Below are 115,343 nucleotides of genomic sequence, written 5' to 3'. Positions count from 1 at the left end.
GCTCATCATTGGTGTCGGCAATACCGCGATGGACTGCTGCCGCTCCTCGCGCCGGCTCGGCGGCAAGGATATCAAAGTGATGGCGCGCCGTCCGCGCAAGTATTTCAAGGCCTCACCGTGGGAGCTCGAAGATGCCGAGGAAGAAGGCATCGAGATCGTTGTCAATCACTCGCCCAAGCGGTTTGTGATCGAGAACGGCAAACTCGTCGGCATGGAGTTCGAGCGCGTCGAGTGGAACGAGGGCGCGACCGAATCGCGCATCATTGACTCGGTCATCATTCCCTGTGATGATGTAATCCTTGCAATCGGTCAGGACAACGCCTTCCCTTGGATCGAGCGGGATCTCGGTATCGAATTCGGCAAGTGGGACATGCCAAAGGTTGATGAGAAGACACACATGTCCACGCGACCTGGCGTGTTCTTTGGCGGCGATGCGGCCTGGGGACCAAAGAATATTATCTGGGCTGTCGAGCACGGCCATCAAGCTGCGATCTCGATACACAATCATTGCAACGAGGTCCCGGTGACCGAGCGTCCGGCGCGTGGCAAGAACCTCGTGAGCGTGAAGATGGGCCTCAGCGAGTGGTCGTATCACAACAACTACGATCCTGCGATGCGTCAGAAGATGACGCACGTCGATCTTGTCGAACGCTTCAAAAATCTCACAACGGAAGTAGAGCTTGGTTTTAATGCCGAGCAGACAGCACACGAAGTCCAGCGCTGCCTGAACTGCGACATGGAGACGGTCTTCTTCGCGCCGAAGTGTATCGAATGTGATGCCTGCATCGACATTTGTCCGGTGCAGTGCCTGACGATCACGCGCGATGCCCCGGATGAGAACGAGCTCCGAAAACATCTTTCCGCACCAGCAACGAATCTCGATCAGGCGCTTTTCGTCAGCGAGGCCCTGAAGCAAACCGGCCGTCTAATGGTCAAGGACGAAGACATTTGTGTTCATTGTGGTCTCTGTGCCGAACGCTGCCCAACTTTTGCGTGGGACATGCAGAAGTTTGATGCGATCATTCCGAAAGCGATTGACATGAAGGATCTGGTAATGGCGTAGGCAAAGCTGCAAATCATTAGTGTAACTGGAGGCCATTCGCGGATGCGAATGGCCTCTTTACGTTTCTGAGATCGGGGATGAGTCATTATCCATATTGATTGGAATCTCGAAGTCGCACCTAATTAGTCCTAAATAAAGAATCCTTACGAAATAGACCAAATGATAAGAAATCTTTACTAGTCTCTGAGCATCCGTCAACGTATTGTATGATGAAACTGCTACGGTATGATTTTTATGCAGTAGATTGGGGTGATAAATAAGTTATCCCCTGTTCGTCCTGCCTATCAACCATTTGAAATCCTTACGCGTGAGGATTATTCGGATGTCACGTATATGCTCGAGGTGCATCATCCCCAGATGGCCCGAGCTGCCCAACCCGGCCAGTTCGTGATAGTGATGTCCCATGCCACCGGTGAGCGTATCCCGCTCACCATAGCCGATTTCAATCGCGATAAAGGCACAATCACCCTCGTTATCCAAGCCGTCGGCAAGACGACCATGGAAATGCGACAGACCTGTCAGGCTGGAACCGCCCTTTATGGCATGGCCGGGCCGATGGGCATTCCAAGCCACGCCAGCACAGCCAAGAAGGTGATCTGCGTCGGTGGCGGGCTGGGTGTCGCTCCGGTGTATCCGCAGGCCCGCGCCCTCAAAGAGAGCGGCGCGTATGTCATCGGGGTGCTGGGTTATCGGAATAAGGACCTGATTTTTTGGGAAGACAAGTTTCGTGCGATCTGCGACGAACTGATTATCTGTACCGACGACGGCAGTGCAGGCATTAAGGGCTTTGTCACGGACGGCATCAAACAGGCCATTGCAGCACACTCCGACATCCAGGAAGTCGTGGCCATTGGTCCGCCCGTCATGATGAAGGCAAGCGCACAAGCGACCAAGGAAGCCGGCATCAAGACAATGGTGAGCCTGAATCCAATCATGGTGGATGGTACCGGAATGTGCGGTGGATGCCGCGTGAAGGTTGGCGAGAGCGTCAAGTTCGCTTGCGTCGATGGGCCAGACTTCGACGGCCATCAAGTGGATTTCGATGATTTGATGCTGCGGCTTCGACGCTACAAGGAAGAAGAGCGCGTCGCAACGCAGCGATGGTCCGATTCCTGCCGGATGAACGACGATAGTATTGCTGCCGCAGGATTAGCGGCTGCGGTCTCCTAAGGAAGAAGCCGAAACTCCCGCCCGAACAATTCAGCGTAATCAGTACTAATCAGCGCACGACAGGTCGATGGCAAAGAAACGCACAGTCCGAACGATCCACCAGGAACGGACACCGGTACGAGAACTTGATCCTTTTATCCGCGCCCACAACTTTGAAGAGGTTAATTGCGGCTATGGAGAAACCGAAGCCATCCGCGAGTCCGAGCGGTGCCTCTTTTGCCCAGACCCGAAGTGCATCGAGGGCTGTCCCGTATCCATCAACATTCCAAATTTTATCCAAAAGCTCGGCGAGCGGGATTTCCGCGGAGCCTACGATGTCATTACTGCAACCAACCTGCTGCCTGCGGTTTGCGGAAGAGTGTGCCCGCAAGAGAACCAGTGCGAAGGCGTCTGCACGGTTGGCGAGACGTTGGAATCGGTCGCGATTGGCCGGTTGGAGCGATTCATCGGCGACCTGGCAATTACGAACGGTTGGGTGAACAAGCCATACATTCAGCCCAGCAAGAACACCGATGGTGCTCCATTTAAGATTGGAATCGTCGGCTCCGGACCCTCCGGGATGGCCTGTGCCGCCGACATGGCGAAAGCTGGATGCGATGTAACGGTCTTCGAAGCATTCCACGAAGCGGGCGGAGTTCTTCGGTACGGTATTCCTGATTTCCGGCTTCCAAATTTAGTCGTTGACGCAGAGATCGAAAAGCTGAAATCGCTCGGCGTCAAGTTCGAGTGCAATACCCTCGTCGGTCGGCTCTTTACCATTGAGCAGATGATCGAGGAGTTGGGATTCCATGCCGTGTTCATCGGAACAGGTGCAGGGTACCCAACGATGCTCGGAGTTCCGGGAGACTCGCTGAACGGTGTGCTCTCCGCGAACGAGCTTTTGACGCGCTGCAACCTGATGCGTGCACGGGATTTCCCGCATGTCGATACGCCCCTGCCACTCGGCAAGCATGTCGTCGTTGTCGGCGCAGGCAATACCGCGATGGACGCACTGCGCGTGAGCAAGCGCCTGGGAGCCGAGACCGTCGCTTGCGTCTATCGCCGTTCGAAGGCGGAGTGCCCTGCACGCGCCGAGGAAGTTCATCATGCCGAACAGGAGGGCATCGAATTTCACTGGCTCTCGAATCCGATTGAAATTTTGGGCGATGCCGAAGGATCGGTGCGAGCTATTCGCTGCATTCGGATGGAGCTTGGCGAACCAGATGCTTCTGGACGCCGCCGGCCAGTCCCGATACCCGGAAGCGAATTCGAGATCGAGACCGATGAAGTGGTCTATGCGATCGGAACGAACGCCAATCCGATCATCGGTCAAACGTCGAAGCTGAAGCTGAACAAGCGCGGCTACATCGAGACAGACAGCAAGCTTATGACATCGCTCGCCGGCGTTTTTGCTGGCGGCGATATCGTTACCGGCGCGGCGACGGTCATCGAAGCGATGGGAGCAGGCCGCAAGGCAGCCCGTGGTATGAAAGCGTTCTTAGGCATTCGCGATATCGGTCCGCTTCAGAGACTGGCAACTGGCGACGGTTGCGCTCCATCTTTATTCGGGATCGATGTTCGCGAGCATAATTTTACGAGAGTGAGGGTCGGTGCATGATAGCAGCAGGTGAAGTAGGTACCGTGAAGAATGGCAAGGCCGCGCGTAAAAACGCAGGCGTGCAGGCTGCCGGTGGCGTTCTGGCACGCAAAGTCACACGGCTTAGCGAACATATTGTCGAGATCATCAGCGATTCCGGCGAAGGCGCTCAGAAGTGTGGCCAGTCCTTTGGCGCGATCGTGGCCCAAATGGGCTTAGGCGTCTGGACGACCGAGATTATTCCAGCCGAAATCCGGCCTCCTGCTCGTAGCGTCGCCGGCGCGAGTGGAAACAGGATCCGCATCGGATCCAAGCACATATCGAATGGTGGCAACGAGACGGATCTCGTAATCGCATTTAATGAGCAGGTCCTTCTGGGCCGCGTTCGCGCGAACGAGCTGAAGCCGGGCTGTACGATCTTGTTGGAATCGATGTGGCGCGATGATCGTCGCATCGCCACGACATACGCTGATGCCGTCGACCAGCTGCTGGCCGCAGGCTTCAAGGTCGTCGAGATCCCGATGGATAAGGAATGCCGCAAGATTGTCTCTGACCCGCGCAAGGGCAAGAACATGTTTGTCCTTGGCATCTTGTGCGGATTGTACAGTCTCGATCTTCAGACTGCGCGCGATCAGGTTGTGCTTACGTTCGGCAAGAAGTCGGCGAAAGTCATTGAGAGCAACATTGCACTGCTCGATGCCGGTTATGCCTGGGCTGACGCGAATCTGGATTTCAAATACGAGGTGCCTGCCACCAAATCGACGGAGCCACAAATTGTCGTCAACGGCAATACCGCACTCGCTCTCGGCGTGCTCGCATCCGGAATGGAAATTTGTGCGATGTATCCGATCACACCCGCGACCTCAACATCGCACTACTTGAGCGATGCATTTCAGGAAGTCGGAGGAGTCGTGCATCAGGCCGAAGATGAGATCGCGGCATGCGCGTTCGCAATCGGAGCGTCCTATGCCGGCAAGTGTACGGTCACCGTCACATCCGGCCCCGGATATTCCCTGAAACAAGAGGCGATCGGACTTGCCGTGATGGGTGAGATTCCACTCGTGGTGATTAACGTTCAACGTGGCGGACCCAGCACTGGACAACCAACGAAGACCGAACAGGGCGACCTGATGACGGCGATCTTCGGCAGCCACGGGGATGCACCGAAAGTGGTGATCGCCCCGGGAACAATCGAGGAATGCTTCTACTCGGTCATCACCGCCCGAAAGATTGCCGAGACGTTCAACATGGTGGTCGTCATCCTTTCGGATGCGAACCTTGCGAGTTCACAACAGCCGTTCAAACGGCCCATGTTCGATGAAGCGTGGTTGGCGCCGCCCATCGACCAGAGCGCGATCCCTGCTGGCGCAAAGCCATACGATTGGGATCCGAAGACGGGCCTTGCGCGCCGGTTTATTCCGGGTCAGCCCGGTGGCATGCATACCCTGACCGGACTCGCACATGACGAGAACAGCCACGTCGCTTACGATGCCGAGATCAACCAGCGAGCGATGCGAGCGCGAAGCTTGAAGCTCGCGACACTCCAAAAGACTCTGAAGCCACCGACCGTATTCGGTGACCGCACCGGCGATCTGCTCGTCATCGGATGGGGCAGCACCAAAGGCGCGATCGAGGAAGCTGTGGAAGGATTAAGACAGGAAGGTAAGAAAGTATCCTCGACGCATCTGACCTTTATCCAGCCCATGCCACCCGGCATTAAGGAGATCCTGGCTGGATTCAAGAAGGTCATTACGATCGAGAACAACTGGTCGGACTCACCCGTGGACGAAATGATCGATGAGTCCAACCGCCGGTATTCGGCGCTCGCAATGCTGCTGCGCTCGCGATACCTGGTCGATGTTGATTGCTGGAGCGAGTGCCGTGGCACGCCACTCAAGCCCAACACCGTGCGCCGCGTAATCCTGGAGGCAATTGCATGAATGAACTGAACGTATTGAATGGCGCCAACGGCGCAAGCATGGTTGCGCCAATGGCTGCGCCTATTAATGTAAATGACTGTCTGCTCCAACTCTACGAGGAGCACTATGAACTCGAGGACTACCAGAAGGGCGTGCCGCGCTGGTGTACCGGTTGCGGAGATAACGCGATTCTTACTGCCGTCCAGCGTCTGTGTCGCGACGAGAAGCTGGCACCCGAAAAGACGGTATTCGTGTCCGGGATCGGCTGCTCGAGCAGACTACCGCATTACATGAATACCTACGGGTTTCACAGCCTTCACGGCCGGGCATTGCCAATTGCTGAAGGCGTTCGGCTCGCACGGCCGGATCTCAAAGTGTTCGTGAACATGGGCGATGGTGACTGCTGCTCGATCGGCGCCGCGCATTGGATTCATGCGATCCGCTATAACATGAACATGACCGCCATGTTGCACGACAACAACATCTACGGTCTCACGAAAAAGCAGGCATCCCCGACTTCTCCGATCGGACTGAAGACAAACACGACGCCACGCGGAAGCTATCTTGAAGCGCTAAACCCGCTGACTGTGACACTTGGCGTATCCAATGTCTCGTTCGTCGCGCAGGTGGTGGATTGGATTCCGAAGCTGTTGTATCAGACGCTGTCGGCCGCCTATCATCACAAGGGTTTTTCGTTTGTGAGGATCATTCAGCGGTGCCCCGAATGGCTGCCGACGCACATGGACGAGTATCTGCATGATCCGCAGCGCGTGTTGCTTCTGCATCACGAGAACGGTCTTGAGATCGATTCCGAACTGGCCAAGCGGTACACCAAGATGGAAGAGCATGATCCATCCGACCTGAACCGTGCGAGAGAGATCGCTTCGGGCAGCGATCCGATCCCGGTAGGCATCCTATATCGGAACGAGAACGTGCCACTCTACGAGGAGGTCCGTGCCGACACACGGTTGCGAACGACCAGTCTGGTTAAGAATGGACTCGAGGCAGAGTTCGACAAGTTCACAATTTGGCCCGAAGGGCACGCTCGGGCAACTGCATAAGGCCGCATTGGAGTATGACATGGAAGTGAAAGCTCAAGATCAGATCGCGTTCTACCTCACAGGCCAGCATAATGGCTCAGGACTCAAGCCGCTGGAGCAAGGCTATCGACCGGCGTTGTTTGCGCGTTATGCGGACCTCAGCGCACTCCGCTACGATTTCCCGATCGTGCTCAACACGGATGGATCGCCAGATCGCGCCATTCTCTCGCTCAGTGGACTCGTGGACGATGCCGTCGAGGCACTAGATGATAAAGATCGCGACCGCGTCGCACAGCAGGGCTACCAAATCGAACGCGAAGTGCGCAAAGAATTGTCCCACCTCGGCGGGCGCACGAATGGCACAACGACCGATTTCAAGGCGCTTTGGAACGCGGCGGCAACCCGGCTGGCCCTCGAAGACCTAACCGTTGCGGACTCCGCCAAACGATTATGGGACCTGTTCAAAGCACGAGGTGAACTTGTGGATGTGGAGTTCGCATTGCCTTCCCGTGCGGCGCGCCATGTGTGGAGCGTAGTCCAGGCGAGCAAGACCAAAGCGTTTCGCGCAAAGGCCGATCGACTCCTGCTGAAGCTTCACGGCATTCTGGATGCCGAACTCGCAAGTTCCGACCGAGGCCGCTCGCCCGAGCGCCTCAAGGCTGGGATCGCAGCGCAAGACGGAACATCGTTCGCAACGACGTTTGATTTCGATCTGATGTCGCGCCTCCTGATCGAGGCGAAACCGGGTATCGCACTTTCCGAGTCTCGCCGCAAACGGATCCAGGGTGTCATTGACGTACTCGAAGGGCAGCGATTTTACGAGGCGCCACGCAGCCAGGTCGCCCAGGACGCCAAGGTCCATAGCTTCGTGTTCTACAACTGTGCTGATGCTTTGCAGGCCTACAAAGAGCGCCGTCGCGAAGCCGTCGATCTGCTGAAGGCTCTCGCAATCGCGGAGTTGGAAGTCAATGGCGAATACCGCGAATCAGGAAAGGCGATCGACACTGATTCTACCGGCGCTCCATCGCACGACTCGATCTTCGAGGATTTTGGAATCGGTGGGCTCGACGCCAGTCTTCTCGCAACGTTGCCGGACTATCTGGTATGCAAGAACAGCTCGGAGCTCAGCGCCGAAGAGTCGTTGCAGATTGTAGAAGCGTTATCAACGGGACTTCCGATTCGAGTCGTCGTTCAAACGGACGACTTACTTGAGCCATCGGCGATCGGACGAGCAACACTCGCCGTACCGGAGCGACATCTTGCCCTGGCATCGCGCTCCCGCCAAATGCTTGACACCGCGATCAGTTTGACCGATGTATTCGTGCTGCAATCGAGTGCATCGCAGTTGTTCCGTTTGCGGGACGCATTACTGCGCGGCATGTCGTACAGCGGCCCAGCATTCTTCAGTGTGTTCTCAGGCTCGACCGGTCATAATGGAGACGTGCCCGCGTACCTTGTTGCTGCAGCCGCAGTGGAGTCGCGAGCGTTTCCGACGATCGTCTTCGATCCCGCCGCTGGCGCGGACTGGGCGACCCGGCTTGTCATTGATGATAATCCCAGCCCCGAGGATGGCTGGCCAGTGCATGCGTTCGAATACGAGAGCGCAACGCATCAATCATGCACGGAGCAAGTCGCATTTACACTCGCTGACTTTATCGCGATGGATGACCGCTTCCGAGAGCATTTCGCGATCGTGCCTGAGGGCGATTGGAATGATGCGATGATCGCGATTCCCGAATCGCTTCGACTAAAACCCCAGAGTCTTCCAAACTCAGTACCGTTCATCACGCTCATTGACAGTGGATCCCGTATGATGCGGGCCATTGTCAATCGCCGTGCATTCGAAGAGACGCGTCGATCCCAGAACTTATGGCGCAGTCTGCAAGAGTTGGGTGGGATTAACAACTCACACGCTGCACTCGCGGAACGCCTCGCCGAGGCGCGCGCCGAGGAGCGACATGCCGAGCAGATCAGGGCACTCGGTGCCGCGCCTGCATTAACAGTACAGCCTGTGATAGAGCCAACTGCGGCTCCCGCGCAACCAGTGATGGTTGCCGAAGTTGCTGTCGCTATAGTTGAAGAAAGTCACGGCGACGACCCATACATCGAGACATCCCGATGCACCACGTGTAATGAGTGTACGCAGGTCAACAACAAGATGTTTGCCTATAACGCAGAGAAGCAGGCCCACATCGCCGACCCGAGCGCCGGTACGTTCCGCCAATTGGTCGAAGCGGCCGAAGGCTGCCAGGTCTCCATCATTCATCCGGGAAAACCTCGCAACCCGAAGGAGCCGGGATTGGAAGATCTGCTGATCCGCGCCGCGCAGTTCAATTAAGCAGATCTGTCTTCCGAGCCGACGACCACACTCTTTGCTATAGTTGATTGTTCTCAGCCGAGCATCATTCCTCAGCCAGCTTGGACAGGCGATGATAAATGTGGCGGCGAAGGGTTACTCGATGCAGACTTTGGAAGTGCATGACTTCGTTGCCGCTCAAGACAACTTAGTTGCTAATCACCATCGTGCCGGCTTGTTCATTGTCATTCGTGATTAAGCGATAGAAGTACACACCCGCAAGCAAATCGTGCCGATCGAACTCGATGTCATGCTCGCCCGCATCCATTATACCTTCGTTCACATGTCTCACCTCCCGGCCTGTGGCGTCGAAGACCTCCAGAGTCGCAAAGCTTGCTTGCCCTACTAAAAAGTGTAGCGTCGTTGAGCGAGTGAAGGGGTTCGGCGAAGTGCTACTAGTTCTTATGTTTGGGTCTTCCTTTTTCAGATCGACGGAAGAAAACATCTGTGTAGTGTCGTGCCGGTGACCCGTTCTAAATACTTCGGTATCGGTGGTTTCACCTGTTTTGGTATTAATTACGTGCCAGTAATACGTCGTCATCGTATCAAGTGTGATGTATTGGCCATTAATCGAATCAATTATGACGATTTGTGTGAGCTGGGGATCCTTCGCAATTTCTGCTCGCCCACCTTTTGGCTGATCCGCGATATCCCAACTAAGCCTGATCGGCGTTGGAATAGAATCAGAACCATTGCGAGGATATAGGTTAAAGGGAGCATCCGCAGCCGATGTCGTGAATCTCCAGACCGGTGTGAACGCACCATAATTGTATGACCTCGCCATCCAATAGTACGTTGTTGATGGCAATAAATGCCCGGATGCTTGATTACTTTTGTAGGCGTCGTACCCATACTCGCCGTACCAACAATTTGTGACGAGCTCAAAAGAATCTGTCGAAATGAAGATGGTTGCATAATCCGCGTAATAGCGGTAATCATGATAGGTTATGATGTCCCATTCGCGTTCGACTGGCTCACCGACATTGGTAGCGCCATTCGGAGGCAAGACTAAGCTTATTGGGTATCCAAGAGGAAAATACTCCAGTAAGCCTGACGGAGTCGAAGCAATACTACGACCGGAATCATCAAGCGCCACTACCCCCCAATAACGTGGGCCAGGAGAATACCCACGAAAATCGAATGCAGTATCAGGCCCACGGTAAATACCTGATCCATCATATTCTAGAAGATATTCTATTGCGCCAGGCACTCGGTTCCACTTAAAATGAATCGTATCGGAATAGATCGTATCAAAAACTTGCGGCGAAATAAGCTGCACTATGTTCCAATACTTTATGATGGTATTGGTAAACCAGCCGACAGAACTCCCATCGTGAGTAAAAAATTGAAATAGCATCTTCGCTGCTTTGACTTTTCCTGCTCCGGCCAGCGTGACACCATCAGTGTCGAAATCGGTTGGGCAGAACCACCTTAGCGTAGTGTCCATCCATGTCCGGGTACCATCTGCCCAAAAGTATGGCCCCCACGCAAGCCAGGGAACGTTCTCTGTTTGTGGCATCGGTCCTCCAGTGATGGAAAATAGCAAAGATGCATCGTGATTGATCTGCTCTTGAATTAGCCACTTGACTGCCCATCCAGTTTGATACGCGTACGGCTCCCGAATAACGCCCGTAGTCGCATACCCCGCATACGCGCTGCTAGTAAGGTAGCAGTTCTTCAGATTCGGAAATAATTGATGGAGCTTTTGAAAGACCTGAACGTAATAGTTTTTGAGGGTGTCAGCATAGCGATAAAAAAGCGTATCGGTTTGCCGCAACAAGATATCTTCGAACCACATTGCCTGCACCTGCTTCGGTGTTGCTCCAGCAGTGCTCAAGGATGCTAAAATATTATTCCAAGCCTGTCCAGAGGTCAAAAACTGTTCGACATCCATGCCCGGCTGCGAACAATCGATAAATTGCAAGGCAGTGTTCTTTTGTGCGAAGGTATCGATCATGTGCTTGAACTCTGATGCTTCAGCCATGCGTTCGCGCATACCGAAGGCGATCATAACGATCTTGCCGTGTAGGCTATCGACGAAGCCATTCGTGTTTAGTGGGACAATCGTCGCGGCCCGCTGGAACCCTTCCTCATCGTGGACTCCGCCATCCCCACTATTCGAACCGTACGGATAGAGCCCGGCTACTTCGTCGTGATTCTTGGCAAGATCGGTGATCGAATAATAGCCCGTTGAGGTGTGGGAGCAATTTTGGGCGCGAAGGCTGACTGAGCAGGCGATTGCGATCGCAAGACAAAGTGTGGTACGCATGGTTTCCGAACGTTTGTTACCCCAAATGCATCAACTCCTAAAAAAGAACACACAACCATCCCAAAAGTATCGGCATCTCATTGGATTGTTGACTCAGATTCTGAATTCTGTCGCATTCGGCTTTCCACTACCTGGGCGGAGTAGTTACGCGAAATCATCTGCACCTGCCCATTCCGCGGAGCAACACCCTTCTACCGGTGTTCTGCGCCCTCGGTGACTTACCATAATTCCTGACCTATAGTGCCGGTTTTGCGATCAAGCTCGCCAACGTCAATGTGACGGGTTCGACGCGCGATAAGAGCTTGAATCAGCTTCCTCCCGGAACCCCTCGCCGTTTCACCTGTTTTCGTGGCCCGGCGCGGAGTAAGCTGTCTCTCGGCTTTGTTATGACCGCCCGTGGATGATCCCCGCGTTCGCGAGGACTCATGCACCATGGATGATCGCCTATCCGCCGAATTATTGAAATAATGCCAGGTATTAACGATTTCGCTATCAAGCTTGCCAACGTCAATGGGACGGGTTCGGCCAGCGCCAATGGACTGCTGATGCAGACTATGTTTCGCATGGGCATTCCCGTCGCGGGCAAGAACCTCTTCCCATCCAATATTCAGGGGCTCCCAACGTGGTACGAGATCCGCGTGAGCGCCAAAGGTTACGGCGCCCGTGCGTTGGATTACGACTTGATGGTCGCGATGAACGGACAGACCTACGCGAAGGACGTCGCGGAAGTGCGCTCCGGCGGATATCTTCTCTATGACTCCTCCTGGCCGCTTCCGAATGAGCTCTACCGCGACGATGTGACGTTCCTTGGCGTGCCGCTTTCGGAGATGCTCACGAAGACAGTGCCCGAGCCGCGTGCGCGCATTCTCATGAAGAACATCATGTACTCCGGTTCGCTCGCCGCGCTGCTCGGTCTGGATATGGAGATCATTGGAGAGCTGATCAAAGAGTCGTTCGGCAAGAAACAAGCGCTGCTCGATGCGAACAAAAAGGCACTGCAGGCAGGCTACGAGTTTGCGCAAAAGCAATTCGCGTGTCCGCTTCCCTTCCATTGCGAGAAGATGGACGGAAATAAGAATAAGATTCTGATCGATGGCAACACCGCCTCCGCACTCGGTGCGATCTATGCCGGCGCGACGGTCGCTGCGTGGTATCCGATCACACCTTCGACATCGGTGATGGATGCATTCAAGAGCTTCGCGGACCGGTATCGCGTCGATCCGGAGACCAAGAAGAACAACTACGTATTCCTGCAAGCTGAGGACGAACTCGCTGCTATCGGCATGGTGATCGGTGCCTCGTGGGCTGGCGCGAGATCGTTTACGGCTACTTCGGGCCCGGGTATTTCGCTGATGAACGAGTTGATCGGATTTGCATACTACGCGGAGATTCCCGCTGTGATCATGGATGTACAGCGCACCGGTCCTTCGACCGGGATGCCGACGCGCACGCAGCAGTCGGACATCCTTCTGTGCGCGTATGCTTCGCACGGCGATACAAAACACATCCTGCTCTTCCCGGCAAATCCGACCGAGTGTTTCGAGTTTGCCGTCAAGTCGTTCGATTTGGCCGAGCAATTTCAGACGCCGGTCTTCATGCTTTCCGATCTGGATATCGGCATGAACGATTGGGTCACTGACCGCTTCACATGGGATGATAACTACAAGCCAAACCGCGGCAAGGTGCTGACGACCGAAGAGATCGATCAGCTCACGAGCTTCTATCGGTACTCACCTGTGGATGAAAACTTCGTTGCCGCGCGTACGCTTCCAGGTGTTAACTCGAAGGGGGCATTTTTCACACGCGGTTCGGGGCACAACCGTTTAGGCGGCTACACCGAAACGCCATCGGAATATCAGGAAGTGATGGACCGGCTGCTCAGCAAGCATCACGCGGCGGCGAAGTCTGTGCCGGAGGCGGTATTTGTGAAGAACAAGCTTCATTTCGTCGATGGAACGGGACATTGCGCGTCGATCGGAATTATCAGCGTCGGCGGTTGCGATGCGGCTTGCCGCGAAGCGATCGATATTCTCGAACAGGACGGTGTCGCGGCAGACTACATGCGCATTCGTGGGTTCCCATTTGGTCGCGAGGTCGAGCAATTCCTTCGGCGGCATGACGTCTGTTATGTGGTCGAACAAAACCGCGATGGGCAGCTTCGCTCGCTCCTGATCCTCGAAACAAAGACGCCGAAGGAGAAGCTGCTCTCGATCCGCGAGTATGGCGGATTCCCACTCTCGGCACGAACAGTCATCGAAGCGATTCAGCACAAGGAAGGCAAGCACGTCGTGCCAGAGCTGAGCGGCGGTATCTTAATGGAGGAATAATGTTCAACGCATTAGTACCTGAGCTTGACGTGTCAAATTATGATAGAAGCTTAGACTTTTATACAAATATCTTAGGGTTCGAGCTTGAGTATGACCGTTCAAATCCATCTTTTGCCCTTCTCTCCTATGGAAGTGCACAGTTGATGATCCAGGAGCAGAATACAGGATGGGCTTCGACGGGCCCCTTGGAGGCTCCGTATGGGCGTGGAATCAATTTCCAGATTACGACGAAGAATCTCAAGTTGCTCGCCGCAAAGCTCAGTGATCATAACTATCCGATCCACAGAGACATCGAAGAAACCTGGCGGAGGGCTGGCAATGAATTTGTTGGCGAGATCGAAATTCATGTTTTGGACCCGGACGGATATTTTCTCAGATTTTCTGAGATGATCGGACGAAAGACGTTTGGACACTAAATAACTGTTTATCAGAGGAAGATCACACCGTGCCATCGATAGTAAAACCAATCGTTACCCATCCGAGCCTCGAAAAGAACGCGCTCGGATTGAACGTGCGCGCCTACGAAGGCGCGATGAGCACGCTCTGTGCCGGCTGCGGACACGATAGCGTCACCGCCGCGATCACAAGGGCGGCGTGGAAGCTTGCGATCAAGCCGCACGAGATGACAAAATTCTCGGGAATCGGCTGCTCCTCAAAGACTCCGACCTATTTCGTGAGCGGAGCGCATGGCTTCAACTCCGCGCACGGCCGCATGCCAGCCATTGCGACGGGCGCTGGCGCGGCGAACCGCTCGCTCGTTTCCATCGGTATTTCCGGCGATGGCGATTCGCTTTCAATCGGTATCGGACAATTGGCGCACGCCATTCGTCGCAATCTCAATATTGTTTATATTATCGAGAACAATGGCGTTTACGGTCTGACCAAGGGCCAGTTCTCTGCCTCGGCTGACATTGGCTCGAAAAGCAAGAAGGGTGAAGCCAATCGAGTGTCGCCGATCGATCCTGTCATGCTCGCACTGAGTTTGGGTGTGACATTCGTTGCGCGCAGCTTCTCCGGTGAGAAAGAGCAGCTTGTGCCGATCATCGAAGCGGCCTTCAAGCACAAAGGCCTTGCGCTCATCGACGTGATTTCACCCTGCGTGACGTTTAACGATCACGAAGGATCGACGAAGAGCTATGCCTTCACGCGCAAGCACGAGTATCACGTGACCGATTCCGATGTGGTCTTTCCCGCCGACGAACTCATTGCGAGTATCGGCCGCAACGGACACACGGCCGTGACGATGCACGATGGCACCGTGGTCCACTTCACACACACTCCGGAAGGCTATGATCCGCGTGACCGAGCGAAGGTCTTTGCCTATTTGCACGAGCATCAGCAAGAAGGTAAGGTCCCGACCGGCATTCTGTTTATCGATGAAGCTCAACCCGATATGCATGAGATCATGGGCACGGCGGATGTGCCGCTGACACAAGTGCCATACACAACCCTTTGTCCCGGAAGTGCGAAGCTGGAGGAGTTGATGGCGGAATTTCGATAGACCGCTGAAACCGAAGGCTTGGAATAACAGTCTTACACTAATGGACGCTGCCGAACGCCCCGCCTCGTGACAACGGTGTAATTACCTTCGATTTCAAACTCATGCAGAACCTGCTGAAGTATCTCGAGGGATCGAACCGGAAGTGGAGCACGGCGGGAGGCGGCGTTAGCTTCTTGTGAAAGATCAGTTCGCCAAAATCGCGATCGAAGGTTAGCAATATGCGTTGCTGAGCAACGGCAGTTGATAGCACATCGGGATCCTCCGTAGCGGGCGCTATTTCTTGTATCCGAATGACATCGAATCCCGCCTCTCGCAGAAGCAAAACGCTACTTCGGGGAAAATTCTCATCGGCGAGAAAAATCACTCTGGTATAATCTCATCCAAATTGATAGACTTTGTCTTCGGTGAGACCTTCGGCCGCAAAGACAAAAAAGCTCCGGAGCGCTTCTGGCGAGATGCCCTCATAATTATCGAGGATCTGTGCTTCCGTCCATCCCTCGGCAAGAAGCCGGAGAATAAGTTCAACCGAAATCCGAGTGCCTTTAATGACAGGTTTTCCCGAGAGAATGCCGGGCACCGAGTGAATGTAATCTTGCCAGTCCATGACTTTGCGAACACTGTGTCCCGAGTGGAGGTTCTTGGGACTCACCGCGCGTTCCGATGTTCAGAGCACGCTTCAGGTGTAACAAAAACGATCTCGACGTGTTCTTCCGATGCACAACTAACGCGAGGTTACCCATGACTCCATCTCGGTCCACTCTCCTGTTCGCGATTGCCGTTTTCGTGATTGTTGCGGCAACCGGATGTAACCATACCACGTCTCCGGGCGGCGGCGGCATGATTGCCGGCCGAGTCGTGCTGTTCGATTCGACTCGAATGGAACTTTCCGATTTTTCGGGTACGAAAGTCAGCATCGATGGCACCACCCTCAGTACGCTAACGGATGCTGTCGGGGCCTGGCAAATCGGTGGCTTGCCCGAGGGACGCTATGATATCACTGCGTCAAAGCCCGGGTTTGGAACATTCCATTGGTACCAGCAAGTGATGGTAGGTGGGCGGCTTGATGTGCAGACTGCAGCCATTGCCAGGATGAAGGACTTCACCCCAGTCATTAGTCTTGGTTCCTTCGCGGGAGCTTTAAGTTTGTTTGACAGCGCTGGACACTCTATAATTGGCTATTGTGATATAGATTCTACGTCCAAGCCGTCAGACCCACACTTGGCAGTAACCATGTTCGATCCGGTCGATTGTTATATCTCCACCAATGACCTTAGGGCTGCTGGAGTGGCAAGCGGTCAAGTGTTATATGTTAGCGCATCAACGATTTTCGATGGATATGACGGGTACAGTATAGGATATGCGGTCTCTTTTTACGATCCGGTCCATCACGAGACGCGCTATGCCTCCACTGGTCCGAAGTCGAACGTGATTAAGGTTACAATGCCGTGACTCGCGAGCTGCATGAGGGTGCATTCTTGGAGTCACTTGCATTTGCCTCCTGGTTTTGTTAGGTTACTTCTCGGTTGATGGGCATCTATGCTTATTGAAAACCCTGCAGTCTCCATTTGAAACGTGATCTCTCCGATTCTATTGACTATTATCCAAGAATGATGGATTTGTCTGGTCATAAAAGAAGGCCCTTTGACACCCAAGCGCACGTTTCGGAGTTAGCAATCATCGATGCCCCAATCCTCAAATCCAGCCGGTACCAAGGTTCGCCTCGATTCCATCGACGCGTTGCGTGGCATAGCCGCGCTCATGGTCGCCGGCTACCACATTTGGGGTCATTACGGGATCTATCCGTTTCCATCACTCGGCGTCGTTCCATATACATCGGATGCGGGGTTCTTCGCGTACCTGGTTTCGCCGCTCAGATGGGGATACCTCGGCGTAAGTCTGTTCCTCGTGCTCAGCGGGTTTTGCATTCACTTGCCATTCGCGCGCAGAAAGCAATCGGGTGAGCAATATGACTTCAATGCGCGCGCATTTTATCTGAGGCGGTTGTGGCGGTTGTACCCAGCGTATGCTGTCTCGGTCATCGGTACGTTTCTATTGTTGACGCTTCTCTATCCAACGACGAGTACGGAAGTGCCATCGCACAATCTTGGCGATCTGCTTTCTCACCTTACCCTCACGCAAGGCTATTTCGACCGATACTTTTATAGCATTGTGAATGTCTATTGGTCTCTCGCTCTGGAGTTTCAGTTGTACCTACTCTATCCGATATTTCTTTATAGCTTCTACAAGCTTGGTGCGACGCGCGCTGTTGCCGTGCTTACTGTGGTCGCTCTTGCATGGCGGATTGTCTCGCTCGATGTGTTCCACTATCAACTTATCAGCATCTCATGGACTGGCCCATACGCAATGATGGGCAGTGTGCTCGCTCGAATGCCGGAGTGGCTATTCGGTGCATGGCTGGCTGAGTGGTATGTGCATGGCGGACATCAGAAGGCGAGAAGAATGTCGTTGGCATTCATCTCCGCACTAATATTGCTTTTGGCTATACTCTCATCGCTCGATCAACGTCTATGGTCGCTGACCGACATTCTTTTCGGTCTTGGGTTTGCGTATTTAATTGGAGCGTCGATCACCCCGCGAAAAGCGGTGATCGCATCAAAAGAACCGACTCGAACCTCATGGCTTGCAACCAATTTTTATCGGCGGCTTGTCTGGATCGGTACCATTAGCTATTCACTCTATCTCTTTCACGCACAACTTTCCTGGATTGCAAATCCCTGGATCAGGACTTTGCCAGGTACGATTCTCCCGTTCGCATTGCGGACCGTAGTCTTGATACTCTCGATTCCGGTTATCGCATTCATTTATCGTTTTGTGGAGGCGCCATTTCTAAAGGCACCGCGATTGGGAGAGCGTTTCCACAAGCTCTACGCACGGCTCGAGCATCAGGTAGAAGCGGGTTGATACCTTTCGATTGGCTTCGTTTCCATCAATCGCAGGTCCTATTGGCATAGAAACGGTAGTATATTGGGGTGAAGCTGGATTTGTAAGATGGTAAATCCAGAATCACGCAGCAATTTCTAAAATCGTCCGCTCAATTCCCCTTCAGCGGAATCCAGGTTTTAGGCTCTTTCTATGACAATCATTGCCCAGTTGAATACCTTGGTGGATGCGTATGCCGGAATGGAGGCATTGCGGAAGTGTGCGATTCCGCCGGAGCTTTCTCGCAACGGCGAGTATCTCTTGCTGAGCGTGGATGATGATTTCGCCGAGCATGCTCGGGCCGTTTTGGCGGCCGAAGGCAATCGTTGGGAACAGTGCCTTCGAAGCGATGCCGGCAGTAATTGGCCATCATTTGACGACTACAACGCCTGACGAAAACGGCCCCCCCTGCAGCCGTCCCGATCCCGCCTTTGAACCTTTAGTGTTTGCTGCTCGTATCCGTGTCCGATGTCTGATACCTCTTCGATCCAGCTATTTCGAGAAAACCTCCGAGAGCTCGGTACATTTGGGTGGATGATCTGGAACGGGTTTCTTGCCATCCTTCCGGTCGTTCTCGCAATCGTATTCTTTAAGCGCGAGGAGCAGCCGCGCCAAACATTGAGGACCATCACATTCGGCCTAGAACTCGGGGTCGTGATTGCCCTGCTGCCAAATGCTCCGTACGTCGCGACGGATTTGATTCATTTTCTCGAGACTGTCCGACAATCAGATATGTCTCTCTGGAAGCTACTCGCGACCGAATTTCCCATTTACGTAGGATTTGTACTGTTTGGGCTGTTATGCTATTCATTCACCACAGACCGGCTGCTGTTCGCCTTACGGATGCGAGTGGGAAAAATCGGCTATTGGGCAGGGCTTTTCATGATTCCGCTCATTTCATCAATCGGAATCTATCTCGGCCGGGTCGCCAGGTTTAATAGCTGGGATATCCTTACCGATCCGCGAGCGATCATCCACACGAGTCAGGCGGCGGCGCAGAATCTTCGCGTCGTGAAGGTCGTCCTGAGCATGTGGGTGTTGCTCGTTATTGTGCATCAGTCGTATCGGGTCGTGCATGATGGCATTCGCGCGAGGCTTGGGACTTCCAGTGCCCAAAGCAGAGTGCTTGCTCAGAAGCAGCCAAGTGAGATCGTCCAGAATTAGCCCGGCCACAACGCTATGGGTCCATTCGTTAGCGATTGTGTCACAGTTAGGAATCAATACGGCAGCCGACAGATTTTTCCACGTTTCCATCAATTTTCGTACCCTGGAATTAGGAGTTGCTCTTAGTGGTTTCTGAGCCCAGAATTCCGTACTATTCCTAACCTGACCGCCTTGGCAAAAGCGCTTAAGCTCCAACTCGTCACCCCGGACCGCACCATATTCGAGGGTGAGGTCGATGAACTGACTGCTCCCGGCGAAGTCGGACCATTCACGATATTAATCAATCACACGCCAATCGTTTCGGCGCTGGTACCGGGCACGTTCCGATATCGCTTCGGCAAGGGTGAGGAGAATTTCGTGTTGGGAGGCGGCTTCCTCGAGTTTCACGAAAACCAGGCAACGGTTCTGGCAAGCTCCGCCGAGAAGCCGGAGCAGATCGATCTGGATCGTGCCGAGCGGTCACGACAGCGCGCAGAACAACGGCTTCAGCATGCCGTAGACGGTACGATTGATTATGATCGCGCGCGTGCTTCTCGCGATCGGGCCAAGGCCCGCATCACGGCCGCACAACAAGCGACAACCGGTCGCCGATAATCTTGGCGCTCTGTGATTTCTCTCCGTGCTTCCAGCATCTACAATTGACCGGCAAATAACAGTGTCGTATATCGCATTTCGACACCACCGTCAATTGCATGCTTGGAGAAGAGGGCTTGCAGCCGATCCAGCATAGCCTCATAATTCGGTTCGCCGGCCGCGGGAACATACGATGATGAGAGCAGACGGCCTTCGAGTCCCGCATAATCCATCATGATATTGTTTTCGAATGCAAGTTCGAGAATGTCCCGGCCGTGAAAGAAGTCGTAAACGCGGGTCGAGTTCGATCCGTGAATGCCTGCATCGGGGGCAGAACGGGTATGCACATTCCGATGATTGATTTGGACATAGTCGGTCCCAAAATCGAGCAGGAGTTGCTCGTAGTCAATCAGGAACGGAGTCGTGTCAGTCTGACGGTCATTCCATAATATGACAAGCCATCCGTTTGGTTCTACGATTCGCTTGAATTCAGAATAAGACGGTTCTAAATTGAACCAATGGAATGCTTGTCCAGCAAGGATATAATCGATGCTTCGATCGAGCAATGTTGTATCCTCGGCTGTGCCGTCGATGCTGCGGAAATTCATGTAAAGAGCAAGATACTGCTCTCCAGCTTTGCGCATCGCCTCGTTCGGCTCGACACCATAAACGACATTGCCATTTTCCAGAAATAACTCCGATGAGATACCGGTGCCCGAGCCAATGTCCGCAACAACGTGCTTCTGCGTGAGGCCGGTTTGCTCGATCAATGAGTGGATGATCTCTGGCGGATAGTGCGGTCGATACTTAACATAATTCTCGACCCGAGAGGAGAACCGTTCGGTCGACAGCATGCTACTCGATTTTAGTCAAGCGTTTCGAGAGGAGCTTGCCATCCTGTCTCCATAGAATGAGGTACATCCCGGGTCGAAGCATATTCGTGGGCCATTCAGAATAACATGATGGAGGTGCATCGAACGAAGAAAGTGTCCGGCCAAGCAAATCGCAGAGTGTGACGTTCATCCGATGATCGAATGAGTTGGCGACGGTTATATGATCCTGGAAGGGTGAAGGAGAAAAAGAAAGGCCAGAGAAATCGGATGTTGGGTTTACATCCGCTGTGTTTAGGATCTGGACTTCCCACATATTTCCTTCGAGATTGCCCAGACACGGGTATGCTACGCCGCCCTTGCTCGTAACCAGGCCAAGATCGCTGAGCGTGATCAGTGTTCCGGACGGTGAACGAGTCAGCACGCGAAACCGGACCGTCCCCATGTTGAAATCACCGTTGGAATAGGACCACGAAGAATTCTGATCAACGATATCGACTGTTCCGGCGTGAGGCGTGACGCTAACGGTTGAGAGCCCCGTTGGGGGCGCATACGAGACGTAAACCAGCCGCGTGGTGTCAAACGCGATAGTGAAATTCAGCTTCTGAAGGCTGGACACTCGCAAGGAATCGTTGGCGGCAGGAGACAGGATTTCGAGCATTGGCATGTCAATGTCCTGTCCATATCCACCAGTTTGGACGCTGAGTCGCTGAAGAGCGAAGTTTCCACGGGCGACAGTTGGACCCACGCCAGCCAGAGTAAGGATGGTGTCAACCATCTTTCCACTGAATTGAAAGTGCAGGTGTAAAAACGCGGTATCATTCGGCCTGTTTACATTAGCAGGGACCGACGGCGGATCGTACGTTACGATTATCGAGTCCTCCGATACCGGACGTGGTAGCGAGCGGGAATCGGATATTTGAAATAACGGCGAGCCCGTCATCCATGCGCTATCGAGTGTGCCTGTCGTATCGCATCCTTGAATCGCGAATTGAATATTTCCTTCCAATGGCCGGCAATCGGCGCCCGGCGAGTCCGCCAGGAAGGTGTAAGCTTCGTAACTCGTCTTGGGCATGCCGGGAAATACAAGCTGGTGTAGCGTCCCATCACCACCATCGATCGTTTTCCAAACATTACCAAAGGGATCAAACGCATAGACGACGGTGCCGCCGCAGCCCGTGACCACAAAGCGCGAATCGCGACTGTGAGCTGGTCCGCCGACAAAATGCCAGGTTGCGCCGAGATCATCCGAGCGGTACATACCTCGAAGAATCGAATGATCATTTGTTATGGTCGTGTCTGTCTGGACATAGAGGACACTATCCTTGCCGGTAATTGTGCCGGTAAACAGCATGTGTGCAAAGGTGTAACGAGGAGCCCAAGTCATTCCACCATCGGTGGACCAGTTTACTGTTTGCTGAGGTAATCCCGGTTGCGATTCATTCGCTGTAAAGTAGATGCGCTTGCCAGGCAGAGCATAGACCGACCATGATTCATATTGATTGGCCGAAGTGACACGCCAGGTCCTTCCAGCATCCAAAGTATACCAATGGTTCGCTCCACCCCGATTCAGGTTCATTTCCGTAACGACGCCATTCAAGCTATCCGAAAATGCGATTCCATTAGCGCGGCGGAATGGGCCTTGCGTCCAGTTCAGGCCTCCATCGAAGGAGAAATCGCCGCCGGTTTGGTCGGGAGCAAAGTTGGACGGCGGCTCGGAATTATCCCAGATCGTAAGAACGATCAAGCCATTCTGGCCGTAAACGCAACTCGCTGCATGATCGACGTGATACGGATCGAACCACGAGCTTCCACCATCGGTCGTTTTCCAAAGCGATGATTTGCCAAAGGTGTTATTGTCAGTATAAAAGACCGATGGGAAAATGCTGGCATATCCAGTATCGGCATCCTGCATCCAAATGGAGCTAACGGCGCCATAAATGCTCGTGGGAACAGCACAGGTGCTCCATGTCTGGCCTCCATTACTGGTCCGATAGATCGAACAAGGACGTTGACCAGTGGAATCTCCAATCCATCGAACTCCCGATCCGATCAGCCCGTGGTCCTCATCAAAGAAGAAGCCACAACCGATCGCGTTTGGAAACGTGAATAATTTCTTCCAGGTATATTGGGCGTGTGAAGACGCCGTTAGCACCACCAGTAACGATGCAACAACTATTGACCGGAGAGTAAGACGAATCATTTTTCTGGATCACGAGTGGGCGCATCGCTCGTGTGCAACCATGCGCTAATCTTTTTTTGCCGGAGCAGCCTCTGGGTTACTGGCTTCCGGTGCGCTCTTCCAGCCGACTGTAAAATTCCGCTCGAGTTGCAGCGACTTATCGGTCTTCGGAGTTGCAATCAGCGAATCGATGGACTGAATAAATGTCCCTTCGATATGGACCCAGTATTTTTTGGCTGGCTTGAGCACGAGCAAGTACCGTCCAGATTCGGAATTGGCGCGGCCCGCCGTGATTTCCTGAATACCGCAGGTGATCACATCGCTCGATGTGTCATTTTCGTCTTCCGTGCCGCCGGTCTCGTGAATGCTCACGCGAACGACCGCCGGTTTACCGTCGGTGGTCATGACGGAGCCTTTCATCACCACGACTGGCTTGGAAAATTGCGCGCGCACGCCAGAGGGCGAGCACAACAGAACAATGCTAAGGAGAGCGGCTGAGAAGAGAATGCGAGTAAGACCGTGTTTCATAGTTAAATGCTCAATGCTATAGATGCCGACGGGCTAAGCACGAACGGGCCTAGTACCGAATGAGTATTGGAGAACATCCCGAGCGCCGGTCAGTTCACACATTATTTTTGGATCGCCAACCGTTCGCTGGCTACGCCCGCCGGTGCGGATATCCGGACCAAGTAGATGCCATTAGGAAATTCACTCGTGTTAATCGCGAGCTCATGCTGACCAGGCTCCATGCGTCCATAGGATACGACCGTCACCCGTTCGCCAAGCGAGTTGAAGACCTCGGCGCTTACGAAGCCAGATGACGTCAGATCGAGCGAAACCGTCGCACCCTCGTGTGCGGGATTGGGATAGATTTGAATATCTTGAGCGAGTTGCGAAGCACTCGCACTAACGCCGGCTCCCGCGCCTTTTAACTCCGCGATATGGTAGCTGGGGATATGAGTTGGTCCCACATTTGACATCCAGCCGCCGGCGAAAAGCGCACCCGTGTCAATCGCGAGGGCGGAGACGGTATTGTTCACCCCTCCCGCAACTGGTTCGAATGTCGATGTTGCCGCATTCCATTCGGTGATATTATTAACGGTCGAAGAGCCGGCTGTGCTAAACCTACCGCCGATATAGATGCCGCCTTTGCCGTCGCGAACGAGTGCCTCGGCCGCATCATCAAACCCGCTGCCGATTGGCTGCCAGGAGCTGCCATCCCAGGAAGCGAAGGCAGGTGAACTTTGATTGTCAGCCGCTGTAAACCATCCACCGACAAATAGCTTATTTCCGGAGACAGCCAATGCCTCTACGGGTCCGCCGCTGACACCATTATTGAGCGCACCCCAAGTGCCGGACTGAAGTTGCGCAATGTCATTGAGGGAAATCCCGGCTGATGTCAGTAGACTTCCTCCGGCGAAAAGCGTATCCGCCTTAAAGCACATCGCGTTAATATATCCGACGATGCCGTTACCGAACACGCTCCAGTTCGAGCCGTCCCATTTGCCAAGATAATTTGTCCACCAGATTCCATCGACTTCAAAATACGCTGGTGCATAGATATTCGTACCATCGGTCGCAAGCGCCGAGATTTCGCGCATCACGCCTGTACCCATCGGCGACCAGACCCTCGTCGTGATGTTGCATGATGCGATATGTCTTGCCTCGACAGTCCCGGCATGATTGAACATCCCACCGACAATGAGATTATTCCCTTGGACGGCCAACGCGGAAACCCATCCATCCACACCGGCGCCGAGTGTGATCCACTGTTTGGCTAATTTATCCCACGCTGCAACATGATTGCAGGTCATACCCGCGATTGTTGTGAAATTTCCTCCAATGAAAACGTAGCGGCTGCTCACCGCAATTGCTCTCACTTGATCGGATTCCCAACCGCCGTTCGCACCAAGCCCCCTTCCGAATTGAGCCCAGAGGCCTTGCGATCGAGTCGCGATGTGCTTCGCCAATATGCCGCCCGCTTGGGTATAGAGTCCGCCGACATACATCTTTCCATCGAAGACGAACGCTCCCATGCCATAACCGAACAATCCCTGTTCGGCCGGTGAGACATTTCCAGCAGCATCGATGCGCGCAATGCCATTGGCCGAGACACCCGCCATCGAACTGAAATTGCCAAGAGCAAAGAGGGTATCTCCGACGGCAAGAAGAGCGTTAACGTATCCTGTTGCATTAGTCCCAACGATGGTATCATGGCCATACGAGTTCCAGGTCGCTCCATCCCAGGAGGAAATGCAATAAAGCAGGTTGCTGCTTCGAAAGAATGTACCGCCAGCCCAAAGCTTGCCTTTGAATAGCGCGAGACTCCAGATGCTGCCATCCATGCCGCTTCCGAATGTAGTCCACACGTTTTGGCGTAACATTGCAACCCCATTCGCGACCTGGCCGGTATTCTGATTTTCCGATCCTACGTACTGGAAGTCCCCGCCGACGAACAAACTGTCGTGTGTTGCAAGCAGTGCGTAGACAGGATAAGAGGTCCCATTACCTGCTTCAGACCATTGAGTACCATCCCAAGAGGCGAGATTATATGCCGTATTACTTCCTGCGTGGGCAAAATTGCCCCCGGCATAGAGAGTATCGCCGATGAATGTCAGCGCATTCACATACCCGTCAATTCCGCCGCCGAGAGAACTCCATTTCGTCCCATCCCAAACTGCGATGTGATTGACAACTGAATTACTTGATCCGGCGTGTATAAAATGTCCTCCAGCATACAATTTTCCATTGTGGACTGCTAATGTTTGCACGATATCCCCGAGTCCGAGGTCCATCGCGTTAAGGATTTTCGTTGCGCGATTGTAGTGGACAACGTATGATGCACGCACGGTATCGAGATCGAGGAAGTCGCCGCCGATATATAGATCATCGCCATCGGAAGCAAAACAACGAACGGAGCCGCCATTCGGGCTATTCGGTCCGCTGCCAATGGTCCCATCCCACGTGAGTCCTTCGGGCAGCATAATGCCTTTGGCGTCGTGCCCGGCGGGAGCGTCGGTCCTATCGCTGAGCGCATGCTCGATGGCTCGCATGTGCGATTCATCGCCTCCCGAACCTGCGGACCCAAGTGGGAGCCCTTGTGCGCGAAGACAAAACGGTGAAAAGAGGATAACTATAAGGAACGACAGACAGAGTCTCATAGGCTGATCGATTGAAAAAGACGGACTGCAAATATAACGCAATTATGCTCTAAGTGGAGCGGATGCTATCTGCCGGAAAGCGGGGATTCCACCGTCTGGATGACCCGCACGCACTCGAAGAGTGCTACGCCGTATGCCACAGCGACATTCAGCGAGTGCTTTGCACCCAACATCGGAATCTCGAGCGCAAAATCCGCAAGCGCCAACGCCTCCTGGCTCACGCCGGTGATTTCATTGCCGATGATGATCGCGAGCGGGAAATCCATCGGCGTGAGATCGAACACGGAGCGACTATTGCTCGCGATTTCAAGTGCAGCAATCTTAGGACTCCTCCTCCTATGAAGCGAAGCGGAATAGGAGGGGGCTGGGGGATGGTCGACCCCGCGAACGGATGCGACTGCCTCCTGAATTGTCGCGAAATGCTGGTGCGGCACAGTCCGCGTGGCGCCGAGCGCCGTCTTATCGATCTCCTTGCGTGGCGGGTGCGGCGTATAGCCGACCGTGTATAGCGCTTCGATATGCGCGCCATCGGACGTGCGAAAGATCGAGCCGACGTTATAAAGACTGCGGATGTCTTCGAGAATTGCGATAATCGGAAGCCTTTGCGTCGAGGCTTGCGCAGCCGCTTCGGTCAGCCGGTGCTGCTGGATTTCGTCGTAGGTAGATTTGGTGATGTGGGGCATGCTTTAGCTTGCCCCGGAACAGTGAGACAAGCTAAAGCATGTCCCACAACTTAGTGCGCGATGCACACCTTCTGCACCTGCTCGATGCCCGGCGCACTCAGACGCAGGAAATACATCCCGCTCGGCACATCGGCGACGTTGAGGGTGATCTGGCGCGGGCCGGGATCACACCAACAAGATGTGAATAGACGATTCTTAGAATGCTGATCCATTGGGAAGGATTTGAATTCCGATCGGTATTTTCGCGTATCCACCAAATGTTTGAAATGGCGTTTGAAAAAATGGCCAAGCAAACTCATAATAGCCGATGAAAAGAATTCCAGCGAATGGAATAACGCTAACGCCCGCCTGAAAGGATTTATTGATATAAAAGACCGTGGGTCCAACATCGAGTCCTATTACTTGAGCAATGCCCTCAATCCCGAGGTGGAAACTGATGTTGTTTTTCCAGACTGTCAAATCGGTTGTTAATCCCCACAATGGGTGTGACGACAAATCGGAAATCGGATTCGGGAAGTATCTCGCTTCCAGTCCCAGGTAAAGCCACCGTTATCGCCCGAAGTATACCCCAACTTCGGTCCAACAGACCCAAATGGTTGCGCAACGGCTTGCCGCGTTAGGAATACGCAAGCGACACTTGCAGCGAAAAGACGAAATCGACCGGTTCGGCTCATAGCCTTATTTCGGAGAATGGCGGCACGGTGCCGCAAGGGTAAGAACCAGCGAACCGAGAAATAGTTACAGCGGTGTGGTGCCGGGAGTATACTCCGGGCGCTACACGTTACTCTCCGTCGTACTTTTGGCTTTTCTCCTTTATTGACAAAGTAATCGTGGCTCAGGTATCTTCTTCACAGGCGCTGCTCGAAAAGATCGTTTCTCTCGCGAAGCGGCGCGGGTTTATTTTTCAATCGTCCGAAATATATGGCGGCTTGAATGGCTGCTGGGATTTCGGCCCGCTCGGCGTCGAAATGCTGCGCAACGTGAAGAACGCGTGGTGGCAGTCGATGACGCAGCGCGGCGACATCGAAGGCATCGATGCGTCCATCCTTATGCACCCGCGTGTGTGGGAGGCTTCCGGGCACGTGCAGAATTTCTCTGACCCGATGGTCGATTGCCGTGAGTGCAAAATGCGCTACCGCGTCGATCATCTCTTCAGCGAGATGTCGGAGAAACGGCTGCGCGCCATCTCCAAAGCGACCCAGCTCGAAGGCATTCTCGCCAAGACGCTGAACATGCAGTCGCAGGACGTGACCAAGGACCAGCTCGCGGAAATCCTGCTGGGTATGATTGAGAAGAGTGATACACTATTCTCCGACCTGGTCGAGAAAGAGTTGGTGGCCTGTCCGAATTGCGGCAGAGTCAAGACGCTCACCCCGCCGCGCAATTTCAATCTCATGTTCGAGACACATATCGGCCCTGTCAAGGATGACACGAATGCTGTCTTTTTGCGCCCGGAGACGGCGCAGGGGATCTTCGTAAATTTCCTGAACGTGATGCAGTCCTCGCGGCAGAAGATTCCGTTTGGCATTTGCCAGATCGGAAAGTCCTTCCGCAACGAGATCAATACGAAGAACTTCCTCTTCCGCACGCGCGAGTTCGAGCAAATGGAGATGCAGTTCTTCTGCAAGAAGGGCACCGACGAGCAGTTCTTCGAAGACTGGCGCGAGACGCGCTGGAACTGGTGGCAATCGCTCGGAATGCCGGCGGAGAAGATGCGCTTTAAGCCACACGAGAAGCTCGCACACTATGCCAAGGCTGCGGGCGATATCGAGTTTCTATTCCCATTCGGGTTTGGCGAGATTGAAGGTATCCACAATCGTACCGATTTTGATTTAACACGGCACACCGAGTTCTCCGGCAAGAGCCTGCAGGTGCATGACGAAGTGACGAAAGAGAAGTATACGCCGTACGTTGTCGAGACTGCCGCCGGCGCCACGCGTGGTTTCATGGCGCTGCTTTGTAATGCCTACGAGGAGGAACAGGTCGAGGGCGAGCAGCGAGTGGTAATGCGCTTGCATCCATCCATCGCACCGATCAAAGTTGCCGTGCTGCCGCTCGTGAATAAGGAGGGTATGCCGGAGATTGCGCAAAAATTAGAAAAAGACCTTCGCAAGTCGATGAAGTCATTCTACGACGATTCCGGAGCCGTCGGCCGCCGCTACCGCCGCATGGATGAGATCGGCACGCCCTTCGCTGTCACGATCGATTCCGATACGCTGGTGGATCAGACTGTGACAATTCGCGAGCGGGATTCGATGCAGCAGATTAGAATTGCTTCAGACAAGGTGCGCGAGTACATTTCCCAGCGGGTTCGATAGCTCACACGGCGCGCCTCGCAAGGCACGACGAGAGCGTAACTGGTTGTTAGTCCCCTGTGACTACACGTCGTCGAAACATATACATCGCATCCGCAGCCGGAGTTGTGCTGCTCGTTCTTCTATGGTGGGATGTCCAGCGCGGCCTGCCGAGCCTTGCGCAACTCGAAAGTCCTCACCCGGAAATTGCCACGCGCATCATCTCGACGGACGGTGAGCCGATCGATCAATACTTTGTCAAGAACCGGACGAATATTCATCTGCGCAACGTTCCGCCGTTTCTCATCAAGGCGCTGATTTCTACGGAGGACCGCAATTTCTTCCATCATTGGGGCATTGACCTTTGGGGTAATGTTCGCGCAATCGGCACTGATATCTTTTCGCTGCATGCCAAGCAGGGCGCGAGTACGATCACGCAGCAGCTTGCACGGAATCTCTATCTGACTCAAGAAAAATCGATCCTTCGCAAGTTGCGTGAGGCAATCACTGCGGTGCAGATCGAGCGCAACCATACGAAGAATGAGATATTGGAAATGTATCTCAATGTCACCTACTTTGGCCGTGGTACCTACGGCATCGAGGCCGCGAGTCAAGCGTACTTTGGTCGGGATGTGAACCGGCTCACACCGGCTCAATGTGCTTATCTTGTCGGCATTCTGAAAGGGCCAGAGAATTACGACCCGGAAGATGACTATGACAATGCGATCGCACGCCGCAACACTGTACTCGAAAACATGGTGAACGCCGGCTATCTTCGCCGTGCCGATGCGGAGCGGCTCAAAAAGGAGTCGTTAAAAACGAAACCTTATGTTGGTTACCAAGGTATCGCCCCGCATTTTGCCGAGATGGTTCGCCAGCAGCTCCAGAAGATGCCGCAATTGGCTGGCTATGATATTTATCGCGACGGACTGATCGTCTATACCACGCTGAACGCTGCAATGCAGCGCGCCGCAAACCGTGCGGTGCTCGAGCATATCGCGGATTATCAAAAGAACGTCGTCGATCGTGGTTGGAATTGGGCCAAGCACAAGGCTGTGCTCGATTCCGTACTGGCGAAAGCCATTCGCAACAACGCAGATTATCATGCGGCTTCGTCGGATGCCGATCGCAACAAGATTGCAGCCGCGTTGAGGGCGAACAAGGATTTTGTCGATAGTGTCAAGGATGAAGAACTTGTGCTCCAGGCAGGCCTGGTCGCGATCGATCAATCCACAGGCGAGATCGTAGCCATGGTCGGCGCATCGAACTATAAGGAAGTCCGCTACGGACTGAACCATGCTACGCAGATACTTCGACAGCCGGGCAGCGCGTTCAAACCGATTCTGTACGCTTCAGCATTCGAGCACGGATCCACTCCCGAATCGAGTGTCTCCAATGAACCGATTACAATCCGCAGCGGTGGACAGAACTGGTCGCCGCACAATTTTGCGGGAGAATATGAAGGCGGTACAGTCAGTATCCGTCACGCCATCGAGCAGTCCCTGAATCTTTCCGCGGTCCATACGATCCTGGAGTTGACCTCCGCCAAGGACGTTGTGAGCATGGCGAAGCGGTTAGGGATTCGGTCGAATGTCCCACCATATCCTTCGATCGCGTTGGGGACCGCTGAGGTGAGTCCACTCGATCTCACTGCTGCATACGCGGTCTTTGCGAACGAAGGCGTGCGAGCCGAACCCTATGATATTATTCGAGTCGAAGATAAGAACGGCAAGGTGCTCTATGAACATAAACCGGAGTTTGAGAACGTACTCGACCCAAAAATCTGCCGCGAACTGACATCCGCTCTTCAGGGTGTGATCCTTCGCGGCACAGCTACCCGCGTGTTGAATTACTTCCGCTATCCCGCCGCTGGAAAGACGGGCACGACTCAGAACTATGCCGACGCTTGGTTCATGGGTTATACACCGCAGTACACGGCTGGCGTTTGGGTTGGGTTTGATGACAAGCGGATCACGTTCAACAGCTCGAACGGTCAGGGTGGCCGCGCCGCCGCACCGATCTGGGGCAAGTTTATGAAGTACGCCTACGACGCCGTGCGTCCGAAGATCGAATACTTCAATACAGGTTATCCCGGAGCGCCTCAAGCTGCGCCGGACACGACCAAGCGCGATTCACTGGGTCAGGTGCAGATTACGAAGATTGACTCGATGCGGAAACCGGTGGAGTATTAGACCGCGTCGCTTTGCGAGGCAAAGTTGAATCCGCTCACGTAAATCATCGGCACGTACATTGGCATCCCGTCCCAGCCATCGCGGGGAGCAGTGACGACCGGCACTGAAAAGTCGATAACATTCTGGAGCATAGTGATTGGCGACTCATTCCAACGGAAGTTGGAGACGCCATACTGGATCTTTCCATCCTCAACCCAATAGAGTCCATCGCGGGTAAGGCCGGTTTTGACGAGAGTCTGATTATCGAGATCGCGGATGTACCAAAAGCTGGTAATCAGCAAACCTTCTTTGACCGTGGTGAGATAATCCTCTGGTAGCATTGTGCCGCCATCCATAATAAGATTTGTTGGTCCGGGTAGTGGAGCTTTGCCGGATTTCTGCGCCCAATAACGGTTGCGGTGCAAGTTCATCAACTTGCCGCCCGCGACCCACTCTGTTGCCGGGACAGCAAGGCCACTCTCGCCGTATACCCCGCTCGGGACCAACGGATGTGAGGGGTCACTATAAATATGAACTTTCTCGCCAACGATCTGGGTGCCGAGCGCAGTTGCGCCATTCGGCCGGGAGAATGCGCTGCGGCCTTCCTCCGCATCGCGAGCATCGAGCGCCCATGCAAATTGCTGAAGGAGATCAGCGACTGCGCTTGGCTCGAGGATCGCTTTATAAACACCGGGATCCATACTCTTTGCACCGTCCCATGCTACGCACTTCTCGCTGGAACGCAGGATTGCGCTCTGCGCATCGAGTAACGAGATCGCATGGGAGGCACGCTTGTTCCACCCGCTCGACTTGCCTTCGGCAGAACGCATCGTGTTGGAGAAGGTCGTACGCGTGTGTTGATCGGCCGCAATGATCCCTTTGGTATTGCGGTAGACGCTATGGTGGATACCGGACTCGAGGAATCCGGCTGTCTGAAACTGATGCGCGGTCGCCTCTTTGATCGCACTGGCTGCAATCTTCGACCGTTGCTGCGCTGCCCACTCCAGGTCCGTCGAGCGAGCATCGTAAGCCGAAGACCGAGGATAGGCCTGCTTCGCCGTGAGCGGCGGTGCGAGTTCATCGTTCTCGGGCGCAAGCCCCGCGATTTCTTCCGCGCGTGCAACGGCGCGATGCAATCCGTCATCCGAGAGGTCGTTTGTCGATACTGTACCGGCCCGTTTCCCATTCACGGCCGTAATCGAGACCGAAGTGTTGGTATACGACCCACTGGTTGTAACGGTATTCGCGGCGTATCGTAAATTCGAAACATGGCTGCTTCCCAGTGAGACTTCAGCCCATTCGGATTTCGAGTGGGCGAGAATCTTTTTGCCGAGCGCCTGCAATTCATCGAGATCGAGCAGGTTAATCATAGTCCATCATTCCCTTCTTGGCGTTTGCAGATTGCTGCCGAGTATTGATCACTCGCTGATTGGAGAAGCGGGCAACCGGGCAACCATGCGAGACCGGGTTGGACTGCATCGGTTCACCTTTGCCATCGTACATCGCGCCGCCGAGCATGTACGTCGTTTGATCGCCAACGGCATCGAGATTGTCCCAGAACTTAGAGGTCTTGCCGTAATACGCGACATCCCTCAGCATGTGGCCAATCTTTCCGTCTTCGATCGCATACGCGACCTGTCCGGTAAATTGAAAGTTGTATCGCTGTTGATCGATCGAGTAACTCGAGTTGCCTTTGATGAAGATGCCTTTACCGGTATCCTTGATAATGTCATCGAGCGACATCGGCTTCTTGTTCGGCTGCAAACTCACATTCGGCATGCGTTGGAATGGTATATTCCACCAGCCTTCGGCGTAGCTCTCGCCGCGCGAAGTCTTTTCGCCGATCATCTTTGCTTGCTCGCGTGTCGTCTGAAGCGCCACCAACTCGCCTTTCTCAATGATTGGATAGGACTGAGCCGGGACCCCATCATCGTCATAGCCGATTGTGGCCAGCGCGCCATCCTGCGTTCGATCGGCCATGATATTCATATAGGATGAGCCATAAGAATAGCCATTCCACTTATCCGCCGGCAGGAAGCTCGTGCCCGCGAAGTTCGCCTCATATCCTAAGATGCGGTCGAGCTCTGTTGGGTGGCCGATGGACTCGTGGATCGTGAGCCATAAATGCGTCGGGTGGAGCACGAGATCGTACTTGCCGGGCTCTACCGGAGTGGCGGTCAATTTCTCGTTTGCCTCCTGGGCGGCTTCCTTGATCTCGTCCTTATAGGGATACTCCTCGACATATTCGAATCCGCGGCCTTGGGGCAGCACGAAGAGCGCGCGGGAAGCAAACTCTCCTTTAGCCGGATCCGCTACTGTTGCCCAGGTCGAAGGGTCAATTCTTGTTGCCTCCTGCCAAATCCGGGAGCCTTCACTCGATGCAAAATATTTCTCTTCGCGGACACACCGAAGGTCGGAAGTGAGCGTCAGCTTGTTATTGCCTAACGGCGCACTTGCTCCGAGAGCATGCATATCGAGCAGAAACTGCGCCCGATCTTTGAACGAGACTTCGAACGGGTTCTTCTTGATCGGAGTCTTCCACTCGGCAGTAACGGCCTGAACTGGCGCAAGATCGAGCGGTACAGCTTGGATCTTCGAGTTACTCTCGGCAATGACAATCGCTTCGGCAACTGTCATCTTGCCGCTGGCCTCATTCACTTCACGGGTTCCGGCGAACCCCCAGGTCCCATTCTTGATGACTCGGATGCCCATACCGTAAGACTCATTGTCGGAGAGTCCGGTGACGACATTGTTTCGTGCGGTCACCGATTGCGAGAGCATGCGCACCAGCCGGACATCGCAATAGGTCGCGCCAAGCGATTTCGCGTGGGCGATCAGCGTGTCGGCAAGGTCCTGCTCGGTCTTGCCGGGCTTGGTCAGCGGAGTATCCATCCGTTTCGGGGCCACTCTGGCCGCGTTCGCTTTCGCGAGTTGATCGAGATTCGCGAGTGATATTGCGCCGGTTGCCAGCGCGCCTTTCAGGAACAGTCGGCGATTCATGGTGCAAAGTTACGAAAGTCCTGGGCGCGAAGTGTTAAGTGCCGCGTCTTCAACGTCGAGCTCCAGCGCCGAGCTTCCGCTAAACACTCAGCACGTTCTCGGCAGTAAGCGTCTCCTCTCGTCCGGCACCTATCGAGATGATTTCGAGCGGACACTCGACTTCCCGCTCGAGCGCGTCGAGATACTTTTTCACTGCCCGTGGCAATTCCTCACGCGAGGTTGCGCCCTTCATGTCTTCAGCTCGCCAGCCTTCGAAGGACTCATACACCGGACGGCTATTGGCGAGTTGGCGAAGATCGGTCGTGAAATGCTCGATCTGACGGCCATCGGTCATTCGTTCGTAGCGCGTGCAGAGTTTCACTTCCGGCATGTCGCTCAGCACGTCGAGCTTGGTCAGCGCGAGCGATGACACGCCGTTGATCATATTTGTGTAGCGGACCGCCACGGCATCGAACCATCCGCATCTTCTCGGGCGTCCGGTCGTCGCGCCGTATTCGCGGCCGACTTTGCGGAGGGTCTCGCCAACTTCGTCCAGGCACTCCGTCGGGAAGGGTCCATTGCCAACGCGGGTGGCGTACGCCTTGGCGACTCCGATCACACGGTCGATTGCCATCGGTGGAATGCCGAGTCCGGTGCAGGCACCGCCCGCCGTGGGATTGCTGGATGTCACATAAGGATATGTCCCAAAATCAATATCGAGTAATGCGGCCTGCGCACCTTCGAGGAGCAAGGATTTCCCTTCGCGAATAGCACGATTCAACAGAAGCGGCGTGTCGGTGATGTAGGCGTCCATCTCCTGATCGAAGGCTTCATACTCGTGAATGATCGAATCGACATCGCAAAGTTCGCTGGCGCCGTAGAATTTCTCGAGCAACTCGTTCTTCTCCGCAATATTCCGGCGGAGCTTTTCGCGGAGTGATTCGCGATCGAGCAGATCGACGATGCGAATACCCTTGCGTGCGAATTTATCCTCGTATGCCGGACCGATGCCACGACCGGTTGTCCCGACAGCGCTGCCATCCTTCTGCTGCGACAGTCGAGCTTCGGCGGCCTTATCGATCATCTTATGGTACGGCATGATGAGGTGCGCGTTGTGCGAGATGAAGAGCCTGCCACGCACTTGCACCCCCTCGCGCTCGATCATGTGAATCTCTTCGAGCAGCGCGACGGGATCGATCACGACGCCGTTGCCGATCACACAGGTGACATCCGGATGAAAAATGCCGCTGGGGATGAGATGGAGCACGAACTCACGGCCATCAGGGAGCTTAATGGTATGGCCGGCATTGGCTCCGCCTTGATAGCGGGCTACGATATCGGCATCAGCGGCAAGGAGATCGACAATCTTCCCCTTCCCCTCATCGCCCCACTGGGCGCCAAGAATGATGGTATTCGGCATGGGTAAAAAAAAAAGCCGATTCGCACTCCATGGTCCGGCTATTTTCTCGACCCATGAATGGGCTGCCTCTAAACAGGCCGGCTGTAAAACAATGCCCAAATTGATAAGTTCGCTACAGAGCTATGGAATGGTTCTTGAAGAAGTTATCAGCGGAAGGAGGTGATGACGCAATGCCCAGAAAATATGGCAAGGCCGCATCGAAATCGGTCGAGAGTGCGATGCACAGAGAGAAAGCTGGAACGTTACGCAGTGGACGTTCCGGCAAGAAAGTAACGAGCCGGAAGCAGGCGATTGCAATCGGTTTATCCGAGGCACGGGAAAAAGGCGCGAAGGTGCCGAAGAAATCAACGCGAAACTCTTGAGCTAAAAACCTCTTCCGTCGCGGGGGAGGTTTTTATTTTCGGCGCGGATGATGTATAAGTCCGATGCGCGTTCGCAAATGCGACCGTAACCATAGCGTAAAGCCATCCAATTTCAGGTCTCCTGCCGCGACCTTGAGAACAATCTCTTCAATTTCGTCTTTCGAAGCCGCAATCTCAAATCTATTTCGGTAAAGCACCATTTGCATCGCGGCAAGTCCAATCCGTTTATTCCCGTCAATAAAGGAATGATTGGATATTAGGAAGAAGCCGAGCGCTGCCCGACTTCGCGGCGACATCTGGATAGAGATCGATTCCACCGAACTGTTGCAGAGGTTGTTGGATGGCTGATTCGAGAAGTCCAAAGTCACGAATCCCGTGGGAGCCTCCAGTTCTCGTTACCATCTCTTCGTGAAAGTCAATAACTTCCCGAAGTGTAATGTACTGTTTCACGCCAACCTGCGGTAGAGGTCTTCGTATTTCTCGAACAGGTACTCTTTAATCTGTTCGAAGTCACCGTCTTCGCTCTCGATGGCGGACGCGATTGTGAGGTGCGCGAATTGTTCGGATGTCATGCCACATTCACGGGCGCGTTCATCCAGGAGCTGCCGCTCGCGATCTGATACTTGAACCGTAATCTCACTCATACCAAACTAACTCCAAAGGGTAGCAATTTGGTCTATTACGCGCCCATCAACTCCGTGAGTTTCGTGACATTCAGCAGACTCTTGAGTTGGCTGCCGGGGGATTCGAGCGTGAACTCAGCGCCATGCTCGAGCGCGGACTGTCTGGCGGCGATGAGCATTCCGAGGCCCGAGCTGTTGACGAATCCCACCTGTGAGGCATCGACAACCACGTGCTTCGGTGTGTGACTTGCGAGCGACTCTCGCAAGTCAATGGAGAACTTCATAGCATCCGAACCACCGATGAGATCGCCCGAGAGCGATACGGTGAGCTTGCCCGGGGTCGAATTAAAGGATGAGATCATGCCACAAGAACGCTCTTGCGAATTAGATAAATTCAGACCGAAGTGGCCATCTGTCCCGCCGACCGGCGGCTGCGGACGTTCGCGGCTACTGGCGTCGTCTTCGATTTGCCACGCTCGAGCCAATCATACGCGATGGCACTTGCCACAAAGATCGATGAGTATGTCCCGGTGATAACACCGATGAGCATCGTGAACGCGAACCCGCGTAAGACCTCACCGCCCCAGATGAAAAGCACGAGCAGTGTCAGGAAGACGGTGCCGGACGTGATGATCGTTCGTGGCAGCGTCTCGTTGATGGCGCGGTTCATAATCTCTTTCAGGGATTGACCCTTGTACTTCTTCTGGTCCTCACGGATTCGGTCGAAGATAATAACCGTATCGTTGACCGAGAAGCCGACGATCGTCAGGAACGCCGCCAGCAATGTCGAGTTCATCTCAAGATTCAGCCATGGCCAGATGCCATTGCAGATGACCGCGAAAGCAAACGCGACCAGCACATCGTGGATGATAGCAATGACTGCTCCCAATCCATAGACAAACCGGAAGCGAAATGCGAGGTAGATCAGGATCACGACGCAAGTAAAGAAAACCGCCCAGACCGCTTTTGCTCGGAGTTCCGCTCCGATCTTCGGACCAATATGCTGCTCCTGCAAAAGAATGGACTTGTTGGTCGGGAATCCCTGTGCAACGGCGCCGAGCACTTTTTTCGTTGCTTCCGCGCCAGCCTGTGCACCCTGCGCGCCCTCACGAACACGGACGAGAACTCCGGACGCGTCCCGCCCGTAGTACTTTACTTCCGCACCACGGATGCCTGCTGCATCCAATGCGCCGCGCATTTGCTCGATGCTGACATCCTTTTGAAACTGCAGTTGGACCTCCGTACCGCCCGCGAAATCAATACCATACTCGACGCCGCGAAACAGCGCCCAGACAATACCGGTGACAGTGATGAGGATTGAAACGACATACCAGGTACGGCGCTTCCCAATAAAATCAATGCTGGTCTTACGAAAAAATCTCATAGTTCTCTTTGTGGAGACGTGATACTCACATCCCTACGATTATCCAAACTTGATGACTGACTGATTGCGCTCCATGAGGATGTCGAAGATCACTCGCGTGATCACGATTGCCGTAAAGAGCGATGCAGCCACACCGATCATGAGCGTCACTGCGAAGCCTTGCACCGTCCCGGTGCCGAACGCATACAAAATCACACCCGAGAAGAACGCCGTCAAATGGCCGTCGAAGATCGGTGCAAACGCACGGTGATATCCATCGTCCATGGCGAGCTTCAGCGATTTCCCAAGACTCAGCTCTTCTCGAATACGCTCGTAGATCAGCACGTTGGCATCGACTGCGATACCGACGGTGAGCACAAGCCCCGCCATACCGGGGAGCGTCAGTGTCGCGCCAAACGTGGCGAGCACGGCCATCGTGAAGAGTAAGTTGATGAGCACGGCCATATCCGCGACGAGTCCGCCGGTGATATAATAGAAGGCCATGAAAATGATCACGACGATAAAGCTCCAGACGATAGACCAGGTGCCCTTGGAGATTGAATCTGCTCCGAGAGATGGTCCGACGACGGACTCCTGAATGATCTTGACCGGGGCCGGTAACGCGCCGGCCTTCAGGACAATCTTGAGCAAATTCGCCTCGGTCATATCGCCGATCCCGGTGATCTGCGAGTTGCCGCTCGGAATTTCGCCGAGTACCTTCGGCGCGGAATAGACCACGCTATCGAGTACGATCGCGACTTGCTTATTGATGTTCGCTTTGGTGACGCGGCGCCACACGTGCGCACCGTCTTCATCCATTTGCATGGAGACTTCGGGGCGGCCATCCTGCTGGCTGATGTCCGCGCGAGCATCGGTGATGACTTTGCCCGTCAACTCCGGCTGCGCCGCGAGGAAATAGACCTCGTAATAGTTTACCGTATTGTTTGCCGAAGGCATTGGCCGGCCAAACATGACTGCCACTTCGTCCCCATAGATGGGCTTGACATCCGGCCGCTGCAGGATTTGCTTGATCGAACTGCGGTCCTGTTCGTTGACGATAAAGCTCTGGGCGCGCTGCGGCGTGCTGCGTGCGAGAAGATACTGGAACGGATGGAGCTTGATAAAGCGGGCCGCCTTTTGCTCTTGCGTCATGCCAATCTCCGCGAGTGAATCCGCGCGGTGCGCCGAATCTTCAGGAGTCATGCCAGCGATTGCGGCTTTGCTCGTGTCTTTAGCGGTCGTGTCCTTGGCTGCAATCGCCTTGGCCTTGGTAGAGTCCGATTTAGCAGCAGCTGCTTCGGCCTTTCGGGCCGAGTCGGTCATGACGAACTTCGCGAGACTGGTATCGCCAGCCAAGTGTTTATCGATGCGCTCGAGGACGCGTTCGACAATCTTCTGGTCCTTCAGGACGCGGAATTCAAGCTGTGCTGTCCCTTGGAGGAGCTGGTGGACCTGGTTGACGTCCTGGCCTCCCGGAAGCTCGATAATAATCCGGCGTGAGCCTTGCTTTTGGATCGTCGGTTCGGTCAGTCCGAACTGATCGATACGATTGCGAATAATCTCAATGGCGCGATCGACGGCCTCATCGACGCCCTTTTGGAGCGCGGCCTGGATGCTCTTGTCATCGCCATTGTTCGCGTCGGCAAAATAGAAGTAGTTGGCCAGCGATTTGCCCTTCGGCTTCGCAATGTCGTTGAAATGCTGGACAAATAGCGGGACAATGGGATTCTCCGTGGTTGCCTCTTCGCGCTCCGTGATTTTGAGGACGGAGTCGAGCAAATCGTCTTTTTGCAGGGCCTGCTCTTCAAGAAACTTGAGCACGTCCACTTCCATCGTGACGTAAATACCGCCGCGCAGATCGAGGCCGAGCTTGATCGCTTTGGTACTGGCGCTCTTCATGTCTTCGGCATTCTGCGCAAGCCACTGAGCGCGGCGAACCGAGTCGCGGCCGGTCGTGCCGAACTCGTCGAGCTCGCTTTTCAGCTTTTGCGACTGATACGTCGGATAGAGCGCATAAATAGCTCCCGCAATAAAAAGCAGGATAAGGATAATCTTGGCGCGGTTCTTTTTCACAATTGAACGATAAAAACCCGAAAATGGCCCGGCTCGCGTGTATCCGGAGCCGGGTAAAATGCCAGTGCGTAAAGCTTTTAGGGGGGCTTATGTTCCCATTCGTTGTAATGACGGGGTTTTCCTGCCTCTTCCGGAGGGTTCTGCCGAGGCAACGCGACGGATGAGCCACCATGTGAATCGCGGGACTTTTTCCCTGCGATTACAACTCCGAAAACACTTTCTCGCTGCGCATCGAGTGTGAATTCATGCCGGGCAGATGCTCCGCAAAATAGTCACGGAAGAAGCGCTGAAGCTCTTCTTCGAGCCCCGGAGCGATAGATGTGTTTTCATTCCGGCTGAGCGATCGAAGCCACGCCCGTGCCTCCGGCGAAAGCGAACGCTCCGCCTGCTCGCCAAGCCCAAAACCCATCGTGACCACGAATTCCATATAGAATCGGAATTGGACGATCCGAGGATTTTCATTCGTGGAAAGCTGCCGAAGACTTCCCGCAAGCAAATCGAACACCTCGGGATGCTCTTCCTCATCATGCATTGCGCGCAGGATCAACTCGACAATCGCTGTGGCCGATTCGATCGTATCCAAGCTTTTCAGGATCGCGCCGTTCGAATCCGCGAGATCGGCCTTTGAAAGGAGATAGAGTCCCCCTTCGGGCTTATCCTTCTTATAAAAGACGACATTCGAGCGCGCGAACATTTCGAGCGCGCCGCCGAACTTGCTTTTGATTTCACGCGCACCTTTGGCGATGACGTTCAACTTCCCGAACGAGCGCGTGTAGAGCGTCACAATTTTGGACGTCTCGCCCTGTTTTCGGGCGCGGAGTACGATGGCTTCGGATTCTACTATCATCGGATGGTCGTGCGCAGATCAACCGTGAACAAGGGTGCGGCGTTTGGGGTTTGGATTGCCGGTACGATTTCTATATCCTATGCGTATAACCCTGTACTCTCTCGCGGCAGCCATTGGCCTGGCCATTGCTCTGATCGTTTCTCTGAACTCATGCGCGCCCTCGGTCAACGATCTGGGAACGCCGAATGCCTTGGTGGCGACACCGGACACCGTGCGCCTTGCGGGCCTCAGCGCAAGTCAGGAAGTTTCACTTCGGCTGAACTGCGGCTGTACCTTCATTTTCGATTCCGTTGTAAGCTCGGGCGATGTGGCATCCATTCTTGTAACCCAAACCGATTCGTACAAAGACTCCCTCTCGACCCATCGCGTTACGTTCTCCGCTAAACCCGGTGCAGCCAGTGGTTTGCATCAGGCCGCGTATCGCTTCTATACCTACGACGCCGACACCCACGCGGATTTCCAGGAGCCGGTCGTGGTCTTCCTGACAGTGCCGTAAGGGGTAAGGGTCGGCGAATACGCCAGTAAACGAACGTAGGGACGTGCCGCGCACGTCCTGCAGCAGAACAGGACAAGCATTACGGTATCCTGGAAGAGGATGCGTGCTTCACGGGAAGATTGCGCTCCTACGGAGCTACGCTGCACCGAGTGCACGCGCTACCCGGATTTATCGCTCGGCCGCTCTTGGCGTTCAAACGCGCGCAAGCGCAAGTCCGCCATGGCGGGCATTTTAACGTGCGCTTCTTTGATGCGCGGCTCGTGGGCGAACGGCAGTAGAGGGGATTGTCTTGGCCCGCTTACGGGCGGGCGTAGGCTTTCGCCACGAGAAGTCCATATAGGCGGCTGAGCGTGGTGCACGGACGCCATTCAAGAATCCTTCGACTGAAAGGTCTTCATCGAGTTCCGGCCAGGTGATTCCAAGTCCGCGTCCGATCCACTCGTAATTGCGGAGCTTCGCGGCCGGAGCGTGCGCCAAACGCGGATACCACTCGAGCGGGACTTCGATCGCACGTCCATCCTCTAAGTAGGCAATCAGCGAGTCCTTCGTAAATTTCAAATCGACCGCGCGGACGTTATCGTCAGCCAAAGTAGCGGTCCCATTGTTTGATGAAGTTCTCATAGTTCTGTTCGATGATCGCTCGAATCTCGCTGAGTTGCGAGGGCCGGAAGCCCGCGCTCTTAACTAATTCGACAGGCCCAACCAGAATTGTGCAACACCGTCGCCCTTCTCTTACGTGCACATGCCTCGGCTCTGGTCGATCCGAAGAGAAAAAGAAGAACACGAAGCCATTGTATCGGTAGATGACGGACATAGCGAGGACAATAAACAAATGCTTCTATTCATGGTGCCGGGTCATGACCCATCATGGACGCTGCTTCCCGGCGGCTTCGTGTAAGCTAAAGCGTGCGCTACAACGCGCGACCGAGGAATGTGCTCAGGGCCGAAGTATTTAGCCGCGGAGCGGCGGCGTACTCGCAGTCCAGGGTGGAGCGAGCCTGCGAGCGGAGCCCTGGGTTACGCGTCGTTGGAATTTCTATAGCCCTGAGTTGGAATTTCTATAGCCCTGAAAGGGCGGAGTACATCGCCCTTTCAGGGCTGATAATTCTTTACGCGTCTGTAACCCAGGGTTCCGTTTCACTCCACCCTGGGCTGCGGGTACTCCGTGCCTTCGGCACTATGTTGGGAACGGCGGCTTCGCGCAAGCTGAAGCGTGCGCTACACATTTCCAGGTTACTTCGCTATGGCTATTTTGTGGGAGCCCTTTGTGGTGTGGGACATGCTTTAGCTTGTCCCTGGTTACCGCTTCTTTTTGGGGCAAGCTGAAGCACGCCACGCACTGTGCAAATAATTTGCAGAATTCATCGAAAATATGCGATGGCGGAGGTATCGAACAACGTTATATTAGGTGGAGGGGGGTCTCTTCTTCAATTACGAATGACGAATTACGAATTACGAATCTGGCTCAATAATCGCTTGTTGGCAATGTGAAAGCATACGAGTTGCCAGGAGACACCGTGACAGGTTCATGAATATTTTCCGAAAACGGAATATAAAATTATATAGCGTGTCTGAGAGACACTCTAAAGCTTGGGGACTGGTGGGACGCGAAGCTTACAGGACTATCAGATCCTTCGGCGAGCATGTCAGGACTTCGCAGCCATCTTTGCGAATGACGACATCATCCTCGATGCGGACGCCGCCGATGCCTTCGAGGTAAATTCCAGGTTCGATCGTGACGACCTGATTCGCTTCGAGTTTGTAGCGCTCGCCGCGCTGATTGAGCGATGGCATTTCGTGTACTTCGATGCCCAGTCCATGTCCGGTCGAGTGGCCGAATTTCGAGCCATAACCATGCAGCGTAATATAGTCGCGAGCGAGTGTATCTACTTCGCGGGCATTCATGCCGGCGTGCAGCTTATCGATCGTGCGCTGCTGAGAGACTCTGACGATCTCGTAAATCTTTTGCAGCTCCGTCGAAACCCGGCCCATGGCAACAGTGCGGGTCATGTCCGAGTTGAATCCGCGATAGACGCATCCGAAATCGAGCGTAACGAGTTCGTTCTTGCGAATCTTCTTATCGCTCGCGGCACCGTGTGGCAATGCCGAACGCTCGCCGCTGGCAACGATAATATTGAAGGCATCGCGTTCGCCGCCTTCCAGGCGGGTGTGATACGCAATTTCGGCAGCGATCTCGCGCTCGGTCATACCGGGTTTCATCATCTCGGTGACCGTTGTATAGACCTTGTCCGTGATCTCGGCAGCCTTCTTCATCACAAGGATCTCGTCCTCGCTCTTGATGACTGTGAGCTTCTCGACCATTTCTGTCTCGGGGACGAGCTTTACATGACGGAATTTTGTGCGTAGGAAATCGAAGAGTGCATAGGAGATATGTTGCTTTTCGAAGCCCAGCGAATCGTAATCGCTGAAGAGTTGCCGTTCGACCAGCGCATCTTGTATGTTTCTGTCGCGCTCGACAATCGAGATTTTGGCTCCAATGACCTCTTGTTTGACTTGGGCCTTATACCGGAAATCGGTAAAGAAGTGAGGTTTTCCCTGTGCCGGGACAATCAGCAAGCCGTTCGAACCAGTGAAGGCAATCAAATATTGTATATGCGGCAGGTGCGAGACGAGCAGGGCGTCCAAGCCCTTATCCTTTACAATTCGCTGTAATTTCGCTAAACGAGCCATTGGGAAGTGCTAAGTGCTAAGTGCTAAAGTGCGTATATGCCTGTGTGGCGGGGTGCGTAACACCGAATGGGCCAAAAAACTTCACCGATCCTTGGCGCCATCTGCCAGCCATTTCAGCACAAAACCACTACTGCCGAGACTTAACCATGGAAGACTGTGCAACCCGCGCGGCCTGGCGATCCTTGATCCAGTTCAGTGCACTACCGAAGTACATCGCGAATGGACGTGGCACTTCATGGATCACGTCAGGGATAATTTCGAGTTTGAATGGCAACGAAGCATGCATGCACTGCCGGCCCGCTGCTTCGAGCGATGCACGAAAATTAGGACTATCGAATTCGCCGCTCATCGCATAGATACACAGTCCGGCATCAGCAGAAGTGCGAAGCAGTTCGTCGGGCAGAGGTCCATCGAGCAAGCCGGCAACAGAAAATACGCCGCGATACCGATCGGGATGCATGATACCAATTTTGATTGCCGCGGTCGCACCTTGCGAGAAGCCAGCAACGTATGTCTCGGGCTGAGCGCCGGACTCCTGTTCGAACCGGTCGAGCACGGCGGAGACATCTTCGTCGATCGATTCGATGCTGCCCTCCCAACTATTCATGTCTTCGCCATGACGCACAGTACCGGGTGGGACGAGGATGCTGAGACCGAGCGAATCGGCAACGCGAAACCAATGGTGCGAAAATTCGCGGTACGACGCACAGCCACCATGAAGCGTAATGACCAGTGGCCGATGCTTGATCGCGATCATTTCGGATGCCGGGACTCGGTTCAAATCATCGAGTGGGATCGTTTGTGCGATTCGAAGTTCCGCGCGCTGCGTGGAATCCATAGTGAGGACCGACTCGGTGGTGATCGGCCGATGCGGAAATGATGCGGGAAGTCGAGCGGCAACGATTGGGTCCGTGACAGGTAGGATGAGAAGCGGCGGCTGTGGGGTCCATGTTTGCGTTGAGATCTGCCGAAGGACTTTATAAACGGAGACGAGCGAATCGAACCACTGGCGCCCAGCGACATTAGAGAGGATCGAGTCGCGTTCGAGCACCTCGAAATTCCAGAACTCGCACTTGAGAGCTTTCAGCAGAGCCAGACGGGTCTCGGCGGAATCACTGGGCGATTGAGTGCTCGCTGCAATCCGCGATGATGTCCGCGCAATCCCAAACTCGGCCATTGCGGCGTACCACGTAGCCGACGAGGTTTGACGAAACGAGCAGACCTTCAGGAGAAGCCGATAGGTGTCTCGCGCCGCCGTAGGATCATTTCGGGTGGAGGCCAACCCCGCTTCATGCCACAGACGGCTTAACTCGCCTCGGTTTCGGACCGGCGAGGCAACGACAGCGCCGTGCCGAACCGATGTTCGATTAGGCGAGCCACTTTGAATAGTCGCACAGATTTCCTGGTTACCACTAAATGCGACAATACCTATCAAAAGAAGTCTGAGTGCCAGAACTGAATACCGCTGCATACGGGGAAAAGCTGAGAGCGAAATGGCAAATCCTTGCTGTCGCGTGGTTGACCACAAGCCAGCAGGTGTATGTGTTTTGACCACTCCTCCCTCGATTTGAGGTTAATCCGAGGTTGTATAGACCGCGAAGCATCGCATATGGTTTAACCCCTTTCAGCCGCCCGCATAACAAATAACTCATTCTTCCCTGTAACAAAACCTTCCGGGAAGACTTATTCTATTTTCTGATATACATGAAAGTGGAGAATCCTATAATTGAGGTGTGCGAGCTCCGGAAGATTTTCCGGGCGAAACAGAAGCAAGCTGGCCTTCGGGGCAGCTTGCGGTCGCTCGTGCACCCGGAATTCCGTGAAATAGAAGCGGTAGGATCTGCCATGATGGGCGGGATGAACTTCGAGTGCCAGACCGGGGAGCGAATCGCCTTCATAGGTCCGAACGGTGCCGGAAAATCGACCACGATCAAAATGCTCACTGGCATCCTGCTGCCGACGAGTGGAAGTATCCGTTGCGCTGGGCTCGACCCCTCTCGCGAGCGCAAGCAACTGGCCCACTCGATCGGCACAGTGTTCGGCCAAAAGTCGCAGCTTTGGTATCATCTTCCGGCGATCGATACGTACGAATTGTTCTCGCGCATTTACGAGTTGCCGCGCGCGGCGTATCGCGAGCGGCTGGATTATCTCGTGGCCGCCTTCGATATTGGCGCGATGCTCGAGACTCCGGTGCGCAAGCTTTCGCTCGGCGAGCGGATGCGTTGCGAAATCGTAGCCTCGTTGCTGCACCGTCCATCGATTCTATTCCTGGATGAACCGACCATTGGACTCGATGTCGTGGCCAAACTCGGCATCCGCGAGGTCATTCGCGATCTCAACGAACAAGAGGGTGTGACGATTTTCCTGACATCGCACGATGCAGGAGATGTCGAATCGCTCGCAGAGCGGACGATGGTGGTCAATCACGGGCGGCTTATGTTCGACGGTCCGACCGCAAGCTTTCGCGCACAATTTATTTCGACGAAGACCATCGAGCTGCACCTTGATGAGGACGCCTCTGCGTTCGATTTCCGCGAAGGCGCCGTCACCCAACGCAGCAAACACTCGATCACGATCGAACTTCCTGCTGGCGCCGGAGTAAGCTCCGAACCTATCGAACGGCTTCTGGCATATACCGTCGAGAATTTTACGCTTAAGGACGTCAATATCTTCGAGCCGCCGATGGAAGAAATCATTCGCCGGATGTATCAGGATCATCCATCACCCACGCACGGGTGGATGGAGAATCACGTCGCGACGCCACCTCTAATTTCGTAACCGTATGCGTACTGCAAAATACCTCTCGGTCGCGAAAATAAATGTCACCGAGAGGTTTCACCATTTGTCCAATTTGGCGGGCCGTGCGCTTGTCGTGATTGTTCGGATCTGGATCTTCACAACGCTGTACACGGTGACGTACCGCACAGCACATGCAACAACGATCAATGGAATCGATGTCGCGGGTGTGGTCTGGATGCTCGTCTTCACGCAAGCATTTCGGCAATCGGGCTGGCCCGTTGTGGCTGCGCTGGTCGAGGCGGATGTGAAGTCGGGGACGTTAGCGTATTCGATTAATCGGCCCTATTCATATCAGGCGTTTCACTTCTGGTCGTATGTCGGCCGCGTTCTGCCAAATCTCCTGGTGAACCTCGGGGCCGCGATGATCGCAAGCCTGATATTCGTGGGTCCGCTGCACCTCACGATAGAATCGGCGCTGGCAGGGAGCTTGCTTTTGGCGATGAGTTACATTCTCGATTTCTTCTTTTCCTTCGCGATCGGGATACTCGCGATGTGGACAGAGGATACATCTGCCTTCCAATGGATCTACTTCAAGGGACAACTCATCTTCGGCGGGCTGATCCTGCCTCTGGCGCTTTTTCCTGGTCCGCTCCGCAGCGTTGCGGAGTGGATGCCGTTTCCCGCAATGTACTACAGTGCGTCGCGCTTGCTCGTCCAATTTGATTTGGGATTGTTCGAGCACTACCTTCTTGCACAATTGCTATGGATGCTGATTGCGAGCGGGATTGCGATGACGCTATTTCGTAGAGGAATTCGAAAGGTTGAAATGAACGGAGGCTGACCGTGATACAACATATACTGAGGCGACTCCAGCTTTCAATCTACTTCACTCGCACAAGTATTCTCTCTGCGATGGAGTTTCGCACGTCATTCCTGATGCAGGTCATCGGCATGTTCGTCAACGACGCCGCATTCACGGTGCTCTGGTATATCTTCTTCCAAAGCTTCCCGACCGTCAACGGCTGGGCGTGGCTGGATACCGCGATGCTCATTGCGACGACGACATTAAGCTTCTCCCTTGTCTTCATCTTTGCCAAGGGTGCCATGGACCTCGCTGTCACCGTGCGGCTGGGCGAACTGGACTATTATCTCGCCTTCCCGGCGGATGTGCTCTGGCATCTGTCCGTAAGTCGCACGCGGATCGATGCCATCGGCGATATGATCTTTGGCATAACGATATTTCTGGTGTTCGGGCATGTGACACTGGTTTCGTTCGTCGCTTTGATTGTGGCATCAGCGGGGGCAGCATGCGTCATGTATGGCTTCATCGTCATCACACAATCACTTGCGTTTTACACACCGAACATCGAGGACGCGGCGCGCGATATCTTCGAGTTGTTGCTCGGCTTTTCGTTTTATCCGCAGAATATTTTCACCGGCGGTATTCGCGCAGTGACGATCTTCGTCATACCGGCATTCTTCACCGCGACGATTCCGGAGCGGCTCATCGCGCGATTCGAGTGGCCGGCCCTCGGCGCATTATTGCTTGCAGGGGCGCTCAGCCTAAGCGTTGCGGCTATCTTCTTCCGGTATTCGATGAAGCGTTATGAATCGGGCAATTTGATGGTGGTACGGACATAAGGAATCCAAGTGTTGAATCTCTTGGGCGGCCGTTGAAACTATTCGCCGATGTGCCGTGTCGATTTTGGTGCAAGGATCGTCTGCCTGTCGTAGATGACCTTGTGGTAATAGCACATACCGAAGCCTCCTTAGGTCCGTGATGGTTTGCCGGATGCGCATGAGCCTGTACGGGTAAATCTTGTATTTTACCTGGGCCATACGTTTTCGGCAGCCCGTTGCGGACCTGTTCTTTTTAGAATTTTTCGAAATTTTCCCATAAATGTGGAAACTGTTCCTCAGGAAATTTCGTCGGTAGGGAGGAATCCGGTGGCTTCGGCTATCGGATTCTATTAGGGCAAACAAAACAAGAGCTCCGCAGCGCTGTCTTCTTTTCTCGGCACGCTGCGGTTTCTATTTTAAATAAAACCGCGGGCCCTAATTCGGCGCGCCGCAGTAGCTACGCTGTGAGCCTCTCGAGGTCAAAATTATCTGCGTTTCTGGAGACGGGAAAGGGCATCTACCCAAAATCGTGGCGAACCTACTGCTTTCAGTCGTATGTTTGCCGCCGTTCGCTCATAAGGCACGTCCGATCGACCACGATCAGAAAGAAATATCATTGGCTAAGTCGCTCGTCATAGTAGAATCGCCCGCGAAAGCGAAGACGATCAATAAGTACCTCGGCAGCAACTACGTTGTTGAGGCATCGGTCGGTCACGTCAAGGATTTGCCAAAATCGAAGATCGGCGTAGATCTCGATGGCAGTTTCTTGCCCCATTACACAACCGTCAAGGGCAAAAAGGAAATCATCGACCGGCTGAAGGCGCTCGCCGCCAAGTCGAAAGAAGTCTTCATCGCAACGGACCCGGACCGTGAGGGCGAGGCCATCGCCTATCATCTGGCAGTCGAAGTCGCTTCGAAGAACAGCAACATCAAGCGCGTGCTCTTCACGGAGATCACCAAGACCGGAATCGCCGAGGCGATGAAGCATCCGCGCGAAGTTGACCACGCGCTCTTCGAGGCCCAACAGGCCCGTCGAGTTATGGACCGGATCATTGGCTATCAGGTATCGCCAATTCTCTGGAAGGCATTCGTTGGACGTGGCGCCGAAGCGCTCTCCGCAGGACGAGTGCAATCGGTTGCGCTCCGTTTGATCTGCGAGCGCGAGGACGCGATCGAGCGTTTCGAACCCATCGCGTATTGGAATCTCTGGGCCGACTTCTCGACCGAATCGACAGAATTTCCAATTCACGCAAAACTTGTTTCGGTCGATGGTATCGATTTTCGCAACCCCGAAGGCAGCGCACAGGACCTTGCCGAGGGAGAGGCCAAGAGCTTCATTAGCGACGGCACGATTGCGCGCGGCTATGCTGCCGATGCGCGGTCCAAAACGTACCGTATCGCATCGCTTACGAAACGGGAGGTTCGGAAGAACTCCCCACCCCCATTTATTACAAGTTCGCTGCAAGCAGCAGCAAGCTCGAAACTGCGATTCAATCCGCGCAAGACCATGGGGCTTGCGCAGAAGCTGTATGAAGGTGTCGAGCTCGGCGAAGAAGGTTTGACCGGTCTTATCACCTATATGCGAACTGACTCGACGCGGATCGCGGACGAGGCACGCACGGAAGCACTCTCCTATATCGAGAAGAATTACGGAGCGCAATATCAGGGACCAGAGCGCAATGTAAAGAAGGCGAAGGGCGCTCAGGAAGCGCATGAAGCGATCCGTCCGACTTCAACCTTCTACGATCCGAAGCGTGTCCGCCCGTTTCTCGAGGCGCAGGATAAGAACCTCTATGCACTCTATGAATTGATCTGGAGGCGTTTTGTCGCAAGCCAGATGGCTCCGGCCTTGATGGACCAGACGCAGGTCGAGATCGAATCGATCGAGAAAGCAGGAAGCCAGTATCGTTTCCGTGCGACTGGGTCGGTCATTACCTTCAACGGCTACATGCAGGTGTTGGAGGATGTAGATGACGCCCCTGCGAAGTCTGGAGATGCCGAGGATTCCAAACGGCTGCCCAATGGTATTCAGCAAGGACAGACCGCCAACATCGAAGAAATTGACCTGGCTGAGAGCCAGACAAAAGCACCACCGCGTTTTAGTGAGAGCACACTTGTCAAAGAATTAGAATCCCTCGGAATTGGACGCCCATCGACCTACGCCTCCATTGTTGGGACGATCCAGGAACGAAATTATGTCGAGCAGGAAGAACGGCGATTATTTCCCACAAAGCTTGGCCGCGATGTGAATCGCATTTTGGTCAAGTCTTTCCCAGAGATCTTCAACGTCGAATTTACTTCGCGGATGGAGCTTGAACTCGATACGATCGCCGACCGCGAACGTACCTACGAGTCGGTCATGACGGACTTCTACGTTCCGTTCAAGCATGTGCTCGATCAGGTAGATGAGCGGTTGTCGGAGGAGATGCCGGTTCGACCATGCCCGGCATGCGGCTCGAAGGAGACCGAGGTAAAGTCGGGCTGGTTCGGGATGTATCTCGATTGCAAAAATTGCGGGAAAAAGACATCACTCAAGAACGAAGGCAAACCGGCGCCAGAAAAAACTGGCGAAGCATGCCCGGAGTGCATCCAGCGTAACGATGGCGAAGGGATTGGCGAACTGCTGATTCGCTCGAGCCGATTCGGAAAATTCATTGGTTGCAGCCGATATCCCAAGTGCAAGTTTACGCGGCAAATGCCCACCGGCATCAAGTGCCCGAAGTGCCTCGTCGGCGATATCGCCGAGCGGCGTGGCGGCAAGGCCAAGCGCAAGTTCTGGGGATGCACTCGATATCCCGAGTGCGACTTCATCTCGAATGATAAGCCGGTCAACAAGCCATGCCCAGTCTGCAACAATAATTGGCTTGCGACGAAATGGACGCGAGATCGCGGGGAATTCCTTAAGTGCCCAAACTGCAAGCGGGAATTCGACGAATCCCAAAACGAGATTGCCAGCGAAACGAAGGAAGGATGATCGGCTTCGGATATGACGTTCACCGGTTAGCCGAAGGCGAGACACTCGTCTTAGGCGGCGTCACTTTCGAATCTCGGTTGGGCACGATTGCGCACTCTGACGGCGATGTGCTCGTTCATGCGATCATGGATGCGCTACTCGGCTCGCTCGCGCTCGGCGATATCGGTTTACATTTCCCCGATACTAAAGAAGAATGGCGTGGTGCTGATTCCATTGCAATGCTCTCGCGCGTCTTTCATATTCTTCGACATCAGGAAGCGCACATTGTCAATGTCGATGCGACCGTTGTGCTTGAAGCGCCCCGGCTTCGTCCTCATATCGAAGCCATGCGCGAGCGGATCGCACAGGCACTCTCGCTCGACGTCAAACGCGTTTCCGTCAAAGCGACAACCAGCGAACGGCTCGGCTTTGTCGGCCGGGAGGAAGGCGTTGCCGCGTATGCCGTCGCACAAGTCGAGTATGATTAGCTGGCTTTGAGTACATCCGTATTGATTGAGTAGCCAAAGTTGGGCACTATGGCGATAGTGGTTGTGTATTAATGAAGCCTATCGCCCCACAGGTTTATATATTGATTAACTACAGTCAGTTTGCCATGAAACGGAAACTCTTGATAATTGCTTCGATTATTACACTTACCTCTTTTGCCTCACAGCGCGCGAACGCTCAATGGACGGAGCTGAGTGTCCCGTCCGATGCAGGGGTTACCGATGCCCTTTCCGTGAACGGGACAAACCTGTTTTCCGGAACCGCTTATGGCGGATTTTTTCACTCAAGCGACAACGGCACAAGCTGGGCCGAGTGGAATGGGGTCAATAAAGGTCTGCCAAGCACATCTGTCCTTGCTATTGCTACAATTGGTACGCATCTCTTTGCAGGGATTGGTGGCCGTGCCGATAGTGGAGGAGGTGTTTTTCGTTCTTCCGACAGCGGCGCAAGCTGGACACCGACGGGCTTGACTAACACTTATGTTTATGCCCTCGCTGTGATCGGCACAAATCTCTTTGCTGCTACCCCAACCATTTATCTCTCAACGAACTACGGGACAAGCTGGTCAGCGGTTAACAACGATAATGATGTAGAATCATTTGCTGTGAGCGGCACGAATGTCTTCGCGGGGTCCAGCAGAGGAGTTCTTCTTTCGACTGACAGCGGCGCAAGCTGGACCAAAGTGAATAATGGCTTAACAGACTCTACTGTCATCGCCCTCGCGGCAAGCGGCACAACCATCTATGCAAGTACCGGTCGGGATGTGTTTGTTTCGACTAACGAAGGCACAAGATGGACTTCGGTCAGCAGTGGCCTAAGTGACGCTTATTTTGTCTATGCGCTTGCTGCAAGCGGCACAAATGTTTTTGCTGGAACTGAAAACGGCGTATTTCTCAGTACAAGCAATGGCGCAAGTTGGGTGGCGGTTGGTACTGGCCTACCTGCCGCTGGTGCCCCAAGCTCACACATTGACGTCTATTCACTTGCTGCGAATAACACATTCCTTTTTGCAGGAATTTACGAAGCTCAAGTTTGTCGAAGGCCGCTATCGGAGATGATCACAACGAGCGCAGTTACCGAGGCACAGACAGTTTCCAGTCAATTCCAAATCTATCCAAATCCCACAACCGGCCAATTGCACATCGAATCCACCTCGAATGACATTGTCATCACGGACTTGCTTGGGCGGACTTGTATGCGTGCTATGTCCGGCGATGGCACTATAGATGTGAGCAAACTTCCGCAAGGAGTTTATTCCATCAGCGATGGTCATTGCCGCTCGCAGTTTGTTAAGGAGTAGCCTTCGCCAGATCACGGCTATCGTAATGCACCCGCATCGAGAAAAATACCGCAACAGCCGCCATCAGCGCACCGATGTAACCAATGTAATTCGGATGCAGCCCGCCGATGATCCAGCCACCCAGGATCGGTGTGATCGCTCTCGAAAAACTTTCGAGCGATGAAGAAACTCCGAGCGCCCCGCCCTTGCGTGTTGGTGGCGCATATTGTGTGATGAGGCTTGAGATCGTGGGCCGCGTAATGCCCGTTCCAAAGGATAATAAAACCGCGACACTGGCTAAGACGGGTATCGTCTGCGCAACGGCAAGCCCCAGCAAGCCAACGACCATTGCTGCAAGTCCAATCCGAAGACAGGTCAGTTCGCCCAGCTTCCGGACCAATGGTCGGATTACACCGCCCTGCCACAGTACGCCAAGCACGCCGACGAATCCCATGAAGAGACCAATATCCTCCGGAGTAAACTGCAGCTTCAGCATCGCGAACAATGAGAACATCGACATAAACAGCGAAAACGGCAGGACGAAGAAAAGAAACGTGAGGAGCAACGTTCGAAGATTCGGAATGCGAAGGTACTCGAAGATCCTCGTGTAGTAGTGCCAGCCGAAAATCACGCTATCGTCACGAACATGATGGTGCTCCTTCAGATAAAACGTGCTGAGAAGCGTGCTTGATAGTGCGAATCCCGCTGCCACAAACGCCGGGACTGCATAGCCATAATGCTGCGCCAGCATTCCGCCAAGCGGCATCCCGACGACGAAGCCCATCCCAAACCCGATGCCGATGATCGCCATGGCGCCGGAGCGCTCCTTTGGTTCTGTGACGTCTGCGATATAAGCCGAGGCAATCGTTACGTTGCCACCACTAATCCCATCGATGATTCTCGATAGAAACAGAATCGGCAGCGAGTTCGCAAAAGCCAGCAGGATAAAGCCTGCCATCGAGCCAAGCTGCGAGTAGATCAGCAACGGTCGCCGCCCAAAGCGGTCGCTCAATCCACCCAGCACCGGCCCTGCAAAAAACTGGCAGACCGAATAGCTCGCAACGAGATAGCCAATCGTTTCCGGCGATGCCCCAAACGAGGTCGCGTAAAACGGCAGCAGAGGAAGGATGATCGTGAAGCCGAGCAGGTCGATAAAAATGACGACCGCGATCGGCAGGAGAGCCTTGTTCTTAAACAATTACGAATGACGAATGACGAGTGACGAATTGCGGTAATCCATTGCTCTCATCAAACACACTTCATTTGTCATTCGTCATCTGTAATTTGTCATTCAATTCATCCCGTGCATGCCTGTTGGCATCGGACTGAACTTGATGTCTTTCGGAGTCTCGAAGACGCTGTCGTCGAGCTTCTTCGGCTCCAGCTTCACGAGCTCCATCGCGGCTGCGATTTCGCCACCGTTCTTGACGACCATCTTCACTGGTACCAGACCCTTCGCTGCAAGTTGCTCCATCGCGTGGCTCGCTGCCGGATCCTGGTGTTGCGCGCCCATTGCGCGATGGAATGCATCGCGAACATTCTGCGGAAAATCAGCACTCATCCACATCGAGATTTCGCCGGACTTCGCGTGGATCTGATACTCTTCGGCGATGTGGCCAGCAACCGTCTCCTTCTGGCCCGTCGACTTCACTTCGATATCTTCCGTCTTCGATTTGATGACCGAGTCGTTCGGCATATCCATCACCATGCCGGATTTCATCGCCGACATGACAATGTACACTTTCTTGTTCGCGCGGTCGAGATACGTTTTGATCCCACCTTGCGCGCCAAGATCGAGATCTGTCTCGACCTTGTCCGCCTTCATGTTGATCGTCATCTCATGCTTCTCATCGTCCATTTGGGGGATGGAGAGAGACCATGTGGCAGTCCCTTCGAACGGCGCCTGGGCGCGGACCAATGGGGACATAACCAGGAGTGTTAGGAGCGAGGCAAGTGCTGTTTTTTTCATGTTCCGATGGCTAAATATTGCAGATTGGCTGAAGCGGCTCAACCGGCCTCTGCTCTGAAGAGTGCCAAGCTTCGAACTGCCGCGCAGATGCTTTTGACTGAATTATTGATCTCCTTATTCGAATGAACTACTTTCCAGATTCCAAATGAAAACAGGTGCCCAAAGTTAAAGTAACGCTTTAACTCTCTCTTTTGAATTGTCATTTAATGAACGCCCGGTCCCAGCCAAGCGCGCGCGAACGGATTTTTCAATGAGCAATAGGTGCACATCACCCTGCGTGTAATATACCATATGCAAGTGTGATTGGTACTCGACTTTCAAATTATTTTTGGACAATTCTCGAAATTTGTTCGTATATTTGTAGCGGTTCATTCGGATGACGCTCGTCCCGATGCCCGCTCTGGCTCCAGCCCATGCTCCTGCCCACGCTGACACCGGCTCCCTACGCCCATTCCGATTCGTTCACACCTTAACATATTTGGTCAATGATAAAAGCTAATAGTTTTCGGGGGAGGCACCAGACGCTCAGGTCTGGGATCGTCTTCCCATCCCGGCTCCATCGACATCAGGCTCATATTACATCCATATTTCCGTCGGAGGGTATTCGACGGTTCTATCATATTCTGTGAGCTAAATCAACTTACCGGGAATGGCCATTGGTCATTCCCGGGTGAATTTGGAGGATGTATGCAAAAGCTATTAATCGCAATTGTCCTAGTTATGATCTCCGATCCTGCAATTGGCCAATGGAGAAAGATTGCATATTTTGGAGAGTATATTACGTGCGTGTATTTTCTCGACTTGCCTGGGCCGCCAAGGATCGGCTTTGTCGGAACACTACAACCAATGGTGGAAAGACGTGGCGTAGCGTCTGGGGGAGCGGCCGATTCTCAAATTACTATGTAACTGACATCTGTTTCAAAGACACTTTGACAGGATGGTTCTCCATCTTTGGCTCTTCAGACGCTTGCTACAGAACATCGGACGGCGGAAGCACCTGGACTCTTCTTCCGGTGCCGGGATCAAGCTATGGGGCTTCGGCAGTCTATTATCGTCCCGGCACAAATCGGTTATTTCTTAGCATGGCCAATGATTCGGGAATGAAAGTCTCGACGGACTTGGGAGATACCTGGCTACCAGCATCAAACGTCGAGGCCGGCGGCATATCGTTCTCATCGGACTCCATAGGAATTGCTGCGGCTTACCCTCATGGAGACACCTCACATGGGATTATGCGCACAACGGACGCTGGTGCAACATGGAGTTTGGCCGAAACATCTGCACCCTGTGAACAACCACTTTCGATTCCGGAGTCCCCTATTTGTTTCGAGGTGGATGGTGGAAGAGTTATTGTTCGTCGCAGCGATGACTACGGTCAAACTTGGAGGGTACTAAGTGATTTTGGTCCGTTCGTTGACTCGCAATTCAACTTCATTGCGCCATGTGGCATCGGCGTAATTCGTGGTGATCTTAGTAGGTTATATATTCAGACAGATTCAGGGATGTACTTGTCCACCGATGAGGGAATTACGTGGAGAAATGATGGCGGCCCAGGCCGTTATGGGGATGTGGCTGAGAACATTGAGAAATTCTATAGTGCAAAGGGTGTAACGTTCGCCGGCAGCGTGTTCGATGATGGAGGTACATTGAAAGACGGTGGCCTTTGGGAAGAGGATTGGGGCACGGCGAGCGTTGCGGAGCCGCGGTGCATTGATTCGAGCTTGTGCTCCGCCTCTGTTTCGCAGAACCCGCTGCATGATATGACGACGCTTCGGTTCGATCTCTCGGATGCGGAGTATGTCCGCGTGGAGGTCTTCGATGTGATGGGCAACAACACGCCGTGCCCATCGCTTCAAAAAACGGGGGATGGCTTGTTCGAATCGGGCCAGCACCAGATCCCGATCGACTTCTCGCGCTGCGCCTCCGGCACGTATTATCTCCGCATCACACTCGGCACCGGCGAAGTGCGGACGATTAAGCTTGTAAAGGAATAACCCTATCCCGGAAAAGGAGGGGGGCGCTCCGAAATGGAATGACCGGCCCGCGAACAGGCTCGCGGGCCGGTCATTCATGTCATGAAATCACCACAGAGGTCGCTTCCGGCATGATGAGACATGCTGCATGATCCATCATGCGCCAAGTATGGCTCGTGTGGCAAATGGCAGTCAGCCCGGAGGTTAGTCTTGGATCTGGCTGCATTCTAAAGAACTTGCGCTGGCGAGTTTTGTTACACCCGGCATCAGAAAATTCATGATGCGCATACCCCTTCGTCTTAGCCTTTTCGCGTCGATCGTTTTTGTCGCGGGTCTCTCATCCTGCAAGAAAGAAATACCGGCTCCGCCGCTTGTCACGGGACTGGTTGCCACGGCACTGCCGCCCAAACCGGTCCCAGCGTTCGATGCGGAGCGCGCGCTTCGGATCGTCGATACCCAGGTGAATTTCGGCCCCCGCGTGCCCAACTCCGCCGGACACGACCAGGAAGTGGAATGGCTCTATAGCTCGCTTCAGCAATGCACGCCGAATGTGCAGCGTCAGGCGTTTACCCAGTCCGGCTATGATGCTGGCGAAGAGCTTGCGCTGACAAATATCATCGCGTCGTTCAACCCGAGTGCGACCTGGCGCATCCTGATCGTCACCCATTTCGATTCCCGCCCGTTTGCCGATGAATCGCCTGCGGATTCGAGCAAGAAGCAAGCGGTCCCTGCCGCAAATGATGGCGGCTCGGGCACGGCCGTCATGCTGGAACTCGCTCGTGTCATGAAGGACAATCCGCCGCCCATCGGGGTCGATCTCCTCTTCGATGATGGCGAGGACTACGGCAACTATAAGATCGACGATCTAACGCACTACTTTCTGGGCGTGAAGTATTTCGTTAAAGCCAAAGCTTCCGATTACAATCCGCGCTATGCGATCTTGCTCGATATGGTCGGCGATAAGAAGGCGCTTTTCCAGCCAGAGGGACATTCGTTGCAGTCCGCGCCGCAACTCGTGACCGAAATTTGGAAGACAGCGGAGAGTCTGGGCCTCTCGCACTTCAAATCCACGCCGGGTCCGACGATCGAGGACGATCATCTTCCGCTGATCGATGCCGGGATTCCCTCCGTCGATCTCATTGATGGCGATTTGGTTGGACATGCTTCGCCGGATGCCGACCGCAAATACTGGCATACGCTCGATGATCTGCCGTACCATCTCTCCAGCCAGACGCTCGGCGAAGTTGGCCGTCTGTTGCTGACATTATTCTACGATCGATTGCCACGGGACATTCCGACGCTGTGATGTCACCCGTTGTTTCGCCGCATATAGCTCTTCGATTTCGTGTGCCGATCGCGCTCGAAGATAACCTTCAAGGCTTCATGCTCATGCAGATGCCGCTCGAAGGTATCGAGGAAGCGGATGGAGAGACTTGCTACTACGTCAAAGAGACCGAATGGACGCCCGCACGCGAGCAGGCGCTTGGGCTCTTCCTGACGTCCACGCCGGCGATTCGATTTCTCGGCGCCGAAAGTATCGAGGACCGTGACTGGAGCGCGGAGTGGCGCGAGTCCGTGCAGCCGGAGCGTGCGACGCCGCAACTTGTCATTACTCCAGCCTGGCACAAAGCTGCAGCCCTCGCGATGGGAGCGAAGTACCTGATCGAGATCGATCCCAAAATGAGTTTCGGAACCGGACATCACGAGACGACGCGCTTGTGCCTCCGCGCTCTGGAAACGATCGAATGTGCCGGGAAGACCGTGCTCGATCTCGGTACCGGCACCGGCGTGCTGGCGATTTACGCGCTCATGCGCGGCGCCACGTCTGCCATTGGCGTCGATACCGACCGGTGGTCCATCGAAAATGCCGAGGAGAACCGCGGACTCAATGATTTTTCGCCGGAGCAATTGGACATTCGCGCAGGCACACTCCAGGATGCTGTCGGCGATGCGGAGGTGTTTGATATTATCCTCGCGAACATCCATCGGCATGTTCTGCTCGAACTCGCGAAAGACATCCGAGCGCATGTTCGTCCCGGCGGATTCATAATCTTGTCCGGACTTCTTAGTTATGACGCGGTCGAAGTACGTGCGGCGTACGAGCGTGCCGGTTTCGATTTTCTGGCGCGTTCGGAAGAGAACGAATGGGACTGCTTGACCTTCCAATTTCCAATTTCGTAGCAGTGCGAGCCGCAATACTTGATATTGGCACGAACACCGTATTGCTCCTCATCGCGGAGCGCGAGAACGGCGGCATTCGCGTCGTGACCGATCGTCACGCTATCGCGCGGCTGGGAGAAGGCGTCGATCGCGCACGCAAGATTAGCGATGCGGCCTACGAGCGATTGATCGGAGTTCTTCGCGAGCATCAGCGCGTTATCGCTGAATATACCTGCGACAGAGTTGTGGCCGTCGCTACAAGTGCAATGCGGGACGCCGACAACAGTCAGGAGATCATTCAGCGAACTAAGGCTGATACCGGAATTGCAGTCGAACTCTTAAGCGGCGGCGAGGAAGCCCGCTGGACATATCGCGGAGCGATCGACGGAATGCCACTTGAAGGTCCCATTCGTGTCGTTGATATTGGTGGTGGAAGCACGGAAATCTCTACAGGAACAGACCAGATATTCGAGCGCGGTACGAGTTTCGATATCGGCGCCGTGCGGCTCACTGAACGCTGTTTCGCAACGAGTCCAATCACGATGGAAGCGCGAGAAGCGGCCCGGAAGCTTGTCCGGCATATGTTGGAACATGACGTCGAACGAGCATCGGCAGAGGACGCCCCTAAAAATCTTGTCGCCGTGGCGGGGACTCCAACGACGTTGGCAGCCATGCATCAGGAACTCACAGTATTCGATGCCGCAAAAGTCCACGGCTATGTGCTTCGGCGTCAAGCCGTCGATCAGATGCTCGAAATTGTTTTCAGCGTCAGTACCGCAACGCTGCTCGAACGATTTCCCGCCGTCAATAAGGCACGCGCCGATATACTGCCTGCCGGCACGCTTATCCTTGCGGAAGTTATGGAGTATCTGGGGGCTGAGCAAGTCACTGTCAGCACACAGGGACTACGGTATGGAATTGCCTTGCGTGAATTATTCGTGTAAGTTCATCACAGTGGCTTCGACATAATGATCGAGTGACATTCGATCCCGGGTTTCAGCGGTCGTGTTGGCACAAATGCTTTCGTGCCGGTTTCAATATATCCAAGCTTGCGATAGAACTCTGGAAGCCCTACTCGGAAACTCAGCACGGTGAGGTCCATGAATTTGCAGCCGTGGGAGCGGCAAAAGTCCTCCGCTGCTTTGACTGCGGCAACTCCAAAACCTTTCCCTTGATGCGGCGGATCAACGGCAAGCATTCCGAAATATCCGCGTTCACCGCGCAGTTCGATATACACGGATGCGAGGAGTTCGCCGGCGGGGTCTTCGAGGAGCAGGAATTGTCCCTTCTGCATCATTTCATCGGCGCGCTCATCGTCGGTCCGCGTCCCATCCAGAAATCCTTCGACTGCGAACGCAGCGTTGACCACCTGCACGATAGCAGACAGATCGTGCGAGGTGGCGAGGCGAAACGCATTGGCAAGTGAGGACATGTATTTAGTGCTTGAGAATTCTCTCGATGACTTCCACTAACCGATCGATATCCTCAAGCGTATTGAACCGCGAGAACGACACGCGTACCGATTTGCTCGCGACATCCGTATGCTTGCCTATCGCGAGCAGCACGTGCGATGGCTGCTGGCTTCCCGAACTACAGGCTGCTCCATTCGAGACGGCAATGCCTTCCAGATCGAACCGGATGATTAATGTATCTGCATCCAATCGCGCGAGGACTTCCGGTGCGAAGGTAAAGCTAACAATCGTATCAATCGAGTGTTCGTCAGAGGCGGAGTTCAAAATGACATCGGGAATTCTGGCCAGCCGCCCAAGAAGGTGCTGTCGCAACGAGCGGTAGCGTGCCTCATGTCCCTGCATCTGTCGCACGGCTTCCGCAAACCCGATGGCAAGCGCAACCGCCTCGGTGCCGCCGCGCCGGTTGCGCTCTTGCGAACCACCATGATGCAGCGGTTCGAGTTTCACGCCAGAGCGCACATAAAGAGCACCGATGCCTTTCGGTCCGTGAATCTTATGTGCGCTGAGCGTGAGCAGATCGACTCCCAAATCGCGAACATCGATCGGCAGCTTACCGAGTGCTTGCACGGCATCACAATGAAACATCGCTCGGGAATTCTCCCGAATCATCTGGCCAATCGATTTGATGGGGCTGATCGCTCCGGTCTCATTATTCACCATCATGAGAGACACGATGGCAAAGCCGCTTCCCAGCGCCTCTTTCACACTCTCCGGGGAGACTGCGCCGAACTCATCGGTCTTCGCGTAGATAGCGCTCGCGCCGATCTTCGACATCCAATGGACTGGAGCCAGCACCGAGTCATGCTCGACGGCACTCGTGAGAATGCCCATGTCATCCCAACGCTTACCCGCGAAATGCTCCGCATAATGCGCGAACAGCGCACCTTTGAGTGCTGTGTTATTGGATTCTGTCCCGCCCGAGGTAAAAACAATCTCGCGCGGCTCCGCATGGATGGCCCGCGCGATTGCTTCGCGCGCATCTTCCAACGCGGTGCGTGCTTCGACGCCAAGATGGTGCACACTCGAAGCATTGCCGTATTCGCTGGCATGAAAGGGCTCCATCACCGCGCGGACTTCCGGCAGTAATTCGGTCGAGGCGCTGTTGTCGAGATAGATCACGACCCGGAAACGACTTCCGGCATATCCCTCGTTCATCTTCGACCTCCAATATACCGCCCAGACTATGAAGATTTCGTTACCACAACATATTGCCTCGCTCCGGCCCTATAAGCCCGGAAAGCCGATCGCGGACGTTATCGCCGAGTACGGCCTTACGGATGTGATTAAACTCGCTTCGAATGAGAACCCGCTCGGTCCCTCGCCAAAGGCAATGGAGGCTGTCCGATTGGCCGTCGCCGGGATCCATCAATATCCCAATGGCGGGAAATCCCTTCGCGAGGCCATCGCGGCGAAAGTTGGGCTCTCGGTCGATCAGCTCATCGCTGGAAGCGGAAGCGAAGGCGTGATGACGACCTTCATGCGCACGTTTTTTTCGGCTGGCGATGAGGCGGTGACCAGTGAAGGCTCGTTCGGTGGGTTCTATGTTCTGGCGAGTGCGATCGGCATGAAGCTCGTGCGCACACCGATGCGGAATTATGGCTACGATCTCGATGCGCTTGCGGACGCGATCACGCCAAAGACGCGCCTGATCTATATCGCAAACCCGAATAATCCCACCGGTACGATTGTTGGGCGTGCGGAATTCGAATCCTTCTACGAGAAGGTCCCGCCCAATGTCATCATTCTGCACGATGAAGCATACTATGATTTTGCGGCGGGAGATACACCTGATTATTATTCGCTTCTCACCGATATTCGTGCGAACGTCGTAACCCTTCGGACGTTCTCCAAGTCACATGGACTCGCGGGAATTCGCATCGGCTTTGGCAGCGGTCCGCGCGAACTGATCGAACCGATGCTGAAGGTGAAGCTTCCATTCGAGCCAGGCACGCTCGCGCAGGCCGCGGGCATTGCGGCGCTCGATGACGACGAATTCCTCGCGCGGACTATCGCGACGAACCGCGCGGGCAAGGTCTATCTTGCGAAGGCATTCGAAGAAATGGGCATTGCCTACATCGAGACCGCCGCGAATTTCTTTTGTCTGCCGCTTGGTACAGAGGAAGATGCGAAGCGATTAACGGACGAGCTGGAGCGACGCGGCGTGATCACGAGATGGCTTGGCGGCTTCGGACTGCCGGACTGCGTCCGTATTTCCATCGGCACCCAGCAAGAGAACGAACGAGCAGTTGCTGCAATGAAGGAAGTTCTCCATGCTCAGGTAGGGGTTAATGGCATTAACCCACTGGCGAGTACGATGACAGAAACGGGTTAATGCCATTAACCCCACCTCGAATATCTTGAATCATGGCTGAAGACCTTACCGACTACCTTCGTCCCGAGATCGCGAGCGGTCTTGGTTCGATGGAGCTTGTTGCTCGATTTGTTGTCGAGGGCTTCATCACAGGGTTGCACAAATCACCGTATCACGGATTTTCCGTTGAGTTTGCCGAACACCGTCCGTATTTGCCCGGCGATGCAATTCGGAATATCGACTGGAAGCTCTTTGGCCGCACGGACCGGCATTACATCAAGCAGTTCGAAGAAGAGACTAATCTTAAAGCGCACATTATTGTCGATGCGTCGCGCTCGATGAACTACACGAGCGATCCCAGACGCATCACAAAATACAAATATGCGACAATGCTCGCCGCCGCGCTTGCGTATCTTCTCGTTCGACAACAGGATGCGGTCGGGCTGGGTTTGTTCGATGAGGAATTGCGCGTATTCATGCCTGCGCGGCTCAAGCAAAGTTATTTGCGCGAGATGCTGCGTAAACTACAGACCACTGAGCCCTCGCACGCAACCCGCACGCAGTCCGCTCTTCGCCGTGTCGCCGAGCGACTCACGCGTCGTGGACTGGTCATTGTCATTAGCGATTTCTTAGACGATCCGGATGAGATCAAGTTGCCGCTCAGCCTCATGCAACATGCGGGTCATGAAGTCATCGCCTTTCAGGTGCTCGATCCCGCAGAGTTGACGCTAGAACTCCACAGCGCCGACGCGACGATTGTGGATGTCGAGACCGGCCAGGAAATCCGCACGCAGCCCTACCAATTGCAGGCAAGCTACCAGAAATCGGTGAGCGAATATCTCACGAACCTGAAGGACTCCCTCCTCTCGGAAGGCATCGACTACCTCCTGCTCGAAACCACCACGCCCTTCGACCGCGCGCTGCTGGAATACCTGCACAAGCGGCAGCAGATGGGGTAGCTATAGCTTCATCAGACCAGTCGCAATAGCAAGAGCTTGATCGACTCGGTTCATCGTTTCTTGAGACAGCGAGCCGTAAACGCCGACGATCCGGCTCTTATCAATCGAACGAGTTTGAAGAAGAAGCACTTTGGAATCCGACTTTAGACCGCCCTCCGGCGCTTCGATAAGGACTTCAACGGATAGAATGCGATCCAGCCGTTTGCTGGTAATGGCAGCAACTAAGATCGTACTGGAGAACTCGTTAATCAGCAGAGGCGAGAGAACAACCGCAGGACGAATGCCCGACTGTTCATGCCCTTTTACGGGATCGAGGACGACTCGGATGATGTCTCCTCGGCCGAGCGTTTCGAATCGACTTTTCATACACTTCTTCTTCGAGAGGGTGCCAAGCTTTTGATTCCTCCAGATAAAGGTCGTTCATCTCCTTGAGTCCGGAGACGAGTTCCTTGCGGATTTTTTCTCGTTCTTGCTCGCTGATCTGCCAGACCGGTACGAACGGCGGGATGACACCGAGAGTCGCTGGATGTGATCCGTTCTCGATGGGACCTATTCGCTTAGGTTTCACGGCACGCGCTGCCCGCGCGCGATGTTTCTTCGGCGCTTGCACTGGTACAGGCTTCTGGCGATACACCTTCTTCATACGATGTACCGTAACGAGCGCGCGCAAGGATTGGGTTCTCGCCCTTCGACCGCGCCCGCCGGGGCGGGCTCGGTACTTCCATAAGAGGCAGCAGATGGGGTGAGCTACTCGCCTTATTTATTTCTCAAGAGCGCCATGCAGCCGCAGAATACTGATGATTTCATCGTCCAAATTCTGCCGGATTCCTTCGTCCGCACGTTTGGCCTCCAAGGCATGATAAAGAATCGGATCACGATTCCGATCCTTGAAGTTAACATTGGCATTTCTGGATAATTAGTAATCAACTGCTGCGGGCCAGTGACTTTCAACAGCCGCTAACAAGGGTGTAACATCATGATAACTGATGTTAACCTCAGCCCCAGCTTCAACAAGAATCTTAACAAGATTTAAGCACAGCAGGTGAATAGTATCGCCTTGATAACTCGCTTCATCATTTTCCCATCTCGCGCTAATATTCCGAATTAGATTTATGAGCATAGAAGCATTGTTCGCGTTTGGTTTTGCTCCATGAGTCAGAAGAACCGTCATAAAGCCGAGTCTTCGACCAGTAATCGAGTCGGATGTCGCAGCATCGAAGCTCCATGGAGAACCCCTTGAACCGCCAGACCAGCCCGGCCAATCGCTAGACACTTCAAAAAGTACAGTGTGTCCTGTTCCTTTAACGAGTTTTCCACGTAAGCTTCCAGCAGGGTTTGCTAAGTACTCAAGCTCTTCAGTTAGTGTGGATTTTAGTTCGCGCCCATATTCCTCATCAACTTTGGCCCCGTTCCTAATCAACAATTCTGCTATTGCAGAGTCCCGGCACTGACCAAGGGCATAGTTTGGTTCGGCGCCGTATTTGAGAAGTAGCTCTACGATTTGGTATTTGCGGGCGGAATCCATTGAATATGGCTCATTAGAGTTAGATGCCATTTCTTCGCAAGAAAGGACCTCCATGAGAGGAGAGCCCTCCTTTGCGAGTTGGGGAAACCGACGGAGCAAAGTCGCGATTCTTTCCACGCTATCGTGACAGACGTCAAGTGGATCCGGAATTGTCATCCCGGGTTTTGGTGGCGGGGGTACCTTGCCATGCTGTGAGAAGCATGGGTAAGCGATCAGGGACATAATCCCTATCGCGAAAGAAGCCAACATGTACGCAAAGGGCAGAGAATGCTCGAGTGAAGGCAATTCAAAGAAACGCTTGAGCATTATTTCGGATATTTACGAAATACTTCTTGAACGTGAGAGACTGTCTTACTAATTCTATCTTTCGAATCTCTCGCTGAGAAGTGCCCTATAACGTGAATGTTAGACTTTCCGATTCGGTGAGGCCGACGCTTCGCGGCATCCATAACCACTTCTCTCCTCGGGAAAACCTTAGCCACAATGGTCTTCAGTTCAGTGTGATTGAGCATACCAATCACCGAAGGGGACATGAAGAACTTCTTTTGCTTTGATTCTGAAATGAAATCTGCGAGCCAGGCTAGATATTTTCGGTTGGTGGGTCTTAGCAAACTGGAAACACAGAAGCCGCATGCCCCGAAAGTGGGCCATCGAAGAAGTTCGACCATCGAGCAACGCGAGGCGTTTTTCAACGGCCCGATCACAGCGAGCGCATGCTTCCAATATTTCAGAGCAGCTGTATCGCCCGGAATTGGATTATCAGGATCCCTTGTAAGAATTGGGTGGAGTATTCCGTTATTCATGCACCATTTCTTACCGTCTTTGAGGAATGCCCGCTCGGATTCGACTAAGCCGAACTTCGAGTAGGGAGGTCGGTTCGCATCGAGGCCGATAAAAATGAAGTCCGCCTCTTCGGGCTTCTGCAGTTGATAATAATAGTCATAGCCTTTAGAGCGGAATAGCCGCTTAATCTCATCGGGCTTCAAATCTTTCTGTCTACTCATGGTAAGACCGGTTTGTTCACTTGTCAAACCCTCGTCTTAGTTGAGGCAGTTTCACAAATCACTCAAATAAGGCCACCATCAGCTTCCGCACCTCCTCCTCTGTATTGTAAAAATGCGGCGAGGCGCGCAGCAGGCCCTGGCGAAGTGAGATGAGAATGTTCCGGGATTGCAGCCGCTCAAAGACCTTCTCCGCATCCGGGAAGTTAAACGACACGATGCCCGAGCGTTCGCTCTCCGGCTTTGGCGTGATGACTTCTACTCCTCGCATCTCTAATCGGTCGATGAGATAACCAGTGAGGTCCAACACAGCGCGTTCCATTTCCTGGAGTCCGAATTCAAAAAAGAAATTGAGCGAAGCAAGCAACGCAGTGATGCCGGCGAAATTTATCGTGCCGTTTTCGAACCGTGCAGCACCGGCGCGCAACTCATCGGGACGTAGGCTGAAGTCGAAGGCATTCTCGATGCTTGTCCAGCCGAGCGAAGCCTGGTGAATTCGCGCGAGCGCTCGATCCCCGACATAGACAAACGCTGCGCCCATATCCGACATCATCCACTTGTGCGAGCCACAAGCGAGGAAGTCTACACAATCGCGCTCGACATCGATCGGGGTATGCGGCAACGATTGAATCGCATCAACTGCGAACAGAATATCGCGCTCGCGACAGAGCTTCCCAATCGCGTTGAGATCGGCCTTCGCGCCGGTGGCAAACTGGACGTGACTAATGGAAACCAATTTGGTGCGGGGTGTAAGGTGATTCTGGATGTCTTCCACCGATATGGAATAACCACCCCCTGCCCCCGCCTTGGAAGGGCGGAGGTTCTTTTCAATGAAATCAACCTCAACGCCATGCCGCTTCAGATTCAGGAATGGATATACATTCGCCGGAAATTCGAGATCGTTGAGGAGCACGTGGTCGCCGGGCTGCCAGTCTAGTCCTTGTGCGATGATGTTGAGCCCATCACTGGTGTTCAGCACGAAGGCAATCTGATCTGCTCGAGCGCCCATCAATTGAGCAAGCATCTCGCGCGTTCCCTGAACGGTCTTTAGCATCCAGGGATATGGCTCAATTCCTTTAAGCGCGCGGCGGGTTTGGTAGCGATCAACAGCATCGCGAACGCGAAACGAGAGCGGAGCCACTGCGGCATGGTTCAGATACACCATGTCGCTCCAGGTGTGCGGGAATTCGCGGCGGGCTTGATCGATGGTCACCGAATCGTGGGGAAGACGTCGACGACGAACCTCAGTATGCTCAACTTCGCTTGACCGAATCTTCCAACTGGATCTCTTCCGCCTTGCGCAATGCGAATGCCATGGAACGTGTGTTGACATACGAGAACATTCCGAAAGCCGCTCGCACTTTAGCCTGTCGTTCGGCCTCTTGCGCCGCCGACAACTTCTTTGGTTTCTTAGCTCGCATGTGCATGATATGCATTATGCCAAAATCAAGCCGAAAAGTTCACTCCGTCTTGCCCCTGCAGCCTCTGTTCTACCTTTTCTATGTCCTCCGGACTATCCACTGCGACTGACTCGTACTCTACTTCCACGCATCGGATTGGAATGCCGGCTTCGAGCAAGCGAAGTTGTTCGAGCCGCTCTTTGCGCTCCAAATGGCTCTCGCCGAGCAAAACGAATTGTCGGAGTGCCTCCATGCGATAGGCATATACACCGACATGCTTGAGGTAGCTTGTTGTCGGAGTATCTCTGTGGTATGGGATGGCTGTTCTCGAAAAATACAGGGCATCCCCCTTCGTGTTTCTTACGACCGTCACGACATTGGGATTTGTAATCTCCTCCTCGCGAGTAAGCGGCGAGATCGGCGTGGCGACCTGAATCGTGTCGTCTTCCTGCATCGCGCGGGCAAGAGCGGTGATAACCTTGGGATCGATCAGCGGTTCGTCCCCTTGCACATTGATAACGATAGCCGAATCGGGTAGCTCCAGAATCTGTGCTGCTTCGAACACGCGGTCTGTCCCTGATGGACATTCTGGCGATGTCATGACCGCGCGGCCGCCGAAGCGCTCGACTTCCTGAACGATGGCCGGATGATCGGTTGCCACGAACACCGCATCGATTTCTTGCGCGTTCTCACATTGCCGATAAACGCGCTCGATCATCGTCATGCCGGAAATGATGGCAAGTGGCTTTCCGGGTAACCGGGTGGAAGCGTAGCGGGCGGGAATAATGACTACGGTCAATTACGAATTGCGAATAACGAATGAAGAGTTACGATCACATAACGCATAATTCGTAATTCTTAACTCTTAATTCCCCGAATTCGTACTTTTGTAGCATGAACATTCCTCGCAGAGTCCGCTTCATTCTTTACCCCTCATCCCTCATCCTTCTCTTTATGCTGGGATGCGGCCACACATCCAATCACCCTGCCTCGGTAAGTAACCGGGTGGTCGAGTGGGAGCTATCGGACTTCGCGACGGGACTGAACCCGTTGAACTCCACGGATGCCAATGCGACGTACACGGAGGAGCAGATTTACCAGCGACTGATCGGGATCGATGTCAAGACGATGAAATACACCGTCCCGATTCTCGCAGAATCGATGCCGACGGTCTCGGCTGACCACCTTCAATATGATTTCACGCTTCGCAAAGATGTCAAGTGGGCGGATGGCAAGCCGCTCACCGGCGTTGACGTGATCTTCAGCCTAAAGGCGCTGAAGAATCCATTCAACATACTCTCAGCGCAGAAACGCGTCTATGTCGATGCGGTGCATAGTGCCGAGCTCATCGATGGCGATCCCTATCGCGTGAGATTTACGTTCTGGAAACCGTATGTGCTCGCGATCCAATCGACATTCGGCGACAATCTTTATATCGTACCGAAGCATATACTCGATCCGAACGGGCTTACGGATAAATACTCCTGGGACGACATTGCTTCGATTGTAGAGTCATCCGGCAACACGGTGATTGATAGCGTGATGCTGACGAAGCATAAGAACCCTGCAATGAGCGAGTTCGCCGAGTGGTTCGCCGCCGCGGACCGCCAGCGCCTGCCACAGTATATCCAAGGAAGCGGCCCCTACAAGCTGGACGTATGGGTCACTCAGCAATATGTGCGGCTCGTCCGCAACCCGAATTATGTGAATCATTGGGGCGCCATTGGGGACGCAAATCCTGATACCCTCATATATAAGACGATTCTTGATTTCCCAGCCGCCGTAACCGCTCTCAAGGCGCGCAATGTCGATCTTCTCGGGACCATTCAGCCACAGTATTGGAAGTCAATCGATACCGATAAGACAGGCCTGGCACGCACCTCATTTCCGCTCGGCGCCTTTACCTACATAGGGTTCAACAATAAGAGCCCCATCTTCCGCGATCCCGGCGTTCGGTGGGCGATGGCGTATATGATCGACCGGAAGCTCATCATCGATAAGTTGCTCTTTGGGACTGCGACGATGACCGAATCGCCGATCACTTCGACGCATCCCGAATACAATCACGACCTTCCGCTTATCCCGTACGATCCGCAGCGGGCGGAGCATATTCTCGACTCGCTCGATTGGAAGGACCACGATGGCGATGGTATTCGCGATAAGGTGATCGGTGGAAAGCGAGTCAAATTTCATTTCACGTTCACGTCCAACGCCGGAAACGAGATTCGCAAAAAAGTTATGCTCATCTTCTCCGAGGCCCTGCGAAAGATCGGCGTCGAGGCTGAAGTCCAGACGCTCGATTGGAGCGTCTATATCGATCGGCTTCGCGATCATCAGCTCGATGCTCACGTTGGCGCGTGGATCAACGATCCGTTCGAGGCCGATAGCTATCAGTTGTACCATTCATCGCAGGCGCGCAATCGCGGCTCGAACTATGATAGCTATACAAATCCGAAGGCGGACCGCATCATGGAGCAGATTCGGGGCGAGTTCGACGAGGCGAAGCGGCTCGACCTTCAGAAGCAATTACAGAAGATCCTTTACGACGATCAGGCGAATCTATTCCTGTGGGAACCCCTCAATCTCGCAGCCTGGGCCGATCGGTTCGATAATGTCTCATGGAATTCGTACCGCCCCGGCTATAATACGGCGTGGTGGAAAGTGCGCGGAGCCGGTGGCGGAATCAAGGCGGAGTTCTAAAGCACTACATCAGGTGGCTTTGGTCTGCCGGTTCGTTTGCATCCATCGCACAATCAAACGCAAAAATAGGAACACCCAATATCCGAACCACACAAACCAGAATACTTTGATCACAGTGGTATTCTTCGTCGCCCCGGCTGCGATCATCGTGCCGATAAAGAGCAAGATCTTCCACCAGTGAAGGTGGTGAGTCTTCGTATGTTCAGTGGCGGCCGCGCCGGTCGTTGCCTCAATCGTCCGACCCGTAGTCGTGTGCTCTGGGAGCTTTTGCCGCCAGGATATTCCGGTCCCCGGCAAACCGGTATTCACGTATGTTCCTCGTTTGCCCAGCGTCACGCTCGCGCCGCGAACGCCCACACTCGTGCTAATACCGGACTTGCTGATGTTCAGATGAACGCCGGGAAGGAGCTTGATACGTCTGCGAAATCGGATGGCCATGGTTGTCTGATTAGGGAAGGAGAACAACTACTGTGGCTCCAAGCCGGGGCCAATCTCACTCATAATTGAACTCGCGCAATAGGGAGGGAGTTTCTGGCTGACCGAAATGTTCGACTCAATTCTTCGGACTATGTGTTCACTGTCCGATGCACCTAACCCGTTACGGTACAGACGTTCTGCTTGCGATTCTCGCGATCGTGATTGTGCTCGTCCTTTTGGCAATTTGGACCGATGAGCGGTGGCTTCGGTATCTGCTCGTGCTGGTCGCGCTCTTTCTGACAGGGTTTTCGCTGAATTTCTTCCGAGACCCGGACCGCAGCATCGCTGCAAATGGCCGTCCGCTCGAAAAACTCATCGTCTCTCCAGCGGATGGAAAGATCGTGCTGATTAAGCAAATGGATGAACCGGAATTCCTGAAGGGTCCGGCGACGCTCGTTTCCATTTTCATGTCGCCGCTCGACGTTCATGTGAATCGCGCACCGATTTCCGGCCACGTTGAGTACTTCCGGTATGTCAAAGGTGAGTTTCTGGTCGCGCACGATTCGGAAGCTGTCCACCGGAATGAACGGGCGATGATCGGTCTTGCCTCTGGAGATCACAAGCTGCTCTTTGCACAAGTGGCAGGGTATATAGCGCGACGGATTGTATGTCCGCTCAAAGTGGGTGATTCGCTCTCTGTGGGCGAGCGATTTGGGATGATCAAGTTCGGCTCCCGAGTCGATCTTTATCTGCCGCCCGGGACAAATGTGCTTTCGAAAATCGGTGAGACGGTCAAAGCAGGGGAAACGGTCCTTGCAGAATATCAGTAGTATCGCTCAATGAAGAGCCGCCGCGCCTTGCGCGTACCCCAAGTTCGCTCCGTGATCCCGAGTCTCTTCACGGTGATGAATCTATTCTGCGGCTTTATCGCAATCAAGGCCGCGTTTGTCGATTCGAATTTCGTCGTGGCCGGATGGTATATCGTGCTCGGCGGTGTATTCGATATGCTCGATGGCATGATGGCCCGGTTAGTTCATGCATCGAGCGAGTTCGGCGTCGAACTCGATTCGCTCTGTGACATCGTCACATTCGGTGTGGCGCCGAGCGCGATTTTATACAAATTATTCTTCTACCAGTATCCCGGTACGGGATTGTTGCTGGCCGCGCTTCCCGCAATCACCGGTGCCATCCGGCTCGCACGGTTTAATGTGCAGTTGGTAGGCTTCGACAAGGATTATTTCCGCGGTTTGCCGATTCCGTCCGCGGCGATCCTCATCGTGTCCTATGTTACCTTTCATCATCTTGCATTGCCGGTAGCCGAGCGGCTCAGCGATCCATGGATTTTCATTGTCACGATCGCAGCCTCGCTCCTGATGGTCAGCACCATCAAGTACGATACGATTCCGAAGCCCTCGCTACGGCAGATCAAGGCGCACCCGCTCAAGTTCGGAATCTACTTCGTTGGCATTGTTGCCGCAATTGCAACGAAGGGGAGCGCGATCTTCCCGTTGTTTGTTCTCTTTGTGCTCCACGGACTTACACGCTCTGTCTATGAGCGCGGCGTTCGCTTCTTGCGAGAGCGAAAAGCCGCGGCGCTTCTCGATGCGGAAGAACTGGAGCGTGAGGAGAAATCGACCTTCGGGATCTAAATGAAATATTTCGTCTACATCGCCATCGAGCGCAAGGAAGCTATTCTGGACCCTCAGGGCAAAGCGATTGAGCATGCGCTTGGATCGCTGGGCTTCGATCAAATCGAAAATACGCGAGTCGGTAAACTGATTCGATTGACCGTCGATGCGCCGACTTCGGACGAGGCGCGCTCCGTGGCTGAACAGGCGAGCGAAAAGCTCCTGGCGAACCCCATCATGGAGACATTTTCCGTCATTCACGTCAGCGATGAGCCAGTTCTAGCTCAGGTCGCCGTATGAAGACCCGCATTATTGTTTTCCCCGGCTCGAATTGCGATCACGATGCAATGCATGCGGTGCGCAATGTGCTCGGCGAGCCGGACACGGAGTTTGTCTGGCACAAAGAGGATTCGATTGGCGAGGACGTGGATCTGGTAATTCTTCCCGGCGGATTTTCCTACGGAGATTATTTGCGAACCGGCGCCATCGCACGCTTCTCGCCTGTGATGAAAGATGTGATTCGCTATGCGAACGAGGGCGGCACGGTACTCGGTATCTGCAACGGTTTCCAGGTACTGTGCGAATCCGGTCTCTTGCCTGGTGTGCTCATTCGGAATGAATCACTCAAATTCGTCTGTAAAGAAACGTATTTGAAGACGGAGCGCACCGACACTCGGTTTACGAGTGAACTCGTACCCGGTGAAGTGCTTCGAATTCCGATTGCGCATGGCGAAGGCAATTACATCGCGACTGATGAAGTCCTTGCCGATCTCGAGCAGAACAATCAAGTAGTGTTCCGTTACTCAAATGAGAATGGAAACGTGATTCGCTCCGCGAATCCCAACGGTTCACAAAACAACATCGCCGGCATTGTTAGTAAAGAGGGCAATGTACTCGGCATGATGCCTCACCCCGAGCGAGCTTGCGAAACGATCCTGGGCAGCGCGGACGGACTCAAAGTCTTCCAGAGCCTTCGCGATCACTTCGATTTCGCAGTTGCGGCCTCTCAACATTCAGTACTTAGCACTTAGAATTGACACATGGATTTCGGCTATATCCTCCAAATTGGGCTATTTGCGCTCCTGGCTGTTGCGGCGCTTGTCATTGTGGTTGCTGCTGCCCGCGTGATCCCGCGCTCGCATAAAATCAAAAGCTACCGGTACAGCAAGTCTGGCGATGATTGGATCCTGAAGTACCCGGGCAAAGCACCTGGGAAAGCATGAGAGCTTGCTCACGAACCTTCTCGTGATAGGGCCAGTTTGGCCGGTGTTGTAGTATTTTCCGAATTCAGCTCATTTACGTAGGAGAACGATCCGTATGTTTCGCAATTTAGGCCCATTCGAGCTTTTGATCATCGTGGTCATCATTATGGTGCTCTTCGGTGGAAAGAAGATCCCAGAACTGATGCACGGCCTCGGCAAGGGCATCAATGAGTTCAAGCGTGCCACCCAGGGTGACGATGCGCCAAAGACCCCGGAAGCGCCAAAAGCATAAATCGTAGCGAGTAACGAGGGATGAGTATCGAGCATCGGGCTCTTTACTTGTTACCCGTTACTCATCACTTTACAGAACTATGTTTGAAAACATTGGGAGCGGAGAAATTCTGCTCATTTTGTTGGTCATTCTAATCTTCTTCGGTCCGAAGAAGATACCAGAACTCGCTCAGAGTTTGGGAAAAGGACTTCGAAAGTTCAACGATGCCAAGTCCGGTCTGGAAGATCAGGTCAAGACCGCAATGAAGGAGCCGCTGGAAGCCCTGACTGGCGCCAAGCAAGGTTTCGAGGCCAAAATGCGTGAAATCGCCGAGCCGCTCCACGCCGAGTTGAAAATTCCGCCTCCTCAGGCGCCAGCCGCCGCGCCAAGCCAGCCGGCTCCCCCCGAGACCATGGCCCGCGGGACCGTTACTGATACCCCGGAGCAGACGAAGATCCCTGATCGGGAAGCGTAAGCCGGATTCTTTAGGATTACAATTTGTGAGACACGAAGGATCAAATCTTGAGGTCACAAATTGTGACCTCAAGATGCTGCGGGGGTATGCTTACGCTTTGTAAGCATAGCATCAACGAGCGATCGAAGGGCATGCATGACTTGCTCTGGCGTCCGGAACGTGCGAGTCAAGTCTTTATCGAGGAGCACGAGCATCTGTTCGCGACGGCGATGTGCAAATCGGTTCGGTTTCGCCTTCGAGTAATCGAAGTCGTAATGTGGCCGCAGATCGTCTTCCACCTCACTCTTCTGCTTCTTTGTACGCTTGGTAGTGGGCCTTTTCTTTTCCATTTGCTCTCCGTGCGCTGATGATTCGTGTCTCGATTCAACGCGTCTTTATTCGGATCCCATTCGAACGTCACACGGCAAGAACGCTAAGTATGCTGCGCCCGGTTCTATCCTTAGGCTACCTAATGATCCGACGAACTTCCCGCTGCCCGCCGCAGATTACTTCGGCGAAGTAGACGCCTGGAGGTAGAAGAGAGAGATCGATATCCAAATCCTGATTGGCATTCCTCGCTAATACTACTTCGCCGAGCACACTCACGAGCCGAAGCGAAATCGGCTCACGATCGGCGTGAGTAATTAGATGGTCGCTGGATTGATGAATTGAAATAGCAGACGCGGGTAAACTTTCAACGACTGAATGAGAGACTTGAGAATAGTCAAAAGATAGCGATGCACATGTGAATGTATCCTCAGCGGCTGGTTCTGCACTCATGGGGATTGAAGCCCCCAGGAGCCATGACTGCCATGATGTTACACCCAAAATGCAAAAGGCAGCCAATCTGGCTGCCTTTTGGTGTAGGTTGAGTTCTCCGCGAGGAGAAGTATCTCAAGCCAAGTGTGGAGTAAGTCTTGCGAGGATGTTTTGCTTGCCGGTGGCGCCGATGATTTGCTCGACGACCTTTCCGCCCTTGAAGATGAGCATCGTCGGCACCGAGCGGATGCCGAAGTTCATCGAGGTCTCCGGATTCTCATCGACATCGAGCTTGCCGAATACGGCGCGGCCTTCATACTCTTTCGAAAGGTCCTCGATGATCGGAGCGATCATGCGGCAAGGTCCGCACCATGTGGCGGTGAAATCGACGAGTACGGGCTTTTCGCTCAAAATGACATCGCGTTCAAAGCTCGCATCAGTCAGATGAAGGGGTCCTGTGGAGGTGGCAGTCATAGCGTTTCCTAAAATTACGTGGCGGTTATCTCGTAAATAGTATCCGGTTAGTCCCAAATACTTCCCCGAACTCGCGAATCAGGTCGTCGTTCGGATCGACTTGAAACTGCTCGGGTAACCGGTATTTACGGCTGATTCCCTGGGCAGTTTCAACGGAAACAAACGTGGTGCAATTCCCGCGATACCGCCCGCAAATTCGCTCGACCTGCGAGATTGTCGGCTGAATTTGCTCGGAATCGAACAACCGGACGAGAATTCCGCGCGTCAGCTTTTTGCGAAGTCCCCGGATTTCAAACGCCTCATCGACGATCACGCTTGGTGCCTCCTCAGGCCCATTCCGCCGGACCTTCCCGCGTAGAAACACCGGCTTTTCGTCCTGGATCAAATTTTGGCATTGCTTGTAAGCGTCGCTCCAAAGCACGCACTCGGTCTTGCCGGTAAAATCCTCGAGCTTGAGAATGGCGAAGGCATTGCCATTCCGATCGAGCTTGCGGGTGATTGCGACGATCACGCCGCCCACGATCACCGGATCGCCCTGCTTGGCATCATTGAGATCGATGGCCTTATGTGTGACGAAACTGAGGACATCGATGCGATGCGGTTCGAGCGGATGGCCGCTCACATAATAGCCGACCGATTTCTTCTCATGCGAGAGCATTTCGATCTCGGTCCACCGCTTTTCGGCATAGACCATTGTGGGCGGCGCCAGGACGTGCGGCGTATCGGCATCGCCGAACAGTGAGTTCTGTGAACTCTTTGCTTCATCGCGAACGCGCTGGCCATATTGCAGTGCAAGTTCGACGTTCGCGAACAGATCCGAGCGGAATGCAGCCGTGGCGAGACCCGTCGTATCACACGAATCGAATGCACCCGCCTCGACCAACGCCTCGATTGCTCGGCGGTTGACGAGCCGGGTATCTAACCGAGACGTAAAATTAAAGAGCGAAGTGAATGGACCATTCTTGGTCCGTTCGCGGACGATTTCCTCGACCGCTTTTTCGCCAACGTTCTTAATACCGGCAAGGCCAAACCGAATTCCTTCGCGTGAAGCGGAGAAGTGGACGTTGCTCAAATTCACATCCGGCGCGAGGGTGCGGATGTTAAATTTCTTTGCCTCGTCGATGAGCTGGACGACGTAATCCGCGTCGTTCATCTCGTGCGTCATGTTCGCCGCAAGGAATTCCGCAGTGTAATGCGCTTTGAGATACGCTGTCTGATACGCGATCAGCGCGTATGCCAGCGAATGCGATTTGTTGAATCCGTAGGACGCGAATTTCGCAAGCTGTTCGTACAGCTCTTTCGCAATCTTGTCGGCAACATCGTTCGCGACACAGCCTTTGATGAAGGCTTCCTTCATTGCCTCCATCTTGGCAAGGTCCTTCTTGCCCATCGCGCGGCGCATCTCGTCGGCTTTGGCGAGCGAGAAGCCAGCCAGATCGCGCGCAACGCGCATCACCTGCTCCTGCACGACGATGACACCGTACGTCTCGGCAAGGATCGGCTCGAGCTTTGGATGTAGGTACTCGACTTTCCGGCGCCCTTGCTTGCGGTCGATGAACTCGGGAATATGGTCCATCGGGCCGGGCCGATAGAGTGCGTTCATAGAAGACAAGTCTTCCATGTTCTCCGGCTTGAGCGCGCGCATGTGGTTCTGCATGGGCGGCGAGTCGAACTGGAAGACCGCAACCGTTTCGCCACGGCCAAACATTTCGTAGGTCTTCGCGTCATCGAGCGGGATCGTGTCGATGTCGATCTTGACGCCGTGGTTCTGCTCGATGAGCGCAAGTGTCGTGTCGATGATCGAAAGCGTCCGCAGACCAAGAAAGTCCATCTTGAGGAGGCCAGCCTCCTCAACGTCCTTCATGTTGAATTGCGTGACGGCTTCTTCGAGCGATGGCGTCTTATAGAGCGGGACGTAGTTCGAAATATCTCCGGGCGCAATGACCACACCGGCAGCATGCTTCGATGCCGCGCGTGCAAAGCCTTCGAGTACAAGCGAATACTCGATGAGTTGGTCGATCAGCGGATCTTTGTGCGCCGAAAGCACCATCTTCATTTCCGGCAGCTCGATCGCTTCCTTGAGCGGCGTGACGCGGCCCATGATGACCGGAATGCACTTCGTCAGTTCGTTAATCGTCGAAAGCGGGACTCCGAGTACGCGCCCCACATCCTTCAGCACGGCGCGCGCCGAGAGCGTGGAGAACGTGATGATCTGCGCGACCGACTCGCGGCCATATTTTTCGCGCACATAATCGATCACCAACTCCCGCTTGTCGTCCGAGAAGTCGATGTCGATATCGGGCATCGAGACGCGCTCGGGATTCAGGAATCGCTCGAAGAGCAGATTGTACTTGATCGGATCGACATTCGTAATACCCAGAGCATACGCCACGAGCGAACCGGCAGCTGAGCCGCGTCCGGGCCCAACTGTTACGCCCATCTTGCGAGCCGCCGCGATAAAATCCTGGACGATCAGGAAGTATCCGGCATATCCCATGCGGTTGATGACGCCGAGTTCAAACTCGGCGCGATCTTCGATTTCGCGCGACGATTGACTAAATCGTTTGCTCAGTCCTTCATTGGTGAGATGTTCGAGATACGCTTCCAGTGTTTGGGTGCCGCTCTCGGGCGGAATCGGAAACGCAGGCATCTTAAAATCCTTGGAGAGCGTGAGATCGCACTTCTCCATGATTTCAAGCGTCGAATCGATTGCCTCCGGCCATTGCGAAAAGAGTTTCGTCATCTCCTTCGCCGACCGGAAATAGTTTGTGTCCGTGCCGTACTTCAGGTTGTGGACATTCGGAGTATCCTTACTCGATGAGTCGCGAATCATCAGCAGCACATTGTGCGCGACGGCATGACTCTGCCTGACATAGTGGCAGTCGTTTGTGCCAACAAGCTTGATCCCCAATTCTTTCGCCAATCGAGGAGAGTGCTCGCGAACAGCGATTTCGCGCTCCAGGCCGTGGTCCTGGATTTCAAGGTAGAAATCTTTGTCGAAGACATCGCGAAACCGTGTTGCGATGCGCTTCGCCTTTTCGTAATCGCCGCTTACCAGCGAGGGTCCAATAATACCGCCGGAGCATGCCGTGGTCGCGATGAGGCCCTCGTGGTTCTCCTCGAGCATCGACCAATCGATGCGGGGCTTATAATAGAAACCTTCCGTGTGTCCTCGAGAAACGAGCTTCATCAGATTCTGATAGCCGATTTCGTTCTTGGCCAGCAGGATCAGGTGATTGTAAGCTTTCTTCTTTCCCTCAGGGTCATCGAATCGCTCGCGTTCCGTAGCGGAGCCATCGGAAACGAAATAGACCTCGCAACCGACGATCGGTTTGATGCCGGCGGCTTTCGCCTTCTTATAGAACTCGAACGCGCCAAAGAGCACACCATGGTCCGTGAGCGCGACAGCCTTCATCTCCTCGGCTTTTGCGGCATCAACAAGATCGCTGACACTGCACGCGCCATCTAAGATCGAGTAATGAGTATGATTATGAAGATGGACGAACTCGGCCACTGTTTCAATTACGAATGACGAATGACGAATGACAAATGAAGAACCACGAATTCCTGTGTCTCAATTCTTAATTCGCGGTTCAGACGACAGCCGATCAAGAAACCAGGCAAGTTTGCCTTTTGGGCGCACCAATGATGCTGGGTAGTGCCCTTCACGATCCGCCACTATCTTTTCGAGAATTCCCTGCTTTTCTTCACCAGCCACAAGAAAGAATACATTCCTCGCATCATTAATCGCGCGAAGCGTCATCGAGATTCTGATCAATGGCGGCTTCGGCGAGCGGGTCACGATCATAAGTCGCCGATCAGCCGGGTCGAACGTACCTGGAAAGAGCGAGGCAGTGTGCCCATCTTCGCCCAGACCCAGAAGAATGAGATCGAGCGGCATGGCCGATTCAAGCTCTGCGGCATAAGCTATTGCTGCATCCTCAGGATTGGCAAATGATGTTGGAATGGGATGGACGTTGGATTCTGGTACCGGAATCCGGTCGATCAGCGTCTCTCGCGCCATGCGATAGTTGCTTTCGTGATCGGTCTGGGGCACGTAGCGCTCATCGCCCCAGTAGAGGTGGACATGCTGCCAGTCGATGGCGTCTCGGTAATCGCGGGCTAAGATTTCGTAGAGGGTTCGAGGCGTCTCGCCACCGGAAAGGGCAATAGAGAAGCGGCCACGAGCGGCGATAGCATTGCCAGCCAAAATCGCCAGTTCCTTGGCGGCCGCCGCGCTCAAAGTTCGTAGCTCGGGGAACACGCTCATGGAATCAATCGAATTCATAGATTCTATGAAGTAGATTTCGGCCCCCACGATCCCGCCGGGTAGGGATGCATCATGTGCTGCCGCTCAAGCACCGGCGTATAGAGCTCCCAGGACGCCAGCGTTTCGTCGGCAGAAACGAATAGCGTCTGATCCCCTCGCAGAACATCCAGCAGCAGCGTATGATAGGCCTCCGGCAGCGGGCCAAAGACCTCAGCATACGAGAAGTTCATCCATTCGGTCTTCAGCGTGATCTCGGCGCCGGGTTTCTTGACTTGAAACGAGACGCGAAAGCCCTCGTTCGGCTGCAACTTGATCACGAGCACGTTTGGCGCAATTTCACACATATCGTATGGCTTGAAGATAGAGACTGGCGGGCACTTGAACGTCACGATGATCTCAGAGATACGCTCCTTCAGCCGCTTGCCCGTGCGAAGATAGAACGGCACGCCGTGCCAGCGCCACGTCTCAACGGAAAGCTTAAGCTCTACGAACGTCTCGGTTTTCGAATCCGGAGCGACCCCATGCTCCTCCTTATATCCGGGTACCCCCTCACTGCCAATTACGCCATGCGTGTATTGGCCCATCAGGACATCCTCTTCTTCGATCGGCGCGATTGCGCGGAGCACCTTGACTTTTTCGTAGCGGATGTCGTTGGCCTGGAACGCGGATGGCACCTCCATCGCGGTCAGCGCAAGGAGTTGCGTCAGGTGGTTCTGGACCATGTCGCGCAAGGCGCCGGCCTTTTCGTAATAGCTCGCGCGATCCTCGACGCCCAACTCCTCGGCGACGACAATCTCGACTTTCTCGACCTTATCGCGATTCCAGACCGATTCGAACAGCGTATTGCCAAATCGGAAGGCAAGCAGATTTTGAACGGTCTCTTTGCCCAGGAAGTGATCGATCCGGTAGACTTGATCTTCTGCGAAGTGTCGATGAATGAGCGCGTTCAATCCACGAGCCGATTCGAGATCGCGACCAAATGGCTTTTCAATGACGAACCGCGTCCAGCCAGGGCTGTTGTTGAGCCCGGAGAGGCCGAGCGACTCGATTGTTGGACCGAACGCGACAGGTGGTACCGCAAGATAGAAAAGCCGATTGCCCGGAAGCGTATGCTCACCTTCGAGCGATTCGATGCGTTTGCGAAGTCCTTCAAAATCCTGCGGCGTGCTCTCGCCGATACCGAAGTAGAACAAGTTTTTTGCGCACCAGGCCGCAATGTTGGTCGCGGTGTCGCTTTCATGGTCGTAGATCGCATCATGCACGTCCTTGCGGAACGACGCGTCGTCCATGCCGGGCCTTCGGTCAATGCCGAGCACGATCGTCCCCTCGGGCAACTCGCCCGCCTGCTCGATCTCAAAGAGTGCAGGCAGCAGCATCCGGTGCGCGAGATCGCCCGTGGCACCGAAGATGGCGATGATGGCTGGTTCTGCCTTGTGCGTCATGCTATTCTTTTGTCATTGGATGTCCACCGAACTCATTTCGAAGTGCCGAGAGTAGTTTGTCGGTGAATGATTCTTGGTCGCGCGAGCGGATGCGTTCGAGAAGGGCCAGCGTGATGATCGGAGCCGGTACATTATTCTCGATGGCTTCGAAGGCTGTCCATCGGCCCTCGCCGGAATCCGCAACGACGGGCGCGATACCTTCTAATTCGGGATTCTTGCTCAGCGCATCGGCGGCAAGATCGAGCAGCCACGAGCGCACCACGCTTCCCTCGCGCCAGATCTCAGCGACTTGATGCGCATCGAGCGCAAAGTCTTTCTTCGCTTTGATCAGAGCCAGGCCTTCAGCATACGCTTGCATTAGTCCATACTCGATTCCGTTGTGTACCATCTTGACGAAGTGTCCTGAGCCCGATGGCCCCACGCGGCCCCAGCCGCTATTTGGCGAGGGTGCAAGCGTTTCGAAGATAGGCCGAAGCGATTCGATCCTCTTCTCATCGCCACCGATCATCATGCTGTAGCCTTCCTTCAATCCCCAAATCCCACCGCTGACGCCAGCATCGATGTATGCGATCCCTGATGTAGCGAGCGATTCTGCCCGGCGCATGGAGTCCTTATAGTACGAGTTGCCGCCATCGATCAGGATGTCGCCATTCTGAATAAGCGGCTTGAGTGCCCCGATCGTGTCGTCGACGGGTTTACCCGCTGGCACCATGATCCAAAGGATGTGCGGCTTTGGAAGAGCGGTGACGAGTGAGGCCAGGGAGTCGAATGATCGAATGCCATCCGTTTCTGCCCGTTTTCTGGCGTCGGAACTTGGATCGAACCCAAATACTGCATGGCCATTCCGGCTCAGTCTGGCGGCCATATTCGCGCCCATTCGGCCGAGGCCGATCATCCCAATTTTCATGTGCTGAAGTGCTAAAGTTCTAAGGTGTAGATTGCGAACCGATTCTCGAGGGTGCCTGTTCGCTAAGCACCAACATTTTAATCATCGGTAACATGCGAAAACTTACTTTACTTCTGACTCTCGGTCTGTTCCTTGCCGCCGCCTCCGCAAATGCCTGCGATGGTGATAAGGCAGCCTGCAAAGGCCACGTGAAAGGCAAAAAGACTGCCATGAAGGATTGCACGGATCCCAAGTGCATGAAGAATGGCAAATGCACCATGACCGCCGCCGAAATGGCAAAAGAAGGCTGCACCATGCATGGCACGACAGCCGACATGGCAAAAGGCGGCTGCTCCATGCACGGCACGAGCGCGGCCACAAAGGCCGGTTGCGATTCTAAAGCCACCGGTAAGCACGATTGCTGCAAGGGCAAGACCGAAGGCGCGGCGAAGAGCTAATGCTTCACTAGCTCTTTGGCGAGGATCAAGCCAATCCTCATTGTGCTACTCCTAAGACGCTCACGCGAGCGCCAACGTTCTTTTTTGTGTTCTTAATTGCGCTGACGCTTCTTTGGAGGCGTCAGCGCAATCCGTTTACCGTCAGTCCTCCGGGCACGACTGCCGAACGGCCATCCTCGCTGATAGAAAAGATCATTCGTGAATTGGGATGCGGAAGCTTTTCTGTTCGGGCAGGTGTTCGCCTCCATGAACAGTTGGAAGAAATTCGTTCAAAAAGACGATTTTTCGTCTAAATCTATCGATTTTTTGACGTATTGTTCAAGCCGACGAGCGATCGTTGGCACCGTTTCGAAATTATTAACCCCTCGGGCTTGCCGCTTAGGCTGGCAAGCCGCGGTGTTGAGACAGCAATTGTGCATGGTGACTATACCGCAGACCCCTGCGGTTGGCCACCTAAAGAAATGAGAGAGGATCGTGGTCATACCCCGTCGGGTATTATTCTCGGTGATGCCTTCGAGCGCTCCGCGCCCAAAGTGCCACCAGAAGGCCATGTGAATCCTGAAGAATCCGATTGGTTAACTTCGTTTTATATCTCCTGACGTCTTGGCGGCGCATCTGGGCACTTGTGCTCGATGCCGCCTATCCGATTCGGTCGATGGGCCACACAGCACCCATCGGATCCGCGCGTCCTGCGGGAGAAATGACCACTGACCCGAGCGTGTGGAGGCGCAGCCCTCACCGCAAACGAGAAACCCCTCCAAATCTCTTCAGGTATCCAAAGACCAGAGGCCGAATCTATTTACTCGGCGATGGACTGCTCTCCTGATCCACGTGCTGCCCTGAGACACTGCCGACCCAAGCGCGGAGCGTAACGCCCCGCAGGGTGCGAGGACACCCATCACGAATCTGGCCGCCCGCCTTATGGCAACTCGCCATGGCGAAGCCGGCCCCATGACAGCAGTGACCTATATCCCCCGCATCCGAAAAGAAATCATCATCAATGCCGAACGTGAAGATGAAATCCGCATTGCCATCACTGAAGACCGCCGCTTAGTCGAACTCTTCATCGAAACACCCGAGACCGAGCGCCACGTCGGCGACATTTATCTCGGTCGTCTGGCAAAAGTCATTCCCGGCATGAACGCCGCGTTTGTCGATGTTGGACTGGAACAGGATGCGTTCCTGCATTTCTCCGACGTTGGAGATTCTTACGAGAGTTCCTCAGCATTCCTGGCCGGCGAAGAAGCCGAAATGCGCGACGATGACGACGAGGAAGAAGACTACCTTGTTGAAGAAGGAGCGACGGCAGCCGAACAGAAAATCTATCGACCCCGTGGCGGACGCGGGGGACAGCCATCGCGCTCCAACGATCGAGGGCTTGCACAACGGGCTGAGCCGAAACCGGCTCAAGTTGCGGGTCAAGGTGGTAACTTGGAGTTGCGCCTTGCGAATCAGCGCACGGCTCCGCGTACATCGGATGCGCTTCGCTCCCGGGGTGGCAAGCCGATTCCGACACTGCTGGGTGCTAATGTTTCGCTTGAGCCCGACCAGCCAATTTTGGTGCAGGTCACCCGAGAAGCGTTCGCCAACAAAGGCGTTCGTGTTACCAGTAGAATCTCTCTTCCGGGCCGGTTCCTGGTGCTCGTTCCGTTTGAACCCGGTATTGGCATTAGCCGCAAGGTGTTTTCCGTCCGCGAGCGCACCCGTCTGCGCCGGATTGTCCGATCGCTCAAGCCGCGCGAACTCGGCGTGATCATTCGTACGGTCGCAGAAAACAAAGAGGAGTCCGCGCTCAAAGAGGATCTTTCGAGATTGCTCGAGCAGTGGCGCGAGCTTGAGAAGAAGGTCCGTGAACTAAAGCCGCCCCAACGCGTCTACCAGGATTCGAGCCTGACATCGAGTGTCATGCGAGACCTCTTTTCGCCGGACATTACACGTATCGTGATTGACTCGCGGAAAATGTATCGCGAAGTGATGGACTATGTGGAGTGGGCCGCGCCGAACCTGACCGGTACTGTCGAACTCTATCGCGGCTCGCGACCGATCCTCGATGCATTCAATATCGAGAGCCAGATCGAGCAAACGCTGACGCGAAAAATTGCGATGCCATCCGGAGGGTATCTTTTTATCGAGCACACCGAGGCAATGGTCGTCATCGATGTGAATTCTGGCCGGTACGCTGCGCGTCGCGAGCAGGAGCTGAACTCCCTCAAAACGAATCTTGAAGCGGCGCGTGAAGTAGCCCGGCAAATTCGATTGCGCGACATTGGAGGTATTATCGTCATCGACTTCATCGACATGGGTGAAGAGAAGAACCGGAAGAAGGTCTATGACGAGATGAAAAAGGAATTGCGAAAGGACCGTGCGAAATCCTCGGTGCTGCCGTTGACCGAATTCGGTCTCATGCAGATCACCCGGCAGCGGATCCGGCAGTCCATCGTGCAGTCACTTTCGGACACGTGTCCGGTGTGCGGTGGCACCGGCTTGCTGGTCAATCGCACGACGATTCTCAGACAGATCGAGCGCTGGCTCGAACGCTTCCGCGCTGCCAGCGGAGAGCGCAAACTTACGCTCAAAGTCCATCCGACGCTTGGACAGATGCTGACAAACGGCCTGGTCTCGCCGATGCGCAACTTGCAGATGAAGTTTCTGATGCGGCTGAAGCTCGAACTGGACGAATCGCTCACCGGTGACGAATTCCGTTTCTTCAGTGGCAAGCAGAAGCGCGATGTCACTGCAGACTACTCGTCCACCGGCGCTGAGGCCGCTGCCCATGCGGCCGAGGACGCTGAGGCCAGCGAACTGGATGAGGTGGAAGATGAACCGCTGATGAGCGAAGAGATGCATGACGAGCATCACGGGCATGATGAGCACGAGGATGATTTTGAAGACCCCGAATCATCTGGCGGCAATGATTATCAACGAGCCGAACAGCCTCGTAGCCGCAATGCGCGGCCGAATCGGGGACAACGTCCACGTAGCCAGGGACGACCAACACGCGAACGGGGGGAGTTCCGAAACGAAGGCTCTAACCAAGCGGATTAAGACCGTTAACTCTTTCGTCTCAGCGACAGCCGATGCCATTTATGAGAGATTCTTCAGAAAGCGATTTTTCGTGAATTTTCACCGTCTTCGCGGTTCGAAAGGGGAATCTTGACTCTGGGATTCGAATTGTATTAAGCGAAGGCTCTCTGAGTGTTACTCGAGAGCCTAATGTGGTGAAGGTGAAAGAAGCGCGTGTAGCCTGGGGCGGGATGCCCCGGGCTATATGCGTTTAAAGGGGTTCGTTCAATCAATACTAAAATGGTGCTTGGTTGAAGTGCTTACGACTCCGGATGTGTTTCGATGGCACGCGCATGGCCAGCCTAAATTCGACATTACCACATAGTATTTCACTTTGACTCGTTTCTTACTCGGCTTCGGATTCGTGCTTGTCCTCCTTTTGGTCGGACTGGTTGCGCTTGGTGTCCATTTTATGTCGGGCACGGTGACTCCACTCGAAGGCCAGGCGACCGTACGAGGCATTAGCGCGTCCGTTCAAATTGACCGCGATGAATTCGCGATTCCGCACATTCATGGCGCGACCGAACACGATGCCTGGTTCGGTCTTGGTTATGCCGAAGCACAGGACCGGCTGTTCCAGATGGAGTTCGCCCGTCGTGTCGGGCAAGGTCGGATGTCCGAGGTATTCGGTGCAAGGACACTGACACTCGATACCTGGTCGCGAACGATTGGCTTTGCTCGTATTGCGCGTGCGATGTGGGAAAAGTGTGGGCCGCACTCCCGCGAAGTGCTGACGGCATTTACCGATGGGATCAACGCGCGTATTCGCGAGCATCCGACGAAGCTCGGCTTCGAGTTCGACGCATTGAAGCTTGTGCCGGAATACTGGAAGCCCGAGGATTGCCTCATCGTGGCGCGCCTGATGTCCTGGCAAATGAACTTCGCCTATCTATCGGATGCAGCGTATGGCGATTTCGCGCTCGCGCTGGACTCGCTGCATATGCGCTCATTGTTTCCCGATTATGCCGAAGATGGCGCGACCATCGTGGATGGAGTTGATCCTCGGAACTTCGTATCGAATTATCTTCACATTACTCCAGTCCCGGCAACGTCCATCAGCCCGGCGAGAGCGATTCTTGCTTCAGCGCCTATTCCGCCGGCCCCGCCCGCAAAGGCCACTCCTGTTACGAAGGTGACCCCAAAAACAGCGAAGTCCGCGAGCGCTCCAAAAGCGACGAATGGCAAACAGTCGAAAAGCCCAACGCAGACGAAACCAGCCAAGCCGCAACCCAAGACACCGGCGCCTCTACCTCATCCAAACTTCAAGCCTCCGAAGCCGCACATTCCAAACCCACCACCAAGAATTGGCGCAGCGCAATTTCCGAAGGGCTTCATCCATGAGCTGTATGCGATCCAGCGGTCGGTTGATAGTATTTTGGGGCCACGCCAGATGGGTGGTGGCTCCAATGCGTTCGCGGTCGCGCCACAGCGATCGGCCAGTAATGGTGCACTGCTCGAAAACGATGCCCATCTCAAGCTCGACGTGCCTGCGCGATGGTATCTCGCTCACATCACGAGTGATGACGGCCTGAACGTGGCGGGCTTTCTCATTCCGGGAATGCCGGTCTTCGAAGTTGGCCGAACGCCAGATCTTTCATGGGGCGTCTCGGCCGCAATGGCAGATGAAACCGATTTCTTTATCGAGCACAGCGATTCGACCGGTACATACTATCAGATTCCCGGTGGGACGTGGCGGGCGTTCTCGATCATCCACGATACGATCCGCATTCGCGACTCAGCCGGTGGGGCGGCATACAAGCACGCGATTGACATTCAACTTACGACGGATGGTCCTATCGTCAGTGGACTTCACCCTGATAGCCTCGTGCAAGTCGTCGAGCACAACCGAAACGCGGGCGGGATTCCGGACACCACATTCTTTCACACTGCGAAACCCGTTGCCATGCAATGGAATGGCTTGTACGCGGTGAGCGATGAAATTGCCGGATACTTAAATCTGACTCGCGCAAAGACTGTGAATGAAGCGCGTGCCGGCATGACGAATTTCGCAACGCCATGTTTGAATCTCTGTCTGGCGGACCGGCGCGGTAATGTGGGATATCAATTCATCGGTCGCCTGCCACGGCGCTCCGGTAGCGAAGACCGTATCATGCTGCCGCGCGATGGTACCAACGCCGCCGATGCATGGCAAGGGTTTATCACGATGGCGCAACTCCCGAGCGTGACGAATCCTCCGCGTGGGTATATTGTCTCGGCCAACAATGCGCCGATGAAATCACGACCATTTCCGATCTCGAACGATTGGGAGCCGTCGGCTCGCGCGGACCGTATCAGCGAACTCGTCGAACATGGTGGCAAACTTTCGACAGGGGATATCGCGCGCATTCAACTCGACGTTATCAGTCCATACGACCTTCGGCACGTATTGCAGTATATTCTCGCGATGCACCCCGATCCGCATCCGCCGCGCACGACGCCCGACAGTACGTCGGTCTTTCGTCTCGATTCGATGGACATTTTTTGGAAGGAGGATTCTATTCGCAAGCATGGGACCAATGTAAGCGATAGCATGATGCGGCTCGTTCGGCAAAAGGACTCGGCGATCCTTGCTGTGCACCGGCAGCCGGAGGACACGATCAAGGCGCCAAAAGTCGATCGGTTTACCACGCTCGTACTGGAGTATCTTCGCAATTGGGATGGCGGCATGCGGCCCGAAGAAATTGCACCGGCGATCTATTCGGTTTTTCTGAACCGGCTGATCTATAATACGTTTCACGATGAGCTCGGCACGCAGCGGTATCAGGAGTTTATCGGATTGGAGAATTTGCCGCTCAGTACACTCCAGCGCATCTTGCCGGACACAGGAAATATATGGTGGCGCGATGCAACGCAGAATACGATCACGTGGGATAATGCTTCGGGCCTCGATGTGGCGAAGAACCCGCGCGATTCTATCATCGAGTTCAGCTTCCGCGAATCATTGCGCATTCTCGCAACCAGCTTTGGCCGGGATATTCGCCAATGGCAATGGGGACGCATGCACACGCTAACGATGCACCATCCGTTCAGCCAATCAAGCGCATTGATTGCAAAGCTGGCTGACGTGCAAGCCGGCCCGATGCCCGGCGGACCGACGACGGTGCTGCAAGCGATGTATCATCTCTGGGCGCCGTATGAGGAGGTCATTGGTCCTTCGATGCGCATGATCGCCGACATGAAGACGGACGAGTTGCTCGCCGTGCTGCCCACCGGCAACTCCGAAGCCATCTTCGGCGATCACTACCGCGATATGCTGAATCTCTATAAGCAGGGTGCGCTTGTGCGGCTCTCGCTCACTCAGCACAAGCCGGAGTGGAAGCGATGGGAGCTTAGGCCGGAATAAGCACTACTGAATAATTAGCATCTTGACAACGTAATGAGCAGGACCTTCAAGCTTGAGAATGTAGGCGCCTGCCGGAATGTTGTCGCGATTTAACGTCATCGAGCCCTCTGCGAGGTCGAGCTTGCTTGATCTGACCGGTCGGCCTTGAATATCCTGAATCACGATTCGCGGATGAACCGCATCGGTACGGTAGTTCAATGTAAACGAATTCGTTGCTGGATTTGGAAAAACCGAAAGGGACATTGAAGAATCACCGGGAGCGAGCGGGGTGCCAAGGTCCTCGCAGTTCGCAGGACAGTAAAGCTTGCAGAAGTAGCACTTATCTATGTCCTGAAGACCCTGAAAGCCATTGCAGCCTGCTTTGCCGGCATTGATATCGCCCCACATGACGGAGATCGAGAACCGAGACCCTGATGCGTCATTTTGGAGATCATCTAGTCCAAATGCATGGCCAAGCTCATGCAAGAGCACTTCGCAAATGGAAACCGGCAACTGAGGCTTCAAAACTGTGCAATGTTGCGGGCAAGTAGTAAAAATATACTTATCGTTGAATGTATTACTGTTGTTGAGCCAAATATTTCCATGTGTAATGGTACCATTATCGCCAAAATTGCCAAGTCCGGTGCTGCCAGCCGAAATACCTCCGGAAAAGTAACCTGGGTCTGTAGACCACTGCATCTTGATACCTGGCGAACCAGTAGTAATGCTTGATACCTTGCTCGTAGCGAACATGCCGGGGCATATGTCGGTCCAAGCTGCAAAATCCTGGTCAATGCAGTTGTCCAAGTCGACCTGCTTGATACAGTTATTATAAGATGAGTGCTGACCAACATCAGGCGTGGTGTACTCGATGAGAATTGGCTCTGACCCCTGCCACCTTCCGACCCAAAAGCCGTCCCCTTGTGATATCCAATTTTGAATATCCGTCAAGTCTGTTGGATCGTTTCCCCACTCTGTCTCAGGGCCATGCACATAAAAGGGCAAAGCGATTTCTGGGCAAGGAATTAGATCTTGCGCCGTGAGTTTTTCAGCGCAGCAAAGTAGAATCGCCGATAAGACCAGCTTGATCATGATGTTCATTGCTTCCTTCGTCAAGTATTACGGATTCAAGATATTCCAAATCCGTTGCCGGATTCCTGTTTCGAACGTACTCACTGGCACGCTGCTACCCATGCCCCAATAGTTGGAGGGGTCCGAAACCGTATCACTGTGGATCGGATAAATTCCTCCGACTTTATCTCCCATCATCGGCCACAGAGCAAAATAAGAGTTAATACCATCATAGTCAAGGTATATCGAGCGTAAGAAGACAATGTAATCATTGCCAGGTGTTAGCACATCCCAGCCCATGCTGCCAGAAGGAAATGCAGATGTGGAGTCACTCTCCTTCGACCAGCGAAGCCAGTCCCCACCATCTTTTCTCCAAACTGGCCAATAAGAGAAATGCAGACAACCAGTCGAAGGAAGGCTATCGACCTGTTGTACAACTGGATAAATCAAGGAACACAGCCCTGTTGCTATGTGGACGCCTTTTATCGTATCGATGATCGTCGCCTCGACGCAACAAACAGGCATTGCCTGGCTATCGAGATGCGCAAAAGTATCAAAATCTCTGGTCACGTTCCGTACCCTGATGTGAAGAATGTACGCTGATGCAAGGAGTGTGGCAACCCGTGCGGAATCACCCATGATCTGCGATGTCTTCTGAGCTATGTAACCAATCAGACCTGCGGGCTTCCCCCAATATTGGGTATCAAGATACTTTGCATCTCTCCCGTATTCCTCGAATAACAATGGGTCATAGTCGGTCATCGCATACCAGTATTTTAGAAACTGCTTCAGAGTATCGGGGGACTGCATGGAGTCCAACGCGGTCCAATCGGTGGATGTGAATGGGTGTCGCATCATGCTATCGATCCAGACATAGCCGAGCAGGGTCATCCAGTTCATATCGGTATGGAGCGGCGGCGCTTGGCTCAGCGGTGGAACCGCTATCCGATAACAACCGGCGTTCGTCGGCCCGGATGAGTCAGGCCAGGCGGGAGTCTGAGCGTGCATGACAAGTGGACACAAGAATGCAACGGTGAATAGTATCCTCTTCATAAGAACTTTCGTGTTAGAGATAAATTCGTCTCCCATCCTTAAAGAGCGATTGTGCCTCGATGAGTCGTCACAGCTTCTGAAGATTTTTCGAGAATTCACATGACATCCCTGAAATTGTGCTATTTTCGCGCATGTTCCCAATGGTCGTTCCACATAGCGCTCTTGTATTATGGACTCTGACAGAGGTCGATCCCGGTTGACCCTAACGCTTCATCACGGGTTCCCCAAAACGCGGTTCGAGGATATCGAAGATGCTGTGAGCGAAGCGATAACCCAATCGCTTGCCTGCATGCCGTCCGATCTTTCCAAAGCTTCGCAGCTTCAGTGGCTTCGAAGCACTGGCTTGCGTTGTCTCTATCGCAACCATGCTCATTCGTCACGCGAGTCCTTGATGCCGGATGGTTATGATGTAGCCGCGCCCGGCGATGAAGCAATTGACGAGGCACGGGAAATTGTGGAATGGGCGCTTTCAAAATTACCCGAACGGACACGGAAGATCATGGTCAGCAAGATCATAGATGGATATCCGCTCTGGGAGGTCGCTGAAGTGCTTGGCATGAAGACCAAGACGGTCCAGACTATCTTCACGCGTGGAATGCGGTGCCTCAAAACGATTATCAAGCAAGAAATAGAACGGGGGGGGGGGGGGCAGATAGAATCAAGGTCTTCGATCCTGGCGAGCACCGCATTACGTTCGATCGCGGCACGCTGCCATCGGGCATGTATTGCTACCGCCTCGAAACCGGCACAACCAGCGCGGCGCGGATGATGGTGCTGCTGCCGTAACGCCGAACTTTAGCCTCATGCCTCCGCTTCTATCAGTTGTATGACGCTGGAAGCGACTTCGAAGCACGGCAAGCGCATTCGTCTGACGGACGAGCGCTGGGCGCACATCACAGTTTATCGTGAATTAGATTTGGACGGTTTTGTGATAACCGCATTCTTGACAACAAGAGAAAGCCCATTGAAGAGGAGGGTTCAGCTATGGCCTTAGCCGATGTTCAAGATTTCCTGCGACTTATGCCTGCGGTTCTCCACGCGCCGGGTGGCTTCTTTTGGACCTCCTACGACGAAGAGGCCGACGTGCTATACGTCAACTTCGAGAAACCGAGTCGCGCGACGGATACCGAGCTGACGGAAGATGACATCATTCTTCGTTATCGCGACGAGACACTCATCGGGCTAACGATCCTGCACGCCAGTAAGCGCTGAGGATTGTCCCATGCGCATCGACATCATCTCCGCCGTTCCGAAGCTGTTGGAGAGTCCGCTCTCGGAGAGCATCGTCAAGCGCGCGCGGGTAAGGCCGCTGCCGTAGGGCACAAAGCGAAGCTGATCTCCGTTCAAAGTCTAGAATGGACTACCACAAGCTTGTTACAATCGAACCAGGGAAGCGAGGCGGACGTCCGTGCATTCGCGGTATGCGGATCGCTGTGGCCGATGTGCTCGGGTGGCTCGCAGCCGGTATGTCGCATGCCGATATTCTGAGCGATTATCCTGAGCTCACAGAAGAAGATATCCGAGCATCGCTGGCCTATGCCGCCGATCGGGAACGGCATGTTATGACTGTGGCCTAGACACATTCTCACATCGAAGACCCGATCGCATGAAGCTGCTCTTCGATCAAAATCTCAGTTTTAAACTCTGCCGGCAACTGGCTGAGCTATTCCCAGCGTCCGATCAGGTCCGGCGCCTTGGCTTCGATCAATCGAGCGACCGCGAAATTTGGCATTATGCTAAGGACCATGGTTTCGTTATCGTCTCTCAAGATTCGGACTTCGCGGACATGGCCGCACTCTTTGGTCCTCCGCCAAAGGTAATTTGGCTTCGGTGTGGAAATCAGCCCACTGCCATCATCGAGAATATTCTTCGCAATCATGCGGCTGATATTATTGACTTTGGGCAGGATCTTCTGGCATCGTGCTTGGAGCTTGGCTAAACCAGAACATGCGCATCGACATCATCTCTGCCGTTCCAAAACTTCTCGAGAGTCCGCTCTCCGAGAGCATCATCAAGCGTGCGCGGGAGAAGGGAATTATCGAGATTGTTGCGCACGATCTTCGCGAGTATGGTCTCGGCAAGTACCACCAGATTGATGACGAGCCGTTTGGCGGCGGAGCCGGGATGGTCCTGAAGCCCGAGCCGCTCTTTGCTCTCTTTCGCCGGCTCACCTCCGAACGAGATTACGACGAACGCATTTTCATGTCGCCTGATGGCGAGCAGCTCACGCAGCCGCTTGCCAATGAACTCTCGATGAAGAACAATCTCCTCATCCTCTGCGGCCATTATAAAGGGGTTGATGAACGGGTCCGCGAAAAGTGGATTACTCGCGAGATCACCATCGGTGATTATGTGCTGACCGGCGGTGAGCTTCCGGCCTGCGTGCTGATCGATGCCGTCGTGCGACTCATTCCCGGCGCAATCCACGATTCCGAAAGCGCCATGATGGACTCATTCCAAAACGGCCTGCTCGAAGGACCGATCTACACTCGCCCATCAGAATTCGAAGGCATGCGCGTGCCTGATATTCTCCTGAATGGCGATCACGCGAAGATCGCCGATTACCGCGAAGCCGAAGCGATGCGAAGAACCAAAGATCGAAGACCGGATCTGTTAAAGGATCTCTAAGTCACGTCAGACTTACCGCTCCGGTCAGTCCCGTCGCCCGTTGGAGGACGATCGGTTCTTTCCCACTAACTTACCTACCAGTCGCAAGCCCGCCGCGACCGCTCCGAGCGCGCCACCAGTGGCATCGCGCATGAGCGTCACCGGTCCTTCGACCGTCGAAACAATCTCGTCCTTGAGCCGCTCGACATCATCGAGTGTGCCGCGGACCACATCCAGCGCATCGTTGATGGTCTCCTGGATATGCAGCAATTGCTTCTCGACGTTACCGGTGATCGCGGTCACGTTCGAGGTGATTTCGTTGACGTTGCCGAGGATCGGCAGCACCTGAGCTTTGACTTCTGTGATCGTTGTCACAATCTCGGCTACATCGCCGCGAACTTCCCCGAGCAACAGCTTCACCGTACTAACTGCATTTGCAAGCGAGATAAACAACCACGCCAGCGCAAGCAGGGCAATGCCGCCGGTGATGTACAAAATGATTTCCATTGTCGTGTCCTTAATTAGACGAAAAAGCCGTCTCCGACCTATTCGTCATCTTCGCGAGAGCGATCTTCAGAACGTCTTCTAGCTTCGGCGATGGCGCGATCGGCATCTTCCAAAATATCATCTACTTTTTCGCGGGTGCGGTCGATGATCTCGTCCGCTTTGCCACGGCCATCGCTGAATAGTTTATCAGCAGCGGTTCGGGCGCCTTCCACGATTCCGCCAACACCATCGGCGATATCATCGAAGGTATCCGTGATCTTGCGGCGGAGTGCGACACCTTCCGCGGGGGCGTAGATCAGGGCCAGCGTTCCGCCTACGACGGCGCCCACAATCGCGCCAAGCAGAAACGGCCCCAGTTTTGAGGTGCCAGACTCCGTGCGGGTTTCCATTCGATCCAGTTTCATGTGGTTCTCTGCTTTGCCATTGTTTCTCATGCGTTCACCTTCTGCTCGAGTTCAGATTCCAAAGGATGTGCCAATAAGTAAACCATTTCCAAGTCAATGGAATTCACCTGGGGGGTAATCGAGAATCAGGATGAGGAACCGAGAGCGAAAACGAAATCATGAAGTCATCCCGCCCAACTATCCGTTATCCACTTTCCACTATCCACTATTTCCGGGGTGCAATACTCGAATTACTACACCGTGATGGCCGATGGGACCATCAAGCAGGTTAACCCGTTCACCGATAACGAGGTCTGGAGCGTGCCGGGCCGCTCGGCAAGGGTGGCCAGCGGCATTGCGCAGGCGTTTTCGCCAAATGGCTCCTCGCCGCATGCCCAGCCGCTCGCGCCCGAGGATCTTACCTCCTATTGCGCGTTCTGCTCCGACCGGCTCTTCGAGACTCCACCCGAAAAGTCCCGGCTGATCCCGGAAGCCGACGGCACGTACACACACCGCGATCACGTCCCGCCCAGCGAAATTCAAGCCGCAATCGATCAGCATACGCCAAATCCCTGGCTGTTCCGGCGCGTGCCGAACCTCTTCGAAATCGTCACCATCGACTACTGGAAGAAAAACTACGATTACCATCTTTCCAGCCAGAATACTGACTGGAAAGAAATGTATCTCGCGGATCCGGCTGGCGCGCACCACATTCGGGATATCCTCGCGTATCGGCTGCGGGCCACCGGGATGTCCCAAGAACGAATCGACTCGCTCCCCAAAGAAGACCTGCTTCTTATGGCCGATGCCTTTTTCGGCGGGGGACACGAGCTTGTTATTGCCGCTCCACACTTCACGCGCGATGCCACCGATGCCACTCAGCTTTTTTCTTCGGGCGATATGACACCCGAAGAGCATCACCAGTATTTCAAGTTCACGATCGATGCGATGTCCGATATCTTCGCATCGAACCGCTACATTCGATACATCTCGGTCTTCCAAAACTGGCTGGCCCCGGCCGGCGCGAGCTTCGAGCACCTCCATAAGCAACTCGTCGGAATCGACGATTGGGGTGCATCCATCAAGCACCAGATCGACATGCTCCGGCTCGACCCGAACGTCTATAACAGTCTGGCTGCGAACCTGCTCTCGATGCATAATCTCATCTTCGCCGAAAACGAAGAGGCCGTCGCCTTTGCCGGTATCGGACACCGGCACCCGACGATTGAAGTATTTTCCAAGAGCTATTTCTCACGGCCTTACGAACACTCCGAACAGGAAATTCGCGGCATGAGCGATCTCGTCCAGGCCTGCCATGCCGCCAGCGGCGCGCGCATCTCCTCGAACGAAGAATGGTACTACACGCCGATCGATGCCATCTACAAAATGCCGTGGCACGTCCTCATCAAGTGGCGCGTCAACACCGCCGCCGGATTCGAGGGGGGCACGTCGATCTATATCAATCCCATCGCGCCGCTCGAACTCCGCGATCGTATCGTCCCGAATCTTTATCGTCTGCGCGATGAAGGCCGCATCTCCAGCAAAATTCGCATCGCCGAAGAATGCCAGATCCGCCCGAACCCGCTGCGGTATTACCTCGAGTAGCGCAAGGAAGGCATGTAGTGTGGAGTTCCACTCCTCACATTCCACGAGTGGTAGCGACCTGCGGAGTACCACAAAACGCCAACCCAAAGCCGCGAAGCGGCGAATGGACATAGCTTTGTAGCTCCGTTAGGAGCGAAATAGTTGTAGCCGTGGGTTTCAACCCACGGTACGATAGAGGAGATAGACCATGCGTTTGCACAAAATAGAAGGATAGAGAACGGCACCGAGGTGGTCGTTCTGCCTAAGGACGAATTTCTCTCACTCCAGGAGAAGGCCGAGGATTACGAGGATCTGCTCGATCTCGAAGAAGCCATCCGCAAAAACGCGGACGACCCCGGCGTCTCTTATGAGGAATTCCGCAAAACGCTTGGACTGTAAGGTCAGGTGTCGAAGCCGCAAAAAGCAAGTCCCGCTAAAGGAAGCAATCTTCTCGCATTGTGTAGTGTGGAGTTCCACTCCACACATCTCGCGAGTGGTAGCGACTTGCGGAGTACAACACAACGCCCAGCCAAAGCCGCGAAGCGGCGAATGGACTTAGCCCAGGGTGAGGCGAATCGCTCCGATGGTGCGCCGGACCGTGGCACTTCCAGGATCTCTCGCTGGGCTACTCTTCGTCAATGAGTCCGAGCTGGAGAGAGGACGACCTTTCGAACTCGGATAACTCCGGCTGCCTTTTGTCAAATAGGGTGTAACTTTCGTGCGATTGCAGGGTTCTTGAGGTAACAAACACCTCCATGATGGCAAATTCTATCGCAACATCCTCTTCCATTCGCTCCTGGCGGGTTTGTTTCCAATGTTTCAAAATTGCATGGGCCGTCTTGGTGATCGCATTGATCACCAATTTATCTCACGCTCAGTGGCGCAAGCTTGGACGTATTAAGATTGAAACAGAAGTGCCGTTTTTCTCTCATTGCTTTTTCTTGCGCGATCAAGGCTTTCCTAACACCGGATTCGCTTCGTTTTATCAGCCCAATGGCTCGGCAGATGGTTTTGCCGATTCTCTATACCGGACGGATGATTACGGAAGTACTTGGAAGGGCTGCGCGATGCCAGCGCCAAGCGATTTTGTTGAAGATGTTGCATTCAAGGATAGCTTGGTTGGATGGGCTTGCACAACAACCCATATTTATTCTACGACCGATGGAGGCATGAGTTGGAATTTGTCAACGCCCCTTCCTGGACTCGGCCCAAACAATTTTCATTTCTACAAGGCCTTTTATTATGCTTCTGCAAAGTGCCTGATTTTTAGCGCGAATGTGGGATTCTTGATCAGCAAGGATGATGGATTAACGTTTCGTTGGATACAGGGATTATTCGGTGGAGGGTTTATCTTCATTGACGACATGACTTACATGACATTTGGCGGTGGTGGTTCGTTTTCTAACTCCGTTCGAACAACGGACGGAGGTAACACGTGGAATCAATTCAGCGATTATCGCGGCGAATGCATGGGCCCTTATTACTCACCGATTACTGGAGAGATCTATTCAGTTCGTGGAAGTAGTGTTAGTGGCCACGACACGTTGTATGTTTCAAGCGACCGAGGCAATACGTGGCAACTTCGGCACATTTTCAAATATCGGATGGAGCCGGAGGTCGATGGGTCGTGTCAGGGAATCGCTATTGCTCCCAGTGTACTATTGTCGAAAGGCATTTGGTATTCCAAGGATTTCGGTTACACATGGGATAGTATCGGAGGCTTTGACTGCTGGGGTATTTCCTCAGGTCATTTCCTTTCCATGGACGAGACTGGCATCTATGCCTGCGATAATAATTGCAATGTGTATAAATACGATTTGCCTGCGCGGCACCTTATCGCTTCGAATGTCATCACCTACGTCACCCCTACGGGTTATGAAACGAAGCTGTTTCTCGACATCGATTCGACGTTTAAGCAATACCCTATAGCTTCATTTGAAGCAATGCTCCGGGCGAATTTTAGTCTCGGCAAAGTCCAAGTTAAGGCTGCCAGTGGATGGACGCTAACGATGTCACCGATAGATTCGGAATCGCTTTCGCTTGTCTATAGGAGAGATTCCGGAATTGAGGCGTCATCCGATAGCGCAACCCTCTCCTTAATCTATTCCGATTCTGTTTCGCAAGACCTGACTGTGTCAATTACACCGCTATCCGCGAATGGGCGTACAATCTCAGAGTGCCTGAGTGATGCAATCTATACGTTTCGTCCGGCCTGCTCAGATCCTATCCTTCGACACTACCTTAACGATGAGCCATTCAATTCACGAATCGTCGAGCGCGACGGCTCGAGCATACTTGATGTAAGTATCTGGAATTCGAGTCCCATACGCCTGGACGCATTGAATACGCTTGGTGTCATTGTCGGGACAGTTGAATTGAGCGGAGCCGGAACAGGTCGCTTTCAGTACGATCTCGGTGTGCTGTTTCATGGGGCTCGATTCAATTTCGTTCGAATATCGAATTCAGGCGCGTCAAGAGTTCTTCTGACGCCATCCAACTGAATGCTGCGAGTCGATCCTTCATCAGGCTCAGGACAAGCCTCTTAGACCGACTCCGCTGATGCACGATTAAAGCCCGGCAACGGCCTAAAAGGCTGTGCTACACGGGCCCGGTATACAAGAATGGCACGAAAGCGTTCGGCACCGCCGTTGAGACTTTGGGAGGGATTGAGCTTGAATAAGAAACGAGTTGTACAGTTCTTCTTGCTCGCGGCGGCGCTAATGGTCGTTACGATTGCCGCTCCCGCGCAGTGGGTCCATGTGCTCACGACCGATAGCTCGCGATACGAAGGCACGCTCCTAGCCGATAGCGCGACGTTCGTGATTCTACAGTCCTACGGAGACAAGTTGCTGATTTCGCGGGACCGGATACTTCGGATCGAGTATCCACCGCCTGCCCCCTCTCTGCACCGAAGCGACAAATTTCTCAAAGGGAGTATCGTTTTTGGCGGTACGATCGGCACGCCCGGAGGGCTCAATTTTATTGCTGGCGGATATGCTGCCCGGATCGGTTATCGGGCGTTGGACTTGGCGCGCTTCCCGCGGAGGAGGCAGGTAAGTACATGATTATCGAAGCGGCGCAGGGAACACTCTCGTATGTCGTGTCGCGCAATAGCACCACTCTTTTCGAGATCTGCGCCTTCGCGAGTTCAACTGCTGCGCCAAATTTGTTCGGAGAGGGGACTCCCCCTAGCTGGAGTTCGCTGGGCTTAGGACTTGGTTGGAATTATTACGGACTCTTTCTCGAAGGGGGCTGGGCGCTCCTGCAATCCGGCCACGAGCCACAGAGTAATCTCCACTTTCAAATCGGATACGTTCACGAAGCGAGAACCGGACAACTGCCATACCGGAAGCCACTTCACTCAATGCTGTATTTCCCACACAATCCTCTCGAGTCCCAAACTCCAGCGACTCCTGGAAACCGAGGATGGGCGCGGCGGGTGCCACTAACTCTCATGCGCCGGGACAAAACAATTTTCAAAATTCATCAACAATATGCGATGCCGGAGGTATCGAACCACGTTATATTAGGTGGAGGGGGGCCTCATCGAAATATGAAATATGAAGTATGAAATATGAATTGCGGTGAGTCAGGTGGCTAAATTCGCAGAAAATGCAGTCATGGCTTGCCGGGTGACACCGTAACTGTTTCATGAAAAATTTCCCAAAACACAATATATAATTATATGGCGTGTCCATGGGACAGAATAGAGGGCCGCGTGACAATCCTGTCAATCCCAAACTCTGGCGACTCCTCGAATCCGAGCATCGCATTGATGAGTTTGAACGACTTGAAGTTTGCCAGATCAACGTCGCGAATCGTTGCAGGAGAAATCTGTCCTGTTCGCAAGAGCCACTCGCGCATGCGTCCTGCGAGCAGCGGAGTGTCCGGCGTGACCCATCGCTCGCCATCAGAGAATGCGATATTGGCATGATACGCATCAGTGATGAAGCCGTGCTTTACGATGATGATGCCGTCCGGCGCGGCGGAGTCCATGAGGGCGAGCAATCGTTGCCGGTCGGTGAGCTTGTGGGAGTACTGGATTGCGTCATCGCGTACCAACTGAAATCTCTCGGGCAGTGCGACAATGTATCCCTCGAACGTGACGCGCTCGATCTCGCGGCCATACTCGATGCGACATTTGAAGCGACCGGACTTGCATTCGTCGGGTATGGTGAGACCTCGCAAGCTGATCGGGTCATCGAGTCCGAGGAGCGCCTTGCGCGAGGCGTTCATCCGTTCCGCGTGCAGTTCGAGCAAGCGAAACGCGCCATCCTGCACACGGATCGCTTCAAACAAGAGGGACATAGACTTTATCAATCATTTCTTGATACTCAGCGTCTGCATCGCTATACATTGTAATGCCACCGCCGCTCTTGAATACAAAGCCAGCATCATACTTCTCGATGAAGCGAATCATCACCGCGCTATCCACTTCGTTACCATCGAATACACCGAAGATTCCGGAATAGTATCCGCGATCGTAACCCTCGATCTCATCGATGATCTCGCACGTCTTCTGCTTCGGCGCTCCCGTGACCGAACCGGCGGGCAGCAGCGCTTGAAAAATATCGCCCAAGCGTGCAGGCCAATCGCCTGCAAGTGCGCCGCTGATTGTTGAACTCACCTGCAGAAGTGTCTTCTGGTTTGTCTCGATGCGAGTAATATGACGGAATGAATCGACCTCGACGCTGCTGGCAATCTGGCTCAAATCATTGCGAATTAGATCGACGATGGTATAGTGCTCGGCGGTCTCTTTCGGGTCGGTCAGAATTCTGTTCTCGGCATTGGGTAAGGCCGCGTCAATGGTGCCCTTCATCGGACAGGAAGCGATGCGTTGATCCTTGATTTTCACGAAACACTCGGGTGAAAAAACGAGAATCGAGTCCTCAAGCAGAATCTTATATTCGGCATTCACATCATGAAAGATCGATCGCAAGTTGGATTCCAGCGCGACTGGTGTCCTGCACGTCAAGTTCAGCAAGTAGGTATCGCCGCGCTGGATGTGCGCCATCGCTCGCGCGAATTTTTGTTGATAGACCGAGAAGGATTCCGGTAACTTCGAAAAACCAAGTGTGGGAGCATGATCGGAAGTCTCGTTGGCGTTCGTTCGATTGGGAATCTTGAACAGCACCGCTTCCGGCTTCACTTCCGAAAGCGGAATGAGGAGTGGCTGGCGAATCGCATAATCGATAACGAAAAGAAACGGCATGGACTCGCGTCCCCATTCGTTCATACGAGCGAAGACCTCGGCCTGAGGCACGAGCCATTTTGCAAGTCCGCCAGAGAATGTCACAAGTATTATTAGTCGATAATCGCGATTCGTTTACGCACAATCTCGCGCAGATCATTCGCGAGAATGCGCGTTGCGAGTGTACGATTGTGGCGCACCACAACATTGGCTCGGTTGAGATTGGTCGCTTCGATAAGATCATCCTCTCGCCGGGTCCCGGCTTGCCGCGCGAGTTTCCCGAGCTGTTCGATCTGCTTAAAGCCTATGCCGCATCGAAGCCGATCCTCGGTGTGTGCCTCGGGATGCAGGCCATCGCAGAGTTCTTTGGCGGGTCGCTCTACAATCTGCCGATGCCGCGGCATGGCCGGCGTGTCAAGATCATGCGGGAACAGGATGACATTCTGTTCGAACGAGCATCTGCCGAGACATTTGTAGGCCTCTATCATTCCTGGGCGGTGGACCGAGCATCATTACCCGACGATCTGGAGGTTACCGCGAGCGGTCCGGATGGAGTCGTCATGGCGCTCAGGCACAAGCACCTGGATATTCGCGGGGTGCAGTTTCATCCCGAGTCCTATATGACCGAGCATGGCATCGCGATGCTTCAGAACTGGCTAGCGAGTTAAGCCGGGACGAAGCGCGAGGGCCGGTTGTTACAAAAATAGTGGCGCGACAGAAACAACACCCCCAACCCATCGCGAGCGCACCGTTGGTGCACTTCGAGCAGGATTTCGACCGGCTGGCAACGCTCGTCGACAAGCTTGAACAAGGCAATGTCCCGCTTGGCGAGATGCTCGCGCTCTATGAAGAGGCGATGACGCTCTCGGAGCGGCTGAAAACGACACTGGATGAAGCAGAACTTCGAGTCGAGAAGCTTGCCGCGATCCATGAAGAGAGCATCCGATCATCCACTATTATAGAGTCTGACCTCGAAGAGAACGATTTAGAGGATTCGGAGGATTTGTTCTGAGCTTATGCCAGATTACCCTTATCTCGATCAAATCGACACTCCCGCCGATCTCCGCAAGCTGAAGGTAACCGACCTGAAGGGCGTCTCCAATGACGTTCGCGAGTACCTCATCGACACCATTTCGCAGACCGGCGGACATTTCGGCGCCGGACTCGGCGTTGTCGAACTCAGCGTGGCGCTCCACTATGCGCTGAACACGCCCACAGACAAGGTCATCTGGGATGTTGGACATCAAGCATATCCGCACAAAATTCTTACCGGCCGCAAGGACCGTCTGAGCACGATCCGCAAGACAGGTGGCCTCGCGCCGTTCCTCAAGCGCGAAGAAAGCGATTACGATGTTTTTGGCGCAGGTCACGCTTCGACCTCGATCAGCGCGGCGCTCGGTATTGCCACCGCCCGCGATTTTGCCGGTGATACCTACAAAGTCGCCGCCGTGATCGGTGATGGCTCCATGACCGGCGGGATCGCATATGAGGCGCTCAACAACTGTGGCATGCTCAGAAAGGACATTCTTGTCATCCTGAATGACAATCGGATGTCCATCGCACCGAACGTCTGGGCGTTGCATGAGTACTTTAATTCGCTCATCACGAACCCCAAAGTCCGCAAGTTCAAGGACCAGGTTTGGGATAAACTCGAAGGCCACGACCGTCTGCGGCTGGCCGGCTCCAAACTCGTGGACGGAATGAAGGCCGTCATGACGCCCGGCATGATGTTCGAGGCGCTCGGCTTCAAGTATTTTGGTCCGATCAACGGCCACAATGTGGTCAAACTGGTCGAAACGCTGGAATTTTTAAAGGACCAGACCGGGCCTCTGTTGTTGCATGTCATCACCGAGAAGGGCAAGGGCTACGCGCCCGCCGAGTCGCACGTGCAGCGGTACCATGCAGCCTCTGGGGCGTTCGATAAGATCACTGGCGCAGCGATCGTCAAGCCTATTGCGGCCCCTACACCACCCGAATATACCAAAGTCTTCGGCAACGCCTTGCTTGAAATCTGTAAGGCGAATCCACTCGTCGTCGGCATCACGGCCGCGATGCCGGACGGCACAGGCCTGAATATTCTCCAGAAGGAGTTGCCCGACCGGTTCTTCGATGTTGGAATCGCCGAGCAACATGCCGTGACATTCGCCGCTGGCATGGCGACTCAGGGGTTTACACCAGTCTGCGCGATCTACTCCACATTCCTTCAGCGCGCGTTCGACCAGATCGTCCACGATGTGGCGCTCCAAAAGCTGCCCGTGGTCTTCGCGTTAGACCGCGCCGGACTTGTGGGCGCCGACGGCCCGACGCACCATGGCGCGTTCGATCTTTCCTATCTCCGCCTCATCCCGAATATGACCATCATGGTCCCAAAGGACGAGCAGGAACTGCGCGATATGCTGTTTACCGCAACATCGGGTAGTGGAGAGTTGGCAGTGGATAGTGGAGAGATTGCGGAAACCCACTCCACTCCCCTCTATCCACTATCCACTATCAACTGCAAGGGTCCCATCGCTATTCGCTATCCCCGTGGCGCCGGAGTCGGTGTGCCGCTGGCAGCCAAAGGCTTCCGCCGCATCCCGATCGGTCAGGGCGAAATGCTGCGCGATGGCTCAGATGTCGTGGTTGTCGGGGTTGGACCTATCCTTTATGAGGCGCTCAAAGCCGCCGAGGACCTGGCTGTCGATGGCATTTCGGTCGCCGTGGCCAATGCCCGGTTCGTCAAGCCGCTCGATGCCGCCTTGCTCGAAGGACTCGCCGCGCGCTTCAAGCATATTGTGACCGTTGAAGAAAATACGATAGCTGGCGGTTTTGGCAGCGCAGTGGCGGAATATTTCGCATCCCGCAACATCCTTCATCCTTCATCCGTTATCCCTCATCCCTTAATAATCGGCATTCCAGACCAGTTTATCGAGCATGGAGCGCCCCAGGCCCTGAGTGCAAGCATTGGACTCACTCGCGAGGGTATCCGTGAGCGCGTGCGCGCCCTGGTGCAAACACCCATTCTGACTGGGGTCTAAACAAACCTGCCGCCGGAGCCAAAACCCCGCTTTTGTAGGCTCCGGCGATTTTCGCTGTATTTTTGTAACTCCGGTGAGGGCATGAGCAATCATGCGATTTATTCTCGCCCGGTCCGCGTTGTTTTTTATTATCATTTTGTAACCATCCACTTTCACTCGTCCCCATGAGTAAAGTACGAGCCACACTTCTCTCCGTCATCCTTCTCGCATCCGTCGGATTCGCGACCTCTCAGGACGCTCTCGCGCAATGGAGTGGTAAGATTACCGCGCCATTCAATATTACGTGCGTGAAATTCCTGCAGGCCGAAAACGCACGCGAGCCTTCACCGCTTCCAATGGCTACGTTCCATCATGGCCTCGTGGGGGGGCCGCAAGGCATCCAGTACTGTAACTCGACCGGGGCCTGGACCGTGGCGACGGTTCCTACGAACTGGACTGATGGCTGGATCAGCGATTTTTCATTCGAGGATACGCTCACGGGCTACGCCTCGATCTATGGTGCGGCACCCACGTTCTATTCTTTGCCGCTTGTTTCGGCCGTTCTCAAGACCACCGATGGCGGAGCGACCTGGAATTTCCTCACAAATGCGCCTCCAGAAGTGCGTGGGCTCTTCTACAATTGGAACAACCAGCGATTGTACTGCTCGAGTGGTGGCATCGATGATATTGGTACTTCCGGGATGACGGGTGCTTTTGTCTCGACAAACCATGGCACGGATTGGAGCCTCATAAACGTCACCAAGCCGCCCAATCCAGCCGAAAATCTTGCCGCTTGGTGCTATTATACTGGCTTCGCGTCATGGAATGGAACGGACATCGTGCTTGCCACCGAGGGTGGGCCAGTTAACCCATGCGTCGGCGCGAGTCCGTTAGATCCATTTAGCGATCCTAAATGGCTTGCTTCGCACGATGGAGGAGTTACTTGGCAACAAATTCCCATGAACGTGAGCAGCATGCAGCCTGTCGCGCTTAAAGGTACCAAAGCATTTTTCGCTTCAACCAATTATCAGCGGACGGTGCCTCAGCAGAGCAGCATTTACACGTCATCCGATAACGGCAATACCTGGCGCGCAAACTCAGGCTTTTTGCAGACGACCGACGAACTGACCGAAACAATGGGCGGGGATCCTTGCTGTATTGTCGCTGCGGACAATTCCGGAAACGGAATTATTTACTCGATCGATGATGGAGGAACCTGGCAGCCGATGAGTGGTGGACCGCTGACCCCACTCGAACTGCGCTTCTATGTCGGTTCCGATTCCATCTGGGCATTTGATGGAACACGATTGTTGCAGTCGGCTCAACGCCCGACGCCGCATCCTATCCATATTTACCCTAACGCCGTTAACTTTGCGCATTCCGGATGTTTCACGTCTGATACTGTCATTCAGCTGTTCGGATGTAATTGTGGCAACGCAACACTCCTTTTTGATTCGATTCAGCACATTTCTGGGGTCGCAGCAGATACGAGTAAATTTGCCGTTGGCTCGAATAGCAGTGGGGCGATGTGGCCGGGACCACCATTGCCACATGCATTCTGCGGACCGGATCAGGCCCATATTCAGTACACACCGAATGGACCAAATCCCGATACCGTCATCGCCCATCTGATCATTCAGAATAACGGGGCCACGATCGATACTCCTATCCAGGTTATCGGTAACGGTGCGCCAGCCACGTACACAGCCAATTTCTCGACCCAAAAGGCCGTAGTCATTTATGGGAAATCGTGCCAACAGGTGGACACTGATCTCATATTGTATAATACCACTTGTTCCGATCTTACAATTCAGAGCATAACGACCCCTCAGATCGACGGTGCATTCTCGGTAACCCTTCCATCAGGGCAACTTTTATTGCCAGGCCATGGCGGCTCGCAAGCAATCCATATTCATGCTCTGGCAACGAAGCCGAATACATTCAATTTGCAGATCACGGTCCATGTAAATGGTCTTCCTGATAAGACTTTCTACATCACTTACGAAGACACGGGAAGTATCATCCCACCTTACACTCGCGGTTTTGTTCTGCGGGATACGTTCGATTGCGTCCGGCATGCCCTCAATGATACGGCGGTCTATTACTTTGACACGACTTGCCTGCCAGTAAACATCTCAAACATCCAGCTTGCAAATCAAAACGACCCCAATTTCCGGATCGATCTCCCACAATTGCCCGACACGGTGTATCCGCCACCACCACCGCCGGGTCATCAATCGGTCCTAAAACTTAAGGTTCACTTACTCAGCACAAAGCCTGGCACTTATCGAGATACGATCATGTGGATCGATACGATGTCCGACGGCACTGGAATAATGTCGCGAACGCCGATTGAATACACTATTCTCCAGCCGATTACTCTTAAGCCGGCGGGTCCGACGAACATACCGTTCGGTTGTATCTCGCCATGTAACAGAGATACGATCTTCTTCCCTATCAAGATTGCGAATCCCTGTGATTTCGGAGTACGCGTTAGTGGATACAGCGAGAACATAACGCTCGGCGGCTATTCAGTAATCCGACATCCAGTGGTTGGCGACTCTCTTCTGCCGGGTGCTAAGGACACAATTATTGTCGTATGGCCGTTCGGCGCTACTCAGAACCCAGCTAATGGCTCGGTCACAGTCACCTACCGCCACGGCTCTGACTCTTCAGTAGTTCAGTATACTTTCAGTGGCACGGCATGCCCAAGTGTCAACGCCTCAATCACTCCATTTTCGAATACGCTCGGCAACATACGGCTTGGATGTGATTCTGTCGATGTATGGGATTCGATTCAAAACACCGGATGTAATGCAATCGAGAAGATTGCATCAATCAACTTCCTCTCTGGAAGAGCCATTTTGGTGAGTCCGCAAGTGGGTGATATTCTCAAGCCGGATACTACCATCCCACTTCATCTTCGCTTCGTGCCGCAGCCAGGCGAGACCGGCCAAATTTGTGGTACGATCTCATTGTTTATTACCAGTGCGACGCCTCCGGTATTTGGTGTCAATGACACGATTACATGGTGCGCCAATGTCATCCCTGCTCAGAAAAGCGCGACGATATCCTCGATTCAGAAGCAGGATTCGATTCCATGCGGCAGTACCTGGGATACCACGATCTGCATTGTGAACACGGCGAGCTGCGGCGCTCCGCTTAAGATCGATAGTGCCGTCCAAAGCTCCGCTCATCTCACAGTCTCGGGTAGCTTTCCAGCGATGATCCCGCCCGGCGGGACATTCTGCTTCACAGCGCACTTTGCGCCACCCACGCCGACACAAACCGCGGGACTTATCTCCGGACAAATCAATGTCTTCGGCGATACCAGCTTCACGGTGCCGTACAATATACCGTATCAGCCGTGCAGCACAGGAACGGCACTCAGAATCGACACCGCGGGCAAAACCGATGTCTCAACACTACGTTGTATCGTGTTGCTCGACACCATGTCGATCACGGTATTAAGTGGTTCGGCGACGTTCAACACGGCCACTCTAAATCCGGCTGGAGGTGGTTATAGCCTGACAGTGCTTCCTCCGGGGACCGGGCAGGTAGTCAATACAGGTGAGACTCTCAAGTTTGTCGTGAGCTTCAATCCGGATCTCGCGGCAGGCGGCGGAACAACGAGCGTCGTCATCACCTACACGAAGCAAGATGGCAGCCCGGGAACGCCGATCACAATCCCGATTCAGACAAACGTCACGGGTTCGCACTATAATGTGCAGCTTGCACTTTCATCGCCGGATGGAGCGTTGATCTCGCCACATAGTTCAGCGACAAATGCCATCAAGCGTTTTGTTATTACCGCGCAGGGGAGTCAGATCCCATCTTCAGTCGGTGTAACTGACTTCAAAATTGACTTGAAGTATAACACGAATTTACTGACTCTTGCTGGTATTGCTCCTGGCTCAAATTGGAAGAACGGATCTGGCCAGCCAGTTGACGGCTCCAATGATTCGCTTGTCTTTGTAATGCAACCAACAGCACCGATTAATCCTGGTGATGTAATTGCTACGGTTTCGATGACTGCGGCGATTCCGGATACAGATAAGACGTCCGTTTCGATTGGTCCGGCCTCGTTCAATCCGAATGATGTGAATTTCGCACGATGCACGGCCTCGGCCTTGAGTAACGGAGATCAGATACCGGTACAGTTGGAATTGAACTGCAATGATTCGATCATCTTGAAATCGAATCAGGGTAATTTGAGTACTGTCACCAATATTCAAGTCATTCCGAATCCGGCCCACAAGTCTGGCGATGGCTCTGCGACGCTGCAATTCACTTCGCTTGTGAATGCGGATGCGACAGTCGATCTGCTCGATCTGAGCGGCAAGCAAGTTGCGCAGCTTGCGCACGGCACGATGCCGAAGGGCGATCATACGCTTCCGATCCCAACAGCCACATTGGCCGAAGGGACATACTTCGCACGGATTCAAATCGGCGGCTTCACCGTCGTCCGTAAGTTCGTGATTGAAAAGGAGTAGGCGCATATTCGTCTTGCCGAAATCTTGACAGAGACCCCTCTCCGGAGGGGTTTCTCTTTTGAAGTAGATAAGATAATATCCGGGCGTTGCACACGGAATGCTAGTGGAAGAATTCTTTTCGATTTCGAACAATCGGCAATTAATTGTATTATCTTTGTGCACCTAAGTTAAGCGCGAGGTATTCTCGATTTAGTGGTTCTCCATCAACAGCTCATGGGGAGTGCTGATGGTCATGGTTCGTTTTTTGATTCGTTGCGGCATGCAATGCTTGACTGGATTTCAGCATGGGGCAACTTAAAACATGATTAGGTTATGAAAACTTGGATACGATTCGGTACGGCGAGCCTCGCTTCGCTGGTTTTGATGTTGCTCGCAATGGGCGCATTCACGTCTGGCGCATCCGCGCAGGGACGGGTCAATAAATACACGGTGACGACGCCGAACTTAAGCTGGAATGACCTCCAGAACACTGGAGGCAATTGGCTCTACACCGATGTATGGCGCTATTACTACGGTGCCCTGACGACATCTCTCCCGTTCAAGTTCACATACGACAACACGACGTTTAGTGCGGGTACGACCATCTATATTCAGGATGCGTCGATCGGCATCGGGTCGAACTCGAACTACGGCGATAATAATGGCGGGCTTGCTAATTCTTCATACCCTGCGCGTCTATTTCCCTGGGGCGCGAACTACGTTGCCATGGGCGACAACTCCACCAATGCCGGCCAGAGCCCGAGCTATGGAATTTTAGAACAGACGACCGGGACCTCGCCGAATCAGGTGTATACGATTCAGATGACCGGCGTTCACACGTGCTGGGGCTCCATGTATACCTCGCCGTCCTGTATCAGTAGTATGCAGGTCAAATTTTATCAGGCTACCGGCGTCATTCAATTCCTCTATGAGGCCCACAGCAATGACATGTCCGGAAGCTATTCCGCCGGTATCGGAATCAATGGCACGACATCGCCTTCTTTCCAGTATTTGAGCTACACGACCGGCACATGGAGCACGCCCGGAACCGATCTGCAATTCACCCCGCCGCTCCCACCCGCGCAGCTATCCTTGCAGCCAAAGTCGCTTAATTACGGCAATGTCGGCACCGGTTTCACGCTTACGCAATACGACACAGTTTATAGTGTTGGTTCAAACCCACTGACGATCAAGACTGCTTCGCTAAGCGGTTCAACGGATTTTTCCATCGTAAGCGGACCCGCCAACGGGACAGTCGTTCCGGCCGGCAGCTTCGCGGCTTACGGTCTCCAGTTCGCTCCGACCAACAATGGTGCGCGCAGCGCAACTTTCACAGTTGTTTCGGACGGTAATGATTCCGCAACCCAGTCGTGCTTCCTAAATGGAACCGGGCTTGCTCCGATTGTGGAATACACATTCCCAAGCACGGTCTACCCGTATAACACGCTGTTCCATCATGTCGCCCGCGGCCTTGGTGATACTGCCATTCAGTATATCGGAGTGCAGAACAAGGGACAAGTACCGCTATACTTCAATAGCATGTATTTTATCGGCTTGCAGGCTGGTATGTATACCTTGATCCATGTTCCGCCCAACCCAATGCAGGCCGGTGCAGCCGATTCAATCGGGGTGCGCTTCATCCCGTACCTGGAAGGACGGCCGGACGCGCAATTGGTGATCAATACGGACGCGATCAACATTCCATCGGATACCGTGCAGATGTGGGGTGTGGGAATTCTTGCTCACCTCGTCATCACGCCACAAGAGGGACTTACCACGATGAACGGAGCGGGTACGCTCATGTTCGATTCGGTCGCCATTGGCGATTCAATCTGTAAATCCCTGACGTTGCACAATACTGGCTCGGACACGCTCAAGATCCTCAAGCAAATTGTGACCTATGGCGATTACGACTTCAAATTCTATCCGCTGTCCGGGTCCGATCTGACGCTTCCGCCAGATGCATCGAAGATCGTCAACGTGTGCTTCGTCCCGATCAAGCAAGGTTCTCGCTTCGCCTCGATTCGCTTCTACACGAATATTGTTAAGACCTATCCGGACAACCGCGACACCAGCCAATTCCTGATCAGCGTTACAGGTACAGGTGTGCCCTATGGTGTTCTGTCGGTCGCAGGCACCGTACTGGATTCTGTTTTGATCGATAGTACCCTCTGCACTACTGTGACGGTTAAGAATTCCGGTCTTACCGACTTGACTCTGTCGAGTGCGACGGTTACCGGTTCGAATAATTTCGTAGAGAGCACGACTCCGCCACTGCCGATCACGCTCTCAGCGGGGCAATCGCAGCTTGTTAATGTCTGCTACACACCAAAGGCACGTGGCCCCGAAGCAGCAACGTTGGTATTGAACGGCACGACGTCCGGCCGTCCCCTCACGCAGTCGCTGCCGCTCGAAGGCGTTGGCCTTGCAGCGTGTCTGGATGCAGCCCCATCGCCGCTGGCGTTTGGCTCTGCGGCGTTCTCCGGAATGACGCTTGCCAATACTGAGAACGATACGTGCATCACAGTCACGAACTGTGGCGATGTACCGGAGACTTTCTCGGCCGCACTCAGCCCGGGTACCAGCAATGCCTATTCGTTGATTGCACCATTCATCATTGGTCCGATTGCCCCTGGCGGAACAGGCACGCTGTGCGTCGCCTTTAAGCCGGACACGATCGGCATCATGCCAGGCTCGGTGATTGTCAGCGCAAGCGAGAAGTCGGCAACGGCCAAGACGCTTCCACTTGCCGGCACAGGTGCCGGTGTGGTGATCGCTGGCTCTGGCCAGGGCACGCTGACATCGCTCACCAAGTGCGACACGTTCGCCGTGACGATCCAGAACACGGGCAACACGCCCTGGACACCTGGTACGGGTGCAGTCATGTCCGGAGCAAATGGCTCGGACTTCACAGCAATCGGCACGACGACACCAGCAACGATCCCAGCCGGCGGTTCGGGAGTTCTGATGGTGCAGTTCTGCCCGACGACTTCCGGCACTGAAACTGCGGAGATGTCCTTCCCGACATCGAACCCCGCGCCGCTCTCCGGCACAGTGACACTGAACGCTGAAGGCACCTCTGCAGGTGTAACGGAGCGGACGGAGCAAAACGGCTTCTCGCTCGGTGCGAGCTATCCGAACCCGACGAACGGCAAGGCCGACGTGATCGTGACGATGCCAGGACAGGCAAAGGTAACGATTGCTCTGCTGAACCTTCAGGGCTCAGTCGTACGGACCATCTACAATGGAACGCTTAGCTTAGGCGATCACGCCATTACGCTGGATGCAACCGATCTTGCAAGCGGCACCTACTTCTACGTCTTGACGAGTGGCGACATCCGTCTGACGCGGGAGATGATCCTGAGCAAGTAGAATTTTTCGATTGATTGATGAAAAGCCCCTCGAAAGAGGGGCTTTTCGCTTTTCTACAATCTGCGTCTGGTTCGGATTGTTTGTGATTGCGGGCGTTCAGCTATCCTATTGAGCGCCAAGAAAGCCATCTGTTGAATTTTTGGTATTCCGCCAAAATTGTAGTATATTTGTGGGTCGCTCTTTTACCTGTTGGTCTTCCGGCGGAGTGTCTCCGCCTGAGACCGTTGGTGAAGAGATGTGTTTCCGTGTTCCTTTACTGAATCCTGCTTGGATCGCGCTGGTGATTCTGACCGGCCTCGTCTGGCGTCTTCAAGCGAGACACTTTTTCCCATGTTGAGCTATGAAAATTCGGAATATATTTTTTGCGAGTCTCGCTATTGCATTCCTGTCACTTTTCGCATGTGCTGTTCATGCGCAAGGCCGCATTAATCGATACAGCATCACAACTCAGAATCAGCCGTGGATCGATCTCTCCTCATCGGGCGGTACACTGATCTATGGAAGTGAATGGCGCTACTATCAGGGCGCGTTGGGAGTAAGTCTTCCCTTCGGGTTTAACTACGACAACACGTCCGTCTCGGCGGGTACGACTCTCTATATTTACGATGGAATTATCGGATTTGGAATGAGTGGGTCGTATGGAATCAACTATGGTGGATTGGGAAACGGCTCTTATCCTCAGCGACTCCTTCCATGGGGGGCATATTACGTTCAGATCGGAGATCGGACAGTCGGCTATGGCATTTACACCCAGACCACAGGCTCAGCGCCGAACCGCGTGTTTACAATTCAGATGACAAAGGTCCACACCGGATTCGGCGCAGCCAGGACCTCATCTAGCTATGCTGTCAGCATGCAGGTTAAGTTTTTTGAGACATCGAACGTCATCGAGTACCTGTATCAGAGTCACAATAATTACATGGGCGGCTCATACTCGGTGGGCATCGGTATGAATGGCTATACCTCGCCGTCCTTTCAGTCGCTGACGTATACATCAGGAACGCAGACGACACCGGCGACGGACCTTGTCTTTACTCCGCCTCCGCCGCCAGCTCAGCTTTCGCTTCAGCCCAAATCGCTCAACTATGGTAGCGTCGGCACAGGAGCGTCGCTCACGCTGTATGACACCGTCTATAGCGTTGGTTCAAGTCCGCTGATCATCAACACAGCGACACTCTCCGGCTCATCCGATTATTCCATCGTGAGCGGACCCGCCAATGGTACGGTTGTTCCCGCAGGAAATAAGGCGACCTATGGGATTCAGTTCATGCCAACCGCAGGCGGTTCTCGGAGTGCGACCTTTACAGTCAATACGAATGGCAACGATTCGGCAACTCAATCCTGCTTCTTGAATGGCACAGGGCTCGCCCCGTTTGTCGTCTATACATTCCCGAATACCGTCTATCCGTTTAATACACTGTTCCATCACGTTGCACGGCGATTCGGCGATTCGGCCACGCAGTATTTCTATGTACAGAATACCGGTTCCGCACCGTTGGTCTTCAACAGTATTTATTTTATCGGCTTGCAGGCAAACATGTATAGCGTGATTCACACGCCGCCAAATCCAATGGCACCAGGCGGATTCGATTCCATCGGTGTGCGATTCAAGCCTCGACTCGAAGGAAGACCCGATGCGCAACTCGTCGTCAATACCAATACATTCAATCTGCCTTCCGATACGGTGCAGATGTGGGGCGTTGGGATTCTGGGGCACCTTGTCATTACACCGGAGAGAGGCCTTAGCACGGTAGGCGGCGCAGGCACGTTGGTCTTCGACTCGGTCGCCATCGGCGATTCCATTTGTCGGTCGCTTACGCTGCATAATATTGGCTCGGACACAATTAACATACTTCGACAAATTGTGACCTATGGCGATTACGATTTTTCGTTCTATCCGCTGACGGGCGCCGATACGATGCTTGTGCCGGACGCATCGAAAATCGTAAATGTATGCTTCAAGCCAATCAAGCAGGGCGCTCGTTTCGCTTCGATTCGATTCTATTCGAACATCCCACTGACCTATCCTGACAACCGCGACACCAGTCAATTCCTGATCAGCGTGACGGGCACCGGAGTGCCGTATGGCATTCTTTCGCTTGCCGGTACAGTCCTGGATTCGGCATTGCTCGATAGCACCGTATGTAGCACGGTGACGATCAAGAATTCGGGTCTTTCGGATCTTCGAGTTGATAGCAGCATGATTACGGGTTCGAATGCATCGGACTTCACGTTTAGCGGTGCGAGCTTCCCGATGTTGCTTCCGTCTGGTGCATCGGTGCCAGTCTCGGTCTGCTTCAAGACTTCGACACGTGGTCCCGAAACAGCAACGCTGGTACTGAACGGCACGACATCTGGTCGTCCGCTCACACAGTCACTGCCGCTCGAAGGCGTTGGCCTTGCAGCATGTTTGGATGCAGCGCCATCGCCACTCGCGTTTGGCTCCGCCGCATACTCCGGAATGACGCTTGCGGGCACAGAGAATGACACCTGCATCACCGTCACGAATTGTGGCGATGTACCGGAGACTTTTTCGGCGGCACTCAGCCCGGGTACCAGCAATGCCTATTCGTTGATTGCACCATTCATCGTTGGTCCGATTGCTCCGGGCGGGACTGGCACGCTGTGCGTCGCCTTCAAGCCGGACACGATCGGCATCATGCCAGGCTCGGTGATTGTCAGTGCCAGTGAGAAGGCAGCATCGACCAAGACGCTTCCACTCGCCGGCACGGGAGCCGGTGTGGTAATTTCCGGCTCTGGCCAGGGCAAACTGACATCGCTGACCAAGTGCGACACGTTCGCCGTGACGATCCAGAACAC

General features: G+C 54.0%; 100 protein-coding genes and 3 pseudogenes (1 of these 103 running past the window's edge). 59 read left to right on the top strand and 44 right to left on the bottom strand.

The window, feature by feature from the left end; all coding sequences use genetic code 11:
- The 6 genes from Q8902_00515 to Q8902_00490 all read left to right on the top strand — a co-directional run.
- A protein-coding gene (locus Q8902_00515) for an FAD-dependent oxidoreductase (GenBank protein MDP4198036.1) crosses the window boundary here: on the top strand, positions 1-1,063 show its 3' portion. 818 nt of this gene lie to the left of the window's left edge; 1,063 of the gene's 1,881 nt are visible here — the last part of the coding sequence; its start codon lies beyond the left edge, outside the window; its stop codon occupies positions 1,061-1,063.
- A 249-nt stretch (positions 1,064-1,312) separates the two neighbouring features.
- Complete coding sequence (locus Q8902_00510) at positions 1,313-2,233, top strand: sulfide/dihydroorotate dehydrogenase-like FAD/NAD-binding protein (GenBank protein MDP4198035.1); 921 nt, start codon at positions 1,313-1,315, stop codon at positions 2,231-2,233.
- Between the two features lie 67 nt (positions 2,234-2,300).
- Complete coding sequence (gltA, locus tag Q8902_00505; GenBank protein MDP4198034.1) at positions 2,301-3,830, top strand: NADPH-dependent glutamate synthase; 1,530 nt, start codon at positions 2,301-2,303, stop codon at positions 3,828-3,830.
- Complete coding sequence (locus Q8902_00500; GenBank protein ID MDP4198033.1) at positions 3,827-5,749, top strand: 2-oxoacid:acceptor oxidoreductase subunit alpha; 1,923 nt, start codon at positions 3,827-3,829, stop codon at positions 5,747-5,749. The genes gltA and Q8902_00500 overlap by 4 nt, the downstream gene beginning before the upstream one ends.
- Positions 5,746-6,789: a thiamine pyrophosphate-dependent enzyme gene (locus Q8902_00495; GenBank protein MDP4198032.1), complete on the top strand. Its 1,044-nt coding sequence runs from the start codon at positions 5,746-5,748 to the stop codon at positions 6,787-6,789. The genes Q8902_00500 and Q8902_00495 overlap by 4 nt, the downstream gene beginning before the upstream one ends.
- Positions 6,722-9,106 (top strand): ferredoxin, encoded by a 2,385-nt coding sequence (locus Q8902_00490; protein ID MDP4198031.1) that lies wholly within the window; start codon positions 6,722-6,724, stop codon positions 9,104-9,106. The genes Q8902_00495 and Q8902_00490 overlap by 68 nt, the downstream gene beginning before the upstream one ends.
- Positions 9,107-9,272: 166 nt before the next feature.
- On the opposite strand, the gene Q8902_00485 is transcribed toward Q8902_00490, so the two are convergent.
- Positions 9,273-11,393 (bottom strand): T9SS type A sorting domain-containing protein, encoded by a 2,121-nt coding sequence (locus Q8902_00485; GenBank protein MDP4198030.1) that lies wholly within the window; start codon positions 11,391-11,393, stop codon positions 9,273-9,275.
- Between the two features lie 467 nt (positions 11,394-11,860).
- Between Q8902_00485 and Q8902_00480 the strand changes: the two genes are divergently transcribed.
- Genes Q8902_00480 through Q8902_00470 form a run of 3 tightly spaced genes read left to right on the top strand, consistent with a single transcriptional unit; the run spans position 11,861 to position 15,221 of the window.
- Complete coding sequence (locus Q8902_00480; GenBank protein ID MDP4198029.1) at positions 11,861-13,720, top strand: 2-oxoacid:acceptor oxidoreductase subunit alpha; 1,860 nt, start codon at positions 11,861-11,863, stop codon at positions 13,718-13,720.
- Positions 13,720-14,136: a VOC family protein gene (locus Q8902_00475; protein ID MDP4198028.1), complete on the top strand. Its 417-nt coding sequence runs from the start codon at positions 13,720-13,722 to the stop codon at positions 14,134-14,136. Before Q8902_00480 ends, Q8902_00475 begins: the two co-directional genes overlap by 1 nt.
- 29 nt (positions 14,137-14,165) lie before the next feature.
- Positions 14,166-15,221, top strand: a complete 1,056-nt coding sequence (locus Q8902_00470; protein MDP4198027.1) for a 2-oxoacid:ferredoxin oxidoreductase subunit beta — start codon at positions 14,166-14,168, stop codon at positions 15,219-15,221.
- A gap of 37 nt (positions 15,222-15,258) precedes the next feature.
- Here Q8902_00470 and Q8902_00465 read toward each other — a convergent pair whose 3' ends face one another.
- Entirely contained in the window at positions 15,259-15,585 is a 327-nt protein-coding gene (locus Q8902_00465; protein ID MDP4198026.1) for a DUF5615 family PIN-like protein, read from the bottom strand.
- A 12-nt stretch (positions 15,586-15,597) separates the two neighbouring features.
- A complete protein-coding gene (locus Q8902_00460; protein MDP4198025.1) occupies positions 15,598-15,825 on the bottom strand; it encodes a DUF433 domain-containing protein in 228 nt (75 codons plus the stop codon).
- Between the two features lie 134 nt (positions 15,826-15,959).
- Here Q8902_00460 and Q8902_00455 point away from each other — a divergent pair, with 134 nt between their 5' ends.
- The 5 genes from Q8902_00455 (at position 15,960) to Q8902_00435 (ending at position 19,919) form a co-directional block, all read left to right on the top strand.
- Entirely contained in the window at positions 15,960-16,670 is a 711-nt protein-coding gene (locus Q8902_00455; GenBank protein ID MDP4198024.1) for a carboxypeptidase-like regulatory domain-containing protein, read from the top strand.
- 231 nt (positions 16,671-16,901) lie between these two features.
- A complete protein-coding gene (locus tag Q8902_00450) occupies positions 16,902-18,143 on the top strand; it encodes an acyltransferase (protein MDP4198023.1) in 1,242 nt (413 codons plus the stop codon).
- Between the two features lie 171 nt (positions 18,144-18,314).
- Positions 18,315-18,554: a hypothetical protein gene (locus Q8902_00445; protein MDP4198022.1), complete on the top strand. Its 240-nt coding sequence runs from the start codon at positions 18,315-18,317 to the stop codon at positions 18,552-18,554.
- Positions 18,555-18,629: 75 nt separating this feature from the next.
- The gene (locus Q8902_00440; GenBank protein MDP4198021.1) at positions 18,630-19,325 is read left to right on the top strand and encodes a DUF1361 domain-containing protein; all 696 of its coding nucleotides are present in this window, start codon (positions 18,630-18,632) and stop codon (positions 19,323-19,325) included.
- 171 nt (positions 19,326-19,496) lie between these two features.
- Entirely contained in the window at positions 19,497-19,919 is a 423-nt protein-coding gene (locus Q8902_00435) for a F0F1 ATP synthase subunit epsilon (GenBank protein MDP4198020.1), read from the top strand.
- A 38-nt stretch (positions 19,920-19,957) separates the two neighbouring features.
- Here Q8902_00435 and Q8902_00430 read toward each other — a convergent pair whose 3' ends face one another.
- From Q8902_00430 to Q8902_00405, 6 genes are all read right to left on the bottom strand, one after another.
- A complete protein-coding gene (locus tag Q8902_00430) occupies positions 19,958-20,752 on the bottom strand; it encodes a class I SAM-dependent methyltransferase (protein ID MDP4198019.1) in 795 nt (264 codons plus the stop codon).
- Position 20,753: 1 nt separating this feature from the next.
- Positions 20,754-22,931: a hypothetical protein gene (locus Q8902_00425; GenBank protein MDP4198018.1), complete on the bottom strand. Its 2,178-nt coding sequence runs from the start codon at positions 22,929-22,931 to the stop codon at positions 20,754-20,756.
- A gap of 45 nt (positions 22,932-22,976) precedes the next feature.
- Positions 22,977-23,438 (bottom strand): hypothetical protein, encoded by a 462-nt coding sequence (locus tag Q8902_00420; protein MDP4198017.1) that lies wholly within the window; start codon positions 23,436-23,438, stop codon positions 22,977-22,979.
- Between the two features lie 101 nt (positions 23,439-23,539).
- Positions 23,540-25,963 (bottom strand): T9SS type A sorting domain-containing protein, encoded by a 2,424-nt coding sequence (locus Q8902_00415; GenBank protein MDP4198016.1) that lies wholly within the window; start codon positions 25,961-25,963, stop codon positions 23,540-23,542.
- 173 nt (positions 25,964-26,136) lie between these two features.
- Positions 26,137-26,754: a TrmH family RNA methyltransferase gene (locus Q8902_00410; protein ID MDP4198015.1), complete on the bottom strand. Its 618-nt coding sequence runs from the start codon at positions 26,752-26,754 to the stop codon at positions 26,137-26,139.
- A gap of 50 nt (positions 26,755-26,804) precedes the next feature.
- Positions 26,805-26,966, bottom strand: a complete 162-nt coding sequence (locus tag Q8902_00405; GenBank protein ID MDP4198014.1) for a hypothetical protein — start codon at positions 26,964-26,966, stop codon at positions 26,805-26,807.
- Between the two features lie 618 nt (positions 26,967-27,584).
- On the opposite strand from Q8902_00405, the gene Q8902_00400 reads away from it, so the two are divergent.
- Both Q8902_00400 and Q8902_00395 read left to right on the top strand, forming a co-directional pair.
- Positions 27,585-29,072 carry a glycine--tRNA ligase gene (locus Q8902_00400; GenBank protein ID MDP4198013.1) on the top strand — a complete coding sequence of 496 codons (1,488 nt, stop codon included), beginning with the start codon at positions 27,585-27,587 and terminating at the stop codon, positions 29,070-29,072.
- Positions 29,073-29,128: 56 nt separating this feature from the next.
- Entirely contained in the window at positions 29,129-31,240 is a 2,112-nt protein-coding gene (locus tag Q8902_00395) for a PBP1A family penicillin-binding protein (GenBank protein ID MDP4198012.1), read from the top strand.
- On the opposite strand, the gene Q8902_00390 is transcribed toward Q8902_00395, so the two are convergent.
- The 3 genes from Q8902_00390 to Q8902_00380 form a co-directional block, all read right to left on the bottom strand.
- Entirely contained in the window at positions 31,237-32,589 is a 1,353-nt protein-coding gene (locus Q8902_00390) for a TldD/PmbA family protein (protein MDP4198011.1), read from the bottom strand. The two genes, Q8902_00395 and Q8902_00390, sit on opposite strands and share 4 nt — an antisense overlap.
- A complete protein-coding gene (locus Q8902_00385; protein MDP4198010.1) occupies positions 32,582-34,219 on the bottom strand; it encodes a TldD/PmbA family protein in 1,638 nt (545 codons plus the stop codon). The genes Q8902_00390 and Q8902_00385 overlap by 8 nt, the downstream gene beginning before the upstream one ends.
- A gap of 79 nt (positions 34,220-34,298) precedes the next feature.
- A complete protein-coding gene (locus Q8902_00380; GenBank protein ID MDP4198009.1) occupies positions 34,299-35,618 on the bottom strand; it encodes an adenylosuccinate synthase in 1,320 nt (439 codons plus the stop codon).
- Between the two features lie 134 nt (positions 35,619-35,752).
- On the opposite strand from Q8902_00380, the gene Q8902_00375 reads away from it, so the two are divergent.
- A complete protein-coding gene (locus tag Q8902_00375) occupies positions 35,753-35,980 on the top strand; it encodes a DUF6496 domain-containing protein (GenBank protein ID MDP4198008.1) in 228 nt (75 codons plus the stop codon).
- A 32-nt stretch (positions 35,981-36,012) separates the two neighbouring features.
- Here the strand turns inward: Q8902_00375 and Q8902_00370 are convergent.
- The 6 genes and pseudogenes from Q8902_00370 to recO form a co-directional block, all read right to left on the bottom strand.
- Positions 36,013-36,430: pseudogene (locus Q8902_00370) on the bottom strand (type II toxin-antitoxin system death-on-curing family toxin).
- Entirely contained in the window at positions 36,427-36,624 is a 198-nt protein-coding gene (locus tag Q8902_00365) for a hypothetical protein (GenBank protein ID MDP4198007.1), read from the bottom strand. The pseudogene Q8902_00370 and the gene Q8902_00365 overlap by 4 nt, the downstream one beginning before the upstream one ends.
- Positions 36,625-36,659: 35 nt before the next feature.
- Complete coding sequence (locus Q8902_00360; protein MDP4198006.1) at positions 36,660-36,965, bottom strand: STAS domain-containing protein; 306 nt, start codon at positions 36,963-36,965, stop codon at positions 36,660-36,662.
- A 32-nt stretch (positions 36,966-36,997) separates the two neighbouring features.
- On the bottom strand, positions 36,998-37,987 hold the full coding sequence (secF, locus tag Q8902_00355) for a protein translocase subunit SecF (GenBank protein ID MDP4198005.1): 990 nt from the start codon (positions 37,985-37,987) through the stop codon (positions 36,998-37,000).
- A 39-nt stretch (positions 37,988-38,026) separates the two neighbouring features.
- Entirely contained in the window at positions 38,027-40,039 is a 2,013-nt protein-coding gene (gene secD, locus Q8902_00350; protein MDP4198004.1) for a protein translocase subunit SecD, read from the bottom strand.
- A 199-nt stretch (positions 40,040-40,238) separates the two neighbouring features.
- The gene (gene recO, locus Q8902_00345; protein ID MDP4198003.1) at positions 40,239-40,886 is read right to left on the bottom strand and encodes a DNA repair protein RecO; all 648 of its coding nucleotides are present in this window, start codon (positions 40,884-40,886) and stop codon (positions 40,239-40,241) included.
- 79 nt (positions 40,887-40,965) lie between these two features.
- On the opposite strand from recO, the gene Q8902_00340 reads away from it, so the two are divergent.
- Positions 40,966-41,382 carry a hypothetical protein gene (locus Q8902_00340; GenBank protein MDP4198002.1) on the top strand — a complete coding sequence of 139 codons (417 nt, stop codon included), beginning with the start codon at positions 40,966-40,968 and terminating at the stop codon, positions 41,380-41,382.
- Between the two features lie 351 nt (positions 41,383-41,733).
- Here Q8902_00340 and Q8902_00335 read toward each other — a convergent pair.
- Positions 41,734-42,003, bottom strand: a pseudogene (locus Q8902_00335) (DUF2442 domain-containing protein).
- Between the two features lie 121 nt (positions 42,004-42,124).
- Here Q8902_00335 and Q8902_00330 point away from each other — a divergent pair.
- A complete protein-coding gene (locus Q8902_00330) occupies positions 42,125-42,280 on the top strand; it encodes a hypothetical protein (protein ID MDP4198001.1) in 156 nt (51 codons plus the stop codon).
- Positions 42,281-42,996: 716 nt separating this feature from the next.
- On the opposite strand, the gene Q8902_00325 is transcribed toward Q8902_00330, so the two are convergent.
- A complete protein-coding gene (locus Q8902_00325) occupies positions 42,997-44,073 on the bottom strand; it encodes a Xaa-Pro peptidase family protein (protein MDP4198000.1) in 1,077 nt (358 codons plus the stop codon).
- A gap of 127 nt (positions 44,074-44,200) precedes the next feature.
- Positions 44,201-45,544 carry a hypothetical protein gene (locus tag Q8902_00320; protein ID MDP4197999.1) on the bottom strand — a complete coding sequence of 448 codons (1,344 nt, stop codon included), beginning with the start codon at positions 45,542-45,544 and terminating at the stop codon, positions 44,201-44,203.
- A 233-nt stretch (positions 45,545-45,777) separates the two neighbouring features.
- Between Q8902_00320 and Q8902_00315 the strand changes: the two genes are divergently transcribed.
- The 6 genes from Q8902_00315 (at position 45,778) to Q8902_00290 (ending at position 53,192) form a co-directional block, all read left to right on the top strand.
- Positions 45,778-46,851, top strand: coding sequence for an ATP-binding cassette domain-containing protein (locus Q8902_00315; GenBank protein MDP4197998.1), 1,074 nt, complete (start codon positions 45,778-45,780; stop codon positions 46,849-46,851).
- A 4-nt stretch (positions 46,852-46,855) separates the two neighbouring features.
- Positions 46,856-47,653, top strand: a complete 798-nt coding sequence (locus Q8902_00310) for a hypothetical protein (GenBank protein ID MDP4197997.1) — start codon at positions 46,856-46,858, stop codon at positions 47,651-47,653.
- Between the two features lie 2 nt (positions 47,654-47,655).
- Complete coding sequence (locus Q8902_00305) at positions 47,656-48,453, top strand: ABC-2 family transporter protein (GenBank protein MDP4197996.1); 798 nt, start codon at positions 47,656-47,658, stop codon at positions 48,451-48,453.
- Between the two features lie 595 nt (positions 48,454-49,048).
- Positions 49,049-51,406 carry a type I DNA topoisomerase gene (topA, locus tag Q8902_00300; protein ID MDP4197995.1) on the top strand — a complete coding sequence of 786 codons (2,358 nt, stop codon included), beginning with the start codon at positions 49,049-49,051 and terminating at the stop codon, positions 51,404-51,406.
- Positions 51,403-51,873 carry a 2-C-methyl-D-erythritol 2,4-cyclodiphosphate synthase gene (gene ispF / locus Q8902_00295; GenBank protein ID MDP4197994.1) on the top strand — a complete coding sequence of 157 codons (471 nt, stop codon included), beginning with the start codon at positions 51,403-51,405 and terminating at the stop codon, positions 51,871-51,873. The genes topA and ispF overlap by 4 nt, the downstream gene beginning before the upstream one ends.
- A 125-nt stretch (positions 51,874-51,998) precedes the next feature.
- Positions 51,999-53,192 (top strand): T9SS type A sorting domain-containing protein, encoded by a 1,194-nt coding sequence (locus Q8902_00290; GenBank protein ID MDP4197993.1) that lies wholly within the window; start codon positions 51,999-52,001, stop codon positions 53,190-53,192.
- Here the strand turns inward: Q8902_00290 and Q8902_00285 are convergent.
- Both Q8902_00285 and Q8902_00280 read right to left on the bottom strand, forming a co-directional pair.
- Positions 53,182-54,369 (bottom strand): MFS transporter, encoded by a 1,188-nt coding sequence (locus tag Q8902_00285; GenBank protein ID MDP4197992.1) that lies wholly within the window; start codon positions 54,367-54,369, stop codon positions 53,182-53,184. The genes Q8902_00290 and Q8902_00285 overlap by 11 nt on opposite strands.
- A 93-nt stretch (positions 54,370-54,462) precedes the next feature.
- The gene (locus Q8902_00280; GenBank protein ID MDP4197991.1) at positions 54,463-55,140 is read right to left on the bottom strand and encodes a DUF4412 domain-containing protein; all 678 of its coding nucleotides are present in this window, start codon (positions 55,138-55,140) and stop codon (positions 54,463-54,465) included.
- 929 nt (positions 55,141-56,069) lie between these two features.
- On the opposite strand from Q8902_00280, the gene Q8902_00275 reads away from it, so the two are divergent.
- The 4 genes from Q8902_00275 (at position 56,070) to Q8902_00260 (ending at position 60,217) form a co-directional block, all read left to right on the top strand.
- A complete protein-coding gene (locus tag Q8902_00275; protein ID MDP4197990.1) occupies positions 56,070-57,134 on the top strand; it encodes a hypothetical protein in 1,065 nt (354 codons plus the stop codon).
- A 256-nt stretch (positions 57,135-57,390) separates the two neighbouring features.
- On the top strand, positions 57,391-58,419 hold the full coding sequence (locus tag Q8902_00270) for a M28 family peptidase (protein ID MDP4197989.1): 1,029 nt from the start codon (positions 57,391-57,393) through the stop codon (positions 58,417-58,419).
- Positions 58,419-59,294 carry a 50S ribosomal protein L11 methyltransferase gene (prmA, locus tag Q8902_00265; protein MDP4197988.1) on the top strand — a complete coding sequence of 292 codons (876 nt, stop codon included), beginning with the start codon at positions 58,419-58,421 and terminating at the stop codon, positions 59,292-59,294. Before Q8902_00270 ends, prmA begins: the two co-directional genes overlap by 1 nt.
- Positions 59,258-60,217: a Ppx/GppA phosphatase family protein gene (locus Q8902_00260; protein MDP4197987.1), complete on the top strand. Its 960-nt coding sequence runs from the start codon at positions 59,258-59,260 to the stop codon at positions 60,215-60,217. Before prmA ends, Q8902_00260 begins: the two co-directional genes overlap by 37 nt.
- Positions 60,218-60,222: 5 nt before the next feature.
- Here the strand turns inward: Q8902_00260 and Q8902_00255 are convergent, their stop codons facing one another.
- Positions 60,223-60,705 carry a GNAT family N-acetyltransferase gene (locus Q8902_00255; GenBank protein MDP4197986.1) on the bottom strand — a complete coding sequence of 161 codons (483 nt, stop codon included), beginning with the start codon at positions 60,703-60,705 and terminating at the stop codon, positions 60,223-60,225.
- Positions 60,706-60,709: 4 nt separating this feature from the next.
- Entirely contained in the window at positions 60,710-61,900 is a 1,191-nt protein-coding gene (locus tag Q8902_00250) for a cysteine desulfurase family protein (GenBank protein ID MDP4197985.1), read from the bottom strand.
- 28 nt (positions 61,901-61,928) lie between these two features.
- Here Q8902_00250 and hisC point away from each other — a divergent pair, with 28 nt between their 5' ends.
- Together hisC and Q8902_00240 are read left to right on the top strand one after the other, a co-directional pair.
- Positions 61,929-63,077, top strand: coding sequence for a histidinol-phosphate transaminase (hisC, locus tag Q8902_00245; protein MDP4197984.1), 1,149 nt, complete (start codon positions 61,929-61,931; stop codon positions 63,075-63,077).
- Between the two features lie 32 nt (positions 63,078-63,109).
- Positions 63,110-64,015 carry a DUF58 domain-containing protein gene (locus Q8902_00240; GenBank protein MDP4197983.1) on the top strand — a complete coding sequence of 302 codons (906 nt, stop codon included), beginning with the start codon at positions 63,110-63,112 and terminating at the stop codon, positions 64,013-64,015.
- Here Q8902_00240 and Q8902_00235 read toward each other — a convergent pair whose 3' ends face one another.
- Positions 64,016-64,381, bottom strand: coding sequence for a type II toxin-antitoxin system PemK/MazF family toxin (locus tag Q8902_00235; GenBank protein MDP4197982.1), 366 nt, complete (start codon positions 64,379-64,381; stop codon positions 64,016-64,018).
- Between the two features lie 376 nt (positions 64,382-64,757).
- Between Q8902_00235 and Q8902_00230 the strand changes: the two genes are divergently transcribed.
- Positions 64,758-64,931, top strand: a complete 174-nt coding sequence (locus Q8902_00230) for a hypothetical protein (protein ID MDP4197981.1) — start codon at positions 64,758-64,760, stop codon at positions 64,929-64,931.
- On the opposite strand, the gene Q8902_00225 is transcribed toward Q8902_00230, so the two are convergent.
- From Q8902_00225 to kdsB, 5 genes are all read right to left on the bottom strand, one after another.
- Complete coding sequence (locus Q8902_00225) at positions 64,932-65,570, bottom strand: hypothetical protein (GenBank protein ID MDP4197980.1); 639 nt, start codon at positions 65,568-65,570, stop codon at positions 64,932-64,934.
- Between the two features lie 275 nt (positions 65,571-65,845).
- Positions 65,846-66,571, bottom strand: coding sequence for a hypothetical protein (locus Q8902_00220; GenBank protein MDP4197979.1), 726 nt, complete (start codon positions 66,569-66,571; stop codon positions 65,846-65,848).
- A gap of 31 nt (positions 66,572-66,602) precedes the next feature.
- On the bottom strand, positions 66,603-67,754 hold the full coding sequence (locus Q8902_00215; GenBank protein ID MDP4197978.1) for an aminotransferase class V-fold PLP-dependent enzyme: 1,152 nt from the start codon (positions 67,752-67,754) through the stop codon (positions 66,603-66,605).
- 40 nt (positions 67,755-67,794) lie between these two features.
- Positions 67,795-67,962: a hypothetical protein gene (locus Q8902_00210; GenBank protein ID MDP4197977.1), complete on the bottom strand. Its 168-nt coding sequence runs from the start codon at positions 67,960-67,962 to the stop codon at positions 67,795-67,797.
- Positions 67,963-67,987: 25 nt separating this feature from the next.
- Complete coding sequence (gene kdsB / locus Q8902_00205; protein MDP4197976.1) at positions 67,988-68,740, bottom strand: 3-deoxy-manno-octulosonate cytidylyltransferase; 753 nt, start codon at positions 68,738-68,740, stop codon at positions 67,988-67,990.
- Positions 68,741-68,835: 95 nt separating this feature from the next.
- On the opposite strand from kdsB, the gene Q8902_00200 reads away from it, so the two are divergent.
- Complete coding sequence (locus tag Q8902_00200; GenBank protein MDP4197975.1) at positions 68,836-70,641, top strand: ABC transporter substrate-binding protein; 1,806 nt, start codon at positions 68,836-68,838, stop codon at positions 70,639-70,641.
- Between the two features lie 9 nt (positions 70,642-70,650).
- On the opposite strand, the gene Q8902_00195 is transcribed toward Q8902_00200, so the two are convergent.
- On the bottom strand, positions 70,651-71,079 hold the full coding sequence (locus Q8902_00195) for a DUF4236 domain-containing protein (GenBank protein ID MDP4197974.1): 429 nt from the start codon (positions 71,077-71,079) through the stop codon (positions 70,651-70,653).
- A gap of 146 nt (positions 71,080-71,225) precedes the next feature.
- On the opposite strand from Q8902_00195, the gene Q8902_00190 reads away from it, so the two are divergent.
- From Q8902_00190 to Q8902_00160, 7 genes are all read left to right on the top strand, one after another.
- Positions 71,226-71,888 (top strand): phosphatidylserine decarboxylase family protein, encoded by a 663-nt coding sequence (locus tag Q8902_00190; GenBank protein MDP4197973.1) that lies wholly within the window; start codon positions 71,226-71,228, stop codon positions 71,886-71,888.
- Between the two features lie 9 nt (positions 71,889-71,897).
- Entirely contained in the window at positions 71,898-72,707 is an 810-nt protein-coding gene (pssA, locus tag Q8902_00185) for a CDP-diacylglycerol--serine O-phosphatidyltransferase (protein MDP4197972.1), read from the top strand.
- On the top strand, positions 72,708-72,986 hold the full coding sequence (gene purS, locus Q8902_00180; GenBank protein MDP4197971.1) for a phosphoribosylformylglycinamidine synthase subunit PurS: 279 nt from the start codon (positions 72,708-72,710) through the stop codon (positions 72,984-72,986).
- Positions 72,983-73,717, top strand: coding sequence for a phosphoribosylformylglycinamidine synthase subunit PurQ (gene purQ, locus Q8902_00175; GenBank protein MDP4197970.1), 735 nt, complete (start codon positions 72,983-72,985; stop codon positions 73,715-73,717). Before purS ends, purQ begins: the two co-directional genes overlap by 4 nt.
- Positions 73,718-73,726: 9 nt before the next feature.
- Entirely contained in the window at positions 73,727-73,909 is a 183-nt protein-coding gene (locus tag Q8902_00170; protein ID MDP4197969.1) for a hypothetical protein, read from the top strand.
- Between the two features lie 94 nt (positions 73,910-74,003).
- Positions 74,004-74,180 (top strand): twin-arginine translocase TatA/TatE family subunit, encoded by a 177-nt coding sequence (locus tag Q8902_00165; protein ID MDP4197968.1) that lies wholly within the window; start codon positions 74,004-74,006, stop codon positions 74,178-74,180.
- 79 nt (positions 74,181-74,259) lie between these two features.
- The gene (locus Q8902_00160) at positions 74,260-74,634 is read left to right on the top strand and encodes a twin-arginine translocase TatA/TatE family subunit (GenBank protein ID MDP4197967.1); all 375 of its coding nucleotides are present in this window, start codon (positions 74,260-74,262) and stop codon (positions 74,632-74,634) included.
- 68 nt (positions 74,635-74,702) lie between these two features.
- Here the strand turns inward: Q8902_00160 and Q8902_00155 are convergent, their stop codons facing one another.
- From Q8902_00155 to gnd, 6 genes and pseudogenes are all read right to left on the bottom strand, one after another.
- Positions 74,703-74,963, bottom strand: a complete 261-nt coding sequence (locus Q8902_00155) for a hypothetical protein (GenBank protein MDP4197966.1) — start codon at positions 74,961-74,963, stop codon at positions 74,703-74,705.
- A 544-nt stretch (positions 74,964-75,507) separates the two neighbouring features.
- Positions 75,508-75,846, bottom strand: a complete 339-nt coding sequence (gene trxA, locus Q8902_00150) for a thioredoxin (GenBank protein MDP4197965.1) — start codon at positions 75,844-75,846, stop codon at positions 75,508-75,510.
- A 25-nt stretch (positions 75,847-75,871) separates the two neighbouring features.
- A complete protein-coding gene (dnaE, locus tag Q8902_00145; GenBank protein ID MDP4197964.1) occupies positions 75,872-79,360 on the bottom strand; it encodes a DNA polymerase III subunit alpha in 3,489 nt (1,162 codons plus the stop codon).
- 60 nt (positions 79,361-79,420) lie between these two features.
- The gene (pgl, locus tag Q8902_00140; protein MDP4197963.1) at positions 79,421-80,134 is read right to left on the bottom strand and encodes a 6-phosphogluconolactonase; all 714 of its coding nucleotides are present in this window, start codon (positions 80,132-80,134) and stop codon (positions 79,421-79,423) included.
- A gap of 5 nt (positions 80,135-80,139) precedes the next feature.
- Complete coding sequence (gene zwf / locus Q8902_00135; GenBank protein MDP4197962.1) at positions 80,140-81,558, bottom strand: glucose-6-phosphate dehydrogenase; 1,419 nt, start codon at positions 81,556-81,558, stop codon at positions 80,140-80,142.
- Between the two features lies 1 nt (position 81,559).
- Positions 81,560-82,483 (bottom strand): annotated as a pseudogene (gene gnd / locus Q8902_00130) (decarboxylating 6-phosphogluconate dehydrogenase).
- Positions 82,484-82,557: 74 nt separating this feature from the next.
- On the opposite strand from gnd, the gene Q8902_00125 reads away from it, so the two are divergent.
- From Q8902_00125 to Q8902_00110, 4 genes are all read left to right on the top strand, one after another.
- Entirely contained in the window at positions 82,558-82,902 is a 345-nt protein-coding gene (locus Q8902_00125) for a hypothetical protein (protein MDP4197961.1), read from the top strand.
- A gap of 314 nt (positions 82,903-83,216) precedes the next feature.
- Entirely contained in the window at positions 83,217-83,501 is a 285-nt protein-coding gene (locus Q8902_00120; GenBank protein MDP4197960.1) for a hypothetical protein, read from the top strand.
- Between the two features lie 322 nt (positions 83,502-83,823).
- The gene (locus tag Q8902_00115) at positions 83,824-85,947 is read left to right on the top strand and encodes an Rne/Rng family ribonuclease (GenBank protein ID MDP4197959.1); all 2,124 of its coding nucleotides are present in this window, start codon (positions 83,824-83,826) and stop codon (positions 85,945-85,947) included.
- Positions 85,948-86,299: 352 nt separating this feature from the next.
- Positions 86,300-89,308, top strand: a complete 3,009-nt coding sequence (locus tag Q8902_00110) for a penicillin acylase family protein (GenBank protein MDP4197958.1) — start codon at positions 86,300-86,302, stop codon at positions 89,306-89,308.
- Between the two features lie 3 nt (positions 89,309-89,311).
- Here Q8902_00110 and Q8902_00105 read toward each other — a convergent pair whose 3' ends face one another.
- The gene (locus Q8902_00105; GenBank protein ID MDP4197957.1) at positions 89,312-90,040 is read right to left on the bottom strand and encodes a zinc-dependent metalloprotease; all 729 of its coding nucleotides are present in this window, start codon (positions 90,038-90,040) and stop codon (positions 89,312-89,314) included.
- Between the two features lie 366 nt (positions 90,041-90,406).
- Complete coding sequence (locus Q8902_00100; protein ID MDP4197956.1) at positions 90,407-91,411, bottom strand: hypothetical protein; 1,005 nt, start codon at positions 91,409-91,411, stop codon at positions 90,407-90,409.
- 169 nt (positions 91,412-91,580) lie between these two features.
- Here Q8902_00100 and Q8902_00095 point away from each other — a divergent pair, with 169 nt between their 5' ends.
- The 5 genes from Q8902_00095 (at position 91,581) to trmD (ending at position 94,039) form a co-directional block, all read left to right on the top strand.
- Positions 91,581-92,180, top strand: coding sequence for a sigma-70 family RNA polymerase sigma factor (locus tag Q8902_00095; protein ID MDP4197955.1), 600 nt, complete (start codon positions 91,581-91,583; stop codon positions 92,178-92,180).
- Between the two features lie 215 nt (positions 92,181-92,395).
- Complete coding sequence (locus Q8902_00090; GenBank protein ID MDP4197954.1) at positions 92,396-92,623, top strand: DUF2283 domain-containing protein; 228 nt, start codon at positions 92,396-92,398, stop codon at positions 92,621-92,623.
- A 143-nt stretch (positions 92,624-92,766) separates the two neighbouring features.
- Entirely contained in the window at positions 92,767-92,988 is a 222-nt protein-coding gene (locus tag Q8902_00085; GenBank protein MDP4197953.1) for a DUF433 domain-containing protein, read from the top strand.
- 29 nt (positions 92,989-93,017) lie between these two features.
- Complete coding sequence (locus tag Q8902_00080; protein MDP4197952.1) at positions 93,018-93,350, top strand: DUF5615 family PIN-like protein; 333 nt, start codon at positions 93,018-93,020, stop codon at positions 93,348-93,350.
- An 8-nt stretch (positions 93,351-93,358) separates the two neighbouring features.
- A complete protein-coding gene (trmD, locus tag Q8902_00075; GenBank protein ID MDP4197951.1) occupies positions 93,359-94,039 on the top strand; it encodes a tRNA (guanosine(37)-N1)-methyltransferase TrmD in 681 nt (226 codons plus the stop codon).
- A 24-nt stretch (positions 94,040-94,063) separates the two neighbouring features.
- On the opposite strand, the gene Q8902_00070 is transcribed toward trmD, so the two are convergent.
- Positions 94,064-94,525: a hypothetical protein gene (locus Q8902_00070; protein MDP4197950.1), complete on the bottom strand. Its 462-nt coding sequence runs from the start codon at positions 94,523-94,525 to the stop codon at positions 94,064-94,066.
- 38 nt (positions 94,526-94,563) lie between these two features.
- Positions 94,564-94,929 (bottom strand): YtxH domain-containing protein, encoded by a 366-nt coding sequence (locus tag Q8902_00065; protein MDP4197949.1) that lies wholly within the window; start codon positions 94,927-94,929, stop codon positions 94,564-94,566.
- A 216-nt stretch (positions 94,930-95,145) separates the two neighbouring features.
- On the opposite strand from Q8902_00065, the gene Q8902_00060 reads away from it, so the two are divergent.
- From Q8902_00060 to Q8902_00045, 4 genes are all read left to right on the top strand, one after another.
- Complete coding sequence (locus tag Q8902_00060; protein ID MDP4197948.1) at positions 95,146-96,513, top strand: DUF4921 family protein; 1,368 nt, start codon at positions 95,146-95,148, stop codon at positions 96,511-96,513.
- Between the two features lie 228 nt (positions 96,514-96,741).
- Positions 96,742-96,891: a type II toxin-antitoxin system Phd/YefM family antitoxin gene (locus Q8902_00055; GenBank protein MDP4197947.1), complete on the top strand. Its 150-nt coding sequence runs from the start codon at positions 96,742-96,744 to the stop codon at positions 96,889-96,891.
- Positions 96,892-97,433: 542 nt separating this feature from the next.
- Positions 97,434-98,993: a hypothetical protein gene (locus Q8902_00050; GenBank protein MDP4197946.1), complete on the top strand. Its 1,560-nt coding sequence runs from the start codon at positions 97,434-97,436 to the stop codon at positions 98,991-98,993.
- Positions 98,994-99,164: 171 nt separating this feature from the next.
- Positions 99,165-99,557 (top strand): hypothetical protein, encoded by a 393-nt coding sequence (locus Q8902_00045; GenBank protein MDP4197945.1) that lies wholly within the window; start codon positions 99,165-99,167, stop codon positions 99,555-99,557.
- Positions 99,558-100,173: 616 nt separating this feature from the next.
- On the opposite strand, the gene Q8902_00040 is transcribed toward Q8902_00045, so the two are convergent.
- Positions 100,174-100,800, bottom strand: a complete 627-nt coding sequence (locus Q8902_00040) for an aminotransferase class IV (protein ID MDP4197944.1) — start codon at positions 100,798-100,800, stop codon at positions 100,174-100,176.
- Entirely contained in the window at positions 100,784-101,788 is a 1,005-nt protein-coding gene (locus Q8902_00035) for an aminodeoxychorismate synthase component I (GenBank protein MDP4197943.1), read from the bottom strand. The genes Q8902_00040 and Q8902_00035 overlap by 17 nt, the downstream gene beginning before the upstream one ends.
- On the opposite strand from Q8902_00035, the gene Q8902_00030 reads away from it, so the two are divergent.
- The 6 genes from Q8902_00030 to Q8902_00005 all read left to right on the top strand — a co-directional run.
- Positions 101,782-102,351, top strand: a complete 570-nt coding sequence (locus tag Q8902_00030; protein MDP4197942.1) for an aminodeoxychorismate/anthranilate synthase component II — start codon at positions 101,782-101,784, stop codon at positions 102,349-102,351. The two genes, Q8902_00035 and Q8902_00030, sit on opposite strands and share 7 nt — an antisense overlap.
- Positions 102,352-102,389: 38 nt before the next feature.
- The gene (gene xseB, locus Q8902_00025) at positions 102,390-102,695 is read left to right on the top strand and encodes an exodeoxyribonuclease VII small subunit (protein MDP4197941.1); all 306 of its coding nucleotides are present in this window, start codon (positions 102,390-102,392) and stop codon (positions 102,693-102,695) included.
- A 4-nt stretch (positions 102,696-102,699) separates the two neighbouring features.
- The gene (gene dxs, locus Q8902_00020) at positions 102,700-104,700 is read left to right on the top strand and encodes a 1-deoxy-D-xylulose-5-phosphate synthase (GenBank protein MDP4197940.1); all 2,001 of its coding nucleotides are present in this window, start codon (positions 102,700-102,702) and stop codon (positions 104,698-104,700) included.
- A 164-nt stretch (positions 104,701-104,864) separates the two neighbouring features.
- The gene (locus Q8902_00015) at positions 104,865-109,172 is read left to right on the top strand and encodes a T9SS type A sorting domain-containing protein (GenBank protein ID MDP4197939.1); all 4,308 of its coding nucleotides are present in this window, start codon (positions 104,865-104,867) and stop codon (positions 109,170-109,172) included.
- A gap of 312 nt (positions 109,173-109,484) precedes the next feature.
- Positions 109,485-112,523: a choice-of-anchor D domain-containing protein gene (locus tag Q8902_00010; GenBank protein MDP4197938.1), complete on the top strand. Its 3,039-nt coding sequence runs from the start codon at positions 109,485-109,487 to the stop codon at positions 112,521-112,523.
- 340 nt (positions 112,524-112,863) lie between these two features.
- Positions 112,864-115,343: choice-of-anchor D domain-containing protein (locus tag Q8902_00005; protein ID MDP4197937.1), on the top strand; the 2,480-nt coding region annotated here is incomplete at its 3' end.

This window comes from Bacteroidota bacterium, from assembly GCA_030706745.1.
In the GTDB taxonomy this organism is placed as follows: Bacteria; Bacteroidota; Ignavibacteria; order Palsa-1295; family Palsa-1295; genus PALSA-1295.
This window is presented reverse-complemented; position numbering and strand designations above follow the sequence as displayed.

Bases quoted from the DNA above. Each gene is read 5' to 3' on its own strand.
- Q8902_00125 (MDP4197961.1), top strand. From the start codon at position 82,558: ATGCGAAAACTTACTTTACTTCTGACTCTCGGTCTGTTCCTTGCCGCC.
- Q8902_00455 (MDP4198024.1), top strand. From the start codon at position 15,960: ATGACTCCATCTCGGTCCACTCTCCTGTTCGCGATTGCCGTTTTCGTG.
- Q8902_00095 (MDP4197955.1), top strand. From the start codon at position 91,581: ATGGACTCTGACAGAGGTCGATCCCGGTTGACCCTAACGCTTCATCAC.
- Q8902_00460 (MDP4198025.1), bottom strand. From the start codon at position 15,825: ATGGACTGGCAAGATTACATTCACTCGGTGCCCGGCATTCTCTCGGGA.
- Q8902_00450 (MDP4198023.1), top strand. From the start codon at position 16,902: ATGCCCCAATCCTCAAATCCAGCCGGTACCAAGGTTCGCCTCGATTCC.
- ispF (MDP4197994.1), top strand. From the start codon at position 51,403: ATGATCGGCTTCGGATATGACGTTCACCGGTTAGCCGAAGGCGAGACA.
- zwf (MDP4197962.1), bottom strand. From the start codon at position 81,558: ATGACGCACAAGGCAGAACCAGCCATCATCGCCATCTTCGGTGCCACG.
- Q8902_00430 (MDP4198019.1), bottom strand. From the start codon at position 20,752: ATGCTGTCGACCGAACGGTTCTCCTCTCGGGTCGAGAATTATGTTAAG.
- Q8902_00310 (MDP4197997.1), top strand. From the start codon at position 46,856: ATGCGTACTGCAAAATACCTCTCGGTCGCGAAAATAAATGTCACCGAG.
- Q8902_00065 (MDP4197949.1), bottom strand. From the start codon at position 94,929: ATGAAACTGGATCGAATGGAAACCCGCACGGAGTCTGGCACCTCAAAA.
- Q8902_00385 (MDP4198010.1), bottom strand. From the start codon at position 34,219: ATGAATCGCCGACTGTTCCTGAAAGGCGCGCTGGCAACCGGCGCAATA.
- Q8902_00425 (MDP4198018.1), bottom strand. From the start codon at position 22,931: ATGATTCGTCTTACTCTCCGGTCAATAGTTGTTGCATCGTTACTGGTG.
- Q8902_00340 (MDP4198002.1), top strand. From the start codon at position 40,966: ATGCGTATAACCCTGTACTCTCTCGCGGCAGCCATTGGCCTGGCCATT.
- Q8902_00250 (MDP4197985.1), bottom strand. From the start codon at position 61,900: ATGAACGAGGGATATGCCGGAAGTCGTTTCCGGGTCGTGATCTATCTC.
- Q8902_00380 (MDP4198009.1), bottom strand. From the start codon at position 35,618: ATGCCGAATACCATCATTCTTGGCGCCCAGTGGGGCGATGAGGGGAAG.
- Q8902_00360 (MDP4198006.1), bottom strand. From the start codon at position 36,965: ATGATCTCATCCTTTAATTCGACCCCGGGCAAGCTCACCGTATCGCTC.
- Q8902_00010 (MDP4197938.1), top strand. From the start codon at position 109,485: ATGAAAACTTGGATACGATTCGGTACGGCGAGCCTCGCTTCGCTGGTT.
- purQ (MDP4197970.1), top strand. From the start codon at position 72,983: ATGAAGACCCGCATTATTGTTTTCCCCGGCTCGAATTGCGATCACGAT.
- Q8902_00190 (MDP4197973.1), top strand. From the start codon at position 71,226: ATGCACCTAACCCGTTACGGTACAGACGTTCTGCTTGCGATTCTCGCG.
- recO (MDP4198003.1), bottom strand. From the start codon at position 40,886: ATGATAGTAGAATCCGAAGCCATCGTACTCCGCGCCCGAAAACAGGGC.
- Q8902_00475 (MDP4198028.1), top strand. From the start codon at position 13,720: ATGTTCAACGCATTAGTACCTGAGCTTGACGTGTCAAATTATGATAGA.
- Q8902_00160 (MDP4197967.1), top strand. From the start codon at position 74,260: ATGTTTGAAAACATTGGGAGCGGAGAAATTCTGCTCATTTTGTTGGTC.
- Q8902_00090 (MDP4197954.1), top strand. From the start codon at position 92,396: ATGGCCTTAGCCGATGTTCAAGATTTCCTGCGACTTATGCCTGCGGTT.
- gltA (MDP4198034.1), top strand. From the start codon at position 2,301: ATGGCAAAGAAACGCACAGTCCGAACGATCCACCAGGAACGGACACCG.
- trxA (MDP4197965.1), bottom strand. From the start codon at position 75,846: ATGACTGCCACCTCCACAGGACCCCTTCATCTGACTGATGCGAGCTTT.
- dxs (MDP4197940.1), top strand. From the start codon at position 102,700: ATGCCAGATTACCCTTATCTCGATCAAATCGACACTCCCGCCGATCTC.
- secF (MDP4198005.1), bottom strand. From the start codon at position 37,987: ATGAGATTTTTTCGTAAGACCAGCATTGATTTTATTGGGAAGCGCCGT.
- Q8902_00070 (MDP4197950.1), bottom strand. From the start codon at position 94,525: ATGGAAATCATTTTGTACATCACCGGCGGCATTGCCCTGCTTGCGCTG.
- Q8902_00445 (MDP4198022.1), top strand. From the start codon at position 18,315: ATGACAATCATTGCCCAGTTGAATACCTTGGTGGATGCGTATGCCGGA.
- Q8902_00420 (MDP4198017.1), bottom strand. From the start codon at position 23,438: ATGAAACACGGTCTTACTCGCATTCTCTTCTCAGCCGCTCTCCTTAGC.
- Q8902_00030 (MDP4197942.1), top strand. From the start codon at position 101,782: ATGTCACAAGTATTATTAGTCGATAATCGCGATTCGTTTACGCACAAT.
- prmA (MDP4197988.1), top strand. From the start codon at position 58,419: ATGTCACCCGTTGTTTCGCCGCATATAGCTCTTCGATTTCGTGTGCCG.
- Q8902_00405 (MDP4198014.1), bottom strand. From the start codon at position 26,966: ATGGATCAGCATTCTAAGAATCGTCTATTCACATCTTGTTGGTGTGAT.
- Q8902_00210 (MDP4197977.1), bottom strand. From the start codon at position 67,962: ATGCGAGCTAAGAAACCAAAGAAGTTGTCGGCGGCGCAAGAGGCCGAA.
- Q8902_00390 (MDP4198011.1), bottom strand. From the start codon at position 32,589: ATGATTAACCTGCTCGATCTCGATGAATTGCAGGCGCTCGGCAAAAAG.
- Q8902_00105 (MDP4197957.1), bottom strand. From the start codon at position 90,040: ATGTTCGCTACGAGCAAGGTATCAAGCATTACTACTGGTTCGCCAGGT.
- Q8902_00260 (MDP4197987.1), top strand. From the start codon at position 59,258: ATGGGACTGCTTGACCTTCCAATTTCCAATTTCGTAGCAGTGCGAGCC.
- Q8902_00170 (MDP4197969.1), top strand. From the start codon at position 73,727: ATGGATTTCGGCTATATCCTCCAAATTGGGCTATTTGCGCTCCTGGCT.
- Q8902_00255 (MDP4197986.1), bottom strand. From the start codon at position 60,705: ATGTCCTCACTTGCCAATGCGTTTCGCCTCGCCACCTCGCACGATCTG.
- Q8902_00480 (MDP4198029.1), top strand. From the start codon at position 11,861: ATGCCAGGTATTAACGATTTCGCTATCAAGCTTGCCAACGTCAATGGG.
- Q8902_00500 (MDP4198033.1), top strand. From the start codon at position 3,827: ATGATAGCAGCAGGTGAAGTAGGTACCGTGAAGAATGGCAAGGCCGCG.
- Q8902_00330 (MDP4198001.1), top strand. From the start codon at position 42,125: ATGCCTCGGCTCTGGTCGATCCGAAGAGAAAAAGAAGAACACGAAGCC.
- Q8902_00415 (MDP4198016.1), bottom strand. From the start codon at position 25,963: ATGCGAGCCATCGAGCATGCGCTCAGCGATAGGACCGACGCTCCCGCC.
- Q8902_00085 (MDP4197953.1), top strand. From the start codon at position 92,767: ATGGACTACCACAAGCTTGTTACAATCGAACCAGGGAAGCGAGGCGGA.
- Q8902_00225 (MDP4197980.1), bottom strand. From the start codon at position 65,570: ATGGCATCTAACTCTAATGAGCCATATTCAATGGATTCCGCCCGCAAA.
- Q8902_00080 (MDP4197952.1), top strand. From the start codon at position 93,018: ATGAAGCTGCTCTTCGATCAAAATCTCAGTTTTAAACTCTGCCGGCAA.
- hisC (MDP4197984.1), top strand. From the start codon at position 61,929: ATGAAGATTTCGTTACCACAACATATTGCCTCGCTCCGGCCCTATAAG.
- Q8902_00165 (MDP4197968.1), top strand. From the start codon at position 74,004: ATGTTTCGCAATTTAGGCCCATTCGAGCTTTTGATCATCGTGGTCATC.
- Q8902_00240 (MDP4197983.1), top strand. From the start codon at position 63,110: ATGGCTGAAGACCTTACCGACTACCTTCGTCCCGAGATCGCGAGCGGT.
- Q8902_00365 (MDP4198007.1), bottom strand. From the start codon at position 36,624: ATGAGTGAGATTACGGTTCAAGTATCAGATCGCGAGCGGCAGCTCCTG.
- pgl (MDP4197963.1), bottom strand. From the start codon at position 80,134: ATGAATTCGATTGATTCCATGAGCGTGTTCCCCGAGCTACGAACTTTG.
- trmD (MDP4197951.1), top strand. From the start codon at position 93,359: ATGCGCATCGACATCATCTCTGCCGTTCCAAAACTTCTCGAGAGTCCG.
- Q8902_00490 (MDP4198031.1), top strand. From the start codon at position 6,722: ATGGACTCGAGGCAGAGTTCGACAAGTTCACAATTTGGCCCGAAGGGC.
- Q8902_00290 (MDP4197993.1), top strand. From the start codon at position 51,999: ATGAAACGGAAACTCTTGATAATTGCTTCGATTATTACACTTACCTCT.
- Q8902_00325 (MDP4198000.1), bottom strand. From the start codon at position 44,073: ATGGCTCGTTTAGCGAAATTACAGCGAATTGTAAAGGATAAGGGCTTG.
- Q8902_00115 (MDP4197959.1), top strand. From the start codon at position 83,824: ATGGCAACTCGCCATGGCGAAGCCGGCCCCATGACAGCAGTGACCTAT.
- Q8902_00100 (MDP4197956.1), bottom strand. From the start codon at position 91,411: ATGAAGAGGATACTATTCACCGTTGCATTCTTGTGTCCACTTGTCATG.
- Q8902_00495 (MDP4198032.1), top strand. From the start codon at position 5,746: ATGAATGAACTGAACGTATTGAATGGCGCCAACGGCGCAAGCATGGTT.
- Q8902_00200 (MDP4197975.1), top strand. From the start codon at position 68,836: ATGAACATTCCTCGCAGAGTCCGCTTCATTCTTTACCCCTCATCCCTC.
- Q8902_00235 (MDP4197982.1), bottom strand. From the start codon at position 64,381: ATGAAAAGTCGATTCGAAACGCTCGGCCGAGGAGACATCATCCGAGTC.
- Q8902_00315 (MDP4197998.1), top strand. From the start codon at position 45,778: ATGAAAGTGGAGAATCCTATAATTGAGGTGTGCGAGCTCCGGAAGATT.
- Q8902_00195 (MDP4197974.1), bottom strand. From the start codon at position 71,079: ATGGCCATCCGATTTCGCAGACGTATCAAGCTCCTTCCCGGCGTTCAT.
- Q8902_00440 (MDP4198021.1), top strand. From the start codon at position 18,630: ATGTCTGATACCTCTTCGATCCAGCTATTTCGAGAAAACCTCCGAGAG.
- Q8902_00040 (MDP4197944.1), bottom strand. From the start codon at position 100,800: ATGTCCCTCTTGTTTGAAGCGATCCGTGTGCAGGATGGCGCGTTTCGC.
- purS (MDP4197971.1), top strand. From the start codon at position 72,708: ATGAAATATTTCGTCTACATCGCCATCGAGCGCAAGGAAGCTATTCTG.
- Q8902_00485 (MDP4198030.1), bottom strand. From the start codon at position 11,393: ATGCGTACCACACTTTGTCTTGCGATCGCAATCGCCTGCTCAGTCAGC.
- Q8902_00270 (MDP4197989.1), top strand. From the start codon at position 57,391: ATGATGCGCATACCCCTTCGTCTTAGCCTTTTCGCGTCGATCGTTTTT.
- pssA (MDP4197972.1), top strand. From the start codon at position 71,898: ATGAAGAGCCGCCGCGCCTTGCGCGTACCCCAAGTTCGCTCCGTGATC.
- Q8902_00155 (MDP4197966.1), bottom strand. From the start codon at position 74,963: ATGGAAAAGAAAAGGCCCACTACCAAGCGTACAAAGAAGCAGAAGAGT.
- Q8902_00410 (MDP4198015.1), bottom strand. From the start codon at position 26,754: ATGCCCCACATCACCAAATCTACCTACGACGAAATCCAGCAGCACCGG.
- Q8902_00320 (MDP4197999.1), bottom strand. From the start codon at position 45,544: ATGCAGCGGTATTCAGTTCTGGCACTCAGACTTCTTTTGATAGGTATT.
- Q8902_00015 (MDP4197939.1), top strand. From the start codon at position 104,865: ATGAGTAAAGTACGAGCCACACTTCTCTCCGTCATCCTTCTCGCATCC.
- Q8902_00280 (MDP4197991.1), bottom strand. From the start codon at position 55,140: ATGAAAAAAACAGCACTTGCCTCGCTCCTAACACTCCTGGTTATGTCC.